Source organism: Pirellulales bacterium, assembly GCA_019636335.1.
Lineage (GTDB): Bacteria > Planctomycetota > Planctomycetia > Pirellulales > JAEUIK01 > JAHBXR01.
Genome location: JAHBXR010000011.1, coordinates 1 through 115,343 on the forward strand (window position 1 = coordinate 1; position 115,343 = coordinate 115,343).

The following is a 115,343-nucleotide window of genomic DNA, read 5'->3' on the forward strand; positions in this document are numbered from 1 at the left end:
TGCCTTTGTGGCATGTCGGTCATCATGTTTGCCCCGCGATCCTAACTCGCCAATGTTTCCCACACCTGGCGGTAATACTTCATCACGCGAATGGGATCGCCCGTCGGGGCTCCCTCTTCGAGCAAGGTCCAACCGTCGAAGTTTGCTCCCTTGAGCAGCGCGAATAACTCCGCCCACGGATACTCGCTCACCAGGTCGTGGATGTGGATCGTGCCCAGGCGGTTCTTGACCAGGTTGAAGTTGTGTTCGAGCCCCTCGCCCGAGAGATCCGCGGGATTGCAGTTCCAGCACACCACGGCGCCCGGCTGGTCGGCCACGTCCATGATGGTGCGGATATGAGGCAGCTCCGATGTGCCGCGACCGTGGACCTCGAGCCGGATCTCGACGCCGAAGTCCGCGCCGAAGGCGGCCGTTTCGTTCAGCGCGCGGCCGATCTGCTCGAGCGTCTTCGGCACCGGCACCTCGGCCGGCAGGCCGTTCGGGCGCACCTTGACGCCCGTGCCGCCGCAGTCGTGACAGAGTTGGATGAACGCTTTCGTCTCGTCGATGTTCTTCTTCAACACGGCCGGATCAGGTGAATGGAACTCGCAGGCGCTGCCGAATCCCACGAGCTCCACCGGGCTATCTTCGAAGCGTTTGGCGACGTCGCGACGAGCGGCGGCCGAGATCGACGGCTCGACCCCATGCTTGTGCCCGCTGCGCAGCTCGACACCGGCGAAGCCAGTCTCCTCGAGATTCTTGACGAGCGTGGGCAGATCCCATTCCGCGCCCCACATGTACGTGACGAGTCCCAATTGCATGGGGAGCCTCCCAGGGTTTCCGGAGCGGATTCGAGCGAACGGCAGGTGTGCTACAGGGGCCGCTTCGGCTTCTTGAGGAAGAAGTACAACAGCGCTCCCAGGCACGGTAACAGGATAATCACCAGCACCCACACAATCTTCTCGGGGCTCGAAGGCTGGTTCATCAGGCAGTCGATCAGCATCCACAGCCAGAAGGCGAAAAACACCACCTGCAGCAGCGAACCCGGCACACTACAGAGAAAACTGTTCAATCGATCGAACATGAGTCAGCTCCTTTTACTGCGGAACAACCTTCGCCGTAGGTCACGCACCCCGTACCTGACCTATACGAGCTCATCCAGTTCTTCGACCAGATGCTCGAAATGTTCGAGCGCGGTTTCGACCGGGCCGGGCTGCTCCATGTCGACCCCCGCGGCGCGCAGCAGGTCGAGCGGGAACTTCGAGCAGCCTCCCTTGAGGAAGCCCAGGTAATCGTCCAGCTCGCGCTTGCCCCCGTTCGTCACGCGCTCTGACAGGGCGATCGCCGCCGAGAGGCCGGTGGCGTACTTGTAGACGTAGAATCCGCGATAGAAGTGCGGAATCCGCAGACACTCCAAGTCCAACTGCGGATCGAGCGTGAAGTGGGGACCGAAATACTGCGTGAGCAGCTCGTGGTAGAGCTGCTTGAAGCGATCGAGCGTCAGCGGCTCGTTCGCCTCGCAGCTCGCGTGCGAGATCTTCTCGAATTCGGCGAACATGGTCTGGCGGATGAGCGTGCCGCGAATCTGGTCGATTTCGCGATTGACCAGGTAGGCCCGCTCGCTCTTGTCGCGCGCCTTCGACATGAGGTGCTTGCTGAGCAGTTGTTCGTTGAACGTGCTCGCCACCTCGGCCACGAAGATCGTGTAGTTGTAGTACTGGTAGGGCTGATGTTTGGCCGAGTAGTAGGAGTGCATCGAGTGCCCCGCCTCGTGGGCGAGGGTGAAGACGTGATCGAGCACGTCCTGCTGGTAGTTCATCAGGATGTAGGGATCGCCGTCGAACGTGCCGCAACTGAAGGCGCCGCTCTGCTTGCCCTGGTTCTCGTAGCGATCGCACCAGCGTCCCGACAGCCCGCGCTCGAGGACCGCGCAATAGTCGCTCCCCAGGGGCTCGAGCGCCGTGATGCACGCCTTGACCGCCTGAGCCCAGGTGTGCCGCTTCTCGATATCGCTGAGGATCGGCACGTAGGTGTCGTAGTGGTGGATATCGGGCAGCTTCATCTTGCGGCGGCGGATCTCGTAATAACGATACAGCGCCGGCAAATGACGATGGACCGAGTCGATCAGGTTGTCGTAGACCGCCGGCGGCACGTTGTCGTGGAAGAGGGAGGCGGCGCGCGAGCTTTCATAGCCGCGGGCCCGGGCGTAGTACACTTCGCGCTGGATCGAGCCGCAGAGCGAGGCCGCCAGCGTATTGGCGTGCGCCTCGTACTGTTTGTAATACTGCTCGAAGGCCTTCTGCCGCACCGCGCGCTTCGGCGAGTGCAAGAGGGCGCTGAACGTGGCGTGGCTCAACTCGACGAGCTCGCCACGATCGTTCTTGATCTCGCCGAATTTCAGATCGGCATCCTGCAATTGGCGGAAGATGCGTCCCGCGGCCGACGCCATCTCGCTCTGCATGGCGAGCAGCTTCTCCTCCTTGTCGCTCAGCGTATAGGGCCGATAGCGCAAAATGCGGTCGAGCAGCAACTGGTAGGAGGCCAGTTCCTTCGCCGCGAGGAACTTGTTCATCGTCTTCTCGGGGATCGCCATGATCTCCGGCTGAATGTAGCTGGCGGCCTGCGCAGCGCGGCTGGCGGCGTTCGAGTAGCGCCCCTGCATGCGCTGATAGGCGCTGGCGGCGGTGTCTTCCGTCGTCTTGAGAAAGGCATACGTTCCCAGTCGCTCGCCGGCGCGGTCGAAATCGAGATCGAACTTCAGACAATCGGCCAGCGCCTTCGCGCTCGATCCCAGCGTGCCGCGAAACTTCTCGTAGTCGCCGATCCGCTTTTCCCATTTGGTGAAGGCCTTCTCCCAGTCGGCGTCGCTGGCGAACAGGCTGGCCAGATCCCAGGTGTCGGCCTCTTTCACTTTTGAACGTGGTGGCAGACGCTTTACGGCCGGCTTCTTCTCTTGCACCTTGCTGATCATCGCTGAACCCTTGGGGGGATTGGTGGAATGGCTCTGTGTTTGCTCGAGTGGCACAGGCTGCCCGCCTGTGATTGATCGGTTGCTACTTCGGTTCCGCGGGAATCTCCTTCCACGAGCGATCGGCGTACGACGCCAGCACGGCATCGGCAATCACCTGCGCCGTGAGCCCCTCGTAGAAGCTGGGCACGGCGTCGCGACGCTCGACGATCGCCGCGATGAATTCCCAGGCCAGATCATAGCGGAAGACTGTCGCGGGCTCGCCCACCGCCGGATCGCGCGGACTGCCAGCCGGCTTGAGGAACTCGGGCGGGACGGGCACGGGATCGAGGTCCTTGCCCGTGCGCCCCAGCAGAATCGTGTTCGGCTCGTGCAGGCGATAGACGGCCGAGGCCTCGGAGCCATTCACCTCGGCCCATTCGTGGCCGAAGCCCCCCCGGCCGTAGCCTTTGGCCAAGGTCGTCCCTTCCCAGACGCCCGTGGCGCCGCATTCGAATTCGGCCAGCAGCGCCGACCAATCGTCGACGTCCGAGGGAGCACACGTGCGACCGTCGATCGTCTGCGTGCGTGGTGTGAAGCGTGCCACGGCGCCACTGACCGCCTTGACCGGGCCCAGCAGATCCTGCGCGAAGTCGATGCGGTGAATCGTCATGTCGAACAGATCTCCTGCCCCGGCCTTGTCGCGATATTGCCGCCAGCCCCAGCTCGTCTCGGGCCAGTCAAGAAATCGCTGCGAGCGAAAATGCCGCGGCGTGCCGAGATCACCCCGCTCGAGCAGATATTTCAGGTAACGCATCGCCGGGGCAAAGCGATAGGTGAAGGCGGTCATGTGGACGACGCCGGCATCGCGGGCCGCGTGGTACATTTCGCGCACCTCGGCCGCCGACAGGCCGAGCGGCTTCTCGCACATCACGTGCTTGCCCGCCTTCGCCGCCGCCACGGCAATGTCGCGGTGCGTGAAGTTCGGCGTGGCGATGATCACCGCATCGACGTCGGGGTGCGTGGCGATGGCCTGCGGATCGGTCGAGAGGAGCTTGATGCCCCATTCGTGACCTCGTCGCTCGAGCAATTCAGCGTTCGTATCGGCCACGGCGGCGACGCGCGCCCGACCGTCGAGCCCCAGGCCCGGCACGTGGTGATAGTCGCTCACGGCGCCCGCGCCGATGATCGCCACGCGAATCGGCATGTCTTTCGATCGAGCAGTCATCGGCCAGCCAGGCTCCAGCATTGGGAGTAAGCAAACCCGTCTGCCGAGCGAACCTTCTTCGATCGCGCGGGCATCGACAGGCATCAATAAGACGAGAGCCTACGTCGGCACCCTCGGCGGCTCAAGGGCCGAAAGGGCCACTTCCGGGCACGTACCCCCCTCGCAGTACCCGGCTTGAGCGCTGCCGCGAGTTGCGTTAATTTCGTGACCGTTCGAGCGGTGCGGTTTCCAGGCCGATGTCAACTGGACGGATGCACGCGACATGTGCCTACTGGCGATCCAATATCGTACGCTGGCCGCGGCTCCGGTCCTGGTGGCCGCGAATCGCGAAGAATTCTTCGACCGCCCCGCGACGGTCCCCGCCGTCGATGCCGGGCCACCCCGCGTGCTGTGTGGGCGCGATCAGCGTGCCGGCGGCACCTGGCTGGGAGTCAATGAACATGGCCTGGTCGTCGGCGTGACGAATCGGCTGAAGTCGAACCTGCCGGCCGCGCCCCGTTCGCGCGGCGCCCTCTGTCGCGAATTGCTCGATTGCACTTCCGCCGCCGAGGCGATCGCCCTGGCCGAGAGCGAGCTTCAGTCGGGTAAGTACGCGGGGGCCAATTTTCTCTGCGTCGACCGCAGCCACGGCGCCTTTGTCATCGGCGCCGATCATGTCGAGATCTTGCCCCTCCTGCCCGGCTTGCACCTGGTTACCAATGGCGATCCGAACGACGTGCGCGACTCGCGTCAGACGTACGCCCGGACGCTCTTTGCCCAACGTTTTCCCAACTCGCTGGAGCATTTTGTGGGCGTGTCGCGCGACGTGCTCTCGCGGCATTCGGCCGACATCCACCAGCCGACGATCGTCCTGCGAGGACCCGATCGAGGCACCATCTCGTCGAGCATCATCGGCCTGGCGGCCGATCCCTCGCAGTCGGTCTATTTGCACGCGGCGGGGAGCCCCGACCAGACAGAGTACGCCGATCTTTCCCCGCTGTTGCGCGGCATGTTCGTGACCAGCGTGGCGCCGGCCAAGAAAGCGTCGGCGAAAGGCCCCCGCAAGCCCAAGCCCGGCTCAAGCGGCTCGCGGCGACGGTAGTTGCTTTGCTCGGCGCCGGCGGGTTTGTGGGGCGAGCACATAGAGCCGCGTGTTGCCCTGCTTGCCGGCCTCTTGTGCCGCGCCGGTCTCTCGCAGGCAATATGCGATGCGCTGGGCCACCCAGCGTTGAATGCCCAGCCCTTCCGCCAGGTGCGCCGTGTGGAAGGTGGCCGGCAACTGCGGCGGCAACAGTCGGTGCAGGTCGGCGGCGGTCTGGAATTGATGGGTTTCAAGGATCCCGACGAGCCGCTGATCTTCGACCACATGATCGTTGGCCCTGCGGCGCCACCGCCGGCCATGTCCTGGGTAGCGACGTTCTTCGAGCTCGACCAAAGGAACTTCGAGCGTGAGGCGCGGGTGGGGAAAGACTCGCGTGAAATAGACCAGCTCGTGAAACAGATCGACCAGCGTGCCGCGTTTGGGGCTCCAGCGCGTACTGGTTACGCGTCCCCCCGCACGCTTACTCTTGAGCAACAGCTTGGCCGCGACGATTGGCTTGACGACCCGAACTTGGTGCTCTTCGAGCAATTTGGCGACCTTGCGCCGGATGGCCGAGAGGGAACCGTGTTGAATCTCGATCAACTCGCCATCGACCACGGCATCGATGCGGAACGAGCCGAGCCGCACCTCGGTTTGCGCGTCTCCCGCGTAGAGCGACTTCAACTGGCGATGGAGCGAGTATTCCACGAGTGGCATCCTTGCCGTGTGGACGTGCTAGCAGACGCTCAGCCTGCCGGCGGTGGCTCGATACCAAAGTCGCGGATCGTCAGCAGGCTGGCGAGCGGATAGCCGCGACTCTGGAACGCCTCGGCGCCCCCTTCGAGCCGATCAATGATGGCGATCACCTGCTTCACCTTCAGGCCGAACTCCTCGACACGCTCGATCGCCAGCAGCGACGATCCCCCCGTCGTGACAACATCCTCGACGATTACCACGTCGTCGCCGGGCTGCACGGGGCCTTCGACGTAGCGGTTCGTGCCGTGTCCCTTCGGTTCCTTGCGCACGAGGATTCCGCGCAAGGTGTCTCCTCGTACGCCAGCCATCGTGACGACGGCCCCCGTGATAGGATCGGCGCCGATCGACATGCCCCCCACGGCTTTGGGAAGCGGGCGCCCGATAAGCTCCAGGATCCCCTCGCCGATCAACTTCGACCCGATCGAATCGAGGGTTATCTGCTTGAGATCGAGGTAATACTTGGCCTTCTTGCCCGAAGCGAGCGTGAAGTCGCCGAATTTGAGCGCCCGTTCGCGCACGAGATCGATCAGAGCCGCTTGGTCGTACACCGTTGCCGAGTCCTTGTGACGTGGGTCGAGGGATCGTCCACCCGAGACCCCTCTATACCAACCTACGCGCCCAGCAACCAGGGAGCCGCGCTGCGGGAATCGTGAGTTATTTGGCAAATCTTCGCAGCAAGTCCTCGACCACTTCGGTGTCTCCCTGCTTATCGGATCGGAGTCGCAACACGAGGTTGAATAGATTGATCGTCTGCTCGCCAGCCGGTACGACCCGAACCACGCGAATTCCCAGGGGGGTGTGCTCGACGTCTTCGATCGCGGATCGGATCGCCTCGGCGAGCGAAACGGCCTCGCGATCGAAATCGAGAAATACCTGGCCGTCCGAGATCCCCAGTAGAGCATCGTCGCAACCGGCGTTGAAAATCGCCTGTTCGATTTCGTCGGTTAGCTTGTCGAAACCCGTGAGGTGGAGCGTGAACGAGTAAACGCTCTTCGGCAATTCGGCCGCTTGCGATTCGGCGTATTTCACTGCCGCTTCAATGTCTTTGTCGGTATGACGCGGTCTGCCCATGTTCTGCCCCACATGAACGAATGCGCTCGCATGCGCAACACCTGCCCTATTTCTAGGCCAAGGTCGCGTCTGCGGCGACCTGCGGTATCAATCGAGGATCAAAGACCGCCGTTGCTCAGCGGCGGATCACTACCGTTGAGCCGACCGAAAGGATGTCGTAGACGTCCTCGAGATCGCGCGGGCCCAGGGCGATCGTGCCCCCCGACTCGTTCGTGCCGATCAGGCTGGGATCGTTCGTGCCGTGGATGCCAAGCTGGTTGCCCAGGTCGATCAGGCGTTCGCCCAGCGGATTGTTCGGGTCGTCGGCGTCGATCACCTGCTCGCCATAATAGGTGGGGTTCTCCACCTTGCCGCGGACGGTGAATTCACCCTCGGGAATGCTCGCAATCTTGCCGACGCCAATCGTGAATCGTCCGGCATAACGCCCCTCGACCCACAACGACATGCGGTGGCGGCCCATTTCCACCACGGCCGCAAAGGGACCGCGTACCACTTTGAGCTGCTCGCCTGCCCGCAGATTCTGCGGATCCTGCACGGCGTTGATCTTGGCCAGCAACTGCCACGGCACGTTGTTCGCTTGGGCGATTTGATTCAATGTTTCGCCCGGCTGAACCTGATGCGCGGGCAGGACGAACGACTCGCGCGAGTAAATGACCGTGCCGGCGACTTGATCGAGCAGGCCGATCAGCGTGGTTTCTTGAGCCGCGCTCAGATCCGGATGGCCAAACCATTGCGAAAGCGCCAGATGGGCCTCGGCCAACTGCCCCTGCGAGAGCTGCGCCTGCGCGAACGCCATCGCCGTGTCGAACTCGGCCGATCCGGGTCCCGCCGTCGGCGCGGGCAGTGCGCCGGCAGGCTGAGAAGCAGCGACCGACGGGCCGGCATCGAGCGACGTTTGCGCGGCGTAGCTCGTCGGATCATCAGGAGCAGCCGAAGCCACAGGCGTGGCATAGCGATCGGTCGGTGCAGGTGTCGAGGCGTAGCGGTCTTGCGTCGCGGGGGGTATTGACGAGGCTGGCGGTGCCGACGCAGCGTTCGCGTCCGGGGCAGGAATCAGTGGCACACCTCCCGAATAGACCTCGGCGGTCGGCGCCGGAGGCGTCGAGGCCGCAGGTTCAAACGGTGGCGCCGCGGCGGCAAAGGCCGGTGCCTCGGCCGGCGGCGTGGTGGCGACAGGCACCGAGGGAGCCGCGGCAGGCGCGAGGGGTGCTTCTGCAGGAAACGCGGCGGCCGGGGGGGCCACGGCAGTGGGTGCCTCGGGCAGGGCGGGGGTCATCGGCGCGCCGGGCAACTCGACGTTCGGAGCGCCTTGCCACTCGGTCTTTTCCATGCCGGGTGGATCGGCCACCGGCCTGTTATTGAGCGATGCGTAGACGCCATACGCCACCGCGGCTAGAACAACCACTACTGTTAACGTTCGTAAGGTGTTCACCCTTGTCCTCCCTGACAAAGTGGTGCCGACGAGGGACCGGCGCGGCGGCTTCTCTGGCGATTGTCCTGGCGTGCGTCTCGTCTCGCCGTCGTATTACTCCGCGTCGAAAGCCGGTTTCCATGGACGAATCGTACGAAGACTACGACCACGATCTGCCCGACGACGATGACGACTACGAAGCCGACGATGACACGACGGATGACCTGGTCGAGTGTCCCCACTGCGGAGCGGCGATCTACGAAGACTCGGTCGCCTGCCCGCGCTGTGGCGAGTACATCACCAATAGCTCGCATCCCTTCGCAGGGCGTCCGTGGTGGTGGCTCGCGCTAGGCGCACTCGGCATCCTTGCCCTTCTGGCCTCGCTGATCGCCTTTTGATGGCGCATGGCGGTGCCCAAAGTGGCGGGGAATCATAGGCAAACTGCTCTGCCGCCGCCAGCCGAGCTTGCCAAAAGAAGAGGGCGCATACCGCAGGCGCCAGCATTGCTAGCGCACGCACGCCTCTAGGTACGCCCTTCGCGGAGCCGCGCGCGAATCGTCTCTAGTCGTTCGGCCAATTCGCGTTCGAACCCCCGTTCGACCGGACGATAGTACGTTCGATCGACGCCCAGATAGTCCTGCGCCGCGACCCCGTCGGGGCTGTTGTGCGAATACTCATACCCTTTTCCGTGCCCCATGCGCTCGGCGCCCGCGTAATGCGAGTCGCGGAGGTGAACGGGCACCGGCACGAGGCGCCCTTCGCGGACGTCGCGGCGTGCTTCGCCGATCGCCACCGTGGCGGCGTTCGACTTCGGGGCGCATGCCAGGTACGTCACCGCCTGTGCCAGCGGCAACTGGCATTCCGGCAGTCCGACGAATTCGGTGGCCTGCATGGCCGCCACGGCGACCGAGAGGGCCCTGGGATCGGCGTTGCCGATGTCCTCGCTGGCCGCGATCACGATGCGCCGCGCCAGGAACCGCACGTCTTCGCCCCCCTCGAGCATGCGTGCCAGCCAGTAGATGGCCGCGTCGGGATCGCTCCCCCGGATGCTCTTGATCAGGGCGCTGGCCGCGTCGTAGTGCGAGTCTCCCGTGGCGTCGTATTCGATCGTTTTGCGCTGCACCGATTCCTCGGCCAACTCGCGCGTGAAGTGAACCGGTCGTTCGTCGGTCGACAAGACTCCGATCTCGAGCGCGGACAGCGCCCGCCGGGCATCTCCGTCGCAAACGGTCGCTAGGAAGTCGAGAGCCTCTTCCGAGAGCCGCACGTCGTATTGGCCCAGTCCGCGGCCGCGGTCGGCCGCCGCCCGCTCGAGCAGCGTGCGGATGTCCGTTACGGAGAGGGGCTCGAATTGAAACACTCGGCTCCGGCTCACCAGCGCGCTGTTGACCGCGAAGAACGGGTTCTGCGTGGTCGCGCCGACCAGGATCACCACCCCCTCTTCCACGTCGGGCAGCAGCACGTCCTGCTGCGCCTTGTTGAAGCGGTGGATCTCGTCGACGAAGAGCAACGTGGTCTGACCGGTGGCCGAGAGCGTGTCGCGGGCGTTGTCGAGCACCTCGCGCAGTTCCTTCACGCCGCTGGTCACGGCGTTCAATTCGCGAAATCGCGCGCCCGCCTCCTTGGCCAGCAGATGAGAAAGCGTCGTCTTGCCCGTGCCGGGGGGGCCCGTGAACAAGATCGACCCCAAACGCCGCGCCTTCAGCAAGCGGCGAAGCAGCTTTCCCTCGCCGAGGAAATGTTGCTGCCCGACAAACTCGTCGAGGGAACGAGGGCGCATGCGCGCCGCCAGAGGTTGCGCCCCGCGACGATTCTGGGCTTCACTTTCGGCAAACAGCGACATGGAAAGCGATCGTCAGGTTGATGCGAGTGGGTCACCGCCAGGCTTCAATTGGACCACGTGACGTAAGGATGCTCAATGCCGTGCCCAAGACACGCGAGATTTACCACTTTCGCCCCGCGCCTACGTGACACCGCCGTGTCGGCATGTATATGATGCAGGAAGGGAAGTAAGCTCGTCCAAGATGATCGCAGCGTTGAAACCGCCGCTCGATCCCCCCATTTCTTTTCTCGTCTCCGGAAACCGGTCGCTACCTCGGCGACGCAGCGCCATGGTTAGCACCCTCGCTCGAATAGGGTGGCGCCGTATGTTGACCCCCATCATTTTCGTGGTTGGGGCGATCCTCCTGTTGTTCATGGGCACACTTTTTATATTGGTCGAGGACTGGTCGCGCGATCTGACGACCAACACCGCTGAAACATCCGAGACGTCCGACGATCCCCTCTTGCGTCCGATGTTGCTGCACCGCCCCGTGGCGGAATCCGCCGATCTGGTCGAGCATGCCGTGCATACGCTCGTTCGCTGGGAAATCGCCGGTCGCGATCAAGAGGGCAATACGGTCGTCGTGCGCCTGGTACGCACGACGGCGCTGTGGCGCTTCAAGGACGACATAACCGTGCGCCTCGAGCCGGTGGCGGAAGGAACTCGCGTCTCGGCGCGCAGCCAGTCACGCGTCGGCAAGGGGGATCTCGGCCAGAACCCACGCAATCTGCGTGAGCTGTTCGAGGCCCTCCGCACGATGCAACGCATCAGCGTGCCGCAGAACGCGGTCACCTGACGTCCACCTAACGTCGCGATTCGTTCCCTCGGGTGAGGCGCAAGCACGCCCCGGCACGCCTGCTAGAAAAATCGCCGTTGGCCGCTCGCAGCACGAGGCGGACGAAACTGCGACGCATCGAGTTCGGGCGTCGGCCGGTCCAGGCCATGCTTCGCCGCAAACACGCGAAATGTAGCGCCGATCTGCTCGGCGTACGGCCCTTTTCCTCGCATCCGACTGCCGAATTTGCCGTCGCTCAACTCGCCCCCGCGCGTGGAGCGAATCAGCGCCTCGACGCGGGCCGCGCGCAGCGGCTGCGTGCGCACGAGCCAGTCGAGAAACACCGGCCGCACCGTGAGGGGCAAGCGCAACAGCACGAAGGAGGCCTTCAGCGCGCCCGCCTCGGCCGCCGCCTGCAGGATGGCGGGCACTTCCGTGTCGTTCAGCCCGGGAATGATCGGCGCGACGAGCACCGTCGTGGGAATGCCGGCATCCGTCAACTCGCGGATAGCACGCAGCCGCGCCTCGGGCGAACTGGTGCGCGGCTCCATCGTGCGGGCCAACTCGGCATCGAGCGTTGTGATCGAGATCGACACCAGCGTCGTGCGGTGCGCGGCCATCTCCGCCAGCACGTCGACGTCGCGCACGACGAGCGCGTTCTTCGTAACCATGCCGATGGGCTGGCGTGCCTCGCAGGCGACTTCCAGACAGCCACGCGTCAGCCGATATCTTCGCTCGGCCGGCTGATAGCAGTCCGTCACGCCTGAGAACATGATCGTCTCGGGCACCCACCTGTCGCGCGCGAGCCACGCGCGAAACAACTCGGGCGCGCGATGCTTGACGAAGATCTTCGACTCGAAATCGATCCCGGCGTTCAACCCCAGGTACTCGTGCCCCGGCCGCGCGTAACAATAGCTGCATCCGTGCGAGCAGCCCCGATAGCAATTCACGCTGTAGCGAAAGCCGATATCGGGACTGTCGTTCTCGACGACGATCGTCTGGGAATCGTCGGGCAGGTACTGCGTCGGGAGATTCGTGTCCCCCGCGACTGGCTCGTCGGGGGCCAGTTGCTCGAAGTCGTCCTCGCGGTGCGTCTGTTCGAAGCGGTTAGCCGGCGCGATCGTCGATCCGCGACCTTTCATGCGTGGCTTACCGCTCATGAGATCGATCCTTGCCCGCACGGTAGAATCGAACGTGTTCTACTCCGGAGGCAAGAAACCGAACGTGTCGGTTTCCGTTTCGCCCACGGCGTGGTCGTTCAACACATCTTGCAGCAGGTTGTAGAAGAACCAGTCGAGATCGACCGAGCCCCCGGTGAGCTGGTCGATCGATTCGTCGTCGAAGACCGTCGCGCCGGGAATCAGGTAGGTTGTGCCATTGGCCCCCCCGGGCGTGCCCGTCAGGTGGGCGAGGCGGTCGGTATAGCTGTTGGCCGACGTCCATTCGGCATGGATGGCCGCCAGCGCCGCGGCGTTGAGATCGAACGTCGTATGATCGGCGATGAGCAGATCTTCTCCTCCTTCGCCGCGCAACGTATCGGCACCGTAACCGCCGACGAGCAGGTCGCGTCCCGTGCCACCAGTGAGCGAATCGTTTCCGCGACCTCCGCTGAGCACATCGTTGCCAGCGCCGCCGATGAGCGTATCGTTTGCCTCGGCGCCGTCGCCTCCAGTGATGAGGTCGTGATCGTTGCCGCCGTCGATGAGATCGTGCCCGTGATGACCGAAGAGCTGATCGTTGCCGTCGTCGCCGAAGATCTGGTCGGCCCGCCCTTCGGCGCCGTCGCCGCCATCGCCCAGGATCGTGTCGTCGCCGGCGCCACCGCGGAGGGTATCTTTGCCTCCTTCGACGCCGTCCCCTTCAATGAGATCGTTTCCAGGTCCCCCGGTGATCGAGTCGTTTCCTTCGGCGCCGTCTCCCTTCGCCCCTACGAACTCTCCGCGGAGAATGTCGTCGGCAGCGCCGCCGCGAATGGTGTCGTTGTGACGCCCCCCTTCGATCGTCGCCGGTATGTTCGCGAGCGCGCTGGCGTCGAGCAGGTCGTGCCCGCTGTTGCCATAGGCGAGCACGCGGCCACTGACACCGCTGAAGTTCTCCACGACGTTCATCGTCACGCCACCAATCTTCAACGTGCGCATCTGCACGCTGCCGGCGCCGGTCTGCTCGAATTCGACGACGTCGTCGCCGTCCGAGCCTTGCCACTCGACGTTTGGACCGACCTGCGCCGATCGCCAGACGTGAATCGTGTGCCAAGATAGCTCGCTTGCGCCCGAGTCCTTGTCGATCGCCTCGACGGTCACGCGATACGAGCCTGCCGCCGAGAAGCTATGACTGAGTTGCACGCTGCCGGCGCCGCTGGTGGTCTGGTCGAACGTGCCGTCTCCATTCCAGTCGATCCGGAAGGTGAACCCCGCGGCATTGTCGACGGGCGAAGGATCGACCGCGGCAAACGTGAACGTCTGCGAAACATTCACGCGTGTCACCACGGATCCCGTGGCCGTCGCCGTGGGGGCGGCGTTCACGACGGTCACCGTCGTCGTGTCGATCGAGGAACCCATGGGGCCCGTGACCCGTAGTGCGACGGTGAAGACGCCTTGATCGTTCCGCGAGAAGTTCACCGATTGGCCGATCGTCTCGTAGCTGCCATTGTTGTCGAGATCCCACTCGTAGAGCGTAATGATGCCCGTGCCAGCCCCGGTCAGAACGATGATGCTCGCTTCGCTGCCCATGTATTCGCCGGCGACGGCGACGGGGACCGAGGTGTCGATGAGCAACTCGTCTGTCGTGCCGTCGAACGCCCAGGCGCCCGAGGCGTCGACCGCCGTAACAAGCACTTCGTAACTGCCATCGGCCAGCGCCGCGAAGCTATTGTCGGCCAGCGACCAGGTGCCGTTGCCGTGATTCGTGGCGCGGAGGGCGTGATCGATCGAAAGCGTGATGCTCGACGCATCGGAGTTGCCGGGCACGGCCAATAGATCGCCACTGACCGTCTGGCCATTCTCGAAGGTGACCCGGACGAACGCGCCGATCAGATCGTTGCCGAAGATCGTGTTCAACCCCATGCCCAAGCGCCACGAAAGCGTCTCGCCGGGATCGAAGTTGTCGAACGCGAGCGTCAGCGTCTTCGAGTTGTCGCGCACGTCGCCGTCGTTCACTCCATCGGATTGCGGCGAGAGCAGCCCCACGGCCGTGGCCTGCGCCGCGACCGCCAGAAAATCCTGCGCGCCGCTTCCCGAGGTATTGAAGAACGGCGTGTAGACCTGCGGCGGATTGCCCAGCGTCGAGCCGGCATCGGGAAGTACGAGATCCATGCTCGCGATCCTGCTGCCCGAGCCGGCCGCGTTCGTCAGCGTAAAGCCGTTGCTCGTGGCGGGATTGCCATCGACGGTGAAGGTGACCGTGTTCGTACCGAACACACTGGGCAGCCGCACGAACACGTCGGTGGTGGTTTCGTTGATCGTACCCGTGAGAGCCGGCGTGTTGTCGCTCGTGGCCAGCGCATCGACGGTCACCACGGGGGGCGTGCCGTAGCCCGATACGTCGATACGATCCCAACCGATGAGCCCCAGCATGCGCAGATCGTTCATCGTCGGGTTGACGATCTGCCCGGTGTTGATCACCGGGTCGAGGATGCCGATGAAGACGCCCGTCTGATTGCTTTCCTTGAAATGGCTGGCTTGATAGCCGTCGCCCGATGACACCCCAGTCGACATGGGAATATCCCCCGTGCCGAGCCCGGCGATGATGCCGTTGAACGGAGTGGCGTCGAACTGTCCGTCGTGTAGCACTTGGACGGGGACGGCCGAGCCTTTGTTCAAGATGCGCGGCGCGGTCGAGAACGAGGCCCCTTGTCCCGGCGCGAGTCGAAACAGGTCGAGCACCGTCGGACGGATGTTGCCCGTTTGACCGGCGGCGACTCGATCGACGCTGCTCGTGAAGCCGAGCGAGTGACCGATCTCGTGCAACGCCGTGGCCTCGAAATCGATGCTCCCCGCGGCGATGCCGTTCGAGCGATCGAAATCCCAGTTCAGCGTGCTGTTGAACGTAATCGAGGCGTCGATCGTCACGCCGGGCGTGTAGGCCGAGGCATTGCCCGGCAAATTACGGAACCCCAGTGCCTTCGCATTCGCTCTCGTGACGAGCAATTCGACATTGCCTGTTGCGACCGTGGGCACGGTGACCCCCGGCGCGGTATTGAAGGTGAGCTGCCCCGTTGCGTTTGGCAAAAGCGAGACGATCCCTTCATCGTCGGCCGCGTCGGCCACGAGTCGGGCCCGCACGTCGTGATAGGCGAATCCATACGACGTTGTCGTGGCTAGAGCGGCACCCCCGATGCCGCTCACAAACTCGGCGTCGATGTGGACCGTGATCGGATCGGCGAAGACGCTTTCCCAGAACTGGGCGGCGCGCTCGTACGCGGCCGCCGCGGCGGAATTCGCCTGCAAGCCAGGCCCCAGGTGCAAGACGATATCGAGCCCCGCCGCCGAGAGTACCCTGCGATGCTCGAGCAGCTCGAAGCCGCGTTTGCGTCGTAGAAACATGTCGCGCTTTCCCCCTCGAGAATCACCCTGATGCGGAGCATTATACCCAGGGAGTGGCCGTGTTGCCGGAAGAACTCACTCTCAGGAATTAAAGATGCACCACTCCACGAAAAGCGCAAGGCATCGTGAGGCGTGGATGCGTATTTTCTGCCCTCGCTGCCAGCAGGCCCTGCTGGCGCTGTCGTCCTAATCGCGTTGACTCACCCGGCCTGCCTCGATATTCTCCCCGCCCCGTCTTACGCTCCTCGAATGCGATGTTCTCGCAACCAGGGCCTCGATCGATGTTCCCTCTTGGCAATGCCCCCAGGGACACGTATCGCTGCGCACGGCGCAGCATGGCTGGTTGCTGCGCGGTCATTGGTCTTGTCGTTTTATTCGGCTGCACGCCGTTGAAACCACCGGTGGCGACGCCACTGATCCCGCCCCAAATGTCGCAGGATAGCGTGGCGCTCGACCTGGTCTTTATCCAGGTGCCCGAGACGCAGCGACACGTCATTCCCGACCTCTGGCAGCACGTCGACGAGCAGTCGATCGAGCTCCGCGTGCGCGAACGCCTGCACCAACATGGATTTCGCGCGGGGCTCGTCGGCACGACCGTCCCCCGCACGCTCGAGCGTCTGCTGGGAGATCAACTCGGCCCCAGCGCGCAAGCCGATCCCACGATCGTCGAGACGCTCGAACCCCGCGAGATTGGTGTTCGCATGCGGCATCAGCAATTGCGCGCCAACAAACGTAGCGAGAATGTCGTCTCGGGCGTGCAGGCCGAATGGCCCATGCTGGTGCGCGCCGGAAACGAAGTCAGCGGCAAGACCTTTCTGCAGGCGCAGGGCATCCTGGCACTGCGCGTAAAGCCCTTGGGCGACAGCCGCGCCACGTTCGAGCTCACCCCCGAGCTTCACCACGGCGAGCCGCGTCGGCGTTACGAGCCAGGCGAGGAGGGAAGCTGGCTTCTCGATTCGGGGCGTGCCCGCGAGATCTTCGACGATATGCAGATCGTGGCCACGCTGGCCCGCGGCGAAATGCTGCTCGTCGGTGCGCAGCAAGATATGCCGGGCAGCCTGGGCCAGCGCTTTTTCATGCTGGGGGACGCGACGTCGGTCTCGGTCCCCGGCGAACGGTTGTTCCTGATTCGTCTAGCGCAAACCCAGCGCGACAATCGCTTCGACGACCTTCTCACCGTCGATGAAAACGACACGGCCGAGCTGCCCACGGCCGAAATCGTCGAAGAAACGCCGGACGATGCTCTGCTAGCACGCCCGTAAGCATCGGCAATTGGGGCTGCGCGATTGCGGCGGAACCTCGATTGCCGCACCCGAGCGGCCCGACTACAATCCCCCCTCCTTATCGACCAGGCCCGCGGCGTCGCTGCCGCCTCAGAGGGAGTCTTGCGAGCATGGAAGCTCTAGCGACTCGCGATCGGTTCAGTCCGTTCGAACAACTGCGCTACGCGCGCGACATCGTGCAGATCGAAGCCCGCGCCGTGCAACAAATCGCCGCGCGACTCGACCAAGATTTTTGCCGCGCGACGGAGCTTTTGTTCGAGACCGACGGTTCGGTAATCGTGACCGGCATGGGCAAGGCGGGCATCATCGGCCAGAAGCTCGCCGCCACGCTGGCTTCGACCGGCACGCGCAGCCATTTCCTTCATCCGGCCGAGGCCATCCACGGCGACCTGGGGCGCATTCATCATCAGGACGTGGTGGTCATACTCTCGCAAAGTGGCGAGACCGAAGAGATCGTCCGCCTGTTGCCCTCGCTACGAACGTTTGGCGTCCCAATCATTGCCGTGACCGCGCGCTCGACGAGCACGCTGGGGCGCGCGGCCACCGTGACGCTCGAGCTTGGCCCCTTGCAGGAGGCCTGCGCCCTGGGACTCGCCCCCAGCACGAGCACCACCGCGATGCTGGCCCTGGGCGATGCCCTGGCCCTGGTCACGAGCCGCATGCGGGGCTTTCGGCCCGAAGATTTCGCCCGTTTTCATCCGGGGGGCAGTCTCGGCCGGCAGTTGAGCAAGGTAGAAGACCTGATGCGCCCGCTCGAACAGTGCCGCGTAGCGCACGATGCCGACACGGTGCGAGAAGTCTACGCCCGGCACAGCTACGTCGGCCGACGCGCCGGGGCGATCATGCTCGTCGGCGCGGACGACCTCCTCACCGGCATCTTCACCGATAGCGATCTCGCGCGGCTGTTCGAAAGCCGGCGCGACGACGCCTTCGACCGGCCGATCCGCCACGTGATGACCTCGCAGCCGCAACGCGTGCAGGTAGGCGCGATGACGAGCGACGCCGTGGCGATCCTGGCCGAACGCAAGATCAGCGAACTACCGGTCACCGATGCCGTCGGCGTCCCCGTCGGCATGATCGACATCACCGACGTCGTCGGTATGATTCCGGAAGAAGCCGCCTGACGGGACACCCGCCGCGTATGAAGATCGCCGACCGCTGCCAACCGATCGAGCTCATCCTGTCGGACGTCGATGGCGTGCTGACCGATGGCGCCGTGATCTTCAACAATCAGGGCATCGAAACCAAGCAGTTTCACATCCGCGACGGCTCGGGCATCAAGCTCTGGCAGCGCGCCGGATATCGCTTTGGCGTGGTCACCGGCCGCAGCTCGCACATCGTCGAGGTGCGCTGCGCGGAACTCGGCATCGAGATCATTCGTCAGGGCATGGAGCGCAAGACGGCCGTCGTGGCCGAGATCGCGCGCGACCTGGGGCTCTCGTGGGGGCAGGTCTGCTTTATTGGCGACGACCTGCCCGACCTGCCCGTGCTGCGCCAGGTGGGGCTGGCCGTCGCCGTGGCCGATGCCTGTGCCGAGGTGCGCGGCGCGGCTCACCACGTGACCAGCGCTCCAGGCGGGCGCGGCGCCGTGCGCGAGGCGATCGAGCTGGTGTTGAAATCGCAGGGCCGCTGGGACGACCTGATTCAAAGCTACGAGTAAGGGCCGCGGTCCAGGCGATCGCCGAGAGATTTTTGTAAGGATTGCAAGGCTCGTGCTAGCAGCGCCCCGCCGAACCGGTTCGCACGAGACGTTGCGCGGTAAGTGGCATCGCGCTCAACTGCTTTATGGACAGGAAGTTTCGGCCGGCCGCTCGCAGAAACCCCCGCCCGCCGAGCGCGCTGGCACGCGATTCGCTTATTCTCCGCAGACAGTCTCGCTGACCCACTGTTCTCACCGGTAACCCGCCCGCCGTGTTCGTTCGCACGAGACGCATCGGAGGCAGCTTCCTGGCCGTGCTGGCCTTGTACGTGGTCTATGCGCTGACGGCCGTGCCGCTGATCGAACCTTCGGCCGATCTGACCGATCGCTCGGAGGTGACGAATGCCGAACTCGAAGCGGCCCGCGACCAGGTGCCCCAGCAGCGCCGCGAGTTGGCACGCTGGTTCAAGGAAGGAGATTGGGAGCTCGATAATCCCAAGGTCCTCGAGACGCCCCACGGCAAGCTGCTGCTCAAGGAGTACAACAACCTGGGCAACGGCATCGTCGAGCTGAAGCCTTGCACGATGGTGTTGTTTCCCAGCGGGGGCGAACAATCGGCAGAGGAACGCGCCCAGAACGCCGTCATCCTGCGCACCGCCAGCGGCGCGCTCCTGCAATTCGACCAACCGATCGATCTGCGCCGCGGCAAAATCGGCAACCTCGTCGGCGGCAGGCTCGACGGTCCCTTTACCATCTCGGGCGAAGGGCGCTCCCCCGGTCCGGAAGACGACCTGCTGATCCATGCCCGCGACGCCGAGCTCAAAGGGGACCAGATCGTCAGCCCCCATCCGATCGACTTCCGCTTCGGCCCGAATCACGGCTCGGGGCGCGAGGTCGTGATCGAGTTGGCCCGCGCCCCCGAAGGCGAAGCGAAGGGGCTCGGCTTCCAGGGCATCCGCTCTTTTCGACTCGTGCGCGAGGTGAAGGTACACATTGAGGCGACCGCCTTGCGGCGCGAGCAGGGGGGCGCCGCTCCAGCCCCCGCTCCCCCGGCAACGCCGCCGGCCAGCGAGCCACTCGAGATCGGCTGCACCGGTCCCTTCCAATTCGATCTCGAGAAATACGTGGCGCGCTTCCACGAGCGCGTCGACGTCGTGCGGCTGATTCCCACCGGTCCGGCCGATACGCTCAATTGCGAGGAACTCTCGTTGTATTTCATGCCCGCCAGGGCCGAAGGTGCCCCGGCCGCCGCGCCGGCCGACGGCCTCAGCGCGCGAATGAAGTTTCCCAAACTCGAGCCGGGACGCATCGAAGCGCGCGGTAATCCCGTAGTGTTGCGCTCGCCGACGAACGAGGTCGACGCCCGTGGCTCACGACTCGAGTACGATCTGCAAGATGGCCGTGCCAGCATCGAAGGACGCCCCCAGGCGATTCTGCGTCGCGGCACGACCGAGATCACCGCGCCGCAACTGCGGTTCCGCCCCGCGGCAAGCAAGGCCGGCTGGGGAGACTTCTCGGCGACCGGGCCGGGACGACTCGAGACGAACCTGCCCGACGATCCTAACGCTCACGTGCGAGCGGCCTGGCAAACGCGAGTCGAATTCGCGCCGCACGAGAACGAACAACTTCTGGCGATGACCGGCGGGGCCTTGCTCGAGATGCAAGGTCGCGGCCGCATCACGGCCGATCGGATCTTCGCCTGGTTTGCAGCCGAGCGGCCGGCGAAACCGGCAGGGGACACGAGCGACCGCCCCGGGGTTGAAATGTTGCCGCGCCGCATGACGGCCAAAGACCATGTCGAGTTCGCTTCGCCGCAGGTTACCGGCCGACTAGACGAGTTGCGCGTCTGGTTCGAACCGGACTTGCGCGCCGGCGAAGCCGTGGTTGCCGCGGCCACCCCGTCCGGCGTGCCGCCGAATCCCGCGCCGCCACCCAATGGAGTGCAACCACCGGCGATGCCCCTCCCGGCATCCCCCGCAACTCCGGCCGAGAACCTCGCCGGCGCGAAACCCGCGCCGGCTGTGCCATTGGATAAGTTCCATGTGGCCGGCGGATTGCTCGAGATCGAGCTGTTGGTCGGAGGCGATGTGCCGACACTCTCGGCCTTGCGCGTTCGTCAGAACGTGCGCATCGAGCAGACGAGGATGGCCCGCGCCGACGACAAGCCCCTCGTGCTGACGGGCGAAGATGTCTACGTGAATCAGTCCGACAACTCGAATTCGTTCGTCACGCTGTTAGGCTCTCCCGCGCATGTCGAAGGCCGCGGCCTGACGCTCGAAGGGGGCACCATCAACCTGAACCGCACGACGAATCATCTGCAGATCGACGGTCCCGGGCGAATCTCGCTGCCGATGGATCGCACGCCCGATGGTCAATCGCTCGATCAGCCCATGCCGCTGGTCGTGGGCTGGCGAGGCGGCATGTCGCTGGCGGGGCGGACGGTACGTTTCGAGCGCCAGATCGAAGCTCGCCTCGATGACCAGGCCACGCGCACCACGGTCGTCCGTACCGAGTCGATGGAAGTGAATCTCACCGAACCGGTGATCTTCTCCTCCGAGGGCGCCGGTGGCGGGCGGCCCGACGTGGCCCAGATCGTTTGTCGCGGCGGCGTGACGATGGACAGCAGCAGCATGGAACTGGGCAAAGTCACGTCGCTCGAGCATCTCGAGCTGGCCGATCTGAATCTCGACATGATCTCGGGCCAGATCGTCGGCCGTCCGCGCCGCGACTTGTCGGATCCGGCCTTCTCTCGCGTGGGCGTGGGGGGCGGCGAGAACTTCCTGCCGACCTCGGGGGGGAATCCCTTGGCGGGGGGCACGCCGCGCGCGCCGCGGGCAGTCGATCCAAGTGAACTCAACTACCTGGGAGTATGGTTCGATCGCGAGCTCGCCGGCAATATTCGCCAGCGGCAACTCGAATTTCACGAGCGCGTCCGCACGACCTACGGTCCGGTAAAGAACTGGCAGGCACGCATCACGCCCGATGATTTCAACCGGCCCCAACACGCGGGCATGCTCATGGCGTGCGAAAAACTCTCGGTGCGCCAGGTCGAAGATCGCGCCGGGAAGAACCATTTCGAGCTCACCGCCGAAGGCGATACCGAGATCGAAGGCCAGGATCCCGACGGGGCGAACTTTCAGGCCCATGCGAACCGCGTGGCCTTCGATCAATCGAAGGATCTCTTCGTCATCGAAGGGGACGGCCGCGCCGATGCACGGCTCTGGCGCTGGCAGGGGGTCGGCGGTGCTCGCACGGAAGCCGCCTTCCGCAAGGCGCTCTTCTGGCGCTCGACGAACGAAGTCTTCATCGACGACGCCCGCTCGCTCAATATCGGTGGCCTGCCGACGACGCGTCGTTAGATCTCGCCGCAAGCTCGGCAAGCCGCCGCTGTTCTAAATGTCGTAAACTGCTTTCGAGTAATTGGTTGTGGTGGACCTCCCGGCGTGATTCCGGTGCCCCGCCCCTCGCCGCGGTTTGCCTGGCTGGTACTTGCCCGTCCTCCTGCACGTGGAGAAATGCTTGAAAGGCCGTCCGCGGCGCAATTTCGTGGCATTGGTTGCCGGGCTCGATTATCGTAGACGACTGTGCCGGTGCGATCCCTCGTCGTCGACAGCGGGGGCCGGCGAGAATCACTTCTGAGAAGCCGCGCATGTCCTTCTCACGCCGTCTGCGACGCCGTCCGATCCGTGGCGCGAACAGTCGTCGTTCGTTGCGTCGCCCGCGTCGCACCCGACAAAGCACGATTCGTCCGCACCGCTTTCCACGCCTGCGCGACTGGCACGCCACCTAGGCCGCCCCGGTTGTAATTCGCACGAGCGTTTACGCGATGCCGTGGCAGTGGCGTTAGTCGCCGGACGGTCATTTCGCCCACAATTACGGGCCTTTCTCCGCGCATTCCGCTGTGCGGTTCCTTCTCAACCTGCGGTGCAACCGATAGGATGCTGGAGTCGGGCCCCTGGCCATCGTCTGACGAAGGGCCCAGGTCCATCCCCTCGCGATTTCTGCCCGCCGGCACTCGGACCACCTGGGGTTCATGAGCGAAGCACCAGCCCAAACCGCGCCGCATCGCGCCCAGCCCGAGCCTCTCTCGCCAGAGATCCGCAGTATTCAGCCGGGAGGGGGCAATTGCTACTCGCTCGAGCTGGCCTGGGGCTGCGTGCGCCGCTGGTACCTGCGGACGTTTCGCCGCGGCTATGTGGCCCGCATGGCGGCCCTGCGGCAGGGGGATCCCACGGGCTACCCGCATCCAATGCTCGACCCGCGCGATCTGAAGTTCTTTCGCAATCAGGGAAACCTCGCCTGGGAAGCGGCCGACGACCCCTTTGCCTGGCGCGAGCGCATTCCCTTCGCGCGCTGGGGATTGGCCGAGTTGTTCCTGATGGGGGCGCCGCTGGCGGCGATCACCTTCGTCCTCGGTTACTGGCTAACCCCTTGGGCTGCGATACCCACCGCCATTGTGTTGGCCTTGGTGGTGTACTTTTTTCGCGATCCACCCCGCCGCGTCCCCACGGAGCCTGGGTTGTACGTTTCGCCCGCCGATGGCCGTATCGTCGACGTGGCCGAAGTCGAGCACGATGAGTTCATCGGTGGGCCGGCCGTGCGGATCGGGATCTTTCTCTCGATCTTCAACGTGCATATCAATCGTGCCCCTTGCCGCGCGCGAGTCATCCGGCTGCGTTATTCGCCGGGCGAGTTTCGCAACGCCCTCGACCCAAGCAGCCTGATCCACAACGAGAACATGTGGATCGGGCTGGAAGAAGAGGATGCCCCGCACCGCAAGCTGATCCTGCGCCAGGTGGCCGGCGCCATCGCCCGCCGCATCGTCTGCGACACGCGACCAGGCGAGGTCTTGGAGCGCGGCAGAAAATTCGGGATGATCAAATTGGGCTCGCGAACCGAACTGCTGATGGCCGCCTCTCTGGGGCTGAAAATCAACGTCAAGCCCGGCGACAACGTCAAAGCCGGAGCCACCATCATGGCACGGTATGAGTAGTGGTCAGGGGGTAGTGGCTAGTGGACAGTGATCAAAAGCGGAACCAATTCTAACCCCTGGCCACTGGCCACTGACCCCTGGAACAAGAACGTGAGGCGCATCCGCACGATCGCTGTCTTGCCCACGATGTTTACGTTGGGCAATCTCGTGTGTGGCTTCTTTGCCATCGTGGTCGCGTCGCGCATTGAGCGTCCCGATGCCTCGTGGATCGACGCCTCGCGCGCGGTGAGCGTCATGCTGGGGGGAGTGAAGGATCCGACGAACGTCATGCTCAGCGCGTGGTTGATCTTTCTGGCGATGATCTTCGACGCGCTCGATGGCTACGTGGCCCGTTGGGCCAACGCGGCCAGCGATTTCGGCGCCCAACTCGACAGCTTGTGCGATGTGGTCACCTTTGGCGTGGCGCCGGGCATTCTGCTGGTGAAGATGTGTCCCAACTTCACCTACCTGCATCGCGAGGCCGTTTGGGTGATCGCCGCCGCCTTTGCCGCCTGCGCCGCCCTGCGCCTGGCGCGCTTCAACGTCGAAACGACCGATGACGACGACCACATGAGCTTTCATGGGCTTCCGTCGCCAGCCGGCGGCGCCGCCATCGCGAGCTTCGCCATCCTCTTCTACACCTTGCGCAAGGAAGACACGACCCTGGTCTATGCTGCGCAGTTCGATATTGCTCTGCAGATGGTGCTGCCATTGTTTGCCGTGCTGGTGGCGGTGTTGATGGTCTCGCGCATTCCCTACCCGCACGTGGTGAACCAGGTGTTGCGGGGCGAGCGCAGCTTCGGCCACGTGGTGGCCTTGCTGTTCGCGCTGGTGGTGGTGATGGTCATTCGCGGCTATGCGGTGCCCATCGTGTGCGTGGCTTTTGCCCTCTCCGGCCCGATTCGTTACGTCTGGCAGGAGTTCGTCCAGCGCAAACCGCATGAGGATCCGCTGTTCTAGCCGCGCACCGTGTACTTGGCCGAGTTGCCGGGAAGTAATCCGTTCCGACCGGCCAACGGTAACGGATTCTCACGCTCACGTACTCAAACCGCGAACCATCGCATTTAACCCCCCGCTAACTTCATGTTCACCGGACTTGTCGAAGCCATGGCCACGGTGCTCGAGGTGCGCGACGCACCGCCGGGCTGCCGGCTCGTGTTGAGCATGCCGACGCTGGCGGCCGCGGCCCGCCTCGGCGATAGCATCGCGGTGAATGGGTGCTGCCTGACGGTAGTGGACGTCGCGGAAGAGCGGCTCGGTTTCGATGCCGGGCCCGAGACGCTCGCTCGCACGAATCTCGGCGCATTGCGGCCCGGCAGCGACGTCAACGTCGAACGTTCGCTCAAGCTGGGCGATGCCCTCGGCGGGCACCTGGTGACGGGCCACGTCGATGGCCCCGGCACGCTCGCCGCGCGGCGCGACGAAGGGGAGTGGTCGACTTTGGTCGTCGAGGTCTCGCGCGAGCTGGCCCGGCAGATGGCCTCGAAAGGCTCGGTCGCGGTCGACGGCGTGAGCCTCACGCTGGTCGACGTCGACGAGACCAGCTTCAGCGTGGCCCTGATCCCGCACACGCTCGCGGTCACGACGCTCGGTCGCCTGCGCGTGGGCGATCGCGTGAATATCGAGACCGATCTGCTGGCCAAGTACGTCGAACGTCAACTCGCCGCGATGACCGTCAGGTAAAGCATGCCCTCAGGATCCGAACATCACCAGACACGATCGTTTTTGCGGCAGCGCTTCGACGAAGTGGGGCTGCACCCGAAAACGCGCTACGGCCAGAACTTTCTGATCGACCTCAATCTGCAGCATCTGCTCATCGAGGCGGCGGAACTGACGCGCGACGACGTCGTGCTCGAGGTGGGGACCGGCACGGCGTCCCTCTCGGTGCTCATGGCCCCGCAGGTCGCGGCCTTGGTCACCGTCGAGGTCGACACTCAACTCCACCAGCTCGCCAGCGAGACTTTGGCCGACTTGCCGCACGTCGATCTTCTGCGGCAAGACATCCTCAAGAACAAGAACACGCTCAATCCCGAGGTGCTGCGCGTCGTGACCGAGCGCGTGCGGGAGGAGCCGGGCCGGCAACTCAAGCTCGTGGCCAACCTGCCCTACAACGTGGCCACGCCGATCATCTCGAACCTGCTGTTGACCGAAATCGTGCCCTGCTCGATGACGATCACGATCCAAAAGGAGTTGGCCGATCGGATCATGGCCTCGCCCCGCTCGAAGGACTACAGCGCGCTGAGCGTCTGGCTGCAGAGCCAATGTCGCATCGAGCTGATCCGCGTTCTGCCGCCCACCGTATTCTGGCCACGCCCCAAGGTCTCGTCCGCCATCATTCGGCTCACGCTCGAGCCAGAACGCCGACGCGAGATCACCGAGCTACGTTTCTTTCACGACTTCGTGCGGGCCATTTTCCTACACCGGAGGAAGTTTCTGCGCGGCGTGCTCGTCGCCACGCTCAAGCCGCAACTCGACAAGCCCGCCGTCGACGACCTGATGGCCTCGCTCGCCTTCGGCGAGACGACGCGTGCCGAGGAACTCGACGTGCCTGCCATGCTGCGTCTGGCCGAGGCGGTCCGCGCGCGTCTGCCGCAGGCCAGCCTCACCCAGCACGACTAGCGCCACGTTTCGGCATCGTGACGGGTTTTCCAGGAAGCCCTGGCCACGGAGGCGATGGGCCGACGAAGCATGTCCTTCCACGGCCGCGCGAAATACCCACCCACATGGCTGGTAGGCTGGCACCCTTCGACTATGATAGACCCGTCGCGCGGGAGTGCAGGCATGTTCCCGCCATCTCGAGAGCCGCAGGTGGCCCATGGAATTCATCGAATTGACAGGCAAGACACTGTCGCGCGTCGTGACTCCCGACGAGTTGCATCCCGACGAGCTACATCGCTCGGGCGTCGACGACGAGACGCTCGTGCGCATCAACCGGCAAGGCGATATCGAAGTCCGCAAGCGGACGGGCTGGCGCGTGATTGGCGGCCTGCTCGGCGAGTTCGACGAACGCCTGCGCCGCGAAACGGGACTCGACTGGGCTTAAGCAGTCTTCGTTTGCCATGCACCTGCCCGTCCACCTTCAGCGGCGTTCACCTACGGTGATTTTCTGTCGTGCTGGACAAAGCCCCTGTTCTTGGGCGCGGTTTACGAGTCGCGGAATGTTCGTGCCGGCGATGGCCACGCACCGGCCACCCTCGCGTGGGATCGCGTCAATACGCGTCGCCGGCATTCTCGTCCGAGCTCCAGTCTCCGCCCGGCTGTGATACCGCGTCTTCATCGGGGGTGGTGCGCGTGGCCCAGAAGTACGTGCCAGGCACCATCAGCGCGACGGCCACCAGTCCCGCGCCAAAAAGCCAGCCCAACGCCCGAACGACCCGGGGGGGCGTCCCTCGCGAGGCCATCGCAAAGGAGAGCGCGAAGAGGATCATCGACAGGTAAAGGGCCAGCGCCGTCCAGGCGAGCTCGATATTGCCCAACTGCGGCACGCGCGGCGAAGGATGGGCACGCTGCCACATGCCATCGCGAAAGACCTGCAGTCCCACCCAATCAAGTACGAAGGCGGCGATCAGCGCCACGACGGCGGCCAGCTTCCACACGGACGACGGCTTCGCGGCGGCCCGCTTCGCGCGGACGTTTTGGTCCATCAGATTCTGTTCCATGAGGGGCATTCTAGCGACTGATCGTCGTGGACTCAAAATCGCCGTGAACCTTGCCTGCCCCCTGCGGCTCCCTGGTGCGGGGCGTAGAATCGGCAACGACCTCTGCCTGACCACGGGAGGACCTTTTCGCCCATGTTCGAACGTTCCGCTCACGACCCCCGTCCGCTCCGCGCTGCCTGGGGGCTTGCGCCCGACGTCGTCTATTTGAACCACGGCAGCTTTGGACCCGCTCCGCGCGCGGTCATCGACGAGCGCCAACGCTGGTTTGCGCAGCTCGAAGCGAACCCGATGGATTTCTTCATCCGTCAGCTCGACGCGCGGCTCGATCATGTCCGCGAGCGCCTGGCGCGCTTCGTCGGTTGCAAGGCGGGCGATCTCGTCTTTGTCGACAATGCGACGGCGGCCATGAATGTCGTGGCGCAAAGCTTCCCGCTTGCTGCTGGTGATGAGGTCGTCGCCACCGATCACGAATACGGCGCCGTCCTGCGCCTGTGGCACACGACGTGCGAACGTGCCGGCGCGAAGTTGGTGATCGCCGAACTCCCCGATCCACTGACGACGACGGAAGAGCTGATCGACAAGCTCTTTGCGGCCGTGACCGGGCGGACGAAGCTGCTCGTGGTGAGCCACGTTACCTCGCCCACGGCAGTCGTGTTGCCCATCGAAGCGATCTGCCGGCGCGCGCGGGAGCAGGGAATCGCGGTGGCCGTCGATGGTCCGCATGCGCTGGCGATGCGCGAGCTCGACCTGCGACGTCTCGATTGCGATTACTACGCCGTGAGCTGTCACAAGTGGCTCTGTGCTCCGTTTGGCACGGGCTTCCTCTATGCCCACCCCCGCCGGCAACAGGCCATACGTCCGGCCGTCATGAGTTGGGGACACACGTCGCGGGGGCCGTTCGGCCGCTGGCAAGACGAGTTCGATTGGGTCGGCACGCGCGATCCCTCGGGCATTCTCGCGATTCCGACCGCGATTGAATTCCTCGAGTCACAAGGGATCGAGACGTTCCGTCAGTACGGGCACGAGCTGGCGCGCTACGCACGCGAACAACTTCTGGCGTGGAGCCTATCGAAACCGCTCTGCCCCGACAGTGAGGCCTGGTACGGCACGATGGCAGCCGTCGAAGTGCAGACATCCGACCTGCGTGGTTTGCAACAACGGCTGTGGGAGCGGCACAAGATCGAGATCGCCGCCACCGAGTGGAAGGGGCGAAAGCTGATCCGGGTTTCGGGCCATCTTTATACGGCCCGAGAGGAAATCGATCTGCTGCTCGAGGCGCTACGGAATGACCACTAAGTCGATTTTGTTGCGCAGCATTTCGGTCGCAACTTTTGTTGCAGGAAAAGTTTGCACTGCCGGGCACGAGTCGCTATGGTTAGCCCCGGTAATCGGTAGGGACTATTCCTGAGGTGGATGTCTCGGGAGGGGGCTCGGTCGCCGATTGCCACGGAACAGAGGCTCTACGTGACGCTTTCGGGGAAGGAAGCGTCGAGGGAAGCAAAGCTTGTGGAGGCGGCGGCCACAGGGGGCATCGCACGCCGGCTCCACCCCACCGCAAGCAATGCCGGGCACACGTGCGCAGGCGGAAGAGGGCTCGCCGATCAGGGCGTTTCCCAGAGGGGGAAAACGTACGACGTCTGCGGGGGGCCGCACTTCCGCTGCCACATTCGGCTTTGCCGCACGCCGTGGTCGCTTGCGCCTTCGATTGCCTTCCACTGGCGCGGATTCCCGGCCAGCGGTGAGAGACGCCACCTCGCGGCCGAGTCGACTCGGCCCATTCTGAGTCTGGTTCCCTGATTCGACGTGAGCGCGGGCTTCATGCATCACGAACGGGCGGAGCAGTCATGACCAAGGCGGAAGGGAAGCGGGGGCGACGGCGAACTTACCGGTTTTTCAACGGCGGACGTCGTGCCGGGCACGAATGGCTCGAAGAGCGCCGGCTCCTCTCGGTTTCTGCCCCGGCCGAAGCGTTCGATTCGATCGATCCGGCCATCGTGGCCATCGATTGGGCGGGCGAGCGCGTGCAGACCTTTGCCGGTCGCTGGATTGCGGAATTCGACGTCGGCATCGCCAAAACCTCGGTCGCCGAACGCTTTGCCACGGCCGCGCCGTTAGTAGGACCTTCGTTCGCCCAGACCGAGCTGCGCCGCGTCATTGGGGGAACGCAGGGCAAGTATTTCATCGAGTCGCGGCCGGATATCTCGTTCGATGTGTTGCAGACCGAGTTGGCGCGGATGCCAGGCTTCCGACGCCTCGAACCCGACTTCGTCGTCGGCCTCGACGCGACGATTCCCAACGATCCCAGCTTCACGTCGACCTGGGGCCTGCACAACACGGGGCAGTCGGGGGGTGTCGTCGATGCCGATATCGACGCACCCGAGGCCTGGGACATCCACACCGGCACTGGCAGCGTGGTGGTCGGCGTGGTCGATACAGGCGTGGACTACAACCATCCGGATCTCGCCGCCAACATGTGGGTGAATCCCGGCGAGATTCCCGGCAACGGTATCGATGACGACAACAACGGCTACATCGACGATATCCACGGCTGGGACTTCCTCAACAACGACAACGATCCCTTCGACGATCGCGGTCACGGTACGCATGTGGCCGGTACGATTGCGGCGGTGGGCAACAACAATGTCGGCGTCACTGGCGTGAACTGGAACGCCAAGATCATGGCGCTCAAGTTCCTCGGGGCCAATGGCAAGGGGGGCACGGTCGACGCGATCGAGGCGATCAACTACGCCGCCATGATGAAACGCGACCATGGCATCAACGTCGTGGTGACGAACCACAGTTGGGGGGGCGGCGGCTTCTCGAGCTTCCTGCGCGATGCCATGGCGGCCAGCGCCACGCAGAACATCCTCTTCGTCGCCGCCGCGGGCAACGACAGTAGCGATACCGATCTGATTCCGCACTATCCGTCGAGCTACGACCTCGACAGCGTGATCTCGGTGGCGGCGACGACCCGTACCGATGCCCTGGCGAGCTTCTCGAATTTCGGCAAGGTGACGGTCGATCTCGGCGCGCCGGGCCAGGCGATCTTGAGTACCACGCCCAACAACACCTACTCGAACTACAATGGCACCTCGATGGCGACGCCGCACGTCGCCGGCGTCGCCGCCTTGTTGTTCGACAAGTTTCCGAACGCCACCTACCAGGAAGTTCGCGCGGCGATCCTGGCCGGCGTCGATCAGACCGCCGCCATGCAAGATGTCACGGTCACCGGCGGCCGGCTGAACGCCTTTGGCGCCCTGCAGAAGATGGGCATGCGCGTTTCCAGCACCTCGCCGGCGATCGGTTCGGTCGTCACGACCCCCCCCACGCAGTTCATGGTCGACTGGTCGAACGCCTATCAGCAGGCGAGCGTGCAGGCCAGCGACTTCCAGGTCAACGGTATCGCGGCGACGTCGCGCACGTTCATCGATGCCGACACCGTGCGTTTCAATTTCACGACCTCGCCCGTCACCGCGCAGGGCGTGCAGACCATGACGATCGCCGCCGGCGCCATTCTGCGGCAGTCGGATTTGATGGGCAATGCCGCGTTCTCGGCGCAGTTTCGCTACGATCTGGCTCCCATGCACGTGGTGGCCACCCTGCCGGTCGACGCGTCGCGGGTCACCCTGCCCCTGACGATGATCGAGATCTCGGTCGACGAACCCATCGCTCCGGGCAGCGTGAGCATTCACGATCTCGAGCTGAGCCAGGGCTTCGTCACCGGCTTCTCGATCGTCGATGCCGATACTGTCGCCTACCAGATCGCCGGCATCACGCGTGATGGCGAACTGGGGATCCGGCTTGTCGCGGGCGCGCTGACCGACGTCTACGGCAATCCGTCGGTGGAGTATTCGGGCGAATTCATGCTCGATGCGACGCAGTCCGACGCCTTGCCATTCACGCGACTCGAGCCCCTCGGCTCGGCCGTGTTCGGCAGTCTGAACAACATTGGCACGATCGACATCGTGGGGGATATCGACCGTTTTGCATTCGCGCGTTCGGCGGGCGAATCGCTCTCGGTGCGCGTCGTGCCCGACAATCCCGCCGCCACGATGAGCGTGCAGTTGGTCGACCTCACGTCGCTGGTCGTAGCCCCCGGCACGGGGCTGGCCGCCACGACGGCCGTTGCGGCCTCGGGGGCCGGCGGTACGGTGGTGGCCTTGGTCACTTCCGATCAGCCGACGACCTATCGTGTGGACATCTATCGCAATGCGCTGGTCGAGGCGAACGACTCCTCGGCCGCCAATCCGCTGGCGATCGACTTGTCGAAGATCGACATTGGCAACGGCCGCCTGGCGGTGATCGGTCAAAGCAACGCGGTCTCCTCGCTCGTGACGCTCGAGCCGGACAATTACGCCCACAATACGATTCTCAACACGGTGCTCCCCAGCGTGACGTTGGTCGAGTTGCCCTCGAACGGCAATGTCCGCGCGATGAACGCGAGCTTTACGGCCCCCACGGGGTCGCGCGTCTTTGGCAGCACGACCAGCGGCGCCGCAGGCTGGCGGGGAGGTGGCCCCGAGTTCAAGGCGACGTTCACCGTGCCCACGAACCAGGTTTCGATCGCGGTCGGTTCGGACGATTCGGCCGACCGGGCGTATCTGCGCGCCTACAAGGCCGATGGGACCTTGTTGCAGGAGGTGACCAGCAACACGCTCGCCTCTGGGCAATCGCAGATTCTGACCATCAACTGGCCGCAGCCAGAGATCAAGTACATCGTGGCGGCCGGCATCGGCAGCGATGTCACTCCGCTGGATCGCTTGCAGTTTAGCATGGTGGGACAGGAAATCGATGTCTACACGCTGGACCTCACGGCCGACGTCGGACGCAAGATCGACATCGCTCTGCGCGGGCAGTCGGGCGCCGATTTCTCCGGCGAGCTGCTGCAACTCATCGGCCCCGATGGCACTACCGTCGTCGCCACGGCCACGGCCAGTCCCTTGGGGAGCGAGACGCGAAATACCGATCTTGCGATCGTCGATTATCTCGTGACGCAGCCGGGGGTCTATCGCCTGCGGTTGACGTCGGGCACGCAAGGCGAGTACGGCCTGGTGGTAACGCGCGCCGCCGTCTTCGAGACCGAGGCCAATGATGTCACCGGTCAGCCACTACGCAGCCTGAACGATGTCAACGAGGCCCTCGGCATCGTCGATCGTCTACCGATCTCCGGCAATATCGACTTCCAGCTCGATGCGGTGCAGACTTCGATCACCGTCTCGGGCAGGCTGAAAGCGGCCAATGGCTCTTTCTCGGTCAGTGTCTTTCCCCAGGCGCCTGGCAGTCTCACGGGCAAGCTGCAGGGGGTTGTACGAGCGTCGATTCAAGAGGGGCAGATCCAGTTTCTCGATGGCACCAACCTCGACGTGCTGGAGAAGCCGGGGCCGTTCTTGCCCGACAATCTGCCGGCCGATATTGCTGGCATGATCCTTGTGCCCGAGGGATACGCCGCGTTGCGTAATCTGCGTTTTAGCGGCTTTAGCTTTCCGGTGCCGGTCGATGCCGCGGGCCATTTCGCGGCCGATCAGTTGACCGTCATCACGACCGACGGAATCGCGTCGGTCGACGTGCCCGGGTTCTATACCGGCACCGATGCCATCGATGGCCTGATGGCCGAGAACGAATCGGTGAGCGCCGGGACGTTGATTCAGGTCGGCCCCGAGCTACAGCTCACCTTGCCGATCGATCTGACGATCATCGTGCCCGTGCCGGGCCAACCCTTCTTCGCCGAGTTCCGCGTGCAAGGTTCGATCATTGCGTCGGCGATCGTGCCGACGCACGAGGATCTCTATCAAGTGACGCTCGCCGAGGGCGAGACCATTACTGTGTTGACCGAAACGTTGTTCGATGGCGCTGGCTCATCGAATACGCTCGATCCGCGGCTCGTCATTCGCACGGCGGCGGGCGTGGTGCTGGCCAGCGATGACAACTCGGGCTCGGATGGCAAGAACGCCCGGCTGACGTTTACGGCGCCAGAGGCAGGCACGTACCAGATCGTGGTCGAGGCGGTCTCCGGCATCGGCGAGTATCGTCTGAGCATTCCGCCCGTTGCCACGGTCATGGGCCCCGACCTGGTCAAAACCACCGAGGCGCCGGAGTTCTTCTTCAGTGCCTCCTCGCACAGCGATTCGCTCGAGGCCGCCGGTTTCAATTTTGCCATCGACTGGGATGGCAATGGCACGATCGATCAGACCGTCAACGGCAATAACGTGACGGTCGCGCACACGTTCGCCAATTCGGGCGTCTACAACGTGCGCGTCACCGTCACCGACGCCGCCAGCGGCAAGGGGGTGGCCAGCGATTCGATCATCGTCTATCGCCTGCAAAATGTCGCGGGCGATCTCGTTTGGGACGGGACCGGTGGAAACGATGTCGTTTTCTTCGAGCAGACCGGACCCGACAGCGTGAAGGTGACTACGGCGACCCTGGCCGGCGCGTCGGTCAATCTGGTCGAGACGATCTCGGGCGTGACGGGGCGCGTGCTGGCCTTCGGTCGCAACGGCAACGATCGGCTCGATGCCGGCCTGCTCGCGACGATCGCGGCCACGCTCGAAGGAGGTCGGCACCACGACACGCTCATCGGCGGCGCTGCCGACGACATTCTGCGCGGCGATTTTATCGGTGCGCAAGGGGATGGCGCCGAAGGAAACGACTCGCTCATCGGCGGCCCCGGCCACGACCTGATCGAAGGAGACGGCCTCGAGGGGGGTAAAGATACGATTCGGGGCGGACTCGGCGACGACACGATCCTGGGCGACGGCGGCGATGGGGCCGAAGGTCGCGCGGACTGGCTCTACGGCGACGACGGCAACGATCGCATCTATGGCCACCACGGCAACGACTTCATCGACGGTGGAAACGATCACGATCTGCTCATCGGTGGCGACGGCGCCGAGGCCAACGATACCCTGCTGGGAGGCGCCGGCAACGACATCCTGAGCGGCTCGAACGGACGCGATAGCCTGAACGGCGGAGCCGGTGTCGATCTGCTCGCCGGCGGCAACGGCGTCGATACCCTGCAGGGAGACGCGGGCGAAGACTTGCTCATCGCCGATCACACGTACTTCGACCTCAATTCGGCAGCGCTCCTGGCCATCCACGCCGAGTGGACTTCAGGCAACACCTACGCCGATCGCATCGCGCATCTGACAGGCATCGCAGGAGGGGCCAATGGAACGACGTACCTGATTCCCGGCACGACCGTTTTCGACGACGAGTCGATCGACCAGCTCACCGGCGGCGCCGGCGACCTCGACTGGTACATCTACAACCTGCTCGAGGACGTGCTCACCGATCACGCTGCCGGCGAGACCGAAACCGATACCAGCGGGTTCCTCCTGCCGTAAATGAAACGGTAAGTGAGCACTTCCGGCGATCCGTCCGGTAGCGTGTCCGGGGTCAAGCCGCGTGCAGGAGCAGCGTGATTCGGCCACTTAAACCGCCCAAACTGCCGATCTGGCGCCCCTTTTTGTTGAAATATGCGTGGTACGTGTTAGCGTGTTACGGGGGGAAACACGAGGCAATCCAGGCGGGGGCTGGCGTCCTGGCTTGCTGGTTCTGCTTCCGCCCCCGTAGGCAGACCACTTCCAGGGCGTCACCGTCATGATCTGTTCGCGCAACGAGAAACTGCGCGTCTTGCTGATCAAGCCGTACCAGCCGGTCACGCTGCCCATTGCGTCGCCGCCGCTGGGGGTGCTCTATCTGGCCTCGACCTTGCGCGAAAAGTTCGGCGATGCGATCGAGGTGCGCGTCGACGACAACTGGCTCGACAAGCGCCGCTACAGCGACATGCGCGAGGAGCTTGAGACGTTTCGGCCCCATGTCGTGGGATTGTCGGCGCTCAACTTCGAGGCGGAAGAATCGGCCCGCATTGCCGACCTGGTGCAGCGGCTGTTGCCAAAGGCCAAGATCGCCCTGGGCGGCCCCTTCGCCCACGGCACGACCAACCGCGACAAGATCATCGAGACGGATCTCTACGATTGGATCTTCGACGGCGAGGCCGATTGGAGTTTTCCGATCACGGTCGAACGTTGGTGGCAGGGCTCCGATCGGCTCGACGACATCTTGGGCCTGACGCACCGCCAGGCCGATGGCGGCTACGTGACCAACGGTTGCGGTGGAGGTGAGGGGGCGCGCACCATGGTCGGTCGGGTCGAGTCGCTCGACGCGATTCCCTTTCCGGCCTGGGATCTGGTCGATTTCGACGCTTACGCCCGGCGGATTAACAACAACGGCAACATGCGCGGCAAGCGCTATGCGCCGATCTTCACCTCGCGCGGCTGCCCGTTCTTGTGTACCTATTGCCACGACATCTTCGGCAAGAAGTTCATCGGCCGCTCCCCCGAGAATGTGCTGGCCGAGGTCGAGTTGCTGCGCGACCGCTATGGCATCGACGAATTGCAGATCGTCGACGACATCTTCAATATGAATTCGCGGCGCATGAAGGAGATCTGCCGCGGGCTCGCCAGGCACAAACTGTTCATCTGCTTTCCCAACGGCCTGCGCGGAGACATTCTCGACGAAGAGGGAGTACAGGCCCTCGTCGATGCGGGCATGTACGAGGTGGCCGTGGCGATCGAAACAGTCACCCCGCGCCTGCAAGACATGATTAAGAAGCGGCTGCGTCTGGGGCAACTGCTGCAGGCGATCGACTGGATGTCGGATCGCGGCGTGATGGTCAAGGGGTTCTTCATGCTCGGCTTTCCCACCGAGACGCCGGAAGAAATGCAGCAGACGGTCAATTTCGCCGTCCGCTCGAAATTGACCCACGCCGTGTTCAATCTGGTCACGCCGCAGCCGGGCACGCCGATCTACGACGTGGCCTATGCCGAGAACGCCGAGGCCCTGCGCAAGGTCGTGCTGCACGACTATTACGCGGCGACCTGTTGGTACGCCGAGGCCTACGGCGCCGATATGCACCAGGTGCGCAGCCGCGCGTACTTCCGCTTCTATCTCTCCAGCCCCGCGCGGATGTGGCGGCTCGTGCGGCACATGTCGATGAAGGACCTGTTCCGCGGCTTCTATTACTGGGCGCAAAAGGTCTTCGTGCGAACGTACGCGGATGAAAGCCTGGAGGACGTGCTGCCCGACTCGATGCAGTCGCTGCGCAAGCTGTACATCAGCACGGACGAGGCCGCCGTCGCCGCTCCCGTCGTGGAATCGGGCGCGTTCCTGCCCGCCGATCAATTGTCTGCCACGCCGACCCCGCGCTAGTAGATATTCCGTGTCGGTCTCTCCCGATGGCGTGGGAGAGACCTTGATGCGCCACGAGAGCTTGCGAACTTGTCTGCCGTGCGTCATCCTCCAGCGGCGCCCCCCCTCGTACTACGGAGCATCGCATGGTCCTGCCCATCAGCGACGACAACTCTGACCGCCGCATCCTGCCGGTGGTGAATTTCGTATTCATTGGCCTGAACGTGTTCGTCTTCGTTGTCTTGCAAGGCCTGGGGGCCAACGAACGCTTCACGTATCGCCTGGCCACCGTGCCAGCCGAGATCCGCACCGGCAAGGATATCGTGACCGAGGATCGCGTCGTGACCGATCCGGCCACGGGCATGCGCTACGAGGTACCTGGTCTGCAGCCGACGCCCGGCTCGGTTTATTTTACCCTGCTGACTTCGATGTTCATGCACGGCGGCGTGGCGCACCTGCTGGGGAACATGTGGTTTCTCTGGATCTTCGGTGACAACGTCGAAGATCGCATGGGGCACGCGCGCTACCTTGTGTTTTATCTGCTGACGGGCATCATCGCCTCGTTGTGTCATGTCGTGATGAATCTGCATGGGCCTGGCAGCATGATTCCCAGCTTGGGGGCATCGGGGGCGATCTCGGGCGTGATGGGGGCCTATCTGGCCCTTTGCCCGAGTCGTCGCGTGCGGGTGCTTTTGTTCCGTGTCGTGACCGAGATTCCGGGCTATATGGCGGTCGGACTTTGGTTTCTCTTTCAGTTGATCAGCGGACTTGGTCTGCTGGGGGGAGGCGCCGAGGCCGACGGCATCGCCTATGCGGCACATATCGGTGGCTTTGTGGCAGGAGTGTTGTTCGCGCGCCCCTTTTTGATCGGCCGCCTGCAACCCGCCGATCTGCAATATGGCCCCGGGCGATTCCAGCGCAACGACGACTTTCCGCGACGATATCGATAGCCTGGTACCGCGTGGCGGAAAAGATAACGTCACCGCCACGCTTGCTCGAGCGAAGACACGCTCGCCAGGTGTCGTGGCGCAACGCGGTCTGATTCTGCCCGCCGTGCGCGAAGGGCAACCCGTGAATCAACCACCGATCAGTCGCGCGCTGCCGATGCCGCTCGAACCATCGTAAGAGCGGAAGCTCATCGTAGCGCCGCCGACTCCATCGAGAATGTACCCAGTGCGCGAGATGGCATCCGCGCCGTTGACCGAGAAGAGTAAAAGCAGATTGCCCTCGGGGGTGACGGAACCGAAGACGTTCAACGGCTGCGAGCCATACGCGGTGCCGGTACCCCAGAAGTAGCCACTTTTGAAAGAGGTAATCTCAAAGAGTCCGACCTCGGATTCGGTGCCAAACAGTCCTCGATCGACGAACGCCCAGCGTGTCTCTTTCAGCCAGCGCCAATCTTCCGATAAGGAACTGCCTGGCGGGGGATCGAGCGGTTCGGGTGGAACGGTGTTGGCCGTGGCCTGCACCATATAGGCCCAGTGTGAGAGGATCTGATCGGCACTCGAGGCCATCTGCATTTCCATTTGCCAGGCATGATCCCGATAACGCATCTGCCCGACACCGGAAATCGCTGGCTCGCCGGTTTTCGTGAACTCGATGCGAATCTGACCGCCGGGCGAGATGTAGCCCGTCATGGTCTTTTGCGTCGGAATCGGGTCAGACGAAAGCCTGGTGACGGCCATTCCCGTGATGATTCCAGCAGACGAGGCCTCGATATTCCACAAGGTCTGGTCGGCGACCGCCGTCGGGTTGGCAAGATCGGAGGACATGGAATAAGACAGCAGGTTTTCGGCGGGCACGTACCATTGTGTCTGTGCCACCCAATCCCAGCGCGTATCGGTCGAAGCGAGAAAGAAGTGACGCCACCAGATCCGCGAATCGGGCGAATCGGGCGAGTCGACGCTCGACGGTTCCGCGAGGGGCAGGTCGACACGGAGAGGGGCGTTGAGCGAGGATAACTCCGGCTCAGGCTGTCTGGGAAGCTCGGCAGCAAGCCCCGTGGAGAAGAGGGAGTCGGCAGCCGCCTGGTGAACTACCACGCTGCCGATCTGCGCGGGTTGCTCCGCGACAAGAGGTTGGACCGTGGCGGCGGGCGCATCGCCTTGGACGGCGCTCGCCAGGCGATAGCTCGCCAAGGATCCGCCGCTCAAGAGCGCACGATTTTCTAAGGACTCCATGCGTAGCAAACGGCGCATGGCGATCACTGCCTCGGTCTGAAGTCCGTGCAACACCTCATGCCGCCGACAGGACGGACGCTCTCCCTGAGCGTTGATGCTGTCGGCCAAAGCGGCCCGGCAGGTGAAAGGGTCTCAAGAACCCCACCCAGTGTCGCAAGTGTGGTGGACGGCGCGCCTATTTGAACTGATACGACGGGTTGTCCGTGCTGAAGTCGGCGTCGGTGAAGCCGTTGTTCAGCTTCAAGTTCAAGTAGGTGTATTCCTCGGTCAGCACTGGGGGACCACCCTGCTTCTCGGGCCAGTCGTAGGCCTCGTATCGCACCGGCATGTTCAACTCGGTGTCGACGAAGATCCGCGCCAAGTGGAACAAGAAGTTGCGTCGCGGCACGGGATGGATCACCTGGATGCAGGTGCAGTCGCGGTTGTTGATCTTCGCGCCCTGGAAGAACTGCACCTCGCATTCGCCGTATTGCGTGTCGCGCTCGCCGATCTCGACCAGGCGCTCGACCAGGTTGAGCACGCCCACTTCCGTGATCGGATAGCGGTTGCCGCTCATGGCGATCATACCCGTCGGATCGAGGGAGACCGTGCCGACCACCGTCTTGCGGAACCCGGTCGGGTGAGCAAGCAGATTGCCGTTGTTCTGGCCGCGGACGAAGATGCACTCTTGGCCGCGCAGCTTACCGGGACCGAGGAAGAACATGTACACGCTGAACGGATTGTGGCGCACCTTGACGAACATCGACTGATACTCGCCCAGCTCGCCGTCGATGCGTTCGCGTTTGTAGAAGGTGCAAGAGTAATCTTGGATCGTACGCAGATCATCCATGCCGCCGCTGGCCCAGCGCAGCGCGGGCATCAATGGATGCTCGCCCGGTTGCGGGCTGAGATCCAATCCGCGCGGATTGACGGCCGCTGATGAGGTGCCGGCCGGCGCCATGCTCGCACTGTTGGCCGGTGTGCTAGTCGCCGCGGTCTGATTGATGGGCGCGGTGGCGGCCGTCTGCGTCGGCGCGGCAGGCTGTTGCGCCAACCGGTAGGCGGGCTGGCTCATCGCCGGCGCTTGATACGTTGGCTGCTGGAACGACTGCTGGTGGGGCGTCGGGACGCTGCGGGGCTGCTGACCCGCCCCGCCGACATAACCGCCTGTACCGGTCGGCAGTGGTTGCGAGCTGCGAAGTTGAGGAGGAAGTGCCGCGGCCCCCGAAGTGGCGTTCGTCTGGGCGATCGCCGAGGCCTCAAGGCATGCGCTGACCGCCACGGCGATCGAAAGCGATCGCCCTAGCTTGAAGGATATCATCCGGCTTCCTCCTGAAGCGTTGGTTCGTACGCACCCGATCCGTGGCGACGGGCACCCTGCGGGCAACGGGGTTGCAGGTCGACGCGTCGTGCGCCAAGCCTTGCGGTAGAGCAACTGTCGTGCCTCGACGCCTCGAGGAGGACCCACTGCTACTACCTGCCACGCGCAACTGCTTCTGTAGCGACGGTTTGTCGCCCACAACAGAGTCCGTGGCGCGCCGCCTTACTGGTGTGCTTTCCCTGGTATCTATCGCCTTGCTGGAGGGTGGAATTTACAATGCCTGTCGCGGGCGTCGGCGTTTGTGCAATCCACAGAAACCGAATCGACGGCGTATCGCGGCGTGGCCACACAACCTACCCAGTCCGTCGAATTCGCAGGAGCCCAAAACGTGAGTCCCCTTGAGCTTCGATTGGGGACGATCGTCTCCGAACCCTTCGGTGAGAATACCTATGTTGCCCAGCTTGCAGGGCGCGACGATTGCCTGGTCATCGACCCCGGCTTGCAGCCAGAATTGATCCTAGAACTGCTCGACCAGGAAGGACTTACGCCGGCCGCCATCCTGAACACGCATGGCCATGCCGACCACATCGCCGGCAACGGCGCGATGAAACAGCGCTGGCCCGACTGTCCCCTGGTGATCGGCCGCCACGAGGAGCCCAAGCTGAGCGATCCGGTGCTCAATCTCTCGGCCCCGTTCGGCATGGCCATCGTCAGCCCCCCGGCAGACGTACTGCTCGATGAGGGGGACATCTACCGCGCGGCCGGTTTCGAGCTCGAGGTGTTCGAGATTCCCGGCCACTCGTCGGGACACATTGTTTTCATCTGGCGCGGGAGCGAGCCGAGCTACGTCTTCGGAGGGGATGTTCTATTTCGGGAGGGGATCGGCCGCACCGATTTCCCCGACGGCAGCTTTACCCAATTGCGCGAGGGCATCCACGAGAAGCTCTTCCCGCTGCCCGATGACACGCTGGTCCTGCCGGGGCACGGAGGACCGACGACGATCGGCCACGAGAAACGCCACAACCCGTTCGTGGGCGTCGATGCTTCGTACGAGGCGTGACGCGGCGCTCCGCCGTCAGCAGATCGTCTGACCGGGGATGATCGTCTTGCCCGGTTGCGTGTCGGGAGGGATGGCGGGCAGCTCGAGCGTGAAGCGGCTGCCCCTCCCCAACTCGCTGTCGACCAGAATCTGTCCGCCGTGCTCCTTCAAGATCTTCTGGCTCACGGGCAGCCCCAGTCCGGTGCCGCGGCCTCCCTTGTGCGAGACGAACAGGGTGAAGATCTTCTCCACATCTTCGGGAGCGATGCCGGCGCCGTTGTCCTCGACGACGATGCGCGCGAGGTGATTCTGCGGCAGGTACTCGGTCGAGACGGCCACTCGCCCGTGTTCTTCCTTGTCGCAGGCGTCGATGGCGTTCGTCACAATGTTCAACGCCGCGCGGTGGATCCCCTCCGGGTCGAACGTCAAGACGGGCATGTCCTGCGCGGGCCGGTAATCGATGTCGACGCCCAATTCTCCCGCGCGCGTGCGCATCAGCTCGACGACGTCGCTGACGGTTTCGTTCAGGTTGGCGGCGTCCAGTTCCGGCTCGCGATCTTTGCTAAAGGTGAGCATGTCGAGCACGAGCGCGGAGATCTTCTTCTGATTCCGCTCGACGATATCCCAGCCCTTGCGGACCATTTCCTCTTTGTGATCGGAGAGCCCCATCTCGATCAGGTAGCTGCCGCCGCGCACACCTTGCAGAATGTTCTTGATGTGATGCGAGAGGGTGGCGATGGTCTGCCCGACCGCCGCCAGACGTTCGGCCTGCACCATGGCCGAGTAGTAACGCGTGTCTTCCACCGCCAGCGCCGCCTGGTGGGCGATGGCGATCATCAGCTTCAGATGTTCTTCATTGAACTTGTTGGGCGCCTTCTGATGGATGGCGCGTTCCGGCGGCGTGAACGTGTCGATGTAAATCAAGCCGACCACGTCGTAACGGGCCTGCAACGGCACGCAGATCGCCTCGCGAATGCCCTGCTGCAGAATGCTCGCCGCCGAGCTCCAGCGGTTGTCCTCGCGGGCGTTCGTGGTGAGCACCCCTTCGTTCCGCTCGATCACATAGTCGAGAATCGTCTGGCTGATGGTGATCTTGGCCTCGGGGCTCGAACCGTGCGCGTCGCGGCGGACCTTGGGTTCGAGCTGCTTCGACACCGGATCGATCAACATGATGCAGCCGCGGTCCGCTTCGACCCATTCGAAGATCAGCTCCATGATGCGGCTCAAGAGCTGATCGATGTCGAGCGTGTGGCTGACGGCCAGCGCCGTGCGATACATGATCTGCAGGTTGCTGCGGGCGCGCGCCAGCCACGGACTTTCGGCGCCCGTGAAGCCCGGCTCGAAGACCCGGCTCCCTTCCTCCTGCGTCATCGACCGCACGATCCGCGAGCTGTCGGTCGTCTGGGGAGAATCGAAAGCGATCGTCCGGCGCAGATTCACGCCCGAGTCATCGGTCGCGCCGGTGTAGAGGAGCAAGGTCGAGCCGATCTGGATCTGATCGCCGCTCGATAGCGTCCGCCGGTCGACGCGCTCGCCATTGATGAAGGTCCCGTTCGAGCTGCTCAGATCGACCAGCGCGTAGGAGCGACCTTCGCGGCGTAGCTCGGCGTGGCGGCGCGAGACTTCCGTATCGTGCAATTGCACCGGGTTGCTGGGGTCGCGACCGATGTGCAACGCCTCCGCATCGAGTTCGAAACGAACTCCCTGGTCGTTGCCACGGATGACGAACAGCGACGGCACGGCGCACTCCGTCTCCAGACGCCAGCGCGGTATCTTGCCGCCGCGGCGCTCGCGGCCGCCGAAGGTCGAGCGGCAAAGTTACGTCCGGAGTGAAACTGCTCGAGGGGCGCGCGCAGCATCCGCCACGCGCAGGTCGGGCGACCTCTAGGCGGCCGACTCCAGCAGGCTTTCGATTTTACGAATGAGCGGAGCATAGTGGTAGGGTTTGCTTACGAACCGGTCGCGCGGGCCCGTCGCGGGCGCCCGGCGCACGTTGCCCAACAGGATCAACTGCGTCTGGTTCTCGCGCGATTCGGCCTCGTAACCGGCCGATACCGCTTCGTCCTCGGCGGGCGAGACCTCGAGATCGACCACGATCAGGTCGGGACGATGGCTGCGCGCCATTTCCAGACCTTCGTCGGCTCGGCTCGCTTCAAAGATGCGCAAGCCGCGATGCTCGAGGATCGTTTTCAGGACGCTGCGGTTTTCTTCCGAGGGGTCGACGATCAAAACGCTACGATTGGAAACCAATCTAGTGCCTCCATGCACCCAACGTGCCTCCCTGCACGTGCGCCCCGTTCGGGCCGGGCGCGGGCCCCCGCTCACGGCCAGCATACGCCGAGCGACAGAACCCAGAGGGGTCGCCCCTCGTACTGGCCAGAGGTGAGGGTCGCAGAGCATAGCGACCCGGCCGAAACGTGTCAAAAGCGGTTTGCTGGTTGACGTCCGCTGCCCAAGCGCCGAGAATTTCAAGGGTTGCGCGTGGTCCCCGCCCGTCCGCGATAAGCCTCCTGCCAACGGCCGCGCGTTTTCGCCCCTTTCGCAGTTTCCCTAGTCGACACCTCTCCTTCGTCGAGGCACTTCGCCGATGTCTGTCCTCCTCTGGCTTCGCCCTGCCACGGTCGTGCTGCTGCTGATCGCTCCCCTGTTGTTGACGCCGAGTCGCGTCAGGGCCGAGGATGCGTCGGCCGTCGAGTCGCGTCTGCGCGACACGGTCTCCTATCTCGCCTCCGACGACCTCGAAGGGCGCGGCGTCGGCACCGAGGGGCTGAACAAGGCGGCCGACTACCTGGCCGAACAGTTCAAATCGATGGGCCTCAAGGTCGACCTGTGCGATGGCGACGCCTTTCAGAACTTCAAGATGACGACCGGCTCGAAGCTCGGCGAGCCGAACACGCTGGCCATCACCGCTCCTGGTGGCGATAACCCCCGCACCGAGCTCAAGCTGGGGGACGATTTCACCCCCCTCGCGCTCGGCGGCAGTGGCGAGTTCAACCTGCCCCTCGTCTTCGTGGGCTACGGCATTACGGCCCCCGAGGCGAACTACGACGATTACGCCGGGCTGGACGTGAATGGCAAGGCCGTGGTGATTCTGCGACGCGAGCCGCAGCAAGACAATCCACACAGCGCGTTCAATGGCACGCGCCACTCGGAGCATGCTCCCTTTGCCCGCAAGGTCTCGAACGCCTATGCCCATGGCGCGGCGGCCGTCATCTTTCTGACCGATGATTACGACATCTCAAAACGCGTGGCGCAGCGCCGCAAGCTGTGGCTCGCGGCGATCGAAAAGCTGGCCGACGCCTTTGACGAGATGTCCAAGATCGAAGAGGCCGCGCCGGCCGATGTTGTGGCCGAACGCAAAAAGGTGGACGAGCTGCTCCAAGAAGTCAGCCAGCAGAACGCCAAGCTCGAGCAAGAGCTCGATCCGATCCTCAAGTTCGACTCGGCCGGGCCCGGCGAGACGGGACGCACCATGCCGATCGTCCACTGCCGCCGTGGCGTGATCGAGCCGGCGGTGAAAGCCATCTACGGCAAATCGATCGCCGAGATCGAGAAGGGAATCGACCAGGGGCCCAGGCCGCAAAGTCGCGAGCTGACCGGCTGGACGGTCGCGGGGGACGTCCACGTCGACCGCCAGGAGGTCGAGGTGAAGAACGTCTTGGCCGTGCTGCCGGGCGAAGGGCCGCTGGCCGATGAGATCATCGTCATCGGCGCCCATTACGACCATCTCGGCTATGGCGGCGAAGGCTCGTTCGTACCCGACGTCAACGAGATTCACAACGGAGCGGACGACAATGCCTCGGGCACGACGGCCCTGGTCGAAGTAGCGCGGCAACTCTCCTCGCGCGGGGGAAAACTGCCGCGGACGATCGCCTTCATGGCCTTCACCGGCGAAGAGCGTGGCCTGATCGGCAGCGCGCACTACGTGGCCAATCCCGTGCTGCCGCTCGACAAGACGGTGGCCATGTTGAACATGGACATGGTCGGGCGTCTCAAAGATGAAAAGCTGATCATTCAGGGGACCGCCACGGCGCCCGAGCTGAATGCTCTGGTCGACGAGTTGGGCGCGAAGTACGAGTTCGACGTGACCAAGCAGGCTGGCGGCAGCGGTCCCAGCGATCATACGTCGTTTTATCTGAAGAAGATTCCCGTGCTCCACTTCTTCACGGGCACGCACCGCGACTATCACCGGCCGAGCGACGATGCCGACAAGATCAATCTCGACGGCATGCGGCGTGTGGTGTCGATGATCGGCGACATGACGGTGGCGCTGGCCGAGGCCGCGGCGCCGCCGACCTATCAGGCCGCGACCGCCGCCGCGCATCCGATGGGAGGCGGTGGCGGCGATGGAGATCGTCCCTACTTCGGCAGCATTCCGGACTTCGCCACCGAAGGAGAAGGCTACGCCCTGGGGGGCGTCACGGCCGGCGGACCCGCGGAAAAGGCGGGGCTCAAAGAGGGAGACGTCATCATCCAGGTAGGCGACAGCAAGGTCGGCAACCTGGAAGATTTCGACAGCGCGCTGCGCAAGCACAAGGCGGGGGACAAGGTGCCAGTGAAAGTCCGCCGCGGCAAGGAAGAAGTCACCGTGACGGTGACGCTCGACCCACCGCGCGGATAGGCAGCCTACGTCGGCATGCCGCGCGAATGGTCAGACTGGCACAGGCTGCCAGCCTGTGCTGATTGCCACGCTGTACCTTGCTTTGCTTGAGGTCGCCGTTGGCGAACTATTCGCGATGCCGCGTCGGCTCCTGTCGGCGAGTGAACGAGGTGTCGTTGCCGTCCGGCGGCAGCATCAGTTCCAGCCCCGGCCGCAGGTAGTCGACGTTCTGGCCGATCTGGTCGCGATTCAGGTCGTAGATCTCGGCCCAACGCGACGCGCGGCCCAACTCGAAGCGCGCGATGTCGAACAGAGTGTCTCCCTCTTCGACGACGTAGGTGCGGGCGCCCGAGCTGATGCTCGAGCCGCTGGTCCGCACGATCGAGGACTGCGCCTGCACGGTGGCATGTTCGACGCTCGGGCAGAGATCGGGATACGTTTGACGCAAGGCCGCCGTCGTGGGGGCCGAAATGGTCATGCCCGGCTTTAGTTGATCGGCCCGCGGAATCTCTTTGCGATTGTGCTCGAAGAGGGCCTTGAAGTAGGCCCCGTTGCCGTACAGCTTCTGCGAGATGTTCCAGTAGCTGTCGTTAGGCTGCACGAGGTACTCATCGGTGGCGCGTTCGATTTCGCCCTGCGGCGCTATATTGCCGAAGGCGACCGACGTCGCTTGAGAGCGGCTGGGCGCGGTGGGAGCGGGCGTCGGCGGCGGCGTTATGGCGCCGTTCGCCGCGCGACCGTACATATCGTACGAACGCGGGCTCGAATACTGCGAGGCCGGCGGCTGCTCGACCGGCGGCGCGGCAGGCTGCACCGAACCGCGACTGGTGCTGCGGGCGTAGGGGTCGCTCGGCATGCTGCTCGGGCGACTGGCATACGGCGAACTGCCCGGCGCTTGCGGCGTCAAACGTGAGGGCGTTTGTCCCGCGGAGGCACTCGCCGCGGGGCCTTGCGGTTCGTCGAGCGCGTAGGGGTCCGACGGGCCCGTCGACGGTGTCGCCGAATAGGCGTACGGATCGGTCGGCATGGTCGTATGACGTGCAGCACCTTCGGTCGACGCCGAGTCATTGCCCGAGAAGCCGTAACTGGGTGGTCCACCCGCAGAAGACCGTTCTCCGTAACGCTCGCCCCGACCGCTGCTCGCCGTCGAGGAAGGAGGGGGCGACAAGGAACGGGGCGACGAGGAAGCCGCACCGGCGGGGGACGCGGGGACCGAGAGATTCCCCGACGAGGCCGGGTCGGAACGATACGAGCGGTTGGTGCGACTCGACGTGGTGGTGCTTGGCGGCGAGGAAGTGCCGGGTTGCGGCGAGACGACCGTCGGCTGCGCGGGGCCGCTCGAGAGCTTCTCGCGCGGCTTGGCCTCGGCCGGCACGGGCGCTTTGGCCGCCACGGCCGGCGCGGCGGGCTGCTTGATGAACTTCGAGTAGATCACGTAGCCGAAGATGCCCAGCAGCACCACGACTACCGAGACCCCGATCTTGATCTCCTTGCCCAGGTTGGGGCGTTCCTTCGCAGCGCGGGATTCGTTCATGGCGGGCTGCCTTTCTGCATCCGTGCGGCTGTTGGTCGGGCTCGTACGCCCGCGTTGGGCGGAGCTGTCTGCTTCGGACGTATTCGCATCGAACGATCGTTGTGGTTTCATCGTGTTAACGTCTGCGCGCCGCACGCAGTTTTGCGCTGCGCGAGCGGGGGTTGCGACGAATTTCCTCTTCCGTGGCCTGCGCCGCCCGGCGCGAATCGATCTCCAGCCGCGGGTCGTTGCGGAAGGCCTCTTTCACGCGCCGATCCTCCAGCGAGTGAAAGCTGACGACCACGAACTTGCCTCCCGCGCGCAGGCGATCGGGAATTCTGCGCAGGGCGATCTCGAGTGATTTCAGTTCTTCGTTGACGGCGATCCGCAACGCTTGAAACGTGCGCGTGGCCGGATCGATTCGTTCGCTGTCGCGCGTGCGTGGCACCGCGCGACGCACGATGCTGGCCAGATCCTGCGCCGTTTCGATGGGCCGCTCCTCGCGACGCGCCACGATGGCCCGGGCGATGCGGCGGCTGTAGCGCTCTTCGCCATAGGCAAAGATCAGATCGGCCAGGTGCTCCGCCTTCAGGCGATTCACCAGTCGGGAGGCGGGTTCCCCCTCCATGGGGTCGAAGCGCAGGTCGAGCGGACCGGTGGCATCGAAGCTGAAGCCCCGTTCGACGTCGGCCAGTTGGTCGCTCGAAAGTCCCAAGTCCAACACCACTCCATCGACCGTCGCGATCTCGAGTTGATCGAGTACCTCGGGCAGATCGCAAAAGTTGCTTTGTACGAGCTTGACGGGCAGCCCCTTCAGGTTGATTTCGGCCGCGGCGATCGCCGCGGGATCTCGATCCAGCGCGATCACGTCTCCCCTGTTGCCGACGCGCTCGGCGATGGCGCGCGTGTAGCCGCCCCCCCCCAGGGTGCCATCGACAAACACGCCCCCGGGCTGCGGATCGAGCGCCGCGAGGATCTCGTCGAGCAGGACCGGCACATGGCGGGGCGCATTCACGAGCACTGGTCCGACTACCGGGTGATGGGACGCAGGTGAACGAGCGCCGGACCCCGCACGAACAAACAAGGGTGGCGGATTGTGCCGAACATGGCCCAGCGTGGCAATACGATTGCGAAGGGGCAAATCGCTCGCAAGTGTGAAACTGGGACGACCACGGCGGACAAGTAGTCTGCCGAACGCCCGCCGGTCAATATTTTTGACCGAAAAAGCGTGCAATTCGCTAGTCGGATCGCTAGCATCACCGGTGGAACAGGTCGAAGGGGCACCGCGGCGCGTCATCCACTCAGGGTTCGTTCGATCCCTTGCGCCGTTGGCTTCGCCCCGCGATCGCTCGATTTGCGAAGGAGATCTTGCTATGGCTACGCCACGCGTTTGCGCTGCGCTCGTTCTGGCCACCCTCTCGAGTCTTTGCTGGTGGGTGCCTTGCGCACCTGCGGCGGAACCTACGCCGCGATCTATCTCGATTTACCTCGATTCGCCCGATCGACGGCACGAGGACGAAATCCGCCAATTGCTCACGGCGCCGACCATGATCGACATGGTCGAAGTGCCGTTGGCTGACGTGATCGCCTACCTGTCGGACTATCACCATCTTCAGATCCTGCTCGATCGGCGAGGAATCGAAGAGGCCGGCTGCGACGGGGGCGTCCCCATTACCTTGAAAGTCAAGAACATCTCGCTCGAATCGGCGCTGAATCTGATGTTGGACGATCTCGACCTCACCTGGATTATCGAGAACGGAGTGTTGCGGATTACCAGCCACGATCGAGCCGAGCAACACCTGACCGCACGACTCTATCCGGTGAGCGACCTCGTCGCGAAACAACCAGACGGGACGGTCGCTTACGAGCCGCTCGTGAGGGTGCTGACGAAGACCATCGCACCGAGCACCTGGGACGAAGTTGGTGGCCCGAGTTCGATCGTGCCGTACGCCGGCCTGCTAGTCGTCTCGACCACGGATCAGATCCATCGCCAGTGCGTAAGCCTGCTGCAAGCGATGCGCTCCGATGCCGCGCGGGCAAACGCGCCGCCGGCTGCCGAAGCCGACGCCCGGCACGAACCGAACGACGAGCGATCGCCTGCACGTCTCGTCCGCTGGTCGAAGGACGAACTGCGATCGGAAGAAGAGAATGATCCCTTCGGTGCCGAACCAGAAGCGGCTACGTCGGCCGCTTCCACGCCGGTGGCGCGCGATCACCGGTCCACCGATCGTTTGCTGCCGGGCCAGGCACCAGAAATCGCACGGGAGTCGGAGAAACGCGTTCAACAAGAGCTCAACAGGCCGACGACCGTTGAATTCGTGGAGACAGAACTGTCGTCCGTACTGCGGTTCATGGAGGATTTGCACAAAACGCAGATCGTGTTCGACAAGAAGGGACTGGAAGAGATCGGCGTATCGCCGGAAAGCCTGGTGACGCAAGATCTGCACGACGTTCCGCTGTATCTCGCTCTGGACCTGATGCTCGACGAACTTGGCGCCACCTGGACGACGCGCGACGGACTGATCGTCGTTACGACGGAGGAAGCGACGCATGCCACCAAAATTTATCCGTTGGGCGATCTGCTGGAACAGCACGTCAGTGGCGAACCGGATTACCAGGCGATGACCGAACTGGTCACGTCCACCATCGCTCCGGAATCCTGGAAAGAAAACGGTGCCCAAGGGAGCATTCGTTCTTACGCCGGTACCCTGGTGATCTACCAGTCGGCGCCCGTGCATCGCAAGATCGAGCGTTTCCTGGCGGAATTGCGCGTGGCGGCACGGCCTGAATTGCTGCTGCCTCACGTCGAAAGCACGGCGGGCAAGTAACCCGGCGAGACGCACCCCGTCGGGCGGCGAGCAGCACTTGTCGCGATTCGGCGAGACGGCGCGGAGTCGACCGGACATGGTCTGTTGAACTGGCCAGGGGGTGGCTCCGCGCGCGTTTCGTTCTGCTATCGCAGCGTTGCCACCGCCCGATCCGCTGGCCGGCCGGTACTCTTGGGCGGAACCCTGTCGAGCGGGCGGGGTTTGATTCTCAGGAAGCCAATTTGAAGCAGGGGCTTTCGGTACAGAGTCGTCTCGTTCGCCAAAATTGCACGACGTCAGGAGGTAGTAGTCATGCGCTTGCGTTGCGCCATGTTTGCGTTGGCCATCGGGGTGGTTACCAACATCTCGCTGCCAGCACGGGCCGACGGTGATTCGCCCAAGGATGAGGGCCAGCCCGCCGCTCGCGAAAAGGACCAAGACAAGGGACGCCAGGAGCGAAGCGAAAAGAGCAAGGGAAAGGCGAAGGAGAAGAAGAAAGGAAAGCACCGCAAGTCGCACGCCCGCAGCCATCATCACGGCGCACACCATCGCGGACACGGTCGCCATGCCGGGCCGGGGCATCGGTCAGGGGGCGATCCCTTGCGCCACATCCTGCTGGCCCGTTTCGACGGCGACCGCGATGGCAAGTTGAGCGATACCGAATGGGCAGCCGTCCGCAAGAAGTTCGAAGAGTCGGCCGACGCCAAGAAGGATGGCAAGCGCGGCAAGCATGCCCATCACAAGCATGGAGGTGATCGGCACCGGCACCATGCGCATCACGGTCCGCGCGGCCGGCATCACGCGGGACCGGGCCATCATCGCCACGGCGAGCACGGGTTTGCCCAGCGGGGAGGTGCGCATCATCGCGGTCCTCACCACGGCTTCGCGCAGCGCGGTGGACACCACCGTTTTGGACCGCCGCACGGCCACGGACCGCATCACGCGTTCGCCCATCGAGATCATCGTGGTTCCGTTTCGCACCACGCGCACCGCGGCCCCGGTGGACCGCCGCACCATCGCTGGCACCACGCTCCGCGCAGCGAAGAATTTCGTCAGGCCATGTTCCGCCGCATCGACAAGGATGGCGACGGCAAGATCAGCGACGAAGAACGGGAAGCGGCGCGCAAGGCCTTCCACGCCCATTGGCAGAATCGTTCCAAGGGAAATAAGGGCCACGGCGAGGCCAAGACGGATGACAAGAACAAAGAGAAGAAAGACGGTGACAAGGGGGGCGATCAGCGTCGCCGCCGTGGTCCCCGCGCCGCAGCAGATGGGCCCCGCCCCGAGGGACCTCCCCATCGGGCCGGTGGTCCGCCGCGCGGCAGCGAGTCCGGACGCGCACGGTTCATGCAGCGCTTCGATAAAGATGGCGATGGCAAACTGAGCGAGGAAGAAGGCCAGGCCGCTCGCCAGGCCTTCGAGGAGTTCCGTCGCCGACGCGAAGACGACAAGCAGAATCGGCCGGGTGATAAGGGCGATCAGCAGGAAAAAGGTCAGGACGGCGACCGGCGCGAAGACAGTTGAAGTCGCGTCGCAAGCTGAAGATCGAAACCCGGCGCACCTGCATCCACGCACGTGCCGCCGGGTTTTGTTTTGCGCGGTGATGTTGCGCGAGAATCAATGCGCGGCGTCGCTGCATCACGGGAAAATCATCCGTGCTGCGCGGAGCGGAATAGGATTGTTGCGCCCTTACAGGGCTTTCATGGAAGGATTCAGAGGCGATCCGATTCGCCAGGCCTTGCCCGGGGCTATGTTGGGTTGCCCCTTCGGGGCACTTCGCGGCGACGAATCTTGATGACTGGCTGACAAGTCCGCTCCCCCGGGCCTCTTGTCGTTGCGCGACAGGGATGTGCCACACGCTCGGCGCGGGTCGCGTGAGGATGCATTGGCGCCTCCTCGCCAAGTTCTCAGCAAAGCTGCTCACGGCTCGCAAAATGACGACTGAGATCGCATTCTGCGATCCTAGCAGGCCGAGGAATACTTCCCCCGGTCTGCTAGACGATGATCGACGTGAGGGCCTGAAAATCGGGATCCGAACGGAGCGGATCGAAGTCGGGCTCGTTGCCGATCAGGTCGCGGTAGTCGGCATCGATGTCGAGCGCGCGGGCCAAGCAATCGAGGGCTCGTTCCTTGTTCCGCGCCAGGCTCCAGTAGCAGGCCAGATTGTAATGGACGACCGCCTCGTTGGGGCGAATCTCGCGTGCCTGTTCCAACGCCTCGATCGCCAGGTCCAGGCGTCCTAGCCGCTTCTGGCACCAGCCAAGCGCGAGCCACACATTGATATTGCTGGGCTTCAGCTCGCCCGCCTCGCCGAGGGGGGCGATGGCGTCGGCGTAGCGTTTCAGCTCGCGGAGCGCGGCGCCGCGCAGGTACTGCACGTGACCGTGGAAGGTCCCGGCCTCGGTGACCGGCTCGAGCAGGTTGAGCGCATGCTGAGCCATACCCAGCTCGAGGTATCCCTCGGCTTCCTGGATAACTCGTGTAATACGCGCTCGACTTTGGCGGGACATGATCTCGGCGCTCCGGTGCGGACGCGCGATTCAGAAGAGACTCGTGCGCAATCGCACTACTCTATTTTACACGGCGCAAGTGGGGAACAAAGTGTCGTTTCCCAGCCACGTGCATCGTGCGATGGTCGTTCCGCCTGAGGGCTCGCCCCGCACTTTCTTCGGCCGAGGCACGGAGCCACCTTTGGCAGAGTTCGCCGGTTGTTCTCACCATACGAACTTTGCGGGCGGCTGGTTCAGGTCGGGTAAAGCGTAGCGGTCGCGAAAAGACTGCCCCTCAAGCAAAACGTCCGGCACGGCGGAACTCGCCATGCCGGACGCGATAGAAAATCGAGGCTCGCGAGCGAGTTGATCTCAAGTTGCGGCGGCCACTTCCTGGTAGCAGTCGACCAGCGACTTGGCCGGGGCGCTCATCTGCAGCACCGGGGCGAACTCGAGGAACTCTTCGTCGACCTTGGCCAGGAACTCGGCCACACTCGGACCATGGCCGCGGACACTCTGATACAGCTCTTCGAACTGCATGCACTCAACCCAGCATTCGTCGATCGCGGCGGGCAGCAAGGCCGAGAGGGCGACGGCACGGGTACCCGCGCTCTTCGTGGTGTCGCCGACGATCTTCGCGGCGTCGATGTGCTCGGCAATCGGCTCGATCAATTCGTTCGGCAGATCCCAGCGACGTCCCATGCGAGCCGCGGCTTCGGCGTGCGTCCAGCCAAAGCGTTCGCGCTCGAGATCCGACAACCGATACTTGCCCAGTTCGCGGGCGTTGAGCAGCTCGACGTACGTTTCGGGCAGCTCCTTGGCCAACAGCGGAATCGCCATGTCTTGCAGCAGGCCTGCGGCGAATGCCTCGTCGGCATCCTTCAGGCCCAGCAGCTTGCCGATCTGGCGAGCGGCCAGCGCACGGCGTAGCGAATCCTGCCACAGGCTCTTCAGATCGAGAGGACCGCACTTTGGATTCGGCATCAAGCTGAACACCGCGCTCCACAGCGTGAAGTTCTTGATCGTGCGGATGCCGACCAGGGTGATCGCCAGCTTGATGCTCGAGATCTCGCGCGAGAAGCCGAAGTAGGACGAGTTGACGAACTGCAGCACTTGGCCCGTCAAGCCGGCATCGGCTTCGATCGGCACCGCGAACTCGGCGGGGCCATTGTCGGGATCTTTCGAAAGTTCGAGAATGCGGATCGCGCTCTGCGGAAGCGCGGGTAGTTGTCCTGCCGCGAGGATTCGATCGAGATCGGTCGCTTGCGTCGCTTCGATGCTAGCCATGATGTTCAAGTCCGTCGTGAGGGCGTTGAGAGTAAGCGAGACGCGGTGCGGAGGCCGCGAAGTTACATTCCCCCCGTAAGGCCCGGGGGCATGCCTCTGATGAAAACTAGGTCACGAGTATGCACGCGCCAAATCGTCACGGGCGTAGCGGTTTACGCCGATCGTCCCCCTCGCCCGATGCTTGCTCACCGCCGGCCACACGTGGCGTTTTTGCTGCGCGCCGCCGCGAGAAATGAGGCGAAAGTGCAACGTCCGGGCGGTACCTGCGGATGGGTCCCTGTACGTAACTTCTTTGACGCCCGCGATCTGCGTGCTGGTCGCTGCGGCGCGCCCCCCACTGGCCCCGGGGTTGCGTAACTGACTGGCATTGTTCGCCCCGGCGATAGATCGCGGATCTACCCGGGGAGTGGAAGCCGCCAGATCGGGTTACCTCGTGTTACGTGCCGCCGCTCTTGCCCTGCTCCTCTTTGTTCTCGGCTGGTTTGCCGCCGCGTGGGGACCAGCGTCATCTCCCGGGGCAAAAATCGAGCAACCGCGGATCACGCACGTCTGGCGTCGTACCGCCCAAGGTTGGCAAAAGGCCGTCTGGCGCGATCGAATTCGCATCGTGCCCTATCAGCCCTCGCTCCATCCGTCGGTGGTCGGGGCCTTCCAGATCCTCGCCGCACTGACGATCGGTGCGTACGTCTGGACGACGCGTCCGGCGAAATCCTCCCCCTCGTCACGCCGCTGAGACGTTGGGCGCTGCCAGCGTGCTCGCGGTTCTTTCTTAACTGCGAGTAGCCGTACACCTTGCGCGATGCGAGCAGGGTCGTGCTGGCGCCGCCAGGAATGTATCGACCGCAGTTTTTTACTGCTTGCTGGAAGAATTTTGTACGGATGGCCTCGCGACGCGCCACCAACAAGGGTAGACGGACGAACCGCCGGTTCGACCGCGATCCTCGATTCCTGGCGAGATGCGAACGATGCGCCTGACGCTACGAACCCTGCTGGCTTATCTCGACGATCTGCTCGAACCGGCCGACGCGGAAAGCATCGGCAAGAAGGTTAGCGACAGCGACTTTGCTTCGCAGTTGGTGAGCCGGGTGCGCGACGTGACGCGACGACTGCGCCTGGGGGCGCCCAAGGTGAATGGCCGTGGGCTGGCGCTCGATGCGAACACCGTGGCCGAGTATCTCGACAACACGCTCGCCGCCGAGCGAATTCCAGAGTTCGAGCGCATCTGTCTCGAATCGGACATGCACCTGGCCGAAGTGGCCGCGTCGCATCAGATTCTGACGCTCGTGCTGGGCGCGCCGGCCGAAGTGCTGCCCGAGAGTCGCCAGCGGATGTACCAGATCACCGGCGACACCGTGCCCCCCTCGGCCACCGCCGCCGAGGAAGCGATGGCGGCCGAACAGGCCTCGTTCGACGTCGCGCCTGAGGAATCGCTGGCAGCGGTGGTCGTCGAGGCCGATCGCACGAATCGTCACAAGCCAGAGGTGCCCGAGTATCTGCGCGAAAGGACGTCGAAGTCGAGCCGTGCCCTGCCGATCGTGGCGGCGTTGGTGCTGGTGGCGTTGCTGAGTTGGGTGATTTATCAGGCGGTTGGTCCCTTGGGCCTGACGACCGTTGCCTCGAACGACGCGGCGCCACAAGCGGCGTTCGTGGACGATGAAGCCACGGACCCTGTGGCGCCGACCCCCGCGGTGGTCGAACCGGCAGCGGTCGATGCTACTGCCGGCGATGCCGCATCGGCCGAGTTATCCCCTGCGCCCCCTGCACGTGTTTTGGCCGCTCCCGAACCTCCCGCCGAGATTATGGAAACGGAGACCGAGATCGACGCGGCGCCGTCGCCGGCCGATACCGCGTTGACCCCTGTATCTCCCGATGAACTGATGCCGATCGACGCCGTGCCTCGCGCGCCGTCGGAGGTCCCCGATGCTCTGGCGCCGGTGTCGAGCTTGCCCACGATCGACGCCGCTGTCGAAGGTGCGCCGCGTGGCGAGGATCCACTCGCCACGACGCCATTGACGGAAGAGGAAATGCTTGAGGAGAGGGCCCCGCAGGAAGGTGCTCCGGCCAACTCGCTGCCGGCCGGACAAAATGGCATCGGCCGACGTGTCGCCTCGAATCGCGACGTGCTCTTGCGCCGCCACCCACAAAGCCGCCTGTGGGGACAACTCTCCGCGGCAGACATCCTCTTCTCGGGCGATGAACTGCTGACGCTGCCCGCCTATCGCTCGACGCTCACCCTGGGGGTGGGCGCGAACGTGCAGATGATCGGGCCGACCTGCATTCAACTGGGCCTCGACGAGGCGACGCGCATGCCCGGCATCGCGATCAAGTACGGTCGGGTCATCCTCATGTCCGCCGGTCGTGCCGACATGAAGCTCATGCTCGCGGTGGGAGATCGCCAGGCGACGCTCGAGTTCGGGCCGGCCGAAACCACGGTGGCCATCGAGGTGCGTTCGCATCTCCAGTTGGGCTCGGATCCGTCGGCGGCCCCAGCGGCGCTCGAGGCCGATTTTTACGTCACCAGTGGCGAGCTCACCTGGCGCGATGCCAGTGGCGTCGAGGCCAGACTCACCGCCCCCGCGCGAGAAGTGTTGCTGGGCCAGGCTTCTCTGGCAGCCGAAGCGGGGGCCGAGTTCCCTGCCTGGACGACGGGTATCGACGACGAGCGCCCCATCGATCAGCGCGCGGCGATGACCCTGCGCGACAATATCCAGGCCGATCGTGACATCGTACTCAATCTGAAAGAACTGGCTGCCGATCGTCGCCCGGAGGTGGCTTCGCTGGCGGCGCGGTCGCTCAGCTATCTCGACGAGTTCGGCACGCTCGTCGGCACGTTGAACGATTCGACGCAGCGATCGTTCTGGCCACCGAACATCGCCGCCCTGCGCGATGGTCTGGGGCGCGGTCCAGAAACGGCGGCACTCGTGCGAGCCATCTTCGAGAAACAACGCTCGGACGACGGGACTCAGCTCTATCGTTTGCTCTGCGGCTACACTACCGAGCAACTGCAAGGCGGGGCCGCCCGCGAGTTGGTCGAATTGCTCGACCATGAAGATCTCGATTTCCGCGTCTTGGGGATCACAAATCTGACGGAGATCACCGGTTCGGCCAACTTCTATCGTCCCGAACGGTCGGCCTCGGAGCGCCAGTCGCAGGTGCAGAAATGGCGGCAACGGCTGGCGGCGGGGGACATCGTGCCCAAGGCGCCCCCTGCTCCGGCCGGCAGCTAGCAAGGCCTGCTTGTACTTCTGAGAGGCGGGGCCAGCAGGCGTTTCGGGCCGTTGGCGCAGGCGCCTTCCGCTGCCGAAAGAAGCAAATGTTCTCAAGGCGGCGATTTTTTCTCCGGATTCGACCTTTCGCTTGGCCCTTTCGGCCCTGGCGAAGAAAGGTAAACTAGAGAAGCGCCCCCGGGCCAACGCCCGTCGGAGCGTCCGGAGTTCTTGGGGGGGCGGCTCGTCAATAAGGCGATGAGCCGGGAGTATTTGCGGTGGGGCAATGCGTTTGTCGCTCGATTCGCGCCTCGCTAGAATGCGCGGTTTACTCCCGATTTGGTTTATCTTTCGGAAATCAGAGGCGGCGTCAGACGTACTTGTGCCTCGGTATGGGAAGGAGCATGGTTGGTGCAGATCAACATCACGGCGCGACATGGGCAATTGAGCGAGGCGACTCGCGCAAAGTTGATCGCCAAGTTCGAGAAGCTGCCCCGCTATTTCGAGCGACTTACGGCAATCGACGTGACGGTCGACCTGGAGCACAAAGAGGCGGTCAAGGTCGACGTGGTCGTTTCGGCCGAACACAAGCACGATATTCTGGCGAATGAAACGTCGGCCGACCTGATGACGGCCGTCGATACCGTATTGCACAAACTGGAACGACAACTCACCAAGTACAAGGAAAAGGTGCAGGACCATCACCGCACGCCCGGCCTGCGCGAGCAATCGGCCCCTGCGGAAGTGGAAACGGAACCCGAGACGCCCTAAGGTGGACCACGTCGACCGGCAGGTCGCGGGACCAGTCCTTGTTTGTCCGGGCAGCACGCGCCGCGTTACTGGTCGCTGGTATCGGTTTTCCGATCGCCCCCGCAACGTCCCGTCGCGCGATGGCTGCCGGGCGGGCACCGGCGCAAGGCGCGGCCATGGCCGGGTAAACCAGCCGAGGGAATCCTGCTACTCGATCCACACCGTGAAAGGAGTGGGTGAATGAAGTTTGCGGACTTCGTGTCGCGCGACGCCGTCAAGGCGAGTCTCGCGGCCGACGATAAAGAGGAAGTCATCCGCGAGATGGCTCAGGCGCTGCTCGATGCCGGCAAGATCGCCAAGAACGAATACGACAGCATCGTCAAAGCCATTCTGAAGCGCGAGGAGCTCGGGAGCACCGGAATCGGCCGTGGCGTGGCCGTGCCCCACACGAAGCATCCCGGCGTCGAACGCCTGGTGGCCACCGTGGGGGTCAGCCGCGACGGCGTCGATTTCAAAAGCCTCGACGGCGAGAAGGTTCATCTTTTCTTTTTGCTCATCTCCCCTCCCGACCGGCCAGGCGATCACCTGCGTGCGCTCGAGAATATCTCGCGCCAGTTGCGTGACGACACGTTCTGTAAGTTCCTGAAACAGGCGAAAAGCACGGAAGAGATTTTGCATCTCTTGGACGAAGCGGATAACAACCACTTCGCCTGACCGGGGCGATGGGCAGCAGAACCTTATGCGGTGCTGTCCCTCGCCGGGCGGAACGACTTTTCAGCGTCTGACGGGCAATTCGGATCGGACGCCAGTGTCGTGTGGCCGAGTTCTTCGGCCAGCAAACCGGTGCGAACCTAATCCTTCTCGACGAACACATGAACGAGCCGCAGTGCAGCCGTAAGGTCGTGATCAACAATCCGCAGGGCTTGCACGCGCGCCCTGCCGACTTGTTCACGCGCACGGCCAACCGCTACGAGGCGCGGATCATCGTCGTCAAAGACAACAACCGCGTCGACGGCAAGAGCATTCTGGATTTGCTGACCCTCGCCGCCGAGGCGGGCACGGAACTGACGATCGAGGCCGCCGGCCGCGACGCCGACGAGGCGCTCGAAGCACTGGCCGGGCTGATCGTCGCCAATTTCGAGGACGAATCAACGCGACCGGCGCCGCCCCACTAGCCGCGCCGGTCTGCCAGTGAAACTGGGGCCGCACGGCCCCGCGGATACGAGAGGTTTACAACGTGGTGCGAGTCGTCGCCGTGGGCAACACGCGTGACTCGGCCCGGCGATTTAGAGGCGTGCCGCGTCCAGAGACCGGCACGGAGCATGGTTTGATGCAGCGGCGCACCGAACAACGCCGACAGCGCGAAGCGGACGTCTCGAAGAGACGCGCCCCGTACCGATTCCACGGTCCGGACGCGACTCTTTGCGACGTCGGCCGCGGTGCCGGCGCGGTGTGCCGTTCGAGCATCTCATGCAACGCTTACAAGGGATAGCCGTTTCGCCAGGTGTCGCCATCGGCGAGGCGTTCGTAATGGACCAGGAGGGATTCCGCATCCCTCGCCGGTTCGTTGCGCGCGACGCGGTGGTCGATGAGCTTGCGCGCCTGGCCCAGGCCTGCGAGGCCTCGTGTCGCGAGGTCGAGGTCAACCGCGACACGGTGAATCGTGAGTTGGGGCAGCAGTACGGCGCCATCTTCGAGGCGCATCTGCAGATGCTACGCGATCCCCGGCTCCACACCGAGCTGGACGAGATGATCCGCGACCGGCACTACTCGCCCGAGTACGCGGTCAGCCGCGTCATGCGGCGGTACGTCAAAGTCTTCCAGAACCTCGAGAATTCCTACCTCGCCGACCGCGCGCACGACATCATCGATATCGAACGCCGCCTGCTGCGCAATCTGCTGGGGCTGCGTCGCGAAGAGATCTCGCAGCTTACGTCGCCGGTCGTCGTGCTGGCGCACAACCTCACCCCCAGCGAGACGGCCAATCTCGACCGGCAGTTCGTGCGCGGCTTCGTGACCGAGATCGGCGGGCCCGGCAGCCATACGGCCATCGTCGCCGGCGCGCTCGAGATTCCCGCCGTCGTCGGCATGGGGGCCTTCCTCAGCGACGTGTCGGGGGGCGATCTCGTCATCATCGACGGCGATCGCGGCGAGGTGATCCTGCATCCCGACGAGGAGACGATCGCCCGCTACCGCCACGAGGCGGAAGAGAGCCGCTCGCTGGCCGCGCGGCTCGAGACGTTGCGCGATCTGCCGGCCGAGACCACCGACGGCGTGCGCATCACGCTGCTGGGGAACATCGAGTTTCCGCACGAAGTGCGGCATTGCCTCGATCGTGGCGCCGATGGCATCGGGCTGTACCGCACGGAGTTTCTCTACCTGGGCGCCGAGACCGAGCCCAACGAAGAGACTCACTACGAGGCCTACGTGCGCGTGGCGGAGGCGATGGGCACGCGCCCCGTGGTGATCCGCACGCTCGACCTGGGCGCGGACAAGGTGACCGGCGTGAATCCCAGCACCGTCGAACGCAATCCGTTCCTCGGGCTGCGCAGCATCCGCGTGTCGCTCCGCAACCTGCCCCTGTTCCGCACGCAGTTGCGCGCGATCCTGCGGGCGAGCGTGCGCGGCAATTTGCGAATCATGTTCCCGCTCATCTCGACCTTGGTCGAGCTGCGTCAGGCGAAGATGGTGCTGGCCGACGTGATGGAGGATCTGGAAGAGAGCGGCGTGGAGTTCGATCGCAACGTTTCGATCGGCATGATGGTCGAGGTGCCGTCGACGGTGGTGATGCTCGATCACTTCATGTCGGATGCGGATTTCATCAGCATCGGCACGAACGACCTGATCCAGTACACGTTGGCGGTCGACCGCGACAACAAGGATGTGGCGGCGTTGTACAACGCCTCGGACCCCGCCGTGCTGCGCCTGCTGCAGATGGCCGTGCAGGGCGCGCAGGGTCGGCCGGTCAACGTGTGCGGCCAGATGAGCGGCAGCCCCCCCTACACGATGTTGCTGCTGGGGCTGGGGCTGCGCCAGTTGAGCGTGACGCCCAGTGCGATCCCCGAGATCAAGAAGATTTGCCGTAGCGTCTCGATCGCCCATTGCGAGGACGTGGCGCGACACGCGCTCACGCTCGAGAACGCGCGCGACGTGAAGAACTACCTGAAGGAGGAGCTGAAGAAGATTCTGCCCGAGTTGGCAGACTGACGTCGCGACAGGACGCGTGGTTCTGTTGCGAGAACGTGGAATGCGGCGTTGGCGCATGCGCGTGACGCCGAACGAGATCATGGTGTTATGTTACGTAGGCGAATTCGCATCCGATTTCGCAAGATCGACGACGTGCGGCAGATCAGTCACCTGGATCTGATCCGGACGATGGAGCGGCTGTTTCGCCGCGCGGGACTGCAGCTTGGCATGAGCGAGGGGTTTCATCCCAAGCCGCGCATGAGCTTCCCGTCGGCGCTGGCCGTAGGCATTGCCGGGTTGGACGAAGTGATGGAGGTCGAGCTGAACGAGGACCGATCGGCCGAAACGCTTCACGCCCTGTTGGTGCGGCATGCGCCGCCGGGTTTGGAGATCGTCTCGGTCGAAGCGCTCGCCGAAGGGGCGCCGAAGCCCCGCGTGGCGCGCGTCCGGCTCGAGATGCCCGTGCCCACCGAACGCCAGGCGGCCGCGCGTCAGCGCATCGCGTGGCTCATGGCCGAGACGACCTACCCGGTCGACCGCGGCACGACGCACAACCCGATCGATCTGCGTCCCTATCTCGAAGCGCTCGCGCTCGATGAAGGCACGCTGCGGATCCAATTGCGAGTCACCCAACAAGGGACTGGCCGCCCGCGCGAAGTGCTCGCGGCGCTCGGACTGGAAGACCTGGAACAGCAGGGCTTCCACCTGACGCGCACAGCCGTCGAGCTCGAAGCCTGAGGCGCCCAAGACAACACAAGAAAGAAACACTCACGATGAAGCAAGAGATGCTGATCAACGTATCGCAGCCGGAAGAATGCCGCATTGCGATCGTCGAAGATGGCGTGCTCGAAGAGTTGTATATCGAGCGCGCGAGCCAGAACAACTACGTCGGCAACATCTACAAGGGCAAGGTCGTCAACCTCGAACCGAGCATTCAGGCCGCCTTTGTCGACTTCGGCGTCGGTCGCAACGGATTTCTGCACATCAGCGACGTCGAGCCGCAGTACTTTCGCCAGGGGGGGTACGACCCCGGCAAGCCGATCGAATTCGGCGGCCGCAACGGCCGCAATTCCGATATCGATCTGGGAGACGATGACGAAGTTCCCAACGAAGAGGGGGTGAGCAACGGCGGCCACAATGGCCGCCACGAGCGCGGGCGCCGTCGGCCACCGCGCGCCGGAGCGCGGCCGCGCATCAAACCGCCGATTCAAGAGATCCTGCGTCGCGGTGACGAGGTGCTGGTGCAGGTCATCAAGGAAGGTATCGGTACGAAGGGCCCCACGCTCTCCACCTACATCAGTATCCCGGGCCGCTACCTCGTGTTGATGCCTGCGTTGGGGCGCGTCGGTGTCTCGCGCAAGATCGAAGACGATGACGTGCGCCGCAAGCTGCGCGACGTGATGCTCGAGTTGAATCCGCCCAAGGGGCTCGGCTTCATCATTCGCACGGCCGGCTCCGATCGTACGAAGAAAGAACTCTCGCGCGATCTGGCCTACCTGCTGCGCCTGTGGAAGGTGATCGTGCGGCGCATTCGCAAGTACCCCGGTCCCATCGCGATCTACGAAGAAAGCGACATGATCATCCGCACGATCCGCGACATCTTCACGGGGGACGTCGACACGATCTACATCGACGAGGCCTCGGCCTACGAGCGGGCCAAGGAGTTTCTGCAGATGGTGATGCCCCGCTACGTGCATCGCCTCAAGCTCTACGAGGGGCGCGAGCCGCTGTTCCACAAGTACCACCTCGACGAAGAGATCAGCAAGATCCACCGTCGCGATGTGCCGCTGCGGGCCGGCGGGTCGATCGTGATCGATCAGACCGAGGCGCTCGTCGCCATCGACGTGAATAGCGGCAACTTCCGGGCCGACGACTCGGCCGAGGAGACCGCCTACCAGATGAACCTGAACGCCGCTCGCGAGATCGCCCGGCAGCTTCGCCTGCGCGACTTGGGGGGCGTGATCGTGAACGACTTCATCGACATGCGGAAGGAACGCCATCGCCGCAACGTCGAACGGGCCCTGCGCGACGCCGTGAAGCGCGATCGGGCACGCACGAAGATCCTGCGGACCAGCCCCTTTGGGCTGATCGAGATGACCCGGCAGCGAATCCGGCCGAGTCTCAAGCGCAGCGTTTTCAAGGACTGCCCCGGCTGCACCGGCACCGGCGTAGTGAAGACCGCCGAGAGCATGGCCATCGAGGTCGTGCGGCTGCTGATGCTGGCCTGCCAGCAGGAAGACGTCTCGAAGGTCACCATTGCGGTGGCGGACGACGTTTCGAGCTATCTGAACAACCGGAAACGCCGCGAACTGGCCCGGCTCGAGGACGAAAACGACCTCACGATCCAGGTTTTGGGGCGCGAGGGGGCCACGCCGGAGTTTCTGCTGATCGAGTGCGAGGATGAAACGGGCCGGCCGGTCAAATTTTTGCCCGGCGACGGCTCGACCAATCAGCACTCGGGCGATAGAGTAAGGAGTTCCAGCTAGGGCCCTGCCCCCCCCGCCGGGGGCGGGTCTTGGTTCTGGCGGCCACCACACGGTAACGACCGACCCGTCGGCGCGAACGCGCCGCGGTCGCACTTCGATAAAATCACCTGCTACGAGTACGAGAAGCCATGTACGCGATCATCCAAGATGGTGGCCGACAGTTGAAGGTCGAGCCCGGTCAAGAAGTCGTCGTCGATTACCGTGACGTGCCGAAGGGCGAAAAGATCACCTTCGACGTGGTCGCCATTCGCGACGATGCCGGCATCAAGCTTGGCAAGCCGACGCTCAGTGGCGCTTCGGTCACGGCCGAGGTATTGGGCGTCGAGATGGGCCCCAAGCTTGTCGTGCAGCGTCTGCGCAAGCGTAAGAACAGCCGCCGCCGCACGGGGCACCGTCAGATTCACACGACGGTCAAGATCGACGCGATCAACGGTTAGGCCGCTCAGCGCGGCCGCCGCAGCAGTTCTCGCGGATCGACATTCGGCACGGAGTAATGCTCCGTGCCGATGATGTTTTCGCGCGGGTCGAGCCAGTAGTAGCCGGCCCCGCTCTCCACGCGCAGCGGCATGCCCGTCGCGGGGTCGGTCGCATCGGTGACGTCGACCACCACATTCTCGGTCTCGCGCAGTCGCGTCTCGCGGTCGCTCTTGCCGCGTTCGGCCTCGCTGGTTTCACCGATCGTCTCGGCCAACTCGGTGGCTGACCGGGCCGCGATCGCGGCGAAACCGGGTGCCAGGTGATTCTGTTTAGCGACCCAGGCTGGCTCGTACCGGAAGCTGGCCACCATGCGTCGCAGCACGGATTCGGCCGTGGGGGCCAACTCGGTGGGGGCCAGGTAGCCGTAGTTCTGCACCACGCTCCACTGGTCGCCCTGGCCGCGCGAGAGAGGCTTCTCGAGCGTGGCCGCAAAGGCATAACCCACGAAGCTTCGGTCCTGCTCGCGGCACGTATAGAGGAGCTCGCCAGCGTTCAGCGGTCGCTCGGCATCGGGTGCCTCCGCGCGACGGAGGATGCCCGCCAGCAGACGATCGAGATCGGGCCGATTGCGCACCACAGTAAAACGCAGACTCGTCATCTCGCGGGCCACGGTATTTGTGACGAACCAGCGAGCGAACTGTGCGCCCGACATGAAACGCCGCACCTGCATCCGCATCCCGAGCGGTGGCGCGTACCAGCTTCCTTCGACAAAGCCCGCCCCTGCGAGCGTGGGCGTGGGGACTACGAAAGTCGGCGTGTGCGCATCTCCCAGGTAGACGCGCAGGCTGCCGTCGGGGGAGCGGACCTCGATCACCGGCCGCGTGTCGCTTTCGCCGAAGCGGGCCAGCCCACCCTGCACCTGCCAGCCTTGCGGGATCTCGACCTCGAAGGCGTTTTCGTGGGGATCGCGCCAGGTTTCGAACGCCAGGCCGGCGTCCGGCGTTTCCTCGACGCTGCCCTGTAATCGCAGACTGGCCAGGATCTCGGCGAAGAGGCCTGCTGCCTGCGCGAACGTTTCGGCCGGCGCGATCGCGCAGGTGAACGTGGCCGCGGTACCCGGTTTCGCGGCGACCCAGCTCAGGCTGGCGACGGCGCCATTGCCTGCGTCGTCGCGCCCCACCAGCTTGACGGCCGTGCCCGCGACCTTGGGTGCGACCTGCCAGTTCACCTCCGGCGCCACGCGTCGTGCGAGCTGCCCCGCGACGAGCCTGGCCAGCCCGGGAGTGAACTCCTTCCGCACGAAGATGGGCCACATGGTGAGCTGCTGACCGGCGGGGCCTTGTGCGGCGATCGTACCCTGCTCGGCGCTACTCTCGATCTGCCATCCTGCCGGGTGTTCGAGGACGAAGCCTTGTCCGGCGTAGCGTACCCATTCCGTGGCGTTCGCGGCGCGCAGCGAACAGGCCGCGGTGAGCAGGCCGAACGCGGCGATCGCCCAGAAGGGCCTGATGGACGTCGGAACGTTGCGCATGAAAGACGCCTCAGAGAGCCGCAAGTAGAAGCCGTATCGGCAGCCGCAGCGCCACGGCCTGGCAAGCATGCCGTGCGGCTCGATTCTGGGCAAGCGTGCCGTGCGGATAGCGATTCATCCAACGCGGCGCCTGCGCTCCATCGCAACGGTCGTACGACTTGGACCGGTGAACCCCTGGGTCGCAGCGGCCCGATACCGCGCTCCGAGGTCAGATGGCGGTACTGCCGCGTTGGCCACGGAAAATGAGCATCAGCAGGATGACGAGCACGGCCGCCGCCACGATCGGCGTCGCGAACACCGCCCACGACCATTTGTCGCCGTTGGGTGTTGCCAGAGGCTTTACGGGCGAGGCTGGGACGGGAGTCGCGCTGGCCAGATTGTCCCCCTCATCGCTGCCCCCTGGCGTGTCGCCGCTAGCAGCGGGTGCCGTGGTGGTGGAGACGGTCGTCGCATCGCCATCGGTATCCGTCATCGGCGAAGCGACTTCTGTAGTGGCGGCAGGCACATCAGCCGGGGAAGTCACGTCCGCCGAAGCCGTGGTATCGCTCGCCGGGGCGCTGGCGTCGCTGGTTGGCGTGGCCGGGGTGGCGTCATCGGCCGATGCCGCCGGCACGAGCGCCGGCTGCGAATCGACCGGCAGCGGCAGGAAGCTGTTCGCCCGCTTCACGGCATCGGGATCGATCTCCGCGAGCTCGGCCAGATAGGTCTGCGCCTCGGGCAGCGGGCAAGCGCGGAGGAAATTCACCACCGGCACGCGGACCCAGCCCGACTCTTCGTCGGCCCCCTTGAACAGCTCGACCAGGCGCGGCATCGACTGCCAGTCTTCCCAGCGGGCCAGATCGGCGATCACCAGATCGGCCAGTTGCGGGCGCCCGAGCATGTGTCGCATCGCCTCGACCAGTCGTTCCTTGGGAATCACCGTGACTTCCTGACCGTGGAAGCGCAAGGCCATGATCACGGCGTAGGTGTCGGTGTACTCGGCCTCCTTGTTCTTCAGGAAGCGATCTTCGACCAGGGGGAGGCCGTCGGGGCCTTCGAGCAGCAGATAGCAGGCGACCACCGCGTCGAGCGCGGTCTTGGCCTGACGATCGTCCGACTCGATCATCGACTTCAACACGGGTACGTCGTCGCGCGTGCCGCAGACGCCCAGCATCGTGAGATACAGCCGCTTGCGCGAGGCGGTCACCTCGGGGTTCTGGATCCACTCGAGCAGCTTCGCATGCGGCATCCGCTCCTTGAGTTCCTGCACTTCGGCATACGGCGCGCGAGCGAACTCGTCGTAGGCGTCGGCCGCGAGAATGGGATCGGTGTCTTCAAAATAGTCCTGGAAGAAGGCCAACCGGTCGGCCCCCTTCGGCGGTAGCGAGAGCAGCTTGCGAACGTAAGCGCCGGCCCGTTCGCTCAGTCCGATCGGTGTGCCCCAGCTCGGCATCTTGGGATCGATGGCGGTAATCATGAACTCGGGCTGCTGGGCATCCTGGCCGAAGTAGAAGACGTCGATCATGTCCCCCGGCTTCACGTGTTCCTGTCCCTTGAGCACTTCGACGATCTCGAACTTCGTCTTCGTGGCTTGGGCCGGGGCCTCGGTGGCGCTGGTCGAGGGGAGCGTTTGCCCGGGAGCGATCTTGGCGATCACCGCCAGATCGGCCGTGTTGATCTCTTCGGTCAGCGTGAGCGAGACCGCGCTGCAAAAGGGACAGGCCACGGCGCGACCGTTGCCCAAGAGCAAGGGCAGCGACAGCAGCACGGCCACGACGGCCAGCAGCGCGCGATCGAAACACGCGGGTCGGTTCATGATAGATCGCATCGCAATGGCTCCTGCGAATCGATGGCCCTAGGGGGACGCGTTCAGCGCCTTCGCCACGTCGGTGCGATAGGCGGACAGGGCGGGCAAGAAGCCGGCCAGCGAGGCCAGCACCACCAAGCCTGGAATCAAAACTAACTCAATGGGCGAGAACTTCAAGAATCCGATCGAAACGCCCGTTTGCGCCACCAAAACCGGATCGAGAACCCCGATCAAGCCGTGCCCCAGCAGCACCCCGGCGACACCCCCCAAAAGCGACAAGAGGACGCTTTCGAGCAGGGTCACGATCATCACCGTCGAGCGGCGTGCCCCCAGGGCCCGCATCACGGCGATGTCGTGCCGCCGCTCGCTCATCGAATTGTAGATGCTGACCATGATCCCGATGCCGGCCACGACGATGATCAACACCGTCAACGCCAGCAGCACGACCTGCACGAAGCCGACAATCCCCTCGAACAGCGTAAGCACCTCACGCGCCGGGGCAGCCGCCTGGGCGACATTCCCCTCGTTCACCGCCTGGAAGATCGCCTGCGACGTGATGTCGTTCGTGGCGAGGACGAGGATCGAGGTCACCTCGCGCTGATTCTCGGGCAGCGGCGCCGGTTGCCCGCCGTCGTTGTATGCATGGTGCGCTGCTTCGGCCGTGGCCGCCGCGGCATCCTCCCCTTCGACCGGCTTGGCGTGCCCTTCGAGCAACAGAAAACCTTCGAGGTTGACGAACACGGCGCGATCGTTGGGTGTGCCCGTTGGCGCCAGAATGCCCACGACCTTGAACGGATCGTGCTCCTTGCCCTGCTTCTCGTCGGTCGAGATGCCGTGCGTCGGTTTGAACGTGTCGCCTACCCGAAGGCCCGTCTTGCGCGCGACGAGCGAGCCGACGACCGCTTCGAAGAATTGATCCTCCTTGAAGTTCTCGCCGGACGAGAATCTGTACTTCTCGCCGGGGGCATATTCGAGCTGATCGAACATCGCGGGGGTGGTGCCGACAACGCGAAAACCCTTGTAGTTGTCTCCCAGGCAGTAGGGCACGGCGAGCGCTGTGTAGGGCTTGAACTTCCCCTCGGTGAATTCCTTGTAATAGCTCCAGGGGATGTTCTCGATCGGCTGGCTGAGATGGAACACGGTGTTCATCACCAGTTGCAGGCGGCCCCCCTTCGCGCCGACGATCAGGTGGTAGCCCTGCGCCGCGCGCTGAAATGAATCGCGCACGGCGCCATGAATCACGAGCACCGAGACGACCAGCGCCACGCCGAGCGCCATCGAGAAGCCGGTCAGAATCGAGGCCAGCGGGCGCTGCTCGACCGTACGCCAGGCGATTTTCCAGAGACTCATGCGCCGACCATCACCTGATTGAACGATTCGAGATGTTCCACGCGCTCGAACTGCGCGGCGATCTGGTCGGCGTGCGTGACCATCAACAGCGCGACTTGCTGCTCGCGGCAGCAGTTGCGGATCAAGTCGACGATCTGCTGCTGGTGCCGCGCGTCGACGTTGGCCGTCGGCTCATCGGCCAGCAGCAGCTTGGGGCGGTTCGCCAGCGCCCGGGCCACGGCCACGCGCTGCTGTTCGCCCACCGAGAGCATCGTTGGTTTGTGCGACAGCCGGTGGGAGAGGCCGACCTGTTCGAGCAATTGCCGCGCCCGGGCCGGGTCGGATTTGCGCCCCGAAAAGGTCATGCCGAGCAGCACGTTCTCGAGGGCCGAGAAGCCGGCCAACAGATTGAACGTTTGAAAGACGTAGCCGATCTTGTCGGCGCGAAATCGGTCGCGGCTCGGTTCGGAGAGCCGCGTGATATCGAGCCCGTCGATGCATACCTCGCCCGAGTCGGCCCGCGTGATGCCGGCGATGATGTGCAGCAGGGTGGTCTTCCCCGATCCGCTGCGCCCGACCAGGGCCACCTGCTCGCCGGCGGCGAGCTGAAAGTCGGCCACGTCGAGAATGGGCAGCCGCGACCCATCGGGCTCGACAAACGACTTGCGGACATTTCGCAGGTGCAGCATGGCGCAGGCGGGGAGGGAGCGTCCAGGTAAGGTGTGACTTTCGGGCGACGAAAGCGTTTCCAGTCTAGCGAGTTAGCTTTTGCGGACAACCGCGGTCGCGGGAGGCACGATCACTACGGGCGCGCAACCCGAGCGGCGGCATTGCTGTTGTTACGGCCAAAGAACCTTCTTGGTTCACCGAAACCAGATGACCCCAATAGTGCCTTCGGTCTAGAATTGGGTGGTACTGGCTCTGCCAGTGCGGTTCGGGCAACGACGAATTCGTGCAGACGTTTCCTGGGGCGATCCAAGCTCAGGGCAATGGAAGTTGGTGGTAGAGATATCGAACCCAACTTCCCACGAAGTGATCGACGCCGGGCCTCGAGAATCACTGGCAAAGCCAGTGCCACTCCGGCGACTTCAATCACCGGAGAAAACTAATTGGGAAGAAGTTCTGACACCACACGCAAGCCGTGATTCCAATCGAATATTTTCTCCAGACGCATCCAATCACGCAATTCACTGAGAATCTGTGGCGCTGTCCAAAGTGGACATTGTCCACTCGTAGAAACCAGATCCTGACGCAATGTGACGCGCGAGTTCTCGAGCAGCTTGTGCATATTGCTCGTAGCAGTTGATATCAGATTGGGTAAAAGAGAGCTCGACCGGATCTAACACAATTCCAAGTAATTGGCATTCGGTTCGAAAAGCTCCGATAACTTCACGCACTACCTTTCGGGAAGAGAGTAGAGAAGCTACACCCTGCCCAATAGGTGGCCGCGATGAATACCTCACTGTGCGCAGCCAGCGTCTTGGTCGATCGTTGAATACAAAATCCAATTGGAGCCAACGAGTGGGAAGGATGGAATTGACAACGTAGTGATCGAGTTTTTCCTCTTGGCGATGATAGTACGAATACCGCGCCTCTGATGCAGATTGCTCCCGGTGCATGGCGGCCCCCAGCTTGTACAATGCCTCTCACCCCCGCCGCATCGCCCGGGCGATGTCGCGTTTGACGTCGTTCTTCTTCATCACCTCGCGTTTGTCGTACAGCTTGCGCCCCTTGCAGATGCCGAGCAGGACTTTTGCTTTTCCCTCCTTGAAGTACATCTTCAGGGGGACGAGCGTGAGACCTTTTTCATACGCGCGTGAGGCAAAACGTTTGATCTCGCGGCGGTGCAAGAGCAGCTTGCGCGGACGCTTGGGCTGGTGATTGAATTGGTTGGCCTGCACGTACTCGGGAATGTCGCAGCCCATCAGCCAGACTTCGCCCTCCTTGATGCGGCCGTACGCCTCGTCGAGCGACATCTTGCCGGTGCGCAGGCTCTTCACTTCGCTCCCCACGAGCACGATGCCGCACTCGAGGGTCTCGATCACCTCGTACTCGTGGCGCGCCTTGCGATTCTGGGCAATCAACCGCTCGTTGTCGTGCTCGCGGTCGGGCGCTGCTTTCTTATTCGACTTGGCCGTGGCTCGGTCTCCCTGCAAATGAGAATGTCGCGACGCATGCTGCTCGACTCGAACGCATGCCCACCCCGAGTACGGTGAGGGCATGGCACCCGGAAGTATTCTGCGATGAGAAAAACTGACATTTCGACCGGCCCTCACTCACCTTGGTCCGGGGCGTGGCTCCTGCTAGAGTAAATCACGTTGGCAGCCGATGCGAGGCCGAAAGATGAACCCCATCTTTTTCGAGGCCGGGTCGAGCCGTCGATTCTCGCTCGAGGGTCGATGTCGCAACGCCCCTCGCACGCCGGCCGCCGTCAGGAAAAGCTCATGCTCCGGTCTCCCTCGCCACACGACGCGCACGACGCCTCGCTCGAGGCCCATCTCTTGGGTCCGCTCGAGTACGAGGCCTGCCTTGCGCTCCAGCAGCGGCTGGTCTACGAGGCCGCCGACCGGGGAGATGGGCAAATTACGCTTCTCGTGTGCGAACACCAACCCTTGATCACGATCGGCCGGCAAGGTTCGCGCGCCCACATCCGATTGAGTGACGATGAGCTAGTCCACCGCCGGCTGGAACTGCGCTGGGTGAACCGTGGCGGCGGTTGCCTGCTGCACGGGCCGGGTCAATTGGCCATCTACCCCATCGTGCCGCTGGCCGCACGCGGTCTGACGGTGGGGGACTATCTGGCGCAATTACAAGTGGGAGTGGTGGCATCACTCAGCGAACTTGGTGTGCCCGTTCGCACGCACGACGATCGCCACGGCGTGTGGGCCCGCGCCGGACAGGTGGCGGCCTTCGGCGCCGCCGTGAAACATTGGATCAGCTACCACGGGCTGTTCGTCAACGTCCACGCGCTGCCGTCGGTGAATCGTGCGATCGTCGCCGACGCGAGCGAGGGATTGCCCATGAGCTCGCTGGGGGCCGAACGCCAGCGACCCTTGCGCATGACGACGGTGCGAGAATCGCTGGTGCGCAATGTGGCGACCGCCTTGGGCGCTACCCGATTTCATCTCTACACCGGGCACCCCTGGCTGGCTCGCCCGGCGACCCCCACGCGCGAGGCCGTTCGCCGTGTCGGATAACACGACCTTGTTGCCGATCATCGACGCGCCGCGCGAAGTGGCGGCCGAGCCTGCCTCGCGCCTGCCGCGCTGGCTCAAGCGCAACGTACCGCTGGGAAACGCGAATCACTACACGGCGCGATTGCTCGAGGAACTGCGGCTCGAGACGGTGTGCGACAACGCGCGCTGTCCCAACCGCATGGAGTGCTACTCGCAAAAGACTGCCACGTTCATGATTTTGGGGAACGTCTGCACGCGCCCGTGCGGCTTTTGCGCCGTCGACAAGGGACGCACGCAGGCGGTCGAGGCGGACGAGCCGGAACGTGTCGCCGAAGCGGCCCTGCGGCTCGGGCTCAAGCACGTCGTCATTACGTCGGTCACGCGCGACGATCTCGCCGACGGCGGCGCCGAGCACTTCTACCAGTGCGTGCTCGCCGTGCGAGAAAAGACCGGCGCCGCGGTCGAGGTGCTCACGCCCGACTTCCTGCACAATCGGCCCGCGCTAGACCGAGTGATCGACGCCGCCCCCGAGGTGTTCAATCACAACACGGAGACCGTGCCGCGGCTCTACCGCACCGTGCGTGGACGAAAATCGGATTATCGCTGGACGCTGAGGCTGCTGCGTCGCGTGAAGGAGCGCGATCCCGGCTTGAAGACGAAGAGCGGCCTCATGCTGGGGCTGGGCGAGACGCGCGACGAATTGTTCGACACGCTGGCCGATCTGCGCGACGCGGGCTGCGATCTGCTGACCTTGGGGCAGTATCTGCAGCCCTCGCCGCAGCATCTGCCGGTGGTGCGCTATGCAACGCCCGAGGAGTTCGACGAGCTGGGCGAGGCGGCCCGCCGCATGGGGTTTGCCCAGGTCGCCAGCGGACCCTTCGTGCGGTCGAGCTACCACGCCCGGGACATGGCCAAAGCATAGAGGGCGATAAGTCGCCGCTGGTCCGTTAGTCGTCCGTGTCACTTTTCGGCTTGGCGATCCGCGGGCACGACTGTCTCGCGGCGATTCTTGCTTCCCGGTATGATGCGCAGGCTTACTTTCTTAGCGTCCGTCGAGGATTTCCATGGCCGATACTGCCTCGCCGAAGGTTGTTGCCCCTGCTGAAAAACGAGCGACGGTTCCGCTGAGCGACGTCGTCGAGCGCGCCTCTCAGCCGTTGACGGTGGGCCAGCACATTCTCGACCAGCAGCGTCAGTTTCATCCGGACGCGACGGGCGAGTTCTCGTGGTTGCTGTCGGGGCTGACGCTGGCGACGAAGATGGTCTCGGCCGAAGTGAGGCGTTTCGGCCTGAATGCCGTGCTGCACGGTACGGGCCAGGTCAACGTGCAGGGCGAGGTGCAGCAGCAACTCGATGTCTTTGCCAACAATGCGCTGCTCCATTGCCTGGGCAACCGTGGCAACGTCGGCATCCTGGCCTCTGAAGAAAACGAATCGCCGGTCGTCGTGCTGCAGAACCCGCAGGCAGGCGAATACATCGTCGTGTTCGATCCGCTCGACGGTTCGAGCAACATCGATCTCAACGTCAGCGTCGGGACGATCTTCTCCATCCTGCGGCGCGACTTGAACGTCAACTCCGACCCCGCGGCCGACGTGCTGCAGCCGGGGTACCAGCAAGTGGCCGCCGGCTACGTGCTCTATGGTTCGTCGACGATGCTGGTCTACACGGCCGGGCACGGTGTGTACGGCTTCACGCTCGATCCGCTGATCGGCGCCTACGTGCTCAGCCATCCGAACATCCGCATGCCCGAGCGCGGCAACCTCTACTCGGTGAATGAGGCCAACGCCGACAGCTTTCCGGAATATGTGCGCCGCTTTCTGCACTGGCTCAAGTCGGGCGAGGACGGCACGGTTTATTCTTCGCGCTACATCGGTTCGCTGGTGGCCGACTTTCATCGCACGTTGCTCAAGGGGGGAATCTTCCTCTATCCCCCCACGGCCCATTATGCACAGGGCAAGTTGCGGCTGTTGTACGAGGCGAATCCCATTGCCTTCCTGGCCGAACAGGCCGGCGGTATGGCCACCGACGGCCGGCAACGCATCATGGAGATCGTGCCCGAGACGTTGCACCAGCGGACGCCGCTCTTGGTTGGCAGCCGCTACGAGGTGGAACGCATCATGTCATTCGCCGAGAAGCGCGGCCGTTGAAGGCCGGCGCATGGTGGTGCGGAGGGTACGATGGCGTCGACGTCAAAGGGCCGTCCTACAACTGCTTCGCCACGCGCTGCATGGCGGTCGTGTCGACCTGCACCACGCCGTCGACGTTGACCTCGCGGCCGTGGACGAGCTTGAGCGGCAGCCCGCTTTCGAGCTCGATCAAATACTCCGCAACCGTGGCGATGGCGACCGTTTTGGGCAGCTTGGCCTCGTCGAAGGGTTTGCCCTGTTCTTTGGCACTGCGCTTGAAGAATTCGACCATCATACGGCGGGCTTCGGCCTCGTCGGCCTTTTGCTCGCTACGAATCGTGATCGTGCCTTTCGCGGCGTCGTCGGCCTTGACGGTCAGCACGATCGGGGCGGGCACGCGATCGCCGCCAAAGGGACTGACCAGTTCGCCCGCATATTCCGAGGTCCCCCCCGGCTGCACGGTGCGTCCCGACAGCCCGAAGTAGATATACGCGTCGTCGGCCGTCAACTTATCGACCCCCGCCTCGGTCGAGATGCTTTCTTTGACCCGGCTTCCCAGGGCGCCGGCGACTTCGGGCTTGGCCCCCCCGCGCACCAGCTCGTTGATCAATTGCTCGACGCGGGTTTGCATGGCGGCCTGCACCTCGCGCCAGTTGCGTACCCCCAGCACCATGCCCGCCGCCGAGAGCTCGAGCTCGAGTGGGCTGGTTTCTTCCAACTCGAGCATGCGTACGGCAAACAGGTCGGGGGGATTCGGCTCGAGGATGCGTCCGCCGGTCCGCGCCCAGCGCAAGATCATGTCGGTTTGCGAGATGCTCTGTACCTGGGCCGAAGCGATGGCCGCCGACTTCGTTTTCGAGGGGGCCTGGCCGGGCAGATTCTGGCTGCGCTCGTTGATGATCTGCAGGGTGATGCGTTCCCCCTCACGCAGCTTGACGCGGATATCGATGGGGTTCGCGTCTTGCGCCTGGACCGTGCCGGCACTCCCCACGAGACAGGCCACGACCAAGGCCCAGAGTTGCGCGCCGCGCCGCCTAGGAAGTGGATACCGCATGGTTGCTTCGGCCCTTGCTGCTTGGATCGAGTCCCGCGTAGACGCCCCAGCCACGGACGACCGTGTCGAGCGCACCGAGCCAGTGTATGCCGGCTGCCAGGCGCGGGCAAATTCGGCCGGCTCTTTTTTTGCTGGGCTGCCGCTGTCGCTTACAATGGCGATTCGTTTCTTTTCGATCCTCGCGCATCAGGGTCCAACCATGGGGCTCTTTCTGGCCGTTTCCGCGTTCCGGCATCAACCGGTCCAGGTTCTTTCCGAGGCGGCGGCTTTCTATGCCGCCTCGCATGGTGTCGAATGCCAGCCGGTCGATCGACATGAGTCGCATGGCGAGTTCGAATCGCGGAACGACGCCTTTCTCTTTTCACCGGTCGATGACTGGACCGTGGCCCTCTGGCCGGGCTACTTCAACATTCACGATGTCGAGCTCTGCCGCCATCTGAGCCGCAAGTTGAAGACGGTCGCTTCGACGGTACACGTCTACGATGGCGACTACTGGGCCCATGTGCTGTTGGACAACGGCCACGTCGTCGATCGGTTCGCCAGCGTGCCCGACTATTTCGCCGAAGGCGAAGTCGACAAGACGAACATGCGCGCGCAGTGGGCAGGTCATGCCGAGGCCATCGCCGCCGCGTTGTCCAAGCCGGCCGAAACGATCGCGCCGTATCTCGTGCATCAATCGCCCGAGATCGAAAGCCGCCCGATGCGCGCTTTCGAGGACGACCGCTTCGAGCTGGCCGACCTGTGGGTCTTCACCGACTTCTGGCGCCGCCTGGGCATCCAGTATCCCGACGACGTCACGAGCTTCGCCGCCCGGCTCCGTTTTGGCGATGACTACCGAGAGAAGCTGCCGGTGAGCGAAGAAGAGTTATAGGGGCTGTTGGTATGGGGGCAGATCATGGCATCCACGTCCTATCAGCGTTGGCGCACGGATGCGTCAGCCGCGCTCGACGAAATCACTGCTGCACACGTTGCGGTTGGCGGCACAGATCGTGGGCGACGCTATGCGACCCAACAACTCAACTATTCGTACGCGATACTGCTTGCTTCGCAGTTTCAAGGCTTTTGTCGAGATCTTCATACGGAGTGCATCGATCACCTTGTAGCCCTGATCCCCTCGCGACTGCAGGTAATCGTTCGGGATGAATTCGGCAGGTCTCGGCAACTCGACCGCGGAAACGCTCAGCCTGGTAGCATTGGGTCGGACTTTGGGCGATTAGGAATCGATCTTTGGCAAGAAGTGGACTATCTGGATCAAAGAAATGTCCGCCGCCGTAATCACTTACTGGCGTTAAACGACTGGCGAAATGCTATCGTCCACCAAGATTTCAGGGCTATAATTGCAACCGGTGGTCTGCGTCTAGGAACAGTTCAACAATGGCGCTCGTCGTGCAACGGTTTAGCGAAGGCCTTGGACGGGGTAATGCGCCAGCACTTAACGCATCTGGCAGGGATGCCGCCTTGGTTGTGAGCTTAATTGATGACTGCACGGCAAGTGAGCCCTGAAGTATTGATCACTGGCACGCCGGCCGGGCTCCCGTTGGTGACCCGGGGTTCATTGGCAGCGCGGGGGTGAATAAGAGATGCATAGCACCCCAAGTATTTCCTCAAGCCTGAATGTCGGTGACTGGGTTTCATTCGACTACGGATCGCAACGTATCTGGGCGCAGATCATTGAGGATCGAGGCGGACTTGGCGTCAGGGGGCGACGGTTGTTGCGACTACGATTCAGGCGTGGTTCCGAAGAAGTAGCTTTCGAGATGCCAGAAGATGAATTGGTTCGAGAAAACCTGTCACGTAGTTCTGTCATCGATTTTTTGAAGCACGGGGGACTCGTCGAAATCCTTCACAGCAATCTGACCGGTGGAAGCGAACCACGAGTTTGGCTTACTTTGTCTCCTCAAGGAAAGATTGGTTTCACGTTCGAAAAAGATCGTGGAATCGTTGGTGGCGAAGTAGTTCCATTCAATGCCCTTACGCGGGATCATAGGAAAGTATTTCTACCAGATCGCGAGGGCGTCATCGGATTCGTCAAGTCATTTGGACTAACGCAGTCGGAAGCTGAAGACGTTGTTAGGAGTGTTGGCACGGAAGCGAACTAAACTGGCAAAGTCTTCTTTGCAAATTCCAAAACTCTCCCAGCCTGTCGCGACTTGCGAAAGTGGGATGATTGGGCTTGTCGGGCATTTCTGGCGAGGGTATGGATACTCTCTCTGACCTCGTGCGTCAGTAGCTTGTACGCCCCTTGCGGGACGGAGCCCGCCTGCCGATGACCAGCCACGCCTGGGCCGAATCTGCGATACGCTGGGAAGTCGATCCCGGTTGGGACGACGTCGTGGCCGAGTTGCGCGACAATCCGCCGAAGGATTGGGGCGAATTGCCCGGCGCGGCGGTCGTCAAGTCGGGGCCGCATCGCGTCGTGTATCGGCTCGATCGGCCCCAGGGCTCGCTCTTCGTCAAGCACTATCGCAGTGCCGATTGGCGCGCACGGGTGCGGTCTCTGTTTCGGCCGAGTGCCGCGCGGCGCGAATGGCACAAGTCGGTCGAGATGCTCCGCCGCGGCGTGCCGACCATTCGCGCGGTGGCCTGGGGAGAGTCCAAACAGTCGGGCCTTGCCACCGACAACTTCTTCGCCAGCGAGGCGATCGCCAATGCCGTGGCGCTCGACGCCTGGCTGCGCGACATTTGTCCTCGTCTGGACCCGGCCACGCGCGCACGGCAGCGACGCCAGATCGTCGATCGACTGGCCGACCTGACGGCGCGCGCCCATCGCGCCGGCGTCTGGCACGATGATTTTCACGCGGGCAACATCCTGCTCGCCGATGAGGGCCTTTATCTCATCGACGTGCCGGGCGTGGAGCTTGCGCGCGGGCCCCTCAACTGGCGTCGCACGCGTGCCAGCCTGGCGATGCTCTGCTCCGGCTTGTTGGGGGACGCGACTCCTGGCGAACGCTGGCGTTTCTGGCGACGCTACCTGGCGGCCCGTCCCGAGTTGGCGTGCCGAGATGTTCGCGCAGCGGGCGAAGAGGTCCTGCGCGCGGCGCACTCCCATGCGCGCCGCATCTTCCGCGGGCGAGACCAACGGGCCTGGGAGGCGAACCGCGATTATTATCATGCCCGGCTGACCTCGGGCCGCGCTTACGCGGTGCGCGACCTAAGGCCCGAGGAACTGCGCCGCGTCTTCGACGATCCCGCGCAGTTTCTCGGCGGCCAGGTCACGCGGCCGATCAAGCTGAGCCATACCAGCGTCGTCGTCGAGGCGAACGTCGAACTGGCAAACCGCGCCGCGCACGTGGCGCTCAAACGATGCCGGCCGAAAGCGTGGTGGAAGAATCTGCTCGCGCTGGTGCGGGGCACGCGCGCGCGAGTGAACTGGTATCGTGGGCAGGCGCTCGTCTCGCGGTTGATTCCGACGGCCCGTCCGCTGGCGATGATCGAAACCGGGGGCATCGCTTCGACTCGCACTGGCTACACGCTGACTGAGTGGATCGCCGGCGCCACGAATCTGCACCTCTACGGCTGGGACCTCGCCGTGCGACCCGCGCACGAACGCCGGCGACGTACGAGACAACTTGCCCAGCGGCTGGGCCTGCTAGTGGGGCGCCTGCACTTGTGGCGGATCTCGCACCGCGATCTAAAAGGGTGCAACCTGCTGGCCGCCGAGCGCGACGATCGCATCGACTGTTACCTGATTGATCTCGACGGCATGCGTATTCGGCGCTGGCTCACGCGGGCCACGCGCATGCGCGATCTCGCGCGGCTGGCGGCCAGTTGCCAGGCCCATCCCTGGCTGACAAGGCAGGACCGCCTGCGCTTTTTGCGCGCCTATTTCCGCGTGCAGGAGGACCCGGCCGAGCGCCGCGAGTGGAAACGCTGGTGGCGCGAGATCGAGGCCTGCTCGGCGGGCATCGCGCAACGGCTGACCCGGCGCGGCGAGCCGGTCGTGTAGCGCGACGATCGGAGACGCTCAGGTCCCCGCGGAGACCGGCACGTTGTCTTGCACCGGATCGATGTGCGTCCCGTCGTGACGGAAGACGCGGTTCCGGCCCGATTCCTTGGCGTGGTAGAGCGCCTCGTCGGCACGGTTGAGCAGGCTTTGCACGTCGTCGCCGTCGTGGGCCGAGGCAACTCCGCCGCTCACGGTGACCTTGGTATCGGCGATCAGATTGCGTTCCACGGTCATGCGCAATCGTTCGCAGAAGGTCGCCGCATTTTCGAGTTCGGTCTGCGGCATGATGATGACGAATTCTTCCCCGCCGTACCGGGCCACGACGTCCGTCTCGCGAACGCTGTCGCTCAGCATGGCGGCGAACGTCCGCAGCACGCGGTCGCCGGTGAGATGACCCTGCTCGTCGTTGATGTGCTTGAAGTGGTCGATGTCGAAAATCACGACCGAGAACGACTGGTCGTAACGGGTCTTCATGGCGAACATGCCGGCCAGCACTTCGTCGAGCGCGCGGCGATTGCGGACACCGGTCAACGGATCGGTGCGCACTTCGGTGAAGGCCATCAAGTGCGTCATCTGCTGGCGCAGTTGGTCGTAGGCCTGGGCGAATTCATGGGCCAGACGCAAGGTCGGCTTGAGAAACTCGTCCGCTTCGTCGCACAACTTCTTCCAGGTTTCGGCTTCTTCGTGCGCCGTGAGATCGTTCACGCGTTCCTTGAAGCGGGCCACGCTCGCGTGGTGCTTCGCTAGATGCTTGCGTACCGCGGCGCCAATGCGTTCCAGTTCGCGCGCCACCGATTGGGCACGCTCGATCTCGCGCTGCGCCTTGAGCGCGATCGATTCATCAGGCCGTTTGCGCCGCCGGCCGACCATGTAACCGATCGTCGCCACCGCGGCCAGGGCCACGGTAAAGTTCAATTGGGGTAGCCAACCAAACAATTCGTTCATCGTCTCACCGGTGAAGCTGATCGAAGTTGGAGCAGGAACGAGCCTAGTAGTTCGAACGCGAGCCAAAGCCGCGCAGGCAGAGCGCTCCCAGTACGAGGATGCCGATCATCACGAACATCCAATCTTGCTTGTCGAAGTGTTCGACCGAGCGGACGACATGGTGATAGAGCTTTTCCACGCCAGGCACCTCGAGGGGGCGATGACCCTACAATCCACGGGCTATCAAAGCCTAGTTCACAAATCCGTTCTTGCAGGCCCGGAGTGAAGCGTAAGTCTCCGCTGGCAGCCTGGGGGAAAATCCCCTCGTGGAGCCGGCGTTTCGCCGTTCGGGGGAGCCGGGAGCCGTCCGGATCTGTCCGTGAGGTGCGGTTGTAGGGATTCTCCAGCCCCGTAACACGCACAAAAAAAAATGGCCCAGCGACGAATCGTCGTCGCTGGGCCATCGTGGGGCTTATTGAATCGTGCGTGCGAGGGACGGCGGGCTAGGCGCTGACGGCACGAAGCTGACGGCCACTGGCGGCGCGGTGCAACGATTCAAGGTGCTCGCGCATCCGTTGCTCAGCGGTGTCGGCATCGCCGTGCGCGATGGCGTCGACGATCGCTTCGTGTTCCGACTGCAGCTCGCGGCGATCGAGCTCGTCGGCGTGCTCGCGCCACAGGCGCACGATGTCGGCATAGACGGCCTCGATCGTGGCGCACAGGATAGAGTTGCCGGCCAGGCGGGCGATGCGCACGTGCAGACGCAGATCGTGGTCGCGCCAAGCGGCGGCATCTTCGAGCAACTCGGCGGCCTGCGCTACCTCGGCCCGCAGCGCGGTGGCCTGATCGGCGGTGATTCGCTCGGCCGCCAGCCGTGCCAGGATCGGTTCGAGATGCACGCGGGCCTCGATCACCTCGGCGATGTCTCGCTCGGGGTTGGCGCCGCCGAGACCGGCCTCGGTCAGCACTTCGAGAAAGTTGGGCTGGAGGAATGTGCCTCCCCCCTGCACGCGTCGCAGGGCGCCGCGCTCGCTCAGCCAGTCCAACGCATTGCGAAGCGATGGTCGGCTTACGCTCAAACGCGCGGCCAGATCGCGCTCCGGCGGCAGGCGGTCTTCCGCCGTGAAGCCGTGCGTCAGGACATAGTGACGCAGTTGCTCGAGGATCAATCCGGTAAGGTTCGTACGCCGGACCGGAGTGGGATGGGGCAAGTGGTGTCGTGATGCTCTTCTCAAGGTGCAGCTCTCTTCTCGGGCAGGTACGCTCGCCGCACTTCAATTTCACACCTGCGGCGTAGACGTAAGCCTCCATTCTAATTCGAGGTTCCACGCGGTCTAGAAAAAGTTCGCTGATTAGACCAATGACGCAAGTCCCTAAAGGTGGGGGTGTTCGCATGCGAACGAATTGCAGAAAAAGGCTCGCGAGGAGCCGCGCGAGCCGTAATCCGGCTCGATGCTCAAGACCGCTTTCCCCCTGGGAGCGGATGTCGTAAATTCGCGTCGGCGAGGCCGCGCCTAGGCGGTCGTCTTTCATCACACAAGGCACTTTTCATGGCGGCTCAAAGCACGGCGCGGCGACAACGCGTGCGCAAGCAGTTGAAGAAGTTGGGAGTCGATGCGCTGCTCGTCACCAATTTCGCGAATGTGACCTACCTCTCCGGTTTTACCGGAGATGACAGCTACTTGCTGCTCACGCGCGATCGCGATGTGCTCATCAGTGATCCTCGTTACACGACGCAGCTCGAAGAGGAATGCCCGGGGCTGGAGCTCGAGATTCGTCAGCCCGGCACCTCGATGACGGCAGGCGTGGCCAAAGTGGCCGGCTCGACGGGGGGCACGAAGATCGCGGTCGAGGCGGACTCGATGACGTTGGCCCTTTCCGAGGCGCTGGCCGCGGCGCTCCCCAAGGCGGAGCTGGTCTCGACCAGAGGGGTCGTCGAGGAAATGCGCGAGGTGAAGGACGCGGACGAGATCGTGCTGATCCGCGAGGCCATTCATCAGGCCGAGCGTGCCTTCGGCGTGTTGCGGGCGACGCTGCGGCCCGAGCAGACCGAGCGCGAAGTCTGCACCGAGCTCGAATATCAACTGCGGCGCTTCGGAGCGACGGGGGCGAGCTTTCCGCCGATTATCGCGGTGGGGGCCCGCGCGGCGCTGCCTCATGCCCGCCCGACCGACCAGAAAATCAACGAGAGCGACTTTGTTCTGGTCGACTGGGGAGCGAACGGCAAGCTCTACAAGAGCGACTTGACGCGTGTTTTGGTGACCGGTAAAATCTCGCCCAAACTTGAACGGGTGTATGGGGTTGTGTTAAAATCGCAGCTTGCGGGGATCGCGGCCATCCGGCCGGGCGCCACCTGTCACGAGGTCGACGCCGCCGCTCGCGATGTGATCGCGAAGGCCGGCTTCGGCTCGAAGTTCGGACACGGACTCGGACACGGTATCGGGCTGGATATCCACGAGGGACCGCGCCTGGGTCGAAACAACCAAACCGTGCTGAAGCCCGGCATGGTGGTCACCGTCGAGCCCGGCATCTATTTGCCCGGGTGGGGCGGTGTGCGGATCGAAGACGACGTCCTGGTGACGAAGACGGGGCACGAGGTTCTCACCAGCGTCGCCAAGGAACTGCCCGACATGGTGGTCGGGTAACGTCGGGCGCGGCGGGTGTCGTCGCGCCGAGCATCGAGAGAGGCGGACTCACCCACGGGGGTTCGCCAGCGAGCGTTTCACCTGCGGAGTGATTGCATGGCCAGTCCGCCCCCCGCGTCGGGCGACACCTTCGATTTGCGTAAGATTCGCCGCCTGGTCGAGCTCATGAACGAGCACGACCTGAGCGAGATCGATCTACGCCAGGGTGAAGTTCGGGTCCGCCTGCGGAAGAACCACGGCCTGCTGGTACCCGCTGGCGGCGTTTCCTTTGCACCGCCGGTTGCCGCCACGCCTGCGGCGGCTTCTCCGTCGAGTGCCCCCCCCGCGGCGCCGGCTGCCGCCGCCGACGAGCAGTTGGCGGTGGTGAAGAGCCCGATGGTGGGCACCTTCTACACCAGCAGCAGCCCCGACTCGCCCGCCTACGTCAAAGTCGGCGATCATATCGGTCCCGAGTCGACCGTCTGCATCATCGAGGCGATGAAGGTTTTCAACGAGATTCCGGCCGGGGTCTCGGGCCGCATTGCCGCGGTGCTGGTCGAGAATGGCGAGCCGGTCGAGTACGGCCAGCCATTGTTCAAGGTCGACACCCGGCGCTAGGCCCTGCGCACGGTCGCCAGTTACCCGGGTTTGGCCCATGTTCAAGCGAATTCTGATTGCCAACCGCGGCGAAATCGCGCTGCGAATCATCCGCGCCTGCCGCGAGCTGGGCGTCGAAACGGTGGCCGTCTATAGCGAGGCCGACCGCGGCGCCCAGTACCTCGAGCTGGCCGACGAGGCCTATTGCCTCGGTCCACCCCGCAGTGCGGACAGCTACCTTAAGATCGACCGCGTCATCAGCGCCGCCGAAATCGGCAACGTGCAGGCGATTCATCCCGGCTATGGGTTTCTCTCCGAGAATGCCCACTTTGCCGAGGTGTGCCGCAGTTGCAACATCGACTTCATCGGTCCTTCACCCGAGGCGATGGCTCAACTGGGCGATAAGAACCAGGCCCGGCGCATGGCGCGCGAGGCGGGCGTGCCGCTGGTGCCGGGAAGCCCCGGTCTCATCACGCACGAGGCCGAAGCGGTCGAAGTGGCGCACGAGATCGGTTTTCCCGTGCTCATCAAGGCCTCGGCTGGCGGTGGCGGTCGCGGCATGCGCGTGGCCGCGAACGATCTGGCGCTGAAGTCCGCGCTGCAGCAGGCACAGACCGAGGCCGAGGCCGCCTTCGGCAACCCGGCCGTTTATCTCGAAAAGTACATCGAGCACCCGCGCCACGTCGAAGTGCAGATCCTGGCCGACAAACACGGCAACGTCGTACACCTCTGGGAACGCGACTGCACGATGCAGCGTCGCCACCAGAAGCTGATCGAGGAGAGTCCCGCGCCGGCCCTCGAGCAAAGCGTGCGCGAGTCGATCTGCGCCGCCGCCGTGCGGCTGATCCGCACCGCCGAATACTGGAATGCCGCCACGGTCGAGTTCATCGTCGATCGGAACGGCAACTTCTATTTTATCGAAGTGAATGCTCGCATCCAGGTCGAGCACCCCGTGACCGAGATGGTGACGGGCATCGATCTGATCAAGTCGCAGATCCGCATCGCGGCGGGCGAGCCCCTTCCCTTCACGCAGGAGCAGATCCAGCACAGGGGCTGCGCGCTCGAGTGCCGCATCAATGCCGAAGATCCCGCGGCCAATTTCCGCCCCTCGCCGGGACGCATCGAGCGGATGTACGTGCCGGGGGGGCTGGGGGTCCGTTTCGATTCGCACGCCTACGCCGGCTACACCGTCTCACCCTACTACGATTCGATGATCGGCAAGCTGATCGTCCATCAGCCCACCCGGGAAGAGGCGATCGACAGCATGCTGCGGGCGCTGGCCGAACTGCGCATCGAAGGCATCCGCACGACGGTGCCCATCCAGCAGGAGATCCTACAGCACTCCGCCTTCCACGAGGCCCGCGTGGACACCACGTTCATCGAACGAACGTGGATGAAGAAGGGGTAGAACCTTCGCGCTCTTGGCGTCTTCGCGGTAAATGTTTTTGATTACCGCGAAGACGCCAAGAGCGCGAAGGAAGCACTGGAAGAGCTACTCGGCTTTGACGCGCACGGCCAGCACATCCTCGCGAGCCAGCTTCTGCTCGCGGTGCTGGGGCACGAAGATCTGTCGCTGAAAGGCTCGCCCCACGAGCGGGATATCGCCCAGCAGGGGCATGCGTTTCTGCTCGGGCACCAGCGACTCGCTGACGATGCGCAGGTCGGTGCCGTCGTCGTGCGTCAGGGTCCCTTTGAGCAGCTTCAGTTCGCCTCCCTCGGCGTAGTCGACGTGGCAGAATTGCTCGGCGGGCGGCTCGCGATCGGTGACGTGGCGCAGCGGTGTTTGCTCGTGCGGCCTCACTCGCTGCACGATTGTGGCCGCCTCGCGCGGCAGCCAGACGATGCTCTCTTCGCGGCCGATGCCGACGTTCTTGAACGTACGATGGAAGAAGGGACGCTGCGACATCGGGACCCCTTCGTGGCGTCCGGCCTCTTCCCGTTGCAACACGATCCAGTCGGGGCGCACCTGCACGAGCACGCCGGTATAGCTTTCGCTCGTCCCGTTACGCTCGACGCGGATGGTGTATTGATCGCCGGTGACCAGCACGTTCACCGCGGCGGTCGATTCTTCCTCGGCATCGGAGATCGGAGACAGGCAGACGAGCAGGCCGAGCAGGAGCAAAAATTGGCGTGCAAGCTGTCGCATGATGGCACCTCTTGCTAGCAGCGACGTTCATCGACAGAACGAGAGGGGCGCCCTTATAGCGACTGCCCCCAGGTGGGGGCAACCTCGACCGAAGAGGAACCATCGAATGATTATTCTCCGAAGCGTTCGCCGCCCATGGCGCGCCAAACGAAGCACGGCACCAGACGTACGATGGCTCTGGTGAAATATCCCGGTCCTGGGCACTTAACGTGTTTTCTGGTGAGTGGTTGGTGCCGGTGATCGCTTCCGTATAAATGCGGGTATCGCCGAGCGCCCCACGACGAACCGCCGACAAAAATGGCTTCTCGATTGACCCCCCAATTATGGCCGACATAGACTAGGGAACGATTTACCCCGGTTACGTTGCTTTGCTGGTTTCATTGCCTGCTTCGCGAAGCTCAGGGTCACCTGCCATGCTCGATTTCATCGGCTGCCGTCACGAGTTCTGCGATGGGGTTTCGCGGCGCGATCTGCTGAAGGTGGGCGCGCTGGGTTTGGGCGGGCTGACGCTTCCCGGCTTGTTGCGCGCTCGTGCCACTGCGGCGGCCGAAGGGCGCGAAGTACGACGCACCTCGGTGATCTACATCGAGCTGGCCGGCGGTCCGAGCCACTTCGAAACGTACGATCCCAAGCCCACGGCCCCGCGCGAGTATCGCGGTCCGCTGGGCAGTGTGGCCACCAAACTTCCTGGTGTGCGCTTCAGCGAATGCATGACCGAGCAGGCGAAGATTGCCGATCGCCTGGCGATCATCCGTTCGGTCCAGCACGAATCGTCGAGCCACGAAACGTCGGCCCACCTGGTGCAGACGGGCTATTACCTGCGCGATCGCCAGAACCGTGAGAACGAGATGCCGTGCATTGGTGCCGTGGCGGCGCGGTTGCGTGGTGCCAATGTTTCGGGCGTGCCCGCCTATGTCGCGGTGCCGAATATGATGCGCTCGGGCGCGGCGGCCTACCTGGGCAAGGGCTTCAACGCCTTCGAGACCGGTGGGGATCCCAACAAGGCGAACTTTCGCGTCAATAACCTGTCGCTGGTGAAGACGCTGAGTCTCGATCGCCTCGAGTCGCGCCGCACGCTCCTGGCGGCGCTCGATTCGTCGCGTCGCGTGGTCGATAACCGCGGCGTCAGTGGCGCGATGGATAACTTCACGTCGCAGGCCTTCGAATTGGTGACTGGGGACCGCGCCCGCGAGGCCTTTGCCATCGAGCGCGAAAAGGACAAGGCCCGCGACCGCTACGGCCGCACGACCACGGGGCAGAGTCTGCTGCTGGCTCGCCGGCTGGTCGAGTCGGGGGTGGGCTTCGTCACCGTGCGCGTCGGCAGCTGGGACGACCACACGAAGATCAAAGATCGCATCCTGGGAAAGGCGCCGGCGCTCGACCGCGGTGTCGCCGCGCTGGTCAAAGATCTGCAAGCTAGCGGGCTCGACCAGGAGGTGCTCGTCGTTGCCATGGGCGAATTCGGCCGCACGCCGCGCGTCAACAAGACCGCCGGCCGCGACCACTGGGGCTCGGTCATGAGCGTACTCGTCGCGGGGGGCGGGCTGAAGATGGGGCAAGTGATCGGCAGCTCGAATCGCAAGGGAGAGATCCCGCAATCGAGCCCCTATCGGCCCGAGCACGTGCTGGCGATGGTCTATCGCCACTTGGGCATCGATCCCGAGCAGACCTTCAACGATCTCTCCGGCCGCCCGCGCTATATTCTCGAGCGCCGCGAGTTGATCAAGGAATTGCTCGCCTAACCGATGCACTTTTTGTAACGAGCGCATGACGCCGCGCGAGTTCTTCGCGCAGGTTTCTGCCGGTGGCGGCCCGGATGGTGGCACGAGCCGGCGTTCCGCTCGACTTCTTTCGTCCTTGTCAGTGTGTGGGCAGTTCGAGAAATAGAACGGGCCGCTTTTCGGCCGATCACGGAGTACCGCATGCGCAACATTTTCGAGTCCATCACGAAACGCCTGGTCGAGGTCTGGCGACCGGAAGAACCAACCGGGCGCGGGTACTCTTATCGTTGCCAGTGCGAGCGGCCGGTTTTCTTTCGCAACAGCCTGTGCCTGGGTTGCAATACGGTGTTGGGCTACGAGCCCGATTCGGCGCTCGTGCGCGCGATCGAGCCGGGCCCCACGCCGGGTACCTGGAAGCTGTTCGGTCAGACCGAGGATACATCTCTCTGGCGCCAGTGTGACAACTTCGAGTCGCCTGCTGGATGCAATTGGCTCGTGCCGGCCGATGACGAAGAGCCGCTCTGTCGTTCGTGCCGCTTGAATCAAACGATCCCGCAACTCGACGACGAGCAGAATTGCCTCTGGTGGCGGCTGATCGAGAATGCCAAACGCCGCTTGGTGTCGCAACTGCTCACGCTCGGCTTGCCGGTCCAGTCGAAGGTCAGCGAAGACACGGAGCGCGGCGTGATGTTCGACCTGCTGCGCTCGCCCGAGGAGGGACCTCGCGTGTTGACCGGACACGCGAATGGCCTTATCACGTTGAATATCGAGGAGGCCGACGACTCGAAACGAGAGAAGATCCGCAACCAGTTGCACGAGCCGTATCGCACCTTGCTCGGGCACTTCCGCCACGAGATCGGACACTACTACTGGGATCGGCTGATCGCCGATACGCACTGGCACGAGAAGTTCCGCGAGTTGTTCGGCGACGAACGGCAGGATTACGCCGAGGCGCTCCAACGCCACTACGATCACGGCGCGCCTGCCGACTGGGCGAACCAGTACATCAGCACGTATGCCTCGTCGCATCCGTGGGAAGACTGGGCCGAAAGTTGGGCCCACTACCTGCACGTGGTCGATAGCCTCGACACGGCGCTGGGCTTCGGCCTGCGGGGCGAAAACGTGGAGACGACGGTCGAGCCCTTCACGCCCGAGGACCTCTACGATCCCGATTCGCCCGACGCGAAGCGCGTCATCCTGCTGATCAACTCCTGGGTCCAGTTGACGACCGTGCTCAACGAACTCGCCCGCAGCATGGGACAGCACGACTTCTACCCCTTTGTCATGTCGCGTCCCGTGGTGCGCAAGCTGCATTTCATTCAGTTGGTGGTGAACGAGACGGGGGGCGGCAACTCGCCCCTGTGATCGATGCGACGCGCGCCAGCCTGCTCCGCTCGGGGGGGCGGCGCTACGAGAATCGCTACGATCGTTGCCGCCGGCTCCTGGTGGCGCTGGTTCCACCTGGTCGAAACTCCAGCGACGGCGGGAGTTAACGCGCTCGGGGCCGGCCATGCCATAGACTTGCATGGCCCCCAGCTTCACCTAAGGAACCGCGCGTGATCGACGTCGTCGACTTTCACAAGGCCTACGCCGATCACGTCGCCGTGCGCGGCATCTCTTTTCGCGTCGAGCCGGGGGAGGTGCTGGGTATCATCGGGCCCAACGGCGCCGGCAAGACCACGACGATGCGGGCCCTCGCGGGCATCATTCCCGCTAGCCGCGGGCAGTTGTCGGTAGCGGGTCACGATCTGGTCGAGGACGCGCTCGCGGCCAAGCGCGAGCTCGCCTTCGTGCCCGACGATCCGCCCCTGTTTCACGATCTCACGGTCGAAGAGCATCTGGCCTTCTATGGCAGCGTGTATCGCGTGAGCAATGCCCGGCAGAAGGCCGCCCATCTGCTCGCAGAGTTCGAGCTCGCTGCGAAGGCCCGTACCTCGGCCAGCAATCTCTCGCGCGGGATGCGTCAGAAACTGGCGGTGTGCTGCGCCTATCTGCACGATCCACGCGCTCTCTTGTTCGACGAGCCGCTGACGGGGCTCGATCCGCACGGCATCCGCGTCTTCAAGCGATCGCTCGAAGCCCGGGCCGCCGCCGGCGCCGCGGTGATGATCAGCTCGCACCTGCTGGCCATGGTCGAAGATCTTTGTACGCACGTGCTGATCCTTTCCGGGGGCGTGCAGCGTTTCTGCGGACCGATCGGCGATCTGCGTGCCAGCTTCGACACGGTCGACGCGGAGGCGAGTCTCGAAGATATCTTTTTCGCGGCGACTTCCTGATGGCGGCGATCGCTCACCCGGCGATGTTCGATCTACTGCGCTTGCAGAGCCAGGGGCGTGCGCGGCGCATCGCGCGACGTTTTTGCCAGCCGCGGCGGTTGATCCTGTCGGCACTTGCCTGCGTGCTGGCGGTCGTCTGGCTGGGCAATGCCGCGATGACGGTCTGGCTGCGCGATCCGGCCGGCCCCACCACGCTCCGGGCGATGCTGTCGCTGGGGCTGTTGATGTACGCCGCGTGGCATTTTGCGAAGGCGGCATTCTTTCGCGCCGAAAGTCCCTTCGACTGGACCCCGGCCGAGCGCGAACTGCTCGACGCGATGCCCCTCCGCTCGCGCGATCTGGTGACGTATCAACTCGCTTCGGTCACCGTGACCACGGTGCTCAAGGCGGCCTTGTTTACCGTCTTGCTGCTGCCCGATCTCCACAGTGTCACGCTCGGCTTGATCGGGTTGACGCTGGTGATGCTGCTGCTCGAAGTGCTGCGCATGGCGATCGAGATCGCCACGTGGGGCATGGGACGCGGCGCCTTTCTGATTTACCGCGCACTGGTGGTGACGGGCCTCATTGCGGCCGGTTTCGAGTTGGGACAGGCGGTGATCCAACTCGATACGTTCCGCGGTGAGATCAACGTCGGCGACGGGTTGCTCGCGCGGCTCGTCGATATCCTGGTGCAGGTCAATGCCTCGGGACTTGGTTACGCGACGCTCCCCTTTCAGCCGTTTATCCACCTGATCCTTGCCGATCGGCTCACCTCGGCTCATCTCGTCCTGGCGGCATTCGCGGCCACCCTGGTGCTGATCTTTGCCTGCGGGGTGATCGGTCTGCATGCCCTCACGGTACTGGCGGTGGCACGCCGTCAGCGTCGCGACTATCGGAATCAGCGCCCCGCACAAGTGGACTCGGCAAAAAACCAGCAGCACACGCGGCACCCGAGCAGTTGGATGGGATTTCCCTACGTGCCCCATCTCGCCGGAGCGGGCGCGATGGCGTGGCGCCAATTGGTGGGCGCGGGACGCCAGTGGGGGAGCCTGCTCACGGCGATGATCGCCCCGGCCGTGTTGGCCAGCGCCCCCTGCTTTGTCATCAAGAATCCTTACCTTGCGCTGGTCTTTACGATCGGCACGATGGCCTTCTATACGTTCCTGTTGTTGCCCACGGCGCTGCGGTTCGATTTTCGTCGCGATCTCGATCACCTGGCCACCTTCAAGTGCCTGCCCATCTCGCCCTGCGCGGCGGCCATCGGGCAGATCGCCGCGCCCGTGGCGATCGCCAGCCTGTACCAACTGGGAGTGCTGGGGTTGGCAATCTTCGCGCGCGAGCTGCCGTGGTACTATTTACCCTTGTCGATGGTCGTGATGGTGCCGCTCAATGTGATGGTCTTTGCGCTCGACAACCTCATCTTCCTGCTCTACCCGCATCGTTTGCAGCAGGAAGGGCTGGAGATTTTTCTCCGCACGATGTTGACCTTCACGGGCAAAGGCCTGTTATTCTCGATCGGCCTGGCCGTGATCTCGGCCTGGGGCTTCGCGGCGGCCGCGATTGCCAACGCTTGCGCAGCTTCGACCGGAACCGCGTGGAGCGCGTTCAGCGTCTTCGCGGCCGGAATGGTGGCCGGACCGACGCTCCTGGCGATCGTGACGCTCTATGTCTTGAGCCGGACCTACGGCCGTCTCGACCCGATCGAGGATGTTCCTCGCTGATCACCGCCGCGCCGGAGCGAACTCAGCCGCTGGCTTGGGCGTAAGACGAAGGGAGACCCGCATGGAAACCGATTACAACACGATCGCTGCCCTGTACAAACGCGCCAAGGAACAGCCGTGGCGCGACGCCGTCGAGACCTATTCGTTGATGAATCTGGTTGGCGATCTGTCGGGCAAACGCGTGGTCGATGTCGCCTGCGGCGAGGGTTTTTTTACTCGCAAGCTGCGCCAGCAAGGCGCGGCCGAAGTGTTAGGAGTCGACATTTCCGAGCGCATGATCGAACTGGCCTGTGCCGAGGAAGCCATTCGCCCGTTCGGGATCGACTATCGTGTCGAAGATGCCCGCGATCTCGGGGTGCAGCAGGATTTCGACCTGGCGGTCTCCGCCTGGCTGCTCGTTTACGCGCACGATCGGGCCGAGCTGGCGCGGATGTGCCAGGGCCTGGCGCGCAGGCTTCGTCCCGGCGGACGTTTCGTCACGCTGACGACGAATCCCGGACTGTACCACTTTGCGGTGCCCGACTACACAAAATACGGCTTTACCATTCAGGTCGAAGATCGCGTCTACGAAGGAGCGCCGATCGAGTGGACCATCCTGCTCGACGACACGTCGTTCGGCATCGAGAACTACTACCTGCCGCTCGAAGCGTACGAAGCGGCGTTCCTCGAGGCGGGGTTCCGCGAGGTGAAGTTTCACACGCCCACGTTGTCGCCGGCCGCGAGCGAGGGCAGCGATTACTGGACCGATTTTCTCGAGCGTCCGCCGGCGATACTGCTCGATTGCGTGCGAGCCTAGTTCGCTAGAGAGGCGCGTGCGGCGCCTCGGCGGCGCGTTGCTTCAACCTGGCATGCAGGCGATGCCGCGCCCACCAGCCCGTCGAAGTGCCGTCGAGTTCGATCTCTTGCAAGGCGGGCAACTCGTCGGCCACTTCGAGCGCTTGATTCGTGATCGGCGTATGCGACAGATCCAAACGTTTCAACAGGCCAAACCGGGCCAGCTTGAGGACCGATTCGTCCGAGATCTGGCAGCCCGGTAGTTCGATGGCTCGCAGTTCGCGCAGGGCCACATACTCTTCGAGCATGGCCGCGATGATCGCCTCTCCCTGAGCAGCCCCCTCGGCGCGAACGGAGACGGCCGTCTCCGCGAGTTGAGCAAAATCCCCTAGCGAGCTCTTCAGCCAATCCTGGCTCATCGTGGTCACGACCGCGCCTAGCGCGGCGAGCCTGTCGACGGCGCTGCCGAGCGCCAGGTAATGCTCCATCTGCGCGCCGATCCAGTTCCGCCGATCGGCGTGAAATTGGAGATATGCCTGGGCCTGCTCGAAGGCCTCGTGCAGCGCTTGAAAGGCCTCGACCGTTCCGCCTCGATCGGGATGCGCCTGCTTGGCCTGCTCGCGATACGCCTGGTGGACGTCTTCGAGCGTATACGGAGGAGCGAGCCCCAACGTGGCCATGAACGTCGGCCGGGGATCACGCCAATCGCCGTGTGCGGGTTGAGCCATGAATGATGTTCGATAGAGTCGGGTGCGCGGGCAGGACAGCGTGCTTCTGCGATTATGGCTCAACAATCGGCCGCGTCTACAGCGTGAGCGGTGTCAGACGCTGCCGGAAATGCAATTGTGGGGCCAACAGGATCCGTGGTGGGCGGGTTCGCGCGAGACGCTCATTTCGAGTCCGGCACTGTCGTAGACGGGGGTGCCACCGATGACGTTATAGGCCAGACTGCCCTTGTAGGAATCGGCACGTCGAACGGAGCCCATCCGGCATGTGTGGCAGGGGAACGTCAAGTACCGGCCCGAGGTTACTTCGCCGCCGGCTTCGAGACGGTCAGCCACAAGTCGTGGAGTTTTGCCCCAGCATGCCCGGGCACCGTGATGGTTGCCGCTTGGGGCGATTGTTCTCCCACGCGGCCCGTGATGCGGATGGGCTGGCTTGCCAGGGGGGCGTCTGCCGCGGCCGTGAGCTTGAGCGTTACCTTGGCCTTCGAGTCGTCGCTGGCTTGCGAGGTGGCCGCTTCGACCGTGACGCCGGCCGGAAGTTGATCGGCCGTGACGGCAATCGCCTCGGCGAAACCGTGGCGGCGCTCGATCGTCACGGGTACTTCCACCGTGGCTCCGGCGGCCAAGACAACCTCGTGCGAGCCCACGCTGAGCCGAAACTCGGGCAGGGCCCGCTCGATCGTCAGCCGGTAGACGAAACGCTCGCCCGCAGCGCGATGGCGATCCGCGACGACGACTCGTAGCGTGCCTGCCGCCGTCGCCGTGTAGGTCAGTTCGGCGTCGCGCAGCTCGCCGATGTCGTCGGCCGTGGCAAGTGCCTTGCCGTCGGCGTCGAGCAGCTCGAGCACGGGATCGAGATCATATCCCAACCCACGGCTCTCGATATGGATCGAAAGGATCGTGCCTTGCTCGACCGCGAACGCGTAGACGTCTTTCTCTCCCACGGTATCGATACGACCTGTGATCGTGACGGGCAGGGGCACCGTTTGCGGAGCTTCGAGCGAGCTGGGCTCCACTTCCAACAGGCTTTCGTGCGCGACGACCGGCACGCGCAAGGCGCCGGTCAATACTTCGCTGGCCAGATCCAGCTCGAAGTCTTCGTGGGGCGTGGCGACAAGGGGGGGCAGATTGGCGGGCAGATTCCAACCCTGCGGCTCGAGCGTGACGGGAACCGTGCTCGACACCGCCAACGGACGCGTCGCGTCGACATAGGGCCCGGTTGTCAGCAGCAGGCGATACAGGTGGTCGCCGCCGCCATCGAAGCCGATCGTGCTATTCGGCGTTGACGGAAAGCCGAACACGCGCACGTGCCAGATGCCATCGCGCGGCACTTGAAAAGCCAGCCGCGGATCGAGTCCCAGATGATCTTCGTTCTGCGCTTGTACGAAGCCGTCGGCAGAGACGATCTGCAGCACCGCGTCCATGGGCGAATCGAGTGGCGATTGCGCGTCGAGATCGGCGACGAGCCATTGCCCCGCCTTGGCCGGAATCGCAAAGAGATCGACATCGCCACCCTTGTTGAGCTGGGCATTGACCAGCAGCGTATTCGTCGCGGCCGCGGCATCGCCCAGCGGTTGCGCCGCTTCGTGCTTGTCGTTCGGCTCGACCTCGGTCACCTCGGGCACGGTGCCGACGATCAAGGGGCGCGGCACGCCCGAGCCGGTTTCGTCGTAGAGGCGAATCCAGTAGGTACCCGGCCGCGCGTCTGCCGCTGCGCGGACGGCGAACTGGCCGTTCTTTTCGAGCGGCGTGACTTCCAGGCCGGGGCGATCGATCCAGACGCGAACGGGCCAGACCTCGAACTTGCCCGTCGCGGTCGTTTCGACGTTCTGCCCACGCTGCACGCCGGGGGGAAAGAAGTAACGCACCTCAGGAGCCGCAAGCAGCGCGCGTGAAGAAAGCCCTTGTCCGACCGCCAGCGCGATCAGGAGCCACCAGGTTCTCGACGACAAACCAGCCACAGGGAACCTCTAACCCATCAGCTCGGCGATCGGTGTCGGATCGCTCACCAGGTGCGCTGGGCGTCCTTGCGGCGTGTAGAGCATCTTGTCGGGATCGATTCCCAGCTTGAGATACACGGTCGAAACGAAGTTTTCGGGCGAAAGAATCCGCTCGCAGGCGGCGTAGCCCTTGCGGTCCGTAGCGCCCACGACTTGCCCGCCGGGCGTACCGCAACCGGCGAACAGGATCGACATGGCGTTGGCCCAGTGATCGCGCCCCGGCGAACTGCGATCGGCCAGGGTCGAGATCTTCGGCGTGCGGCCGAATTCGCCCAGGGCGATGACCATCGTCGTGTCGAGCAGTCCGCGGTCGTCGAGATCGTTGATGAGCGCCGCGATGGCCCCTTCGAACTGTGGCAGACGCTTGCGCATCGCCGGGAAGATCTCGCTGTGATGATCCCAACCGCCGTCGTAGAGCGTGATGAAGGGGACGCCCGCCTCGACCAGCCGCCGCGCGAGCAGCGCCCGCTGACCCAGCGAATGGCGGCCGTAGGCATCGCGCGTGGCATCCGATTCCTGGCTGATGTCGAACGCGCGTTGAGCCTCCGGGCTGGTCACCAGGTCGTAGCCCTGGCGGTAGTATTCGTCGAGGGCGACGGCGGGATCGGCAGCCGCTTCATCCGTGATGCGGACGAAGCGGTCGACCATGCCGCGCAAGTCGCGGCGGCCGAGGAAGCGATCGTCGGTCAGCCCTTCTGGCAAGGCCACGTCGCGCACGCGGAAGCCCTTGTCGTTGGGATCACCCCCGACGACGAAAGGGGCATACTTGGCGCCGAGAAAGTTTGGTCCGCCGGAACGGGACATCGACGGCATCGAGAAGTATGCCGGCAGCCCTCCCGGGGCGCCACGCTGGTGGGCCGTGACCGAGCCCATGCTGGGATGGAAGCTAACGAACGCGCCGCAACCGACCGGAATGCGCGGCGGCGCGCCGGTCATCATGTAGTGGTTGCCCGCGCCGTGATTCCCCTGGTTGTGCTGCACCGATCGTACGACGGCGATCTTGTCCGACATGGCCGCCAGCTTCGGCAGGTGCTCGGAGAAATGGACGCCTGGGATGCGCGTGGCCACGGTGCCCAATTCACCGCGGATTTCGACGGGGGCCTCGGGCTTGGGATCGAAGGTCTCGAAGTGCGAAGGTCCGCCGTCCATCCAGATCAGGATGCAGCTCGTCGGTCGTCGCGTCGTGATGCTCGACGACGTTTCGTTCGCCATGCCGCGCAGACGCAACAGGTCGACGAACCCCGCGCCACCCAACATGCCCAACCCCAACTGCAAGCAGTCGCGGCGAGACATTCCTTCGCAGTTCTTGCGTACTCGCATGAACGGTTTCTCCTAGTCCTTGAACAGGAACTCGGGCGTATTGAGCAGGGCCCACATCAAATCTTCCGTCGCTCGGCGTCGCGATTCGGAGCTATCGCCGAAGAGAGACACGGTCGCTGCGCGCTCTTCATCGCTCGGCAGCCGCGAGTAAATCGCCAGGTAGAGCTCTTCGACGATCTGGTCCGCAGGCAGGTCGCTGGCCGCCAGCTTCGCGGCGCGGCCGTTGTCGCTCGTCACCTTCTCGTGAATGCGCGGGGCGTTCATCAGGTGCAGCGTCTGCACGACGGTCGAATCGGCCTGACGCTCGCACGGAGGATCCTGGTTGGCATCGGGACGTCCGAACGCGTCGAGGAAGAGCGAGTCGACGCGATTCGTCCAGATTTCGACCGAACGCGAGCCCGCCGGCACGCCGCTGAACGACTCGGGCACCCCCGTCACGTCGCACACGGCGTCGAGCAAGGTCTCGGCCCGCAGACGCTGGCGATAGTAGCGCGAGTAGTTGCGCGTATCGGAGGAATTTCGTTCGCTGGGGAGCGAATCGAGTTGATAGACCCGCGAATTGGCGATCGTGCGAATAAGCTGCTTCTGGTCGTAGTTCGCGTCGCGCAGTGCCTTGGCCAGCGCCTCGAGCAGCGGCGCGTTGCTGGGTGGGTTGGTGGCGCGAAGATCATCGACCGGATCGACGATGCCGCGTCCCATCAGATGCGCCCAGAGGCGGTTCGCCGCGACCTGGGCAAAGTAGCCCTGTTCGTCCGCCACCATCCACTCGAAGAGGATCTCGCGGGGGTCTTCCTCGGGCGTCGCCTCGCGCGTCGTGCCGAACAGGGGCTTGGGCGGCAGCACGGCGCCGGTGATCGGGTGCGTCACCTTGCCGCTGGGGGCGGTGAAGACGATCTCCTCGCCGCCAGAAATTGGCGGCGACAGGCCGGTCCCCTTGCGCCCGAGTCGCGAGAAGTAAGCGGCCAGGCCGTAGAAGTCATCTTGTCCCCAGACTTCGAAGGGGTGGTGATGGCACTTCGCGCAATCGAGCCGCACCCCCAGAAAAAGCTGGCTCACCATCGTCACGATTTCGTCCGGCTCGCGGCGATCGCGAAAGACGGTGACGGCGCCATTGCGCCACGTGCTCCCCTGCGCCGTGACGATGCCATGCACCATCTGGTCGTAGGGCAGGTTGCGGCGGAAGGCGTCGCGGATCCAGTTATCGAGGCTCAGCGTGGCCTTGATCCCCACGCGGTAGGGATTCGGCCGCAAGAGATCCATCCACTTGTTGGCCCAATGGTCGGCGTATTCCGGCCGCTCGAGCAAGGTGTCGATCTGCCGCGCGCGTTTATCGGGCGAAGGATCGGCCAGGAACGCTCGCACCTCGTCCGCCGTGGGCAGACGGCCGATGAGGTCGAGATGCGCCCGGCGCAGGAACGTGCCATCGTCGCAGACGGCACTCGGCGTGATGCGCAATTGTTCCAGCTTCTGCCAGACCAGGTCGTCGATCGGGTTGTCGCGCGGCAGCGCGGCGTAGACCGCCGCATCGACCGAGCCCGCCAGGGGAATCGCCGTGTTCCACGTGGCGATGTTGTTCATGTAACGGGCCATGATCGTGGCCTCGCCGGCAAGCTGCCCGGCGCGTACGACGCCGGCCTCGTCGACCGACACCACCGCCGGTTCGTTCGACTGAAAGGCGGTGACCCCGGTCACGACGCGCGTCGAACCATCGGAATACTTCGCCGTAACGGTGAGAGGTTGCTCCTGTCCCGCTTCGAGCAGTCGCTCGGGCGGGTCGAGCGAAATGGCTTCGAGCGTGGGATCGGCGGGCGTGCTGCGCGGCATGCCCAGCGTGATCCAACGGCGGATCACATCGTACTGCGGGCCGGCCGGATCGAGCCGCCGTCCGCCACCATGCGAGACCGCCATGGTGGCCTTCTCCAGGAGCAGGCTCTTCTCGGGCGAAGCGGGAAAGACCCGTCGACCACGGGCCTCGAGCGCGATGGCGGCGTAGTCGAAGTCGGGGTCGAAGCCCAACAGCGACAGTTGAAAGCCGTTCTGTCCGCGTGCTTTGCCGTGGCAGGCCCCCGCGTTGCAACCGGCGGCCGTGAGGACCGGCATGACGTCGAGCTCGAACGTGAGTCGCCCGGCGCCATTGGTGGCCGCTACATTCTCGACAGCCCGGGTGTGGTCGACACAGACGAGCGCGACCAGACACGCGAGCAGCGAAACGGCAGTCTTGCGCAGCGTATCCATAAGGCGGGAGTGTGGGGCAGGAGGAGGGGCAGGCAAGTACCCCACAATCTAGCCGGAACCCGAAGCCGGATCAATCTTTCTGGCGAATTCTCGGTTGGGCCGTATCGCCCGCGGAAGGACTGCGGATCGTGGCGATTCTGCCAGCCGGCTCCTGCGCTATTAACGCCTCCAGCAGCGTCGTGGGGCCCTGCGTCACCAAAGCCGAGGAGTGAAGCTATCTGGGGGGGCGATTGCAGGCCCCCCGAAAGCCCTGCTGCACTTTCTGAGAATTGAGCAATGTCACGCGGACAGTGCTGTGAACCCACCGAGACATCCACTCCGCGTCCCTCCCCCACCCACCCATAATGTGGGAGGAAAAAGGTGGAGGAACCTTTTTTCCACAGGAACCTTTTTTCCAGAGTCAATCGCTGGCGTATCATGGGTGGGCACAAAGGTGCAGGAACCTTTTCCGTAGGTCGATCCCTGGCGTATCCTGAGCACCTATGGGACGTCCGCATCAAGCCGCCGAGGGAGAAAAGGTGTCAGAAACCATTCGGGAGCGCAGGTTAGGCTTTTGTCGTTTGGCCAAGTTGTGTGCTACCGAGTTTTTGTCGCCAGTGACACCACCACCAGCACCACGAACCCCAGCGGAATCGTCACGATGCCGGGCTGGCTGAACGGCACGAGGGCCGTGGCTGGGTCGAGACCGTAGATGTCTCGGTAGGTGTCGCCGCTGGCCAGGATCCAGGCCAGCGACGAGAGCATGCCCACCACGATCGCGACCGTGATGCCTTGCTTCGTCGTCCCTTTCCAGAAGAGGAGCATCACGAGCGAGGGCAGGTTGGCCGAGGCGGCCACGCTGAAGGCCCAGCCCACCAGGAAGTTCACGTTCATCCGCTCGAACAGAATGCCCAGCACGATGGCGATGGCCCCCACGGCCACGGCCGTGAGCTTGGCCAGGCGCACCTTTTCGTGATCGGTGAGCTTCACGCGTAGCAGCTCGCCCGCCAGGTCGTGCGCCACGGCGCCGCTGGCCGCCACGATCAGGCCGCTCACCGTGCCCAGCACCGTGGTGAAGGCAATGGCCGAGATCGTGGCGAAGAGCAATTCGCCGAAGCTGCGGGCCAAGAGCGGCGCCGCCATGTTGCTGTTCGTCACGTCGATGGCGCCGCTCGTCATGGCGCCGAGTCCCAGGAAGAGGGTCAGCACGTAGAAAAATCCGATCGTGCCGATGCCCACCACGGTGCTCTTGCGCGCCGCGGCCTCGTCCTTGACCGTGTAATAGCGGATCAGAATGTGCGGCAGCGACGCCGTGCCGCAGAACAGGGCCAGCATCAGCGAGAGAAAGTTCAGCTTGTCGAAGAAGTAATCGCTGCGCACGCCGGCGAACGTGGGGCTGTTGCCCGGCTTGAGCACGTCGCTCCCCGGGGTGGGCTTCTGCGAGAAGACCGTCGTCGTGCCGCCATCCTCGTTGCGGGTGGTGGTCGATTTCCACAGCACGACCTCGCTCCGCTCGAGCGTGCTGAGAAACTGCAATGGCCCGAGCGGGCCCGTCTTCAGCTTGCCATCAGGCAGGCGGCTCACTTCGCCGACCGGCCAGAGATCCCCTTCGCCTGGCCCTCTCCCCTGCGGTTTGCCGTTGACGATCCGCGTGCCGTCGGCCGTGACGGTCACGGTTTGCGTTTCTGTCAGGGGATCGCGTCCTGCCTCAGCGTCGCGGAAACGTGGGGCGACCTCCAACCCTCGATTCAGAATCAGGACGGTGAGCACCGCGCTAAAGATCACCAGGAGCGAGCCCTTCAGAAACTGCACGTACGTGGTCGAGACCATGCCAGCCGTGCCGACGATCAGCACGACGACCGTGCCGACGATCACCACGCCGGCCCAGTGGGGCAGCCCCAACAGCGGCGTGATGAGGACGCCGGCGCCGACCATCTGCGGAATCAGATAGAAGACGCTCACGGCCAGCGTGCTCACGGCGGCGGCCAGCTTGATGCCGCGCGAGTTGAAGCGCGCATCGAGCGCGTCGGCGAAGGTGTATCGCCCCAGGCGCTTCACCGGCGCGGCGATGACAAAGAGCGCCACGATCCAGCCCGCCAGGTAGCCGATCGAGTAGAGAAACCCGTCGTAACCATAAAAGGCGATCATGCCGCAGATGCCGAGAAACGACGCGGCGGAAAGGTAATCGCCAGCGAAGGCCACTCCGTTGATGAACCAGTGGATATTCCCGCCAGCAGCGAAGTAACTCTGCGACGAGCGCGTTTTGGCGGCAAAATAAAAACTCAGCCCCAGGGTGATGCCGACGAAGATGGCGAAGACCACGATCGCGGCCAGCGAAGGCTCGTAGATCATCGTCCGGCCTCGCGCGAATCGTCGCGTGCGGGACCGAGTCGGCAGATCCAGTCGTAGAGTACCGCCAGGACGAAGGCCATGACGATCAAGGCCAGGCCGCTGAGGACGGCCAGGTTGATGCCGGCCCAAGGCGTGCGTGCCATGAGCGTGGGAGCAAAGGCGTTCGCCAGCACGAAGCTGGCATAGAAGAACAGGTAGATGGCAAACAGCACGAGCCCCGCGCGCGAATGCCGCGTCGGCTCGAGCCGCGAGCGATCCTCCTCGCTCGACGCTGGCCTGTGGTCGAACCCGCCCATGTTGCTTCCCTTGGTTAACATTTTCCTAGTCTCGGCGCGAATCGACTATCCTACGCCGTGGAACGCGGCAAGCGTAGCGCCGTGACAAACAATCGCTGCGGGAGCGCCTGCGCGCCAGGATCGCAAGTGCATACACCTTCGTTTACATGGATAGCCTTCCAATGCGCATGGTGCTCGGATTTAATCTTTCTGAGGAATCGAGCGTATGAGCGAACATCCCAACGAAGCGCCGAGACACCGCTGGTTCCAGTTCCAACTGCGAACACTGCTTGTCGTGCTTGGTTTGGTGTCGGTGATTCTCGCATACCGTGCCAATTGGATTCGGCAGCGACGCGCAGCGGCTGTCGGGTGGAAGATCACCGACTTCGAGCCACTGCATCCGCACGCTCCAGCCAGGGCGCCAGGATTACTTTGGCTATTGGGTGAGCGCGGATATGGAGCCCTTTACCGGGAATCCTCAAAGCCGCTTACGAACGAAGAGGAAACGCAGCTTGCCAAAGCAGAACTTCTCTTTCCCGAGGCACTTGTAGTATGGGAAGTGTTTCCCGAGCATTGATCGGAGGGTTCCGGCAGCGCAGGAGCGCCTACTAGCGCAAGTCGCGTGGCTGAGATTACATGAGTTCGCTAGAAGAGAAAGAGAGGGCTGCCTACGACTGGTTCTCGATCGTGCGCCGCTATTGACGGCACGAATGCGGAAAATCCTGCCCGAGCTGGCTCAGTGAGTCAAGCATGTTGTGACCAAAGAACTTGCGACAATTCCGGGTTGGGTCATGGCGTGCCGGCCTGCCGCCCTAATCGTCATAAGTTGAAGGATCGTCGCGTGGGGAGTCGATAGGAACCGATGGCGAGCAGCGATAGTTGACTTTGATAAGCAACATTCGTATCATTCGAGGCACTTCTCGCCTCAGACCAGCGATCGTGCGAGAGGAACTCCATGCCCCCAGCCAGTCTGACGACTGCGGATTTCATGCTCACGAATGCTCAAACGGTGCCGCTTCCCGCAGCGGCCCCCCCAGCGGCCGAGCCGACCAACGGCAAGCCCAGCGACAGTGGTGCCCTCAAAGACGGCGCTCCCAAGGTTCGCGTGGCGAGCGAGGAATTGCTCGCGCAATTGAAGGAGTACAGTCGTCAGCTCGAAAATGCTCAACCTCGCGAGATCATCGAGTGGGCCGCGGAGAATTACTTCCCTCGCCTGGGCATGGCCACTGCCTTCGGTCCGGAAGGCTGCGTGATCATTCACTACCTGGCCGAGGTCCAGCCGAAGACCTACGTCTTCAATCTCGACACCGGCTACCAGTTCAAGGAAACCCTCGAGCTGCGCGACCGCATCGCCAAGCGGTACGGCATCGAAGTCGAGCTGCGCAGCGCCCCGACCACCGTGGCCGAGTACGAAGCTCAAAATGGTGGCCCCGTTTATAAAACCGATCCGAACAGGTGCTGTTTCGATCGCAAGGTGAAGGTCCTGCGCGAGTCGGTGGGGGGACTCGATGCCTGGATGAGCGGCATTCGCCGCGACCAGAGCACGGATCGCGCCGCGGCCGACATCGTGGGCTGGGACAAGAAGTTTGGTCTCGTGAAGATCAGCCCCTTGGCCAATTGGACCAAGAAAGACGTTTGGAAGCTGATCACCGACCACGACATCCCGTACAATCCACTGCACGACCAGGGCTACACGAGCATCGGTTGCTGGCCCTGCACGCGGGCAGTGATGTTTGGCGAAGACGAGCGTGCCGGTCGTTGGAGCGGCACGGCGAAGACCGAGTGCGGCCTGCACTCGGTCGACGAGAAAGAATAAACGCGGCGGCTCGCACCGTGCGGCGTTCGGCATCCACTCCGAATCGCGTCGCGGGCCACGCGCGATGCCTGGCCCAGTTTCTGCGAGTGACAACGCGTGCGAGTCTCTGCCAAGACGGAATACGCCTGCATTGCCATGCTCGAGTTGGCCGCCCGGTACGGCTCGGGGGAGCCGGTGCGCATTCGCGACATCGCCGAAGAGCACGACATTCCGTCGCGCTTTCTCGTGCAGATTCTGTTGCAGCTTAAAGGGGCGGGCTTCGTGGCCAGCACGCGGGGGGCCGCGGGGGGCTATCAATTGCTCGTGCCGCCCGATCAGATCTCGCTGCGCGACGTGATGGTCGTGATCGAGGGTCCGCCCGAGGCGGCGCTGACCAGCAGCGCCGCCCCCACCTCATCGGCGGCCAAGACGCTCTTGCACGTGTGGCGCGAAGTCACCGCCGTCGAGCAGCAGATGCTGGGTGAAATCACCTTTGCCGAGTTGGTTACTCGCGCCAAACGCGAGACCGACATGTACTATATCTAGCCGAGGCGCGTTCCATCGCGGGACGTCCTGCTCATGCCCGGCTGTTGATTAGCTCTCATGATCTCCTTGCTCACGATCTTCAAGTCGCCGTATGCGCGCGGTCTCTTGGTGGCGATCCTTGCCTTGAGCAACTCCGCGTTCGCCGCCGACAACGTGGCGACGCACGACTGGCACGAGACGCACAGCTTCGCCGCCCCCGAGGCCCGTCAGGCGGCCGCGGCCGACGAGCGCTACGTGTATGCCATCTCTTCGACGACCGTGGCGCAGCACGACCGCGAGACGGGCAAGCTGATCGCACGCAGCCACCCGCCGGCGAAACACCTCAACAGCGGGTTCTTTCACGAGGGGCAACTCTATCTCGCGCACTCGAACTATCCGGCGAAGCCCGAGCAAAGTGAAATCAAACGGCTCGATCTCGCCACGCTGAAACTAACGACATGGCACGACTTCGGCGCGAGCGACGGCAGCCTGACCTGGTGCGTGCGCGATGTCGCAGGAGCATGGTGGTGCAACTTTGCTTACTATGGTGAGGACAACACAAAGACCTACGTCGCCCGGCTCGTCGATGGGCAGGAAAAGGGGCGTTGGACGTATCCTGCCCGCGTGGTGCAGGCGTTTGGCCAGAAGAGCAGTTCGGGGGGCGTCTGGTATCACGGCAAACTGCTCGTCACGGGACACGACGAACGTGAATTGCACATCCTGGAGCTTCCCGCCGATGTCGCCACTGGCGAGCTGCGCCATGTGGCCACCGTAAAGGCCCCTTTCACCGGACAAGGCATCGCCATCGATCCGGTGACGGACGGACTGCTTGGCATCGATCGCGGCAAGCGGCGCGTGATCTTCGCAGAATAGAGAGTGATACCATGAAACGCCATGTCGCCCCCTGGATATTTCTCGCGCTGTTGCTCGCCACGTCGCGGTTGCATGCGGCCGACACGATCGCGTGGAAGGCCTGTCTCTCGCAATCGCCTATGTGGTACGGATCGGCCGAGGCCATTCGCATTGCCGACAACGTGCTCGCATACCAGCGTGCCTGCGGCGGGTGGCCGAAGAATCTCGACATGGCAGCGCCCCTCGACGACGCGACCCGCGCCGAACTACGCGCTACGCGCGACGAGCGCGGCACGATCGACAACGGCGCCACCTATACGCAGCTCCGTTACCTGGCGCGCGTGGCCAAAGCGACCGGTGAAGCGCGCTTTCGCGAGGGCGTGCTGTCGGGCATCGACTTCCTGCTCGCCGCCCAATATCCCTCGGGGGGCTGGCCACAGGTATCGCCGAACCCCGCAGGGTACTCACGGAACATCACCTTCAACGACAACGCGATGACCGGCGCGCTGCAACTGCTGCGCGACGTATCGCTGGGCGAGGCGAATTTCGACTGGATCGACGACGAGCGCCGCATCGATGCCGGCAAGGCCGTCGAACGCGGCATCGAGTGCATCTTGCAGTGCCAGATTGTCGTCGACGGCCGGCCGACGGTCTGGTGCGCGCAACACGATCCGGCCAGCTTCGCTCCCGCCGGGGCGCGGAGCTATGAGCTCCCCTCGTTCAGCGGTTCGGAGAGTGTCGGCATCGTGCGTTTCCTGATGCAGATCGACGAGCCGGGCCCGGCGATCGTCGCCTCGATCGAAGGCGCGGTCGACTGGTTCGAACGGGCGAAGCTCACCGGCCTTCGCATCGATCGACGCGAGGATCCCAGCCTGCCAAGAGGTTGGGATAAGATCGTCGTCGAGGATCCGCAGGGGCCGCCCATCTGGGCACGGTTCTACGACTTGAAGACGAATCGCCCCTTCTTCTGCAGTCGCGACGGCGTGCCGCGCGAGCACCTGGCCGAGATCGAATACGAGCGGCGCACCGGCTACGCCTGGTACGGTGATTCTCCGGCGGCTCTGCTCTCGCGCGATTATCCGCGCTGGCAGGCTCGCTGGAATCAACGGCCCTGAGCCGCTTGGATGCAATCCCTGCATCCACGAAAAAAGCCGCCCGCGAGAGAAACCCACGGGCGGCTGTAAGTGGCTATGTTCGTACAGGCAAGGTTAGGCCTGCGAGGCGCTCGACATGGCCTCGGCCAGAATGCGCGACGTGCTTTCGCGCATGATGCGCGGGTCGACCGTGTTGCCGGCCAGCAGCGTGTTGCGCACGTCCTTGCCCGAGATGAAGACCGGCTTCTCGTCCTTGTGCTTCTCCATCAGGTCGACGCGGCCGATCGAGTCGTAGTACGCGGCGAAGCCGACGTTCACGGGCTTGATCTTCAGGTCGCCGCCGAGCTTGTTGAAGATCTCCTGGGCATCGAAATCGCCCCAGATCGCCGTACCGTCCGCGTAAGGCGCATCGGCATGCTTGCGGCCGATGACGATGTCGGTGAAGCCGTAGTTCTGGCGATAGATGGCGTGCATCACCGCTTCCTTCGGACCGCCGTAGAACATCTTGATGTCGAGGCCGAGCAGGATCACGCGATCGGGCACCGACTCGCTACGCGAGTTCCACAACGAGGTGTCACTGTCTCCCTCGCCGATGCCGCGAGCGTCGATCAGCGCCTCGTAGGTGTGCATGCGCACGTCCGCCTTGACGTCGTCTCCCTTCGTCTCGCCGATCAGCGGGTTCAGGCAGGCGCCGGCGTTGTGGCCCGCACGGAGCAACGTCTCGAGGCCGTAGACCAGGGCGTACTCGTGGGCGCGGTGCAACGGGTTGCGCGTCTGGAAGGCGACGACACGATTCCAGCCTTTTTCGGCCAGCAGCTTGCGCACTTCGCGCGGCGAAAGGACATACTTGCCGAACTTTGAATTCTTCGGCTGCGGCAACACCTGGATCGTGCCGCCGATGAGATGCGTCTTGTCGGCGTCTCCCTTGAGCACCATGTCGGCGCCGGGATGATCGGTCCGCTCGGTGAGGTAGACGCTCTTGATGTAGCGCGGCTTGTCCCATTCGAAGACGTCGCTGATATCGAGCGTGGCGACCGGCTTGCCGGCCGTGTTCACCAGCGCGACCTTCTGCCCCTTCTTCAGTGTCTTGGCCAACTCGGCGGTGACGGGCAGCGCGATGGGAATCGTCCAGGCATATTTCTTGCCATTCACCTCGATGACCGCTTCATCGAGCACGCGGTTGTAGGTGGCCGAATCCATCGGGCCGATCAGCGGGCTCAAAGCGCCATCGCCAAAGCGATACACGGTTGAGAGATCGGCGTCCGAGACGGGCACCTGGGGAAGCGTGGCGGCCTCGGCTTCGAAAGCGGCAATCTTGTCCGCGGCGACCGTGCAGCAAACCAGCTCCGAGAGGCCACCGTGAGGGGCGATCAAATCGGCCATAACTTTCGTCCTTCCAGCACGTTAGAGATAGTTCTCACTCGTTTGAAGCGAGTCAGTATAGAAAAACCGCTGGCAGCACACAATTGGGCGAAAGCAGCACCCTACGAGGGTTTTTCACGAGGGATTCCTCGCACGAGTCGCCGCGGAAGCGAGCGAGGCCTTGATCGCCGCATGACAATCGGCGATGGTCCGTCCAGCGGGCACTAAGAAAAGGCTCCACCTCGAACACGTCCATTTGTCCACGCGAGGTGGGGCGTTTGCGGTCGACTTGTCGGCAAGGACGACGACTGGTCTCCGCAACTCGCAACCGGACGCTTCGTGCGTGCGCGGTCCGCTCATGGCCCAAATTCCGTCGGTCGCAGGGCCGACATCAAGACGCGTCAGTCGGTGGCCGGTGACTGGCGCGCCGGGTAAGGCGCTAGGCGAGCAATCGGACGGACTTTCTCCAGTACGAACAGGTTGGACGAATCAGGCGGGCCAGGGGCGCGGTGTGCAGGCAGGGATCGCATTCACGTTGGACCGGCGTGCGCACGCCGAGCGCGGGTCTATCCAGGTGCAAGGCGGAGCCAAGACGTCGAGCCCACTCCTGACACGGCTCCGTTGGAAGTAGAGGACGAACGTTCCCGCGCCGTCCAGGCCTGTGACACTGGCCACGCGCGAGGTAGCTGATCGGAATCTTTGCCAATCGCGAAAGCGTTCGCGAACGGTGCTTGCAGGTTCTTGATCGAGGCCGCAACGATCGTGTTGCACCCAGCGATCACCACACGCACCATTCACTCCCACTGAGGTCCAAGAATAGCGATGCGTGGCGCATCGTCAAGAAACTTTTCCGTGCGCGACAACGAATGCACAGTCGCGCTGCGCGTAGCTTGCGAACAGCATTTCACTTGCGACGAGAAAAAGTCTCGGCAAGTTTTTTTCACGCGCGTCGATGCTAGCAATGCTGTCGTCGCTCAGAGGGACAACCATCGCCGATAGAACGCCGCATAGGCCGCCACCATCGCGTCGACGCTGAAATGTTCCGCCACGCGGCGCTGGTTTTCCCCTCCCAGGCGGACCCCCTCGGCGGCTGGCCCGACGAGCGCAAAAGCCCTGAAAACAAGGCCTTCTGCATCACCCGGGTCAAAGGTCTGCGCGGCGGCGAGCGGGCCGAGCGCCTCGGCCACCCCCTCGACTCGGGTAGCCACGACTGGCAGCCCGGCCGCCATCGCCTCAAGCACCACGTTGGGCATCCCCTCCCAGGCCGAGGGGAGCACGAGCAACTCGCTCGCGCGCAACAGGCGCGGCACGTCGTCGCGCCGCCCCAGCCGATGCACGCGGTCGGCCACGCCCAATTGTATACACTTGTTGTACACAACTTCGCGCAGGGGGCCATCGCCCACCAGCAGCAGGTCGTGCTGCGGCAGTCGCTCCAGCAAGCGCGGCGCCTGCTCGACGAGCCACACGCTGCGCTTCTGCTCGTCGAGCCGACCGACATAGATGATCGCTCGCCTTCCCGCCGCGACCCCCAACGTGGTGAGATCGAGCGGCTCGGCCTGGGCAAAGCGGGGCACGTCGACACCGTTCGGAATCACCGACAAGCGGTCGCCCGGCAGGCCCCCCTCGCGCCGCGAGAAGTCCGCCACGTCCGCGCTGACGCAGACGTAATGATCGACCCAACGCGAGGTCATTCGGTCGAGCCAGAGCCGCGCGCGACCGCGCCGCTCTGCCACGCGGATACCGCAGACCATTCGAACTCCGGCGCGGCGCGCGGCGAGGCGACCCAGCAGGTTGGCGTGATGCAAAAAGCTCTGCGCGATCGCCGGTCGATCGCGCCGCCAGGCGGCGGTCAGCCAGCGCAGGGCGCGGGGGGCATCCCGCACGGTACGCACCCCGCAAAATTCGCAGGCGATTCCGGCCGACTCCAGCGCGCGCACCAAGCGATCCTGACCTGCCGCGGGTCGCGGTTGCAGAACATAGACCTGGGGCCGGAAGCCGTGCTCGCCGAGCCCCAGCGCCAGGTTGGTCAGGGCCTGCTCGGCCCCCCCCACCTCGAGCCCCGTGATGAGCAGGGCCATGGGCGTGGCCGACTCGACCGGTTGATCGCCTGCACGCGACATGAACGTTCCGCAACTCAAAAGAAATAGGGAAAACAGTGTGGCTCCCGCTCGCCTTGGGCGTTCGGCGCACGCGGCCGTTGGCTTATACTCGCCTCCCCGGCCGACGCCTAGGCGATTCACCTCCAGGCGTTCATCGGCCAAAGCTTCCGCGAGCCGCCCGATCGTGTCCGACGCCGAACTTTCTCATTATGACTACGAATTGCCGGTCGAGTTGATCGCCCAGCAGCCGCTGCACGAACGTAGCGACGCACGGCTACTCGTGGTCAATCGAGCCCAGGCAAGTATCGCTCATCATTACGTCCGCGATTTGCCCGAGTTGTTGCGGGCAGGGGATATGGTGGTGGTCAACGAGTCGAAGGTCGTGCCCGCGCGGCTTTTGGGCCGGCGCGAGAGGACGGGGGGCAATTGGGAGGGGCTGTTTCTCTCGGTCGGCGCCGACGGGCGCTGGCATCTGCTCAGCAAGACCCGGGGCAAGGTGCAGCCGGGAGAATGGATCGTCCTGGTCGACAACACGGGGCGCGATGCCTGCCGCCTCCAGTTCGCCGCGCGCGAAGGAGAGGGAGTTTGGCGGGCGAAACCGGAATCGGCCGATGACGCCTATGCGATTCTCGATCGGGTGGGGCGCGTCCCCCTTCCCTGCTACATTCGCGAGGGGGTCTCGGAGCCGGGGGATCTCGAGCGTTACCAAACCGTTTATGCCCGGGTGCCCGGCTCGGCCGCGGCGCCGACCGCAGGCCTGCACCTCACCGATCGCCTGATCGGCCGCCTCGAGACCCGAGGCGTGTCGCTCGCGCGCGTCACCCTGCACGTGGGGCTCGACACGTTCCGCCCCATTGGCGTCGAGCGACTGGCAGAACACCGCATGCATCGCGAATGGGGCGAAATCGATCACGCGACCGCCGAACGGCTACGGGCCGTGCGACCGTCTGGCGGGCGCATCGTGGCAATCGGCACGACGAGCACGCGCGTGCTCGAGACGGCGGCCCGGCAGGGGGATCTCGCGGCCTGGCGCGGCGAGACCGATCTGTTCATCCGCCCGCCCCACGTGTTTCATGGCGTGGACGCGCTGCTGACGAACTTTCACCTGCCACGTTCGACGTTGCTGGTGCTCGTGCGAACCTTTGGCGGCGACGAGCTCATTCAACGAGCCTATGACGCGGCGATCCGCGAACGGTACCGGTTTTACAGTTACGGCGACGCCATGCTGATCGTCTGATTTTCCGCCGCGTGGCCGCCTCTGTTCCGTTCTTGCCCGCGGATGCTCGCCACGTGGGGATCGCTGCCGTATACTCCGGTGGTCGAGCGGTCCTCGCGTCGCGGGCCGACAAACCCAGGAATCTTCCGGAAAGGACGCCCCCGTGGCACTGGTAAAGACCGAACAAGTTCTTGTCGTTCCCACGGCCGTCTTTCACCGCCTCGGCCATTTCCAGGGATTCTGCGCCGAGGTGGACCGCTACCTCGACGAGTTGCTTTCTCCGGAGCACACGAGCTACCGTCCGCGCGACGAAGTCGAGGAAGATCCGAGCTTCAAGCAGTTGATTCCCTACGTTGTGTTCCGGCATGGCGGCGACGGCCGGCCAGAGAGCATCTTTCAATACACGCGCGGCCGCGGGCAAGGCGAACAGCGCCTGCACGCCAAGCGCAGCGTCGGGATTGGGGGGCACATCTCGTCAGTCGATGCCGAGGAGGACGTGAACCCCTATGCCGAGGGCATGCGCCGCGAGTTGGAAGAGGAGGTCCTCATCGACACGCCTTACCTCGAGCGCTGTGTCGGGCTGATTAACGATGATGAAACCGAGGTCGGCCGCGTCCACTTGGGCGTGGTACATGTGTTCGACGTGGCGCGGCCGGCCGTGCGTCCACGCGAGCGCGACATCGTCGAGGCCGGCTTCCGCCCGGTCGAATCGCTCTTGGCCGACCTAGATGGTTTCGAGACCTGGTCGCAGATCACGCTACGGGCGCTCTTCGGCAAGGGCTGACGGGATAATATCTCCCAGACGATTTTCCGGAGCGGCGCCGGTCGGCAGGCGAAGTCCGGTGTCGGAGAATCATGTTGCGCAGCTCATTCTCTGGTCGCTGCGCGACACCGACCATCTTGCGACTGGGCTCGTTTCAGAAGGAGAGCTTTTTCCGCAAGATGATCGGTGCTACCCGGCTTCCATGCTGACGTGTGGCCGGAATCCGAGGGATCTTTACACGCTCTCCGCGGCGAGCCAGCCGGTGCTGAAGGCCGCCTGGAAGTTGTAGCCGCCGATCGGCCCGTCGAGATCGAGCACTTCGCCGGCGAGGTAAAGCCCCGGCACGAGCTTGCTCTGCAGGGTGCGCGAGTCGACCTCGCCCAAGGGGATGCCGCCGGCAGTGACTTCAGCCTTTTCGAAGCCAAGCGTCCCTGCGACGGGAAAGACGAGCCGCTTCACGTTTTCGACGAGGCGCGCCCGTTCGGTCTTGGAAATCTCGGCCGCGCGGCGTTCGAGCGGCACTTCGGCCTGCATCATGACCGTCTCGGCAACGCGGTTCGGAAGCCATTCGCCCAATAGCGTCACCACCTGCTTCTTGCCCGACTCGGCCGTCGCGCGGCGCAAATCTTCCTCGAACTGGGCACGCGGCACGTCGGGGAGCAGATCGCACTCGAGCCGCAGCGTGCGCGGGCGCGGGTGGCCACTCACTTCGCGACTGATATCGAGCGCCACGGGGCCCGTCAGTCCAAAGTGCGCGAAGAGCAACGAGCCTCGCGTTCGCGCCAGTGGCTTGGCGCGGCGTCCCGACTCGTTTGCTTCGTGCAGTTCCAAGGCGATATCGGGCAAGGTCACGCCGCGGAGCGCCGCCACCCAGTGCGCTTCGCAGCGCACCGGCGTCAGCGAAGGCCGCGGCGGCACGAGCGAATGCCCCAACGACATGCACCAAGCATAGCCATCGCCCGTGGTGCCGCTGCCGGGATAGGACTTGCCTCCCGTCGTGACGATGACTTTTTCTGCCCGCAGTTCGCGTCGCGCGGTCGTGAGCCGAAATCCGCCCTCGATGCGTTCGATCGATTTGAGCGGCTCTTCCGTGGCGAGCGTGCAACCGCTGCGCTGGAGCCGTGCGAGCAGGGCCGCCAAGACGTCGGCCGCGCGATCGCTGGCGGGAAAGATCTTGCCAGTCGATTCGATCTTGGTCAGCACCCCCTCGGCCTCGAACAACTCGACGAGTCGAGGCGGATCGAGTGCGGCGAGGGCCGAGTGCAGGAAGCGGCCCGGCAGGCCGTAGGCCTGGACGATGCCGGCCGCGTCGGTGGCGTGCGTGAGGTTGCAGCGCGTGCCCCCCGACATGAGGATCTTCACGCCGGGGCGGCGGTTCTTTTCGAGCAACAAGGTGCGGCGGCCCCGTTCGGCGGCATGCGCCGCCGCCAGCAGGCCCGCCGCCCCCGCCCCCACGACGATGACCTCCCATCGTTCGGACGAATTCGGTTCGGATGGCAGCGCGTCGCTCAATGGAGTCACGGTCGGCAGTTCTGGAACAGAGGGTCGGTGAGCTACAGAGGTGAGGCCAAACTGGCGGGGGTCGGGCCAGAATAGGGGATTCACGCCCAAGTGTCACGGCTTGCCGTCGTGCCATACCGCTCGGACAATGATACGACTATGGACGAACGCCCCATTTACCTGGACAACCACGCCACGACGCGCGTCGACCCACGCGTCGTCGAGGTGATGCTGCCCTACTTCACCGAGACGTATGGCAACCCGGGCAGCACGAGCCATGTTTTCGGCTGGGAGGCCCGCGAGGCCGTCGATGCGGCACGCAAGGCGCTCGCGGCGGCGATCGGGGCGCGCGACAAAGAGCTCGTCTTCACCAGCGGCGCCACCGAGAGCAACAACCTGGCGATCCGGGGAGTGGCCGAGCGCCAGCGGCGCCGCGGCAATCACCTGATCTCGGTCGAAACGGAGCACCCCTCGGTGCTCGACCCCCTCGATCGCCTTGCCCGGCGCGGCTACGAGGTCACGCTTCTGCCGGTCGCAGCGCATGGCGATCCGCGGGCGGGCTGGCTCGATCCGCAACGCGTGGCCGACGCTCTGCGCGACGACACCTTGCTCGTATCGGTGATGCTGGCCAACAACGAGATCGGGGTGATCCAGCCGCTTGCCGAAATCGTGGAGCTGGCACACGCGCGCGGCGTGCCCGTGCATTGCGACGCCACGCAAGCCGTGGGCAAGCTACCGGTCGATGTGGGCACGCTGGGGATCGACCTGATGAGCTTCACCGCGCACAAGCTGTATGGCCCGAAGGGCATTGGGGCCCTCTATGTGCGACGCCGTCCGCCGTCGGTGCGGCTTGTGCCTCAGATCGACGGTGGTGGTCAGGAGGGGGGCCTGCGCAGCGGCACGTTGAACACGCCGGGCATCGTCGGTTTCGCGCGGGCCGTGGAACTGGCGCTGGCCGAGCTGCCGGACGAACAGCGCCGGCTTTCAACCCTACGACAACGGCTCTACGAGGGGCTCGTGAGCGCGGTGGACGAAGTGTCGCTCAATGGGCCGACGCTGGAGCGGACCGACTTGCGGCTGCCGGGCAACCTCAACGTCAGCTTTGCCGGCGTCGACGGCGAGGCACTGATGATGAGCATGAAGCGTCTGGCGGTCAGCTCGGGCAGCGCCTGCACGAGCGCGAATCCCGAGCCGAGCCACGTGCTGCGCGCCCTGGGACTGAATGACGACCTGACCCGGGCCAGCCTTCGCTTCGGCCTGGGGCGTTTCAACACCGAGGCGGAAATCGACGCGGCCATCGAGGCCGTGGCCGAGACGGTCCACCGCCTGCGGCAGCTCAGTCGTTCGACTTGAGCGATTTCGGGGCAAGTTTTGTGGGTCAAATGCCGATTTTGCTCGTCATCGCCCCGCCCAACAGCCCTTTCCTTTGCTGGCCGGGTCGTATAATTTAGACAGTCTACGTTGCAATAAATCGCGACTCCTCACCTGGAGACGGAACATGGGTATTGTGCTGACCGAGAAGGCCGCGTCGGAAGTCAAGCGAATCCTCGAAGAGCAGAAGCTCGATGCCGACACCATGCTTCGCGTCGGTCTCGCCGGCGGCGGCTGCAGCGGCTTCCAGTACAGCCTCGGCTTCGACAAGGCCTACGACGAGAAGGTCGACTCGAAGCAGGAACACCATGGCGTGACGGTCGTCGTCGACAAGAAGAGTGCCCTCTACCTGGACGGCACCAAGGTCGACTTCTACGACGGCCTCGAAAAGCGCGGCTTCGTGTTCGATAATCCGAACGCGACGAAGACGTGCGGCTGCGGCAGCTCGTTCTCGGCCTAAGCCCCGAGCACCCTTCGCTCGACGGTCCGGAAAACCAACGAAACCACGCTACGCGCCTGCTGGATTACCATTTCCAGCCGGCGCGTAGTTCTTCGTTGACCACGCGACCGTTGCCGGGCCATTCACCCCGGTACAGTTCGGCGATCGATCTTCCGGCCATCGTGGCCATCGCCTCGAGCGATTCTTCGTCGAGGCCCCCCATGTGCGGCGCAAGCAGCACGTTGTCGAGCGCGAGCAGTGGGCTGTCGAGTGCCAGCGGTTCGACGTCGAACACGTCGAGCCCCGCCGCCATCAGGTGACGGCTGCGGAGCGCGTCGGCCAAGGCCGTTTCGTCCACCAAGCTGCCACGAGCCGTGTTGATGAACACCGCGCCTGGCTTCATCTTCGCCAGACTCTTGGCATTGATCATCCGCACTGTCTCGGGCGTGGCCGGTGTGTGCAGGCTCACGATGTCGGCCTCGGCGTAGAGTTCATCGAGCGTAACAAGACGAATGTCGTGCTTCGCGGCGAAGGCAGCATCTGCCATGGGATCGCTGGCGATCACCTTCAGTCCGATGCCGAGGCACCTCGTCGCCATGGCGCGGCCGATGCGCCCCAGCCCGACGAGACCGATCGTCTTCCCTCCGAGCCTTGGCAGCGGTACCCGCTTCCACACGCCCGTACGAACTTCCTGATCGCGCCCCGGTTGTCCGCGCATCACGCCGAACAAAAGGGACAGTGCTTGCTCCGCCACCGAGATTTCATTCGTGCCAGGCGTGATGGTGACCACCACGCCTCGCTTGCTGGCGGCGGCCATGTCGACGGCGTCATAGCCCACGCCGGCCCGGGCGATGACGCGCAGGTTTGACTTCGCGAGCACGTCGGGATTGAACGGCTCCATGCCCGCCAGCACGGCCGAGACGCCATCGAGCTGCTCGAGCAGATCGGCCGGGTCCATCAGCGACATGGCGTTCGGCGGATAGACCACTTCGAGGCCGGCTTCTTCGATCGCGCGGCGACAGGGCAAGTCGAGTTCGTATAGCAGATGGGGCGTGATCAATACGCGGGGCATGGCAGGTGATCTAAGCGAGCGGGCAAGGGAGCGAAGCTCGGCGGTTTCTACCCCACGGCGCCATCCTAAACAAGTACCGACCGGCGTGTCTCCCCCGCCCGGCACGCGGGGGTTCATTTCAATCGCGGGGGGCCGTAGAATCGCCCCAGAGCGAACGCCTGGGGCGGCGCACGTCGTGTGCCGTGAAGACCGGGCGGACTCCAACCGACGAACCAATCGAGGCGGCCGCACTTGGGCACCAGCGAAAAAGTACACATCATCGGGATCGGCGACGACGGACTCGACGGAGTAACGGACGCCGCCCGGCGGCTCATCCACGAGGCCGAATTGATCATCGGCGCCGAGCCGACTCTGGCCGTCGTGCCCCCCGGCAAGGCCGAGCGATTGCTCGTCGGCGCGAATCTCGACGCGGTTGTGCAGCGCGTGGCGAACTCCGCCGGGCGCCGCATCGTCGTGCTCGCCTCGGGCGATCCCCTGTTCTATGGCGTTGCGCGCTACCTGTGCGCCCAGTTGGGCAAAGAACATTTCGAGGTGCTGCCGCATGTGAGCAGCATGCAATTGGCCTTTGCGCGCGTGAAAGAGAGTTGGGAGGAGGCCTACCTGACCGATCTCTCGAGCCGCAATCTGTCGAGCATCCTCGAAAAGATTCGCATCGCCGAGAAGGTGGGGCTCTTCACCAGCGAAACCACGCCCCCCGCGGCGGTGGCCAAGGCGCTGCTTGCCAGCCGGATCGACTACTTCAACGCGTATGTCTGCGAGAATCTCGGTTCGCCCGACGAGCGCGTGACGCAGGGGACGCTGAACGAGATCGCGGCGCAGGAGTTTTCGCCCCTGAACGTGCTGATCCTGGTGCGCAAGCCCGACGTGCCGGACCGGCCGAGCGAACAGATCGGCCGGCGCTTGTTCGGCAATCCCGACCAGGTCTTCCTGCAGTCGAAGCCGAAGAGTGGCCTGCTGACCCCCGCCGAGGTGCGCTCGATCGCGCTGTCGGAATTGGATCTCGGGCCGACGAGCATCGTCTGGGACGTGGGGGCGGGGAGCGGATCAGTGGCGATCGAGGCCGCGCA

Annotated in this window: 92 protein-coding genes (1 of these 92 running past the window's edge); 53 read left to right on the top strand and 39 right to left on the bottom strand. The window is 64.0% G+C overall.

The annotated features are described in order from the left end of the window. Window positions 1-41: 41 nt before the first annotated feature. From KF708_12340 to KF708_12355, 4 genes are all read right to left on the bottom strand, one after another. Window positions 42-800: a sugar phosphate isomerase/epimerase gene (locus tag KF708_12340; protein MBX3413470.1), complete on the bottom strand. Its 759-nt coding sequence runs from the start codon at window positions 798-800 to the stop codon at window positions 42-44. Window positions 801-850: 50 nt separating this feature from the next. Continuing rightward, complete coding sequence (locus KF708_12345; protein MBX3413471.1) at window positions 851-1,063, bottom strand: PLDc_N domain-containing protein; 213 nt, start codon at window positions 1,061-1,063, stop codon at window positions 851-853. 60 nt (window positions 1,064-1,123) lie between these two features. Next, window positions 1,124-2,950 carry an oligoendopeptidase F gene (pepF, locus tag KF708_12350; protein MBX3413472.1) on the bottom strand — a complete coding sequence of 609 codons (1,827 nt, stop codon included), beginning with the start codon at window positions 2,948-2,950 and terminating at the stop codon, window positions 1,124-1,126. A gap of 82 nt (window positions 2,951-3,032) precedes the next feature. Next, entirely contained in the window at window positions 3,033-4,154 is a 1,122-nt protein-coding gene (locus tag KF708_12355; protein ID MBX3413473.1) for a Gfo/Idh/MocA family oxidoreductase, read from the bottom strand. A gap of 262 nt (window positions 4,155-4,416) precedes the next feature. Between KF708_12355 and KF708_12360 the strand changes: the two genes are divergently transcribed. Continuing rightward, complete coding sequence (locus tag KF708_12360) at window positions 4,417-5,235, top strand: NRDE family protein (protein ID MBX3413474.1); 819 nt, start codon at window positions 4,417-4,419, stop codon at window positions 5,233-5,235. Here KF708_12360 and KF708_12365 read toward each other — a convergent pair. The 3 genes from KF708_12365 to KF708_12375 all read right to left on the bottom strand — a co-directional run bounded on the left by KF708_12365 (window position 5,212) and on the right by KF708_12375 (window position 8,473). After that, the gene (locus KF708_12365) at window positions 5,212-5,922 is read right to left on the bottom strand and encodes a hypothetical protein (protein ID MBX3413475.1); all 711 of its coding nucleotides are present in this window, start codon (window positions 5,920-5,922) and stop codon (window positions 5,212-5,214) included. The two genes, KF708_12360 and KF708_12365, sit on opposite strands and share 24 nt — an antisense overlap. A 38-nt stretch (window positions 5,923-5,960) precedes the next feature. Next, the gene (gene pyrE, locus KF708_12370; protein MBX3413476.1) at window positions 5,961-6,872 is read right to left on the bottom strand and encodes an orotate phosphoribosyltransferase; all 912 of its coding nucleotides are present in this window, start codon (window positions 6,870-6,872) and stop codon (window positions 5,961-5,963) included. Between the two features lie 284 nt (window positions 6,873-7,156). Then, complete coding sequence (locus KF708_12375) at window positions 7,157-8,473, bottom strand: L,D-transpeptidase family protein (GenBank protein ID MBX3413477.1); 1,317 nt, start codon at window positions 8,471-8,473, stop codon at window positions 7,157-7,159. 119 nt (window positions 8,474-8,592) lie between these two features. Here KF708_12375 and KF708_12380 point away from each other — a divergent pair, with 119 nt between their 5' ends. Continuing rightward, window positions 8,593-8,850: a zinc-ribbon domain-containing protein gene (locus KF708_12380; protein ID MBX3413478.1), complete on the top strand. Its 258-nt coding sequence runs from the start codon at window positions 8,593-8,595 to the stop codon at window positions 8,848-8,850. 125 nt (window positions 8,851-8,975) lie between these two features. Here KF708_12380 and KF708_12385 read toward each other — a convergent pair whose 3' ends face one another. After that, the gene (locus KF708_12385; protein MBX3413479.1) at window positions 8,976-10,295 is read right to left on the bottom strand and encodes a replication-associated recombination protein A; all 1,320 of its coding nucleotides are present in this window, start codon (window positions 10,293-10,295) and stop codon (window positions 8,976-8,978) included. A gap of 304 nt (window positions 10,296-10,599) precedes the next feature. Between KF708_12385 and KF708_12390 the strand changes: the two genes are divergently transcribed. Continuing rightward, window positions 10,600-11,070 (top strand): DUF1499 domain-containing protein, encoded by a 471-nt coding sequence (locus tag KF708_12390; GenBank protein ID MBX3413480.1) that lies wholly within the window; start codon window positions 10,600-10,602, stop codon window positions 11,068-11,070. Between the two features lie 62 nt (window positions 11,071-11,132). On the opposite strand, the gene KF708_12395 is transcribed toward KF708_12390, so the two are convergent. Both KF708_12395 and KF708_12400 read right to left on the bottom strand, forming a co-directional pair. Continuing rightward, complete coding sequence (locus KF708_12395; GenBank protein ID MBX3413481.1) at window positions 11,133-12,209, bottom strand: PA0069 family radical SAM protein; 1,077 nt, start codon at window positions 12,207-12,209, stop codon at window positions 11,133-11,135. 39 nt (window positions 12,210-12,248) lie between these two features. After that, a complete protein-coding gene (locus KF708_12400) occupies window positions 12,249-15,590 on the bottom strand; it encodes an NF038122 family metalloprotease (protein ID MBX3413482.1) in 3,342 nt (1,113 codons plus the stop codon). A 428-nt stretch (window positions 15,591-16,018) separates the two neighbouring features. Here KF708_12400 and KF708_12405 point away from each other — a divergent pair, with 428 nt between their 5' ends. The 9 genes from KF708_12405 to KF708_12445 all read left to right on the top strand — a co-directional run bounded on the left by KF708_12405 (window position 16,019) and on the right by KF708_12445 (window position 26,527). Continuing rightward, window positions 16,019-16,852, top strand: a complete 834-nt coding sequence (locus tag KF708_12405; GenBank protein ID MBX3413483.1) for a hypothetical protein — start codon at window positions 16,019-16,021, stop codon at window positions 16,850-16,852. Between the two features lie 131 nt (window positions 16,853-16,983). Beyond that, window positions 16,984-17,997: a KpsF/GutQ family sugar-phosphate isomerase gene (locus KF708_12410; GenBank protein ID MBX3413484.1), complete on the top strand. Its 1,014-nt coding sequence runs from the start codon at window positions 16,984-16,986 to the stop codon at window positions 17,995-17,997. 17 nt (window positions 17,998-18,014) lie between these two features. Beyond that, complete coding sequence (locus KF708_12415) at window positions 18,015-18,533, top strand: HAD hydrolase family protein (GenBank protein MBX3413485.1); 519 nt, start codon at window positions 18,015-18,017, stop codon at window positions 18,531-18,533. A gap of 251 nt (window positions 18,534-18,784) precedes the next feature. After that, window positions 18,785-21,871, top strand: coding sequence for a hypothetical protein (locus tag KF708_12420; GenBank protein MBX3413486.1), 3,087 nt, complete (start codon window positions 18,785-18,787; stop codon window positions 21,869-21,871). A gap of 674 nt (window positions 21,872-22,545) precedes the next feature. Beyond that, window positions 22,546-23,505, top strand: coding sequence for a phosphatidylserine decarboxylase family protein (locus KF708_12425; GenBank protein MBX3413487.1), 960 nt, complete (start codon window positions 22,546-22,548; stop codon window positions 23,503-23,505). A gap of 117 nt (window positions 23,506-23,622) precedes the next feature. Next, window positions 23,623-24,444, top strand: a complete 822-nt coding sequence (pssA, locus tag KF708_12430) for a CDP-diacylglycerol--serine O-phosphatidyltransferase (protein MBX3413488.1) — start codon at window positions 23,623-23,625, stop codon at window positions 24,442-24,444. 123 nt (window positions 24,445-24,567) lie between these two features. Next, complete coding sequence (locus KF708_12435) at window positions 24,568-25,167, top strand: riboflavin synthase (protein ID MBX3413489.1); 600 nt, start codon at window positions 24,568-24,570, stop codon at window positions 25,165-25,167. Window positions 25,168-25,236: 69 nt separating this feature from the next. Next, window positions 25,237-26,103 (top strand): ribosomal RNA small subunit methyltransferase A, encoded by an 867-nt coding sequence (gene rsmA, locus KF708_12440; protein ID MBX3413490.1) that lies wholly within the window; start codon window positions 25,237-25,239, stop codon window positions 26,101-26,103. A 196-nt stretch (window positions 26,104-26,299) separates the two neighbouring features. Continuing rightward, a complete protein-coding gene (locus KF708_12445) occupies window positions 26,300-26,527 on the top strand; it encodes a hypothetical protein (GenBank protein MBX3413491.1) in 228 nt (75 codons plus the stop codon). Window positions 26,528-26,693: 166 nt separating this feature from the next. Here the strand turns inward: KF708_12445 and KF708_12450 are convergent, their stop codons facing one another. Further along, the gene (locus KF708_12450; protein ID MBX3413492.1) at window positions 26,694-27,143 is read right to left on the bottom strand and encodes a hypothetical protein; all 450 of its coding nucleotides are present in this window, start codon (window positions 27,141-27,143) and stop codon (window positions 26,694-26,696) included. A gap of 132 nt (window positions 27,144-27,275) precedes the next feature. Between KF708_12450 and KF708_12455 the strand changes: the two genes are divergently transcribed. The 4 genes from KF708_12455 to KF708_12470 all read left to right on the top strand — a co-directional run bounded on the left by KF708_12455 (window position 27,276) and on the right by KF708_12470 (window position 37,282). After that, window positions 27,276-28,439 (top strand): aminotransferase class V-fold PLP-dependent enzyme, encoded by a 1,164-nt coding sequence (locus tag KF708_12455; GenBank protein ID MBX3413493.1) that lies wholly within the window; start codon window positions 27,276-27,278, stop codon window positions 28,437-28,439. Between the two features lie 548 nt (window positions 28,440-28,987). After that, complete coding sequence (locus KF708_12460; protein MBX3413494.1) at window positions 28,988-34,486, top strand: S8 family serine peptidase; 5,499 nt, start codon at window positions 28,988-28,990, stop codon at window positions 34,484-34,486. Window positions 34,487-34,742: 256 nt separating this feature from the next. After that, window positions 34,743-36,353 (top strand): radical SAM protein, encoded by a 1,611-nt coding sequence (locus tag KF708_12465; GenBank protein MBX3413495.1) that lies wholly within the window; start codon window positions 34,743-34,745, stop codon window positions 36,351-36,353. Between the two features lie 125 nt (window positions 36,354-36,478). Further along, on the top strand, window positions 36,479-37,282 hold the full coding sequence (locus tag KF708_12470; protein MBX3413496.1) for a rhomboid family intramembrane serine protease: 804 nt from the start codon (window positions 36,479-36,481) through the stop codon (window positions 37,280-37,282). Window positions 37,283-37,408: 126 nt separating this feature from the next. Here the strand turns inward: KF708_12470 and KF708_12475 are convergent, their stop codons facing one another. Next, window positions 37,409-38,530: a hypothetical protein gene (locus KF708_12475; GenBank protein MBX3413497.1), complete on the bottom strand. Its 1,122-nt coding sequence runs from the start codon at window positions 38,528-38,530 to the stop codon at window positions 37,409-37,411. A 157-nt stretch (window positions 38,531-38,687) separates the two neighbouring features. Next, window positions 38,688-39,812: a DUF1571 domain-containing protein gene (locus tag KF708_12480; GenBank protein MBX3413498.1), complete on the bottom strand. Its 1,125-nt coding sequence runs from the start codon at window positions 39,810-39,812 to the stop codon at window positions 38,688-38,690. Window positions 39,813-40,200: 388 nt separating this feature from the next. Between KF708_12480 and KF708_12485 the strand changes: the two genes are divergently transcribed. Further along, the gene (locus KF708_12485; GenBank protein MBX3413499.1) at window positions 40,201-40,872 is read left to right on the top strand and encodes an MBL fold metallo-hydrolase; all 672 of its coding nucleotides are present in this window, start codon (window positions 40,201-40,203) and stop codon (window positions 40,870-40,872) included. 15 nt (window positions 40,873-40,887) lie between these two features. Here KF708_12485 and KF708_12490 read toward each other — a convergent pair whose 3' ends face one another. Further along, the gene (locus tag KF708_12490) at window positions 40,888-42,591 is read right to left on the bottom strand and encodes an FHA domain-containing protein (protein ID MBX3413500.1); all 1,704 of its coding nucleotides are present in this window, start codon (window positions 42,589-42,591) and stop codon (window positions 40,888-40,890) included. 144 nt (window positions 42,592-42,735) lie between these two features. After that, window positions 42,736-43,101, bottom strand: a complete 366-nt coding sequence (locus KF708_12495) for a response regulator (protein ID MBX3413501.1) — start codon at window positions 43,099-43,101, stop codon at window positions 42,736-42,738. 337 nt (window positions 43,102-43,438) lie between these two features. Between KF708_12495 and KF708_12500 the strand changes: the two genes are divergently transcribed. Further along, on the top strand, window positions 43,439-45,472 hold the full coding sequence (locus KF708_12500; protein MBX3413502.1) for a M20/M25/M40 family metallo-hydrolase: 2,034 nt from the start codon (window positions 43,439-43,441) through the stop codon (window positions 45,470-45,472). Window positions 45,473-45,578: 106 nt separating this feature from the next. Here KF708_12500 and KF708_12505 read toward each other — a convergent pair whose 3' ends face one another. Together KF708_12505 and rsmH are read right to left on the bottom strand one after the other, a co-directional pair. Next, on the bottom strand, window positions 45,579-46,985 hold the full coding sequence (locus KF708_12505; protein MBX3413503.1) for a LysM peptidoglycan-binding domain-containing protein: 1,407 nt from the start codon (window positions 46,983-46,985) through the stop codon (window positions 45,579-45,581). Between the two features lie 115 nt (window positions 46,986-47,100). Next, on the bottom strand, window positions 47,101-48,261 hold the full coding sequence (rsmH, locus tag KF708_12510; GenBank protein MBX3413504.1) for a 16S rRNA (cytosine(1402)-N(4))-methyltransferase RsmH: 1,161 nt from the start codon (window positions 48,259-48,261) through the stop codon (window positions 47,101-47,103). A 76-nt stretch (window positions 48,262-48,337) separates the two neighbouring features. On the opposite strand from rsmH, the gene KF708_12515 reads away from it, so the two are divergent. Further along, window positions 48,338-49,792 (top strand): hypothetical protein, encoded by a 1,455-nt coding sequence (locus tag KF708_12515; GenBank protein ID MBX3413505.1) that lies wholly within the window; start codon window positions 48,338-48,340, stop codon window positions 49,790-49,792. Between the two features lie 564 nt (window positions 49,793-50,356). On the opposite strand, the gene KF708_12520 is transcribed toward KF708_12515, so the two are convergent. After that, a complete protein-coding gene (locus KF708_12520; protein ID MBX3413506.1) occupies window positions 50,357-50,734 on the bottom strand; it encodes a hypothetical protein in 378 nt (125 codons plus the stop codon). Window positions 50,735-50,830: 96 nt separating this feature from the next. Here KF708_12520 and KF708_12525 point away from each other — a divergent pair, with 96 nt between their 5' ends. After that, window positions 50,831-51,295 (top strand): hypothetical protein, encoded by a 465-nt coding sequence (locus tag KF708_12525; GenBank protein MBX3413507.1) that lies wholly within the window; start codon window positions 50,831-50,833, stop codon window positions 51,293-51,295. A gap of 470 nt (window positions 51,296-51,765) precedes the next feature. Here KF708_12525 and KF708_12530 read toward each other — a convergent pair whose 3' ends face one another. After that, the gene (locus tag KF708_12530; GenBank protein MBX3413508.1) at window positions 51,766-52,212 is read right to left on the bottom strand and encodes a tetratricopeptide repeat protein; all 447 of its coding nucleotides are present in this window, start codon (window positions 52,210-52,212) and stop codon (window positions 51,766-51,768) included. Window positions 52,213-52,632: 420 nt separating this feature from the next. Beyond that, a complete protein-coding gene (locus KF708_12535) occupies window positions 52,633-53,547 on the bottom strand; it encodes an HDOD domain-containing protein (GenBank protein ID MBX3413509.1) in 915 nt (304 codons plus the stop codon). 406 nt (window positions 53,548-53,953) lie between these two features. Here KF708_12535 and KF708_12540 point away from each other — a divergent pair, with 406 nt between their 5' ends. The 9 genes from KF708_12540 (at window position 53,954) to rplU (ending at window position 63,612) form a co-directional block, all read left to right on the top strand. Further along, a complete protein-coding gene (locus KF708_12540) occupies window positions 53,954-54,280 on the top strand; it encodes a hypothetical protein (protein ID MBX3413510.1) in 327 nt (108 codons plus the stop codon). A 223-nt stretch (window positions 54,281-54,503) separates the two neighbouring features. Next, a complete protein-coding gene (locus KF708_12545) occupies window positions 54,504-56,774 on the top strand; it encodes a hypothetical protein (GenBank protein MBX3413511.1) in 2,271 nt (756 codons plus the stop codon). 390 nt (window positions 56,775-57,164) lie between these two features. Continuing rightward, on the top strand, window positions 57,165-57,524 hold the full coding sequence (gene raiA, locus KF708_12550; protein ID MBX3413512.1) for a ribosome-associated translation inhibitor RaiA: 360 nt from the start codon (window positions 57,165-57,167) through the stop codon (window positions 57,522-57,524). A 219-nt stretch (window positions 57,525-57,743) separates the two neighbouring features. After that, window positions 57,744-58,217 (top strand): PTS sugar transporter subunit IIA, encoded by a 474-nt coding sequence (locus tag KF708_12555; GenBank protein MBX3413513.1) that lies wholly within the window; start codon window positions 57,744-57,746, stop codon window positions 58,215-58,217. 158 nt (window positions 58,218-58,375) lie between these two features. Then, window positions 58,376-58,678 (top strand): HPr family phosphocarrier protein, encoded by a 303-nt coding sequence (locus KF708_12560; protein ID MBX3413514.1) that lies wholly within the window; start codon window positions 58,376-58,378, stop codon window positions 58,676-58,678. A gap of 295 nt (window positions 58,679-58,973) precedes the next feature. Continuing rightward, complete coding sequence (ptsP, locus tag KF708_12565) at window positions 58,974-60,710, top strand: phosphoenolpyruvate--protein phosphotransferase (GenBank protein ID MBX3413515.1); 1,737 nt, start codon at window positions 58,974-58,976, stop codon at window positions 60,708-60,710. Window positions 60,711-60,797: 87 nt separating this feature from the next. Beyond that, complete coding sequence (locus KF708_12570; protein MBX3413516.1) at window positions 60,798-61,427, top strand: TIGR03936 family radical SAM-associated protein; 630 nt, start codon at window positions 60,798-60,800, stop codon at window positions 61,425-61,427. A 35-nt stretch (window positions 61,428-61,462) separates the two neighbouring features. After that, complete coding sequence (locus KF708_12575; GenBank protein ID MBX3413517.1) at window positions 61,463-63,175, top strand: Rne/Rng family ribonuclease; 1,713 nt, start codon at window positions 61,463-61,465, stop codon at window positions 63,173-63,175. Window positions 63,176-63,303: 128 nt separating this feature from the next. Then, window positions 63,304-63,612 carry a 50S ribosomal protein L21 gene (gene rplU / locus KF708_12580; GenBank protein ID MBX3413518.1) on the top strand — a complete coding sequence of 103 codons (309 nt, stop codon included), beginning with the start codon at window positions 63,304-63,306 and terminating at the stop codon, window positions 63,610-63,612. A 5-nt stretch (window positions 63,613-63,617) separates the two neighbouring features. Here the strand turns inward: rplU and KF708_12585 are convergent, their stop codons facing one another. From KF708_12585 to smpB, 5 genes are all read right to left on the bottom strand, one after another. After that, on the bottom strand, window positions 63,618-65,123 hold the full coding sequence (locus KF708_12585) for a hypothetical protein (GenBank protein ID MBX3413519.1): 1,506 nt from the start codon (window positions 65,121-65,123) through the stop codon (window positions 63,618-63,620). 208 nt (window positions 65,124-65,331) lie between these two features. Continuing rightward, on the bottom strand, window positions 65,332-66,918 hold the full coding sequence (locus tag KF708_12590) for a hypothetical protein (GenBank protein MBX3413520.1): 1,587 nt from the start codon (window positions 66,916-66,918) through the stop codon (window positions 65,332-65,334). A gap of 39 nt (window positions 66,919-66,957) precedes the next feature. Then, the gene (locus tag KF708_12595) at window positions 66,958-68,259 is read right to left on the bottom strand and encodes an ABC transporter permease (protein ID MBX3413521.1); all 1,302 of its coding nucleotides are present in this window, start codon (window positions 68,257-68,259) and stop codon (window positions 66,958-66,960) included. Further along, complete coding sequence (locus tag KF708_12600) at window positions 68,256-68,927, bottom strand: ABC transporter ATP-binding protein (GenBank protein MBX3413522.1); 672 nt, start codon at window positions 68,925-68,927, stop codon at window positions 68,256-68,258. Before KF708_12600 ends, KF708_12595 begins: the two co-directional genes overlap by 4 nt. Window positions 68,928-69,884: 957 nt before the next feature. After that, a complete protein-coding gene (gene smpB / locus KF708_12605) occupies window positions 69,885-70,460 on the bottom strand; it encodes an SsrA-binding protein SmpB (protein MBX3413523.1) in 576 nt (191 codons plus the stop codon). 177 nt (window positions 70,461-70,637) lie between these two features. On the opposite strand from smpB, the gene KF708_12610 reads away from it, so the two are divergent. From KF708_12610 to fbp, 3 genes are all read left to right on the top strand, one after another. Beyond that, window positions 70,638-71,435 carry a hypothetical protein gene (locus tag KF708_12610; protein MBX3413524.1) on the top strand — a complete coding sequence of 266 codons (798 nt, stop codon included), beginning with the start codon at window positions 70,638-70,640 and terminating at the stop codon, window positions 71,433-71,435. After that, a complete protein-coding gene (gene lipA, locus KF708_12615; GenBank protein ID MBX3413525.1) occupies window positions 71,329-72,336 on the top strand; it encodes a lipoyl synthase in 1,008 nt (335 codons plus the stop codon). Before KF708_12610 ends, lipA begins: the two co-directional genes overlap by 107 nt. Before the next feature lie 142 nt (window positions 72,337-72,478). Further along, entirely contained in the window at window positions 72,479-73,561 is a 1,083-nt protein-coding gene (gene fbp, locus KF708_12620) for a class 1 fructose-bisphosphatase (protein ID MBX3413526.1), read from the top strand. 55 nt (window positions 73,562-73,616) lie between these two features. Here fbp and KF708_12625 read toward each other — a convergent pair whose 3' ends face one another. Further along, a complete protein-coding gene (locus KF708_12625; GenBank protein ID MBX3413527.1) occupies window positions 73,617-74,594 on the bottom strand; it encodes a hypothetical protein in 978 nt (325 codons plus the stop codon). A 199-nt stretch (window positions 74,595-74,793) separates the two neighbouring features. On the opposite strand from KF708_12625, the gene KF708_12630 reads away from it, so the two are divergent. From KF708_12630 to KF708_12640, 3 genes are all read left to right on the top strand, one after another. Then, window positions 74,794-75,465: a hypothetical protein gene (locus KF708_12630; GenBank protein ID MBX3413528.1), complete on the top strand. Its 672-nt coding sequence runs from the start codon at window positions 74,794-74,796 to the stop codon at window positions 75,463-75,465. A 709-nt stretch (window positions 75,466-76,174) separates the two neighbouring features. After that, window positions 76,175-76,693, top strand: a complete 519-nt coding sequence (locus KF708_12635) for a hypothetical protein (protein MBX3413529.1) — start codon at window positions 76,175-76,177, stop codon at window positions 76,691-76,693. A gap of 167 nt (window positions 76,694-76,860) precedes the next feature. Next, window positions 76,861-78,540: a phosphotransferase gene (locus tag KF708_12640; protein ID MBX3413530.1), complete on the top strand. Its 1,680-nt coding sequence runs from the start codon at window positions 76,861-76,863 to the stop codon at window positions 78,538-78,540. Window positions 78,541-78,558: 18 nt separating this feature from the next. Here KF708_12640 and KF708_12645 read toward each other — a convergent pair whose 3' ends face one another. Beyond that, window positions 78,559-79,485, bottom strand: a complete 927-nt coding sequence (locus tag KF708_12645; protein MBX3413531.1) for a GGDEF domain-containing protein — start codon at window positions 79,483-79,485, stop codon at window positions 78,559-78,561. Between the two features lie 482 nt (window positions 79,486-79,967). Next, window positions 79,968-80,675: a FadR family transcriptional regulator gene (locus KF708_12650; GenBank protein MBX3413532.1), complete on the bottom strand. Its 708-nt coding sequence runs from the start codon at window positions 80,673-80,675 to the stop codon at window positions 79,968-79,970. A gap of 339 nt (window positions 80,676-81,014) precedes the next feature. Between KF708_12650 and KF708_12655 the strand changes: the two genes are divergently transcribed. From KF708_12655 to accC, 3 genes are all read left to right on the top strand, one after another. Further along, window positions 81,015-82,109 (top strand): aminopeptidase P family protein, encoded by a 1,095-nt coding sequence (locus KF708_12655; GenBank protein MBX3413533.1) that lies wholly within the window; start codon window positions 81,015-81,017, stop codon window positions 82,107-82,109. A gap of 96 nt (window positions 82,110-82,205) precedes the next feature. Next, on the top strand, window positions 82,206-82,706 hold the full coding sequence (gene accB, locus KF708_12660; protein ID MBX3413534.1) for an acetyl-CoA carboxylase biotin carboxyl carrier protein: 501 nt from the start codon (window positions 82,206-82,208) through the stop codon (window positions 82,704-82,706). 37 nt (window positions 82,707-82,743) lie between these two features. Continuing rightward, window positions 82,744-84,093 (top strand): acetyl-CoA carboxylase biotin carboxylase subunit, encoded by a 1,350-nt coding sequence (gene accC / locus KF708_12665; protein MBX3413535.1) that lies wholly within the window; start codon window positions 82,744-82,746, stop codon window positions 84,091-84,093. 84 nt (window positions 84,094-84,177) lie between these two features. Here accC and KF708_12670 read toward each other — a convergent pair whose 3' ends face one another. Beyond that, window positions 84,178-84,831, bottom strand: a complete 654-nt coding sequence (locus KF708_12670; GenBank protein MBX3413536.1) for a hypothetical protein — start codon at window positions 84,829-84,831, stop codon at window positions 84,178-84,180. A gap of 413 nt (window positions 84,832-85,244) precedes the next feature. Here KF708_12670 and KF708_12675 point away from each other — a divergent pair, with 413 nt between their 5' ends. From KF708_12675 to KF708_12695, 5 genes are all read left to right on the top strand, one after another. Continuing rightward, window positions 85,245-86,573 carry a DUF1501 domain-containing protein gene (locus tag KF708_12675; protein ID MBX3413537.1) on the top strand — a complete coding sequence of 443 codons (1,329 nt, stop codon included), beginning with the start codon at window positions 85,245-85,247 and terminating at the stop codon, window positions 86,571-86,573. Window positions 86,574-86,753: 180 nt separating this feature from the next. Further along, entirely contained in the window at window positions 86,754-87,917 is a 1,164-nt protein-coding gene (locus tag KF708_12680) for a putative zinc-binding metallopeptidase (protein ID MBX3413538.1), read from the top strand. A 191-nt stretch (window positions 87,918-88,108) separates the two neighbouring features. Then, window positions 88,109-88,828 carry an ABC transporter ATP-binding protein gene (locus tag KF708_12685; protein MBX3413539.1) on the top strand — a complete coding sequence of 240 codons (720 nt, stop codon included), beginning with the start codon at window positions 88,109-88,111 and terminating at the stop codon, window positions 88,826-88,828. After that, on the top strand, window positions 88,828-90,528 hold the full coding sequence (locus KF708_12690; GenBank protein MBX3413540.1) for a hypothetical protein: 1,701 nt from the start codon (window positions 88,828-88,830) through the stop codon (window positions 90,526-90,528). Before KF708_12685 ends, KF708_12690 begins: the two co-directional genes overlap by 1 nt. A gap of 61 nt (window positions 90,529-90,589) precedes the next feature. Then, window positions 90,590-91,324, top strand: a complete 735-nt coding sequence (locus KF708_12695) for a class I SAM-dependent methyltransferase (GenBank protein ID MBX3413541.1) — start codon at window positions 90,590-90,592, stop codon at window positions 91,322-91,324. Between the two features lie 4 nt (window positions 91,325-91,328). Here the strand turns inward: KF708_12695 and KF708_12700 are convergent, their stop codons facing one another. From KF708_12700 to KF708_12725, 6 genes are all read right to left on the bottom strand, one after another. Continuing rightward, on the bottom strand, window positions 91,329-92,030 hold the full coding sequence (locus KF708_12700) for a J domain-containing protein (protein ID MBX3413542.1): 702 nt from the start codon (window positions 92,028-92,030) through the stop codon (window positions 91,329-91,331). Between the two features lie 299 nt (window positions 92,031-92,329). Further along, window positions 92,330-93,988, bottom strand: a complete 1,659-nt coding sequence (locus KF708_12705; GenBank protein ID MBX3413543.1) for a PPC domain-containing protein — start codon at window positions 93,986-93,988, stop codon at window positions 92,330-92,332. 9 nt (window positions 93,989-93,997) lie between these two features. Beyond that, window positions 93,998-95,347, bottom strand: coding sequence for a DUF1501 domain-containing protein (locus KF708_12710; GenBank protein ID MBX3413544.1), 1,350 nt, complete (start codon window positions 95,345-95,347; stop codon window positions 93,998-94,000). A 12-nt stretch (window positions 95,348-95,359) separates the two neighbouring features. Beyond that, on the bottom strand, window positions 95,360-97,582 hold the full coding sequence (locus tag KF708_12715) for a DUF1549 domain-containing protein (protein ID MBX3413545.1): 2,223 nt from the start codon (window positions 97,580-97,582) through the stop codon (window positions 95,360-95,362). Between the two features lie 576 nt (window positions 97,583-98,158). Continuing rightward, complete coding sequence (locus KF708_12720; protein MBX3413546.1) at window positions 98,159-99,913, bottom strand: cation acetate symporter; 1,755 nt, start codon at window positions 99,911-99,913, stop codon at window positions 98,159-98,161. Further along, on the bottom strand, window positions 99,910-100,209 hold the full coding sequence (locus tag KF708_12725; GenBank protein ID MBX3413547.1) for a DUF485 domain-containing protein: 300 nt from the start codon (window positions 100,207-100,209) through the stop codon (window positions 99,910-99,912). The genes KF708_12720 and KF708_12725 overlap by 4 nt, the downstream gene beginning before the upstream one ends. A gap of 205 nt (window positions 100,210-100,414) precedes the next feature. Between KF708_12725 and KF708_12730 the strand changes: the two genes are divergently transcribed. The 5 genes from KF708_12730 to pelA all read left to right on the top strand — a co-directional run bounded on the left by KF708_12730 (window position 100,415) and on the right by pelA (window position 104,475). Beyond that, complete coding sequence (locus tag KF708_12730) at window positions 100,415-100,765, top strand: hypothetical protein (GenBank protein MBX3413548.1); 351 nt, start codon at window positions 100,415-100,417, stop codon at window positions 100,763-100,765. A gap of 378 nt (window positions 100,766-101,143) precedes the next feature. Then, window positions 101,144-102,004 carry a phosphoadenylyl-sulfate reductase gene (locus KF708_12735; GenBank protein MBX3413549.1) on the top strand — a complete coding sequence of 287 codons (861 nt, stop codon included), beginning with the start codon at window positions 101,144-101,146 and terminating at the stop codon, window positions 102,002-102,004. Between the two features lie 96 nt (window positions 102,005-102,100). Then, window positions 102,101-102,529 carry an Rrf2 family transcriptional regulator gene (locus KF708_12740; protein MBX3413550.1) on the top strand — a complete coding sequence of 143 codons (429 nt, stop codon included), beginning with the start codon at window positions 102,101-102,103 and terminating at the stop codon, window positions 102,527-102,529. 57 nt (window positions 102,530-102,586) lie between these two features. Further along, window positions 102,587-103,381 (top strand): hypothetical protein, encoded by a 795-nt coding sequence (locus tag KF708_12745; protein ID MBX3413551.1) that lies wholly within the window; start codon window positions 102,587-102,589, stop codon window positions 103,379-103,381. A gap of 11 nt (window positions 103,382-103,392) precedes the next feature. Beyond that, window positions 103,393-104,475, top strand: a complete 1,083-nt coding sequence (gene pelA, locus KF708_12750) for a pectate lyase (protein MBX3413552.1) — start codon at window positions 103,393-103,395, stop codon at window positions 104,473-104,475. 93 nt (window positions 104,476-104,568) lie between these two features. On the opposite strand, the gene KF708_12755 is transcribed toward pelA, so the two are convergent. Further along, complete coding sequence (locus KF708_12755) at window positions 104,569-105,837, bottom strand: hypothetical protein (GenBank protein MBX3413553.1); 1,269 nt, start codon at window positions 105,835-105,837, stop codon at window positions 104,569-104,571. A 953-nt stretch (window positions 105,838-106,790) separates the two neighbouring features. Then, on the bottom strand, window positions 106,791-107,936 hold the full coding sequence (locus tag KF708_12760; GenBank protein MBX3413554.1) for a glycosyltransferase: 1,146 nt from the start codon (window positions 107,934-107,936) through the stop codon (window positions 106,791-106,793). On the opposite strand from KF708_12760, the gene queA reads away from it, so the two are divergent. Next, window positions 107,935-109,152 carry a tRNA preQ1(34) S-adenosylmethionine ribosyltransferase-isomerase QueA gene (gene queA / locus KF708_12765; protein ID MBX3413555.1) on the top strand — a complete coding sequence of 406 codons (1,218 nt, stop codon included), beginning with the start codon at window positions 107,935-107,937 and terminating at the stop codon, window positions 109,150-109,152. The two genes, KF708_12760 and queA, sit on opposite strands and share 2 nt — an antisense overlap. A gap of 142 nt (window positions 109,153-109,294) precedes the next feature. Beyond that, window positions 109,295-109,915 (top strand): phosphoesterase, encoded by a 621-nt coding sequence (locus KF708_12770; protein MBX3413556.1) that lies wholly within the window; start codon window positions 109,295-109,297, stop codon window positions 109,913-109,915. 213 nt (window positions 109,916-110,128) lie between these two features. Here KF708_12770 and KF708_12775 read toward each other — a convergent pair whose 3' ends face one another. Beyond that, window positions 110,129-111,394, bottom strand: coding sequence for an NAD(P)/FAD-dependent oxidoreductase (locus KF708_12775; GenBank protein ID MBX3413557.1), 1,266 nt, complete (start codon window positions 111,392-111,394; stop codon window positions 110,129-110,131). 159 nt (window positions 111,395-111,553) lie between these two features. On the opposite strand from KF708_12775, the gene KF708_12780 reads away from it, so the two are divergent. Both KF708_12780 and KF708_12785 read left to right on the top strand, forming a co-directional pair. After that, window positions 111,554-112,747 (top strand): aminotransferase class V-fold PLP-dependent enzyme, encoded by a 1,194-nt coding sequence (locus tag KF708_12780; protein ID MBX3413558.1) that lies wholly within the window; start codon window positions 111,554-111,556, stop codon window positions 112,745-112,747. Between the two features lie 145 nt (window positions 112,748-112,892). Further along, window positions 112,893-113,225: an iron-sulfur cluster assembly accessory protein gene (locus KF708_12785; protein MBX3413559.1), complete on the top strand. Its 333-nt coding sequence runs from the start codon at window positions 112,893-112,895 to the stop codon at window positions 113,223-113,225. A gap of 64 nt (window positions 113,226-113,289) precedes the next feature. On the opposite strand, the gene KF708_12790 is transcribed toward KF708_12785, so the two are convergent. Further along, window positions 113,290-114,276, bottom strand: a complete 987-nt coding sequence (locus tag KF708_12790; GenBank protein MBX3413560.1) for a phosphoglycerate dehydrogenase — start codon at window positions 114,274-114,276, stop codon at window positions 113,290-113,292. Window positions 114,277-114,507: 231 nt separating this feature from the next. Here KF708_12790 and cbiE point away from each other — a divergent pair, with 231 nt between their 5' ends. After that, window positions 114,508-115,343 carry the 5' portion of a precorrin-6y C5,15-methyltransferase (decarboxylating) subunit CbiE gene (gene cbiE, locus KF708_12795; protein MBX3413561.1) on the top strand. The gene runs 409 nt beyond the window's last position, so 836 of the gene's 1,245 nt are visible here — the first part of the coding sequence; the start codon lies at window positions 114,508-114,510; its stop codon lies off the right edge, out of view.

Excerpts from the sequence above, each read along its gene's own strand:
- KF708_12515 (MBX3413505.1), top strand. The coding sequence starts at position 48,338 with ATGGCTACGCCACGCGTTTGCGCTGCGCTCGTTCTGGCCACCCTCTCG.
- KF708_12630 (MBX3413528.1), top strand. The coding sequence starts at position 74,794 with ATGGGGCTCTTTCTGGCCGTTTCCGCGTTCCGGCATCAACCGGTCCAG.
- KF708_12450 (MBX3413492.1), bottom strand. The coding sequence starts at position 27,143 with ATGGAACAGAATCTGATGGACCAAAACGTCCGCGCGAAGCGGGCCGCC.
- KF708_12415 (MBX3413485.1), top strand. The coding sequence starts at position 18,015 with ATGAAGATCGCCGACCGCTGCCAACCGATCGAGCTCATCCTGTCGGAC.
- rplU (MBX3413518.1), top strand. The coding sequence starts at position 63,304 with ATGTACGCGATCATCCAAGATGGTGGCCGACAGTTGAAGGTCGAGCCC.
- KF708_12360 (MBX3413474.1), top strand. The coding sequence starts at position 4,417 with ATGTGCCTACTGGCGATCCAATATCGTACGCTGGCCGCGGCTCCGGTC.
- KF708_12760 (MBX3413554.1), bottom strand. The coding sequence starts at position 107,936 with ATGTCGCGTGCAGGCGATCAACCGGTCGAGTCGGCCACGCCCATGGCC.
- KF708_12545 (MBX3413511.1), top strand. The coding sequence starts at position 54,504 with ATGCGAACGATGCGCCTGACGCTACGAACCCTGCTGGCTTATCTCGAC.
- KF708_12500 (MBX3413502.1), top strand. The coding sequence starts at position 43,439 with ATGTCTGTCCTCCTCTGGCTTCGCCCTGCCACGGTCGTGCTGCTGCTG.
- KF708_12425 (MBX3413487.1), top strand. The coding sequence starts at position 22,546 with ATGAGCGAAGCACCAGCCCAAACCGCGCCGCATCGCGCCCAGCCCGAG.
- KF708_12480 (MBX3413498.1), bottom strand. The coding sequence starts at position 39,812 with ATGATATCCTTCAAGCTAGGGCGATCGCTTTCGATCGCCGTGGCGGTC.
- KF708_12455 (MBX3413493.1), top strand. The coding sequence starts at position 27,276 with ATGTTCGAACGTTCCGCTCACGACCCCCGTCCGCTCCGCGCTGCCTGG.
- smpB (MBX3413523.1), bottom strand. The coding sequence starts at position 70,460 with ATGCCCTCACCGTACTCGGGGTGGGCATGCGTTCGAGTCGAGCAGCAT.
- KF708_12465 (MBX3413495.1), top strand. The coding sequence starts at position 34,743 with ATGATCTGTTCGCGCAACGAGAAACTGCGCGTCTTGCTGATCAAGCCG.
- KF708_12575 (MBX3413517.1), top strand. The coding sequence starts at position 61,463 with ATGAAGCAAGAGATGCTGATCAACGTATCGCAGCCGGAAGAATGCCGC.
- KF708_12345 (MBX3413471.1), bottom strand. The coding sequence starts at position 1,063 with ATGTTCGATCGATTGAACAGTTTTCTCTGTAGTGTGCCGGGTTCGCTG.
- KF708_12530 (MBX3413508.1), bottom strand. The coding sequence starts at position 52,212 with ATGGCTCAGCATGCGCTCAACCTGCTCGAGCCGGTCACCGAGGCCGGG.
- KF708_12385 (MBX3413479.1), bottom strand. The coding sequence starts at position 10,295 with ATGTCGCTGTTTGCCGAAAGTGAAGCCCAGAATCGTCGCGGGGCGCAA.
- KF708_12625 (MBX3413527.1), bottom strand. The coding sequence starts at position 74,594 with ATGCGGTATCCACTTCCTAGGCGGCGCGGCGCGCAACTCTGGGCCTTG.
- KF708_12680 (MBX3413538.1), top strand. The coding sequence starts at position 86,754 with ATGCGCAACATTTTCGAGTCCATCACGAAACGCCTGGTCGAGGTCTGG.
- KF708_12475 (MBX3413497.1), bottom strand. The coding sequence starts at position 38,530 with ATGCGCCGTTTGCTACGCATGGAGTCCTTAGAAAATCGTGCGCTCTTG.
- rsmH (MBX3413504.1), bottom strand. The coding sequence starts at position 48,261 with ATGACGCGCCGCGGTGCCCCTTCGACCTGTTCCACCGGTGATGCTAGC.
- KF708_12570 (MBX3413516.1), top strand. The coding sequence starts at position 60,798 with ATGTTACGTAGGCGAATTCGCATCCGATTTCGCAAGATCGACGACGTG.
- KF708_12470 (MBX3413496.1), top strand. The coding sequence starts at position 36,479 with ATGGTCCTGCCCATCAGCGACGACAACTCTGACCGCCGCATCCTGCCG.
- KF708_12655 (MBX3413533.1), top strand. The coding sequence starts at position 81,015 with ATGGCGGCTCAAAGCACGGCGCGGCGACAACGCGTGCGCAAGCAGTTG.
- KF708_12520 (MBX3413506.1), bottom strand. The coding sequence starts at position 50,734 with ATGATCTCGATGGGCGAACGCGTGATGCGGTCCGTGGCCGTGCGGCGG.
- KF708_12435 (MBX3413489.1), top strand. The coding sequence starts at position 24,568 with ATGTTCACCGGACTTGTCGAAGCCATGGCCACGGTGCTCGAGGTGCGC.
- KF708_12670 (MBX3413536.1), bottom strand. The coding sequence starts at position 84,831 with ATGCGACAGCTTGCACGCCAATTTTTGCTCCTGCTCGGCCTGCTCGTC.
- KF708_12595 (MBX3413521.1), bottom strand. The coding sequence starts at position 68,259 with ATGAGTCTCTGGAAAATCGCCTGGCGTACGGTCGAGCAGCGCCCGCTG.
- lipA (MBX3413525.1), top strand. The coding sequence starts at position 71,329 with ATGTGGCGACCGCCTTGGGCGCTACCCGATTTCATCTCTACACCGGGC.
- KF708_12715 (MBX3413545.1), bottom strand. The coding sequence starts at position 97,582 with ATGGATACGCTGCGCAAGACTGCCGTTTCGCTGCTCGCGTGTCTGGTC.
- KF708_12505 (MBX3413503.1), bottom strand. The coding sequence starts at position 46,985 with ATGAACGAATCCCGCGCTGCGAAGGAACGCCCCAACCTGGGCAAGGAG.
- KF708_12745 (MBX3413551.1), top strand. The coding sequence starts at position 102,587 with ATGATCTCCTTGCTCACGATCTTCAAGTCGCCGTATGCGCGCGGTCTC.
- pyrE (MBX3413476.1), bottom strand. The coding sequence starts at position 6,872 with ATGCTCTACTGGGGATCTCGGACGGCCAGGTATTTCTCGATTTCGATC.
- KF708_12410 (MBX3413484.1), top strand. The coding sequence starts at position 16,984 with ATGGAAGCTCTAGCGACTCGCGATCGGTTCAGTCCGTTCGAACAACTG.
- KF708_12340 (MBX3413470.1), bottom strand. The coding sequence starts at position 800 with ATGCAATTGGGACTCGTCACGTACATGTGGGGCGCGGAATGGGATCTG.
- accC (MBX3413535.1), top strand. The coding sequence starts at position 82,744 with ATGTTCAAGCGAATTCTGATTGCCAACCGCGGCGAAATCGCGCTGCGA.
- KF708_12460 (MBX3413494.1), top strand. The coding sequence starts at position 28,988 with ATGACCAAGGCGGAAGGGAAGCGGGGGCGACGGCGAACTTACCGGTTT.
- KF708_12585 (MBX3413519.1), bottom strand. The coding sequence starts at position 65,123 with ATGCGCAACGTTCCGACGTCCATCAGGCCCTTCTGGGCGATCGCCGCG.
- KF708_12700 (MBX3413542.1), bottom strand. The coding sequence starts at position 92,030 with ATGGCTCAACCCGCACACGGCGATTGGCGTGATCCCCGGCCGACGTTC.
- KF708_12380 (MBX3413478.1), top strand. The coding sequence starts at position 8,593 with ATGGACGAATCGTACGAAGACTACGACCACGATCTGCCCGACGACGAT.
- KF708_12390 (MBX3413480.1), top strand. The coding sequence starts at position 10,600 with ATGTTGACCCCCATCATTTTCGTGGTTGGGGCGATCCTCCTGTTGTTC.
- KF708_12525 (MBX3413507.1), top strand. The coding sequence starts at position 50,831 with ATGTTCCGCCGCATCGACAAGGATGGCGACGGCAAGATCAGCGACGAA.
- pepF (MBX3413472.1), bottom strand. The coding sequence starts at position 2,950 with ATGATCAGCAAGGTGCAAGAGAAGAAGCCGGCCGTAAAGCGTCTGCCA.
- KF708_12720 (MBX3413546.1), bottom strand. The coding sequence starts at position 99,913 with ATGATCTACGAGCCTTCGCTGGCCGCGATCGTGGTCTTCGCCATCTTC.
- KF708_12735 (MBX3413549.1), top strand. The coding sequence starts at position 101,144 with ATGCCCCCAGCCAGTCTGACGACTGCGGATTTCATGCTCACGAATGCT.
- KF708_12640 (MBX3413530.1), top strand. The coding sequence starts at position 76,861 with ATGACCAGCCACGCCTGGGCCGAATCTGCGATACGCTGGGAAGTCGAT.
- KF708_12555 (MBX3413513.1), top strand. The coding sequence starts at position 57,744 with ATGAAGTTTGCGGACTTCGTGTCGCGCGACGCCGTCAAGGCGAGTCTC.
- KF708_12785 (MBX3413559.1), top strand. The coding sequence starts at position 112,893 with ATGGGTATTGTGCTGACCGAGAAGGCCGCGTCGGAAGTCAAGCGAATC.
- KF708_12690 (MBX3413540.1), top strand. The coding sequence starts at position 88,828 with ATGGCGGCGATCGCTCACCCGGCGATGTTCGATCTACTGCGCTTGCAG.
- ptsP (MBX3413515.1), top strand. The coding sequence starts at position 58,974 with ATGCAACGCTTACAAGGGATAGCCGTTTCGCCAGGTGTCGCCATCGGC.
- queA (MBX3413555.1), top strand. The coding sequence starts at position 107,935 with ATGAACGTTCCGCAACTCAAAAGAAATAGGGAAAACAGTGTGGCTCCC.
- KF708_12445 (MBX3413491.1), top strand. The coding sequence starts at position 26,300 with ATGGAATTCATCGAATTGACAGGCAAGACACTGTCGCGCGTCGTGACT.
- KF708_12675 (MBX3413537.1), top strand. The coding sequence starts at position 85,245 with ATGCTCGATTTCATCGGCTGCCGTCACGAGTTCTGCGATGGGGTTTCG.
- KF708_12400 (MBX3413482.1), bottom strand. The coding sequence starts at position 15,590 with ATGTTTCTACGACGCAAACGCGGCTTCGAGCTGCTCGAGCATCGCAGG.
- KF708_12355 (MBX3413473.1), bottom strand. The coding sequence starts at position 4,154 with ATGACTGCTCGATCGAAAGACATGCCGATTCGCGTGGCGATCATCGGC.
- KF708_12535 (MBX3413509.1), bottom strand. The coding sequence starts at position 53,547 with ATGGCTAGCATCGAAGCGACGCAAGCGACCGATCTCGATCGAATCCTC.
- KF708_12695 (MBX3413541.1), top strand. The coding sequence starts at position 90,590 with ATGGAAACCGATTACAACACGATCGCTGCCCTGTACAAACGCGCCAAG.
- KF708_12600 (MBX3413522.1), bottom strand. The coding sequence starts at position 68,927 with ATGCTGCACCTGCGAAATGTCCGCAAGTCGTTTGTCGAGCCCGATGGG.
- KF708_12395 (MBX3413481.1), bottom strand. The coding sequence starts at position 12,209 with ATGAGCGGTAAGCCACGCATGAAAGGTCGCGGATCGACGATCGCGCCG.
- KF708_12725 (MBX3413547.1), bottom strand. The coding sequence starts at position 100,209 with ATGGGCGGGTTCGACCACAGGCCAGCGTCGAGCGAGGAGGATCGCTCG.
- KF708_12755 (MBX3413553.1), bottom strand. The coding sequence starts at position 105,837 with ATGGCCGATTTGATCGCCCCTCACGGTGGCCTCTCGGAGCTGGTTTGC.
- KF708_12590 (MBX3413520.1), bottom strand. The coding sequence starts at position 66,918 with ATGAACCGACCCGCGTGTTTCGATCGCGCGCTGCTGGCCGTCGTGGCC.
- KF708_12645 (MBX3413531.1), bottom strand. The coding sequence starts at position 79,485 with ATGAACGAATTGTTTGGTTGGCTACCCCAATTGAACTTTACCGTGGCC.
- KF708_12710 (MBX3413544.1), bottom strand. The coding sequence starts at position 95,347 with ATGCGAGTACGCAAGAACTGCGAAGGAATGTCTCGCCGCGACTGCTTG.
- accB (MBX3413534.1), top strand. The coding sequence starts at position 82,206 with ATGGCCAGTCCGCCCCCCGCGTCGGGCGACACCTTCGATTTGCGTAAG.
- fbp (MBX3413526.1), top strand. The coding sequence starts at position 72,479 with ATGGCCGATACTGCCTCGCCGAAGGTTGTTGCCCCTGCTGAAAAACGA.
- KF708_12730 (MBX3413548.1), top strand. The coding sequence starts at position 100,415 with ATGAGCGAACATCCCAACGAAGCGCCGAGACACCGCTGGTTCCAGTTC.
- KF708_12635 (MBX3413529.1), top strand. The coding sequence starts at position 76,175 with ATGCATAGCACCCCAAGTATTTCCTCAAGCCTGAATGTCGGTGACTGG.
- KF708_12560 (MBX3413514.1), top strand. The coding sequence starts at position 58,376 with ATGAACGAGCCGCAGTGCAGCCGTAAGGTCGTGATCAACAATCCGCAG.
- KF708_12610 (MBX3413524.1), top strand. The coding sequence starts at position 70,638 with ATGTCGCAACGCCCCTCGCACGCCGGCCGCCGTCAGGAAAAGCTCATG.
- KF708_12780 (MBX3413558.1), top strand. The coding sequence starts at position 111,554 with ATGGACGAACGCCCCATTTACCTGGACAACCACGCCACGACGCGCGTC.
- KF708_12790 (MBX3413560.1), bottom strand. The coding sequence starts at position 114,276 with ATGCCCCGCGTATTGATCACGCCCCATCTGCTATACGAACTCGACTTG.
- KF708_12405 (MBX3413483.1), top strand. The coding sequence starts at position 16,019 with ATGTCGCAGGATAGCGTGGCGCTCGACCTGGTCTTTATCCAGGTGCCC.
- pelA (MBX3413552.1), top strand. The coding sequence starts at position 103,393 with ATGAAACGCCATGTCGCCCCCTGGATATTTCTCGCGCTGTTGCTCGCC.